At 72.4% G+C, this 113,494-nt stretch carries 100 protein-coding genes, 2 pseudogenes and 1 riboswitch (2 of these 103 running past the window's edge); of the genes and pseudogenes, 46 read left to right on the forward strand and 56 right to left on the reverse strand.

What is annotated here, in order from left to right:
• Window positions 1-166: the 5' portion of a hypothetical protein gene (locus ACGFR7_RS10085; protein WP_393315669.1), read on the reverse strand. Its footprint begins 164 nt before the window's first position; 166 of the gene's 330 nt are visible here — the first part of the coding sequence; its start codon is at window positions 164-166; the stop codon falls past the left edge of the window.
• 451 nt (window positions 167-617) lie between these two features.
• Here ACGFR7_RS10085 and ACGFR7_RS10090 point away from each other — a divergent pair, with 451 nt between their 5' ends.
• The 9 genes from ACGFR7_RS10090 to ACGFR7_RS10130 all read left to right on the forward strand — a co-directional run bounded on the left by ACGFR7_RS10090 (window position 618) and on the right by ACGFR7_RS10130 (window position 11,013).
• Window positions 618-1,241 carry a hypothetical protein gene (locus ACGFR7_RS10090; protein ID WP_393315672.1) on the forward strand — a complete coding sequence of 208 codons (624 nt, stop codon included), beginning with the start codon at window positions 618-620 and terminating at the stop codon, window positions 1,239-1,241.
• Window positions 1,242-1,533: 292 nt separating this feature from the next.
• Window positions 1,534-1,881: a PadR family transcriptional regulator gene (locus ACGFR7_RS10095; RefSeq protein WP_393315675.1), complete on the forward strand. Its 348-nt coding sequence runs from the start codon at window positions 1,534-1,536 to the stop codon at window positions 1,879-1,881.
• Window positions 1,878-2,621, forward strand: coding sequence for a hypothetical protein (locus ACGFR7_RS10100; RefSeq protein ID WP_393315678.1), 744 nt, complete (start codon window positions 1,878-1,880; stop codon window positions 2,619-2,621). The genes ACGFR7_RS10095 and ACGFR7_RS10100 overlap by 4 nt, the downstream gene beginning before the upstream one ends.
• Window positions 2,622-3,014: 393 nt before the next feature.
• Window positions 3,015-3,314 (forward strand): WXG100 family type VII secretion target, encoded by a 300-nt coding sequence (locus ACGFR7_RS10105; protein WP_393315681.1) that lies wholly within the window; start codon window positions 3,015-3,017, stop codon window positions 3,312-3,314.
• A gap of 76 nt (window positions 3,315-3,390) precedes the next feature.
• Window positions 3,391-3,705 (forward strand): hypothetical protein, encoded by a 315-nt coding sequence (locus ACGFR7_RS10110; protein ID WP_393315684.1) that lies wholly within the window; start codon window positions 3,391-3,393, stop codon window positions 3,703-3,705.
• Window positions 3,706-3,737: 32 nt separating this feature from the next.
• A complete protein-coding gene (locus ACGFR7_RS10115) occupies window positions 3,738-4,436 on the forward strand; it encodes a hypothetical protein (RefSeq protein ID WP_393315687.1) in 699 nt (232 codons plus the stop codon).
• 25 nt (window positions 4,437-4,461) lie between these two features.
• Entirely contained in the window at window positions 4,462-8,949 is a 4,488-nt protein-coding gene (locus tag ACGFR7_RS10120; RefSeq protein WP_393315690.1) for a DUF6531 domain-containing protein, read from the forward strand.
• A complete protein-coding gene (locus ACGFR7_RS10125; protein WP_393315693.1) occupies window positions 8,946-9,614 on the forward strand; it encodes a hypothetical protein in 669 nt (222 codons plus the stop codon). The genes ACGFR7_RS10120 and ACGFR7_RS10125 overlap by 4 nt, the downstream gene beginning before the upstream one ends.
• A 10-nt stretch (window positions 9,615-9,624) precedes the next feature.
• Window positions 9,625-11,013 carry a hypothetical protein gene (locus ACGFR7_RS10130; protein WP_393315696.1) on the forward strand — a complete coding sequence of 463 codons (1,389 nt, stop codon included), beginning with the start codon at window positions 9,625-9,627 and terminating at the stop codon, window positions 11,011-11,013.
• Window positions 11,014-11,119: 106 nt separating this feature from the next.
• On the opposite strand, the gene ACGFR7_RS10135 is transcribed toward ACGFR7_RS10130, so the two are convergent.
• Window positions 11,120-15,511: an FtsK/SpoIIIE domain-containing protein gene (locus tag ACGFR7_RS10135; protein ID WP_393316521.1), complete on the reverse strand. Its 4,392-nt coding sequence runs from the start codon at window positions 15,509-15,511 to the stop codon at window positions 11,120-11,122.
• Window positions 15,512-15,771: 260 nt separating this feature from the next.
• Between ACGFR7_RS10135 and ACGFR7_RS10140 the strand changes: the two genes are divergently transcribed.
• A complete protein-coding gene (locus ACGFR7_RS10140) occupies window positions 15,772-16,713 on the forward strand; it encodes a hypothetical protein (RefSeq protein WP_393315699.1) in 942 nt (313 codons plus the stop codon).
• A gap of 3 nt (window positions 16,714-16,716) precedes the next feature.
• Here ACGFR7_RS10140 and ACGFR7_RS10145 read toward each other — a convergent pair whose 3' ends face one another.
• Together ACGFR7_RS10145 and ACGFR7_RS10150 are read right to left on the reverse strand one after the other, a co-directional pair.
• Window positions 16,717-17,301 (reverse strand): sigma-70 family RNA polymerase sigma factor, encoded by a 585-nt coding sequence (locus ACGFR7_RS10145; RefSeq protein WP_393315702.1) that lies wholly within the window; start codon window positions 17,299-17,301, stop codon window positions 16,717-16,719.
• Between the two features lie 148 nt (window positions 17,302-17,449).
• Entirely contained in the window at window positions 17,450-18,229 is a 780-nt protein-coding gene (locus ACGFR7_RS10150) for a LamG domain-containing protein (protein ID WP_393315705.1), read from the reverse strand.
• A gap of 429 nt (window positions 18,230-18,658) precedes the next feature.
• Between ACGFR7_RS10150 and ACGFR7_RS10155 the strand changes: the two genes are divergently transcribed.
• The 3 genes from ACGFR7_RS10155 to ACGFR7_RS10165 all read left to right on the forward strand — a co-directional run bounded on the left by ACGFR7_RS10155 (window position 18,659) and on the right by ACGFR7_RS10165 (window position 22,716).
• Window positions 18,659-19,060 (forward strand): hypothetical protein, encoded by a 402-nt coding sequence (locus ACGFR7_RS10155; RefSeq protein ID WP_393315708.1) that lies wholly within the window; start codon window positions 18,659-18,661, stop codon window positions 19,058-19,060.
• Between the two features lie 202 nt (window positions 19,061-19,262).
• Window positions 19,263-21,446, forward strand: coding sequence for an McrB family protein (locus tag ACGFR7_RS10160; protein WP_393315710.1), 2,184 nt, complete (start codon window positions 19,263-19,265; stop codon window positions 21,444-21,446).
• Between the two features lie 4 nt (window positions 21,447-21,450).
• On the forward strand, window positions 21,451-22,716 hold the full coding sequence (locus tag ACGFR7_RS10165) for a PE-PGRS family protein (RefSeq protein WP_393315713.1): 1,266 nt from the start codon (window positions 21,451-21,453) through the stop codon (window positions 22,714-22,716).
• Window positions 22,717-22,874: 158 nt separating this feature from the next.
• On the opposite strand, the gene ACGFR7_RS10170 is transcribed toward ACGFR7_RS10165, so the two are convergent.
• Both ACGFR7_RS10170 and ACGFR7_RS10175 read right to left on the reverse strand, forming a co-directional pair.
• On the reverse strand, window positions 22,875-23,330 hold the full coding sequence (locus ACGFR7_RS10170; RefSeq protein ID WP_393315716.1) for a GNAT family N-acetyltransferase: 456 nt from the start codon (window positions 23,328-23,330) through the stop codon (window positions 22,875-22,877).
• A complete protein-coding gene (locus ACGFR7_RS10175) occupies window positions 23,327-24,397 on the reverse strand; it encodes a DMT family transporter (protein ID WP_393315718.1) in 1,071 nt (356 codons plus the stop codon). Before ACGFR7_RS10175 ends, ACGFR7_RS10170 begins: the two co-directional genes overlap by 4 nt.
• Window positions 24,398-24,472: 75 nt before the next feature.
• Between ACGFR7_RS10175 and ACGFR7_RS10180 the strand changes: the two genes are divergently transcribed.
• Window positions 24,473-25,429, forward strand: a complete 957-nt coding sequence (locus tag ACGFR7_RS10180; RefSeq protein ID WP_393315720.1) for a LysR family transcriptional regulator — start codon at window positions 24,473-24,475, stop codon at window positions 25,427-25,429.
• Window positions 25,430-25,482: 53 nt separating this feature from the next.
• Here ACGFR7_RS10180 and ACGFR7_RS10185 read toward each other — a convergent pair whose 3' ends face one another.
• From ACGFR7_RS10185 to ACGFR7_RS10200, 4 genes and pseudogenes are all read right to left on the reverse strand, one after another.
• Window positions 25,483-26,331: an RNA polymerase sigma-70 factor gene (locus ACGFR7_RS10185; RefSeq protein WP_393315723.1), complete on the reverse strand. Its 849-nt coding sequence runs from the start codon at window positions 26,329-26,331 to the stop codon at window positions 25,483-25,485.
• Window positions 26,328-26,885: a carboxymuconolactone decarboxylase family protein gene (locus tag ACGFR7_RS10190; protein ID WP_393315726.1), complete on the reverse strand. Its 558-nt coding sequence runs from the start codon at window positions 26,883-26,885 to the stop codon at window positions 26,328-26,330. The genes ACGFR7_RS10185 and ACGFR7_RS10190 overlap by 4 nt, the downstream gene beginning before the upstream one ends.
• A 225-nt stretch (window positions 26,886-27,110) precedes the next feature.
• Window positions 27,111-27,299, reverse strand: a pseudogene (locus ACGFR7_RS10195) (ArsC/Spx/MgsR family protein); the annotation flags it as partial.
• A 357-nt stretch (window positions 27,300-27,656) separates the two neighbouring features.
• A complete protein-coding gene (locus tag ACGFR7_RS10200) occupies window positions 27,657-28,250 on the reverse strand; it encodes a MarR family winged helix-turn-helix transcriptional regulator (protein ID WP_393315728.1) in 594 nt (197 codons plus the stop codon).
• Window positions 28,251-28,690: 440 nt separating this feature from the next.
• Between ACGFR7_RS10200 and ACGFR7_RS10205 the strand changes: the two genes are divergently transcribed.
• The 3 genes from ACGFR7_RS10205 (at window position 28,691) to ACGFR7_RS10215 (ending at window position 33,893) form a co-directional block, all read left to right on the forward strand.
• Window positions 28,691-30,646 (forward strand): chloride channel protein, encoded by a 1,956-nt coding sequence (locus ACGFR7_RS10205; protein WP_393315731.1) that lies wholly within the window; start codon window positions 28,691-28,693, stop codon window positions 30,644-30,646.
• Window positions 30,647-31,381: 735 nt separating this feature from the next.
• Complete coding sequence (locus tag ACGFR7_RS10210; protein WP_393315734.1) at window positions 31,382-32,578, forward strand: hypothetical protein; 1,197 nt, start codon at window positions 31,382-31,384, stop codon at window positions 32,576-32,578.
• Between the two features lie 106 nt (window positions 32,579-32,684).
• Window positions 32,685-33,893, forward strand: a complete 1,209-nt coding sequence (locus tag ACGFR7_RS10215; protein WP_393315737.1) for an alpha/beta hydrolase family protein — start codon at window positions 32,685-32,687, stop codon at window positions 33,891-33,893.
• A 14-nt stretch (window positions 33,894-33,907) separates the two neighbouring features.
• Here ACGFR7_RS10215 and ACGFR7_RS10220 read toward each other — a convergent pair whose 3' ends face one another.
• A complete protein-coding gene (locus ACGFR7_RS10220; protein ID WP_393315740.1) occupies window positions 33,908-34,384 on the reverse strand; it encodes a DUF1453 domain-containing protein in 477 nt (158 codons plus the stop codon).
• Between the two features lie 74 nt (window positions 34,385-34,458).
• Here ACGFR7_RS10220 and ACGFR7_RS10225 point away from each other — a divergent pair, with 74 nt between their 5' ends.
• A complete protein-coding gene (locus tag ACGFR7_RS10225) occupies window positions 34,459-35,076 on the forward strand; it encodes a TetR/AcrR family transcriptional regulator (protein WP_393315743.1) in 618 nt (205 codons plus the stop codon).
• An 80-nt stretch (window positions 35,077-35,156) separates the two neighbouring features.
• On the opposite strand, the gene ACGFR7_RS10230 is transcribed toward ACGFR7_RS10225, so the two are convergent.
• From ACGFR7_RS10230 to ACGFR7_RS10260, 7 genes are all read right to left on the reverse strand, one after another.
• A complete protein-coding gene (locus ACGFR7_RS10230; RefSeq protein WP_393315746.1) occupies window positions 35,157-35,531 on the reverse strand; it encodes a hypothetical protein in 375 nt (124 codons plus the stop codon).
• A gap of 72 nt (window positions 35,532-35,603) precedes the next feature.
• A complete protein-coding gene (locus ACGFR7_RS10235) occupies window positions 35,604-36,284 on the reverse strand; it encodes a response regulator (RefSeq protein ID WP_393315748.1) in 681 nt (226 codons plus the stop codon).
• Complete coding sequence (locus ACGFR7_RS10240) at window positions 36,254-37,504, reverse strand: sensor histidine kinase (protein WP_393316524.1); 1,251 nt, start codon at window positions 37,502-37,504, stop codon at window positions 36,254-36,256. Before ACGFR7_RS10240 ends, ACGFR7_RS10235 begins: the two co-directional genes overlap by 31 nt.
• Window positions 37,505-37,604: 100 nt before the next feature.
• Window positions 37,605-40,316: an ABC transporter permease gene (locus tag ACGFR7_RS10245; protein WP_393315751.1), complete on the reverse strand. Its 2,712-nt coding sequence runs from the start codon at window positions 40,314-40,316 to the stop codon at window positions 37,605-37,607.
• Between the two features lie 3 nt (window positions 40,317-40,319).
• On the reverse strand, window positions 40,320-41,066 hold the full coding sequence (locus ACGFR7_RS10250; RefSeq protein ID WP_393315754.1) for an ABC transporter ATP-binding protein: 747 nt from the start codon (window positions 41,064-41,066) through the stop codon (window positions 40,320-40,322).
• Between the two features lie 189 nt (window positions 41,067-41,255).
• Entirely contained in the window at window positions 41,256-41,675 is a 420-nt protein-coding gene (locus ACGFR7_RS10255) for an SRPBCC family protein (protein WP_393315757.1), read from the reverse strand.
• Window positions 41,672-42,145, reverse strand: a complete 474-nt coding sequence (locus ACGFR7_RS10260; protein WP_393315760.1) for a MarR family winged helix-turn-helix transcriptional regulator — start codon at window positions 42,143-42,145, stop codon at window positions 41,672-41,674. Before ACGFR7_RS10260 ends, ACGFR7_RS10255 begins: the two co-directional genes overlap by 4 nt.
• Window positions 42,146-42,596: 451 nt before the next feature.
• Between ACGFR7_RS10260 and ACGFR7_RS10265 the strand changes: the two genes are divergently transcribed.
• Complete coding sequence (locus ACGFR7_RS10265) at window positions 42,597-43,649, forward strand: hypothetical protein (protein WP_393315763.1); 1,053 nt, start codon at window positions 42,597-42,599, stop codon at window positions 43,647-43,649.
• Between the two features lie 73 nt (window positions 43,650-43,722).
• Here ACGFR7_RS10265 and ACGFR7_RS10270 read toward each other — a convergent pair whose 3' ends face one another.
• The gene (locus ACGFR7_RS10270) at window positions 43,723-44,511 is read right to left on the reverse strand and encodes a hypothetical protein (protein WP_393315766.1); all 789 of its coding nucleotides are present in this window, start codon (window positions 44,509-44,511) and stop codon (window positions 43,723-43,725) included.
• 241 nt (window positions 44,512-44,752) lie between these two features.
• Between ACGFR7_RS10270 and ACGFR7_RS10275 the strand changes: the two genes are divergently transcribed.
• The gene (locus tag ACGFR7_RS10275) at window positions 44,753-45,349 is read left to right on the forward strand and encodes a TetR/AcrR family transcriptional regulator (RefSeq protein WP_393315769.1); all 597 of its coding nucleotides are present in this window, start codon (window positions 44,753-44,755) and stop codon (window positions 45,347-45,349) included.
• 149 nt (window positions 45,350-45,498) lie between these two features.
• On the opposite strand, the gene ACGFR7_RS10280 is transcribed toward ACGFR7_RS10275, so the two are convergent.
• From ACGFR7_RS10280 to ACGFR7_RS10305, 6 genes are all read right to left on the reverse strand, one after another.
• Window positions 45,499-47,199, reverse strand: a complete 1,701-nt coding sequence (locus ACGFR7_RS10280) for a protein kinase (protein ID WP_393315772.1) — start codon at window positions 47,197-47,199, stop codon at window positions 45,499-45,501.
• Window positions 47,200-47,359: 160 nt separating this feature from the next.
• Window positions 47,360-48,571, reverse strand: a complete 1,212-nt coding sequence (locus ACGFR7_RS10285) for a cytochrome P450 (protein WP_393315775.1) — start codon at window positions 48,569-48,571, stop codon at window positions 47,360-47,362.
• Window positions 48,572-48,749: 178 nt separating this feature from the next.
• The gene (locus ACGFR7_RS10290; RefSeq protein ID WP_393315777.1) at window positions 48,750-49,553 is read right to left on the reverse strand and encodes an ABC transporter permease; all 804 of its coding nucleotides are present in this window, start codon (window positions 49,551-49,553) and stop codon (window positions 48,750-48,752) included.
• Complete coding sequence (locus ACGFR7_RS10295) at window positions 49,550-50,569, reverse strand: ATP-binding cassette domain-containing protein (RefSeq protein WP_393315780.1); 1,020 nt, start codon at window positions 50,567-50,569, stop codon at window positions 49,550-49,552. The genes ACGFR7_RS10290 and ACGFR7_RS10295 overlap by 4 nt, the downstream gene beginning before the upstream one ends.
• A 167-nt stretch (window positions 50,570-50,736) precedes the next feature.
• On the reverse strand, window positions 50,737-51,573 hold the full coding sequence (locus ACGFR7_RS10300; protein WP_393315783.1) for a DUF4097 domain-containing protein: 837 nt from the start codon (window positions 51,571-51,573) through the stop codon (window positions 50,737-50,739).
• Between the two features lie 207 nt (window positions 51,574-51,780).
• Window positions 51,781-52,323, reverse strand: coding sequence for a hypothetical protein (locus ACGFR7_RS10305; protein ID WP_393315786.1), 543 nt, complete (start codon window positions 52,321-52,323; stop codon window positions 51,781-51,783).
• Between the two features lie 149 nt (window positions 52,324-52,472).
• On the opposite strand from ACGFR7_RS10305, the gene ACGFR7_RS10310 reads away from it, so the two are divergent.
• Window positions 52,473-53,042, forward strand: a complete 570-nt coding sequence (locus ACGFR7_RS10310) for a hypothetical protein (RefSeq protein WP_393315789.1) — start codon at window positions 52,473-52,475, stop codon at window positions 53,040-53,042.
• A 9-nt stretch (window positions 53,043-53,051) separates the two neighbouring features.
• On the opposite strand, the gene ACGFR7_RS10315 is transcribed toward ACGFR7_RS10310, so the two are convergent.
• From ACGFR7_RS10315 to ACGFR7_RS10325, 3 genes are all read right to left on the reverse strand, one after another.
• Complete coding sequence (locus ACGFR7_RS10315; RefSeq protein WP_393315792.1) at window positions 53,052-54,455, reverse strand: glycosyltransferase 87 family protein; 1,404 nt, start codon at window positions 54,453-54,455, stop codon at window positions 53,052-53,054.
• Window positions 54,452-55,246, reverse strand: a complete 795-nt coding sequence (locus tag ACGFR7_RS10320) for a class I SAM-dependent methyltransferase (protein ID WP_393315795.1) — start codon at window positions 55,244-55,246, stop codon at window positions 54,452-54,454. The genes ACGFR7_RS10315 and ACGFR7_RS10320 overlap by 4 nt, the downstream gene beginning before the upstream one ends.
• A gap of 71 nt (window positions 55,247-55,317) precedes the next feature.
• The gene (locus tag ACGFR7_RS10325; protein ID WP_393315797.1) at window positions 55,318-56,436 is read right to left on the reverse strand and encodes a glycosyltransferase family 4 protein; all 1,119 of its coding nucleotides are present in this window, start codon (window positions 56,434-56,436) and stop codon (window positions 55,318-55,320) included.
• Window positions 56,437-56,495: 59 nt separating this feature from the next.
• Here ACGFR7_RS10325 and ACGFR7_RS10330 point away from each other — a divergent pair, with 59 nt between their 5' ends.
• Together ACGFR7_RS10330 and ACGFR7_RS10335 are read left to right on the forward strand one after the other, a co-directional pair.
• On the forward strand, window positions 56,496-57,335 hold the full coding sequence (locus ACGFR7_RS10330) for a PIG-L deacetylase family protein (protein WP_393315800.1): 840 nt from the start codon (window positions 56,496-56,498) through the stop codon (window positions 57,333-57,335).
• Window positions 57,332-58,366, forward strand: coding sequence for a lysylphosphatidylglycerol synthase domain-containing protein (locus ACGFR7_RS10335; RefSeq protein ID WP_393315804.1), 1,035 nt, complete (start codon window positions 57,332-57,334; stop codon window positions 58,364-58,366). Before ACGFR7_RS10330 ends, ACGFR7_RS10335 begins: the two co-directional genes overlap by 4 nt.
• On the opposite strand, the gene mptB is transcribed toward ACGFR7_RS10335, so the two are convergent.
• From mptB to ACGFR7_RS10355, 4 genes are all read right to left on the reverse strand, one after another.
• On the reverse strand, window positions 58,299-59,837 hold the full coding sequence (mptB, locus tag ACGFR7_RS10340; RefSeq protein WP_393315808.1) for a polyprenol phosphomannose-dependent alpha 1,6 mannosyltransferase MptB: 1,539 nt from the start codon (window positions 59,835-59,837) through the stop codon (window positions 58,299-58,301). The two genes, ACGFR7_RS10335 and mptB, sit on opposite strands and share 68 nt — an antisense overlap.
• Window positions 59,838-59,956: 119 nt before the next feature.
• Window positions 59,957-61,483, reverse strand: coding sequence for an alpha/beta hydrolase (locus ACGFR7_RS10345; RefSeq protein WP_393315811.1), 1,527 nt, complete (start codon window positions 61,481-61,483; stop codon window positions 59,957-59,959).
• Window positions 61,484-61,632: 149 nt separating this feature from the next.
• Window positions 61,633-62,373: a PP2C family protein-serine/threonine phosphatase gene (locus tag ACGFR7_RS10350; protein WP_393315814.1), complete on the reverse strand. Its 741-nt coding sequence runs from the start codon at window positions 62,371-62,373 to the stop codon at window positions 61,633-61,635.
• A gap of 171 nt (window positions 62,374-62,544) precedes the next feature.
• Window positions 62,545-63,723 carry a site-2 protease family protein gene (locus ACGFR7_RS10355; RefSeq protein ID WP_393315816.1) on the reverse strand — a complete coding sequence of 393 codons (1,179 nt, stop codon included), beginning with the start codon at window positions 63,721-63,723 and terminating at the stop codon, window positions 62,545-62,547.
• A 218-nt stretch (window positions 63,724-63,941) separates the two neighbouring features.
• Here ACGFR7_RS10355 and ACGFR7_RS10360 point away from each other — a divergent pair, with 218 nt between their 5' ends.
• Window positions 63,942-64,229: a hypothetical protein gene (locus tag ACGFR7_RS10360; protein ID WP_393315819.1), complete on the forward strand. Its 288-nt coding sequence runs from the start codon at window positions 63,942-63,944 to the stop codon at window positions 64,227-64,229.
• Between the two features lie 208 nt (window positions 64,230-64,437).
• Complete coding sequence (locus tag ACGFR7_RS10365; protein ID WP_393316527.1) at window positions 64,438-64,836, forward strand: hypothetical protein; 399 nt, start codon at window positions 64,438-64,440, stop codon at window positions 64,834-64,836.
• Window positions 64,837-65,072: 236 nt separating this feature from the next.
• Here the strand turns inward: ACGFR7_RS10365 and ACGFR7_RS10370 are convergent, their stop codons facing one another.
• The 3 genes from ACGFR7_RS10370 to ACGFR7_RS10380 form a co-directional block, all read right to left on the reverse strand.
• The gene (locus tag ACGFR7_RS10370; protein ID WP_393315822.1) at window positions 65,073-65,450 is read right to left on the reverse strand and encodes a hypothetical protein; all 378 of its coding nucleotides are present in this window, start codon (window positions 65,448-65,450) and stop codon (window positions 65,073-65,075) included.
• 313 nt (window positions 65,451-65,763) lie between these two features.
• On the reverse strand, window positions 65,764-66,444 hold the full coding sequence (locus ACGFR7_RS10375) for a transglycosylase family protein (RefSeq protein WP_393315825.1): 681 nt from the start codon (window positions 66,442-66,444) through the stop codon (window positions 65,764-65,766).
• A 326-nt stretch (window positions 66,445-66,770) separates the two neighbouring features.
• On the reverse strand, window positions 66,771-67,535 hold the full coding sequence (locus tag ACGFR7_RS10380) for a hypothetical protein (protein ID WP_393315828.1): 765 nt from the start codon (window positions 67,533-67,535) through the stop codon (window positions 66,771-66,773).
• 364 nt (window positions 67,536-67,899) lie between these two features.
• Here ACGFR7_RS10380 and ACGFR7_RS10385 point away from each other — a divergent pair, with 364 nt between their 5' ends.
• Together ACGFR7_RS10385 and ACGFR7_RS10390 are read left to right on the forward strand one after the other, a co-directional pair.
• On the forward strand, window positions 67,900-69,048 hold the full coding sequence (locus tag ACGFR7_RS10385) for a sensor histidine kinase (protein ID WP_393315831.1): 1,149 nt from the start codon (window positions 67,900-67,902) through the stop codon (window positions 69,046-69,048).
• 192 nt (window positions 69,049-69,240) lie between these two features.
• Entirely contained in the window at window positions 69,241-69,891 is a 651-nt protein-coding gene (locus ACGFR7_RS10390) for a response regulator (RefSeq protein WP_393315834.1), read from the forward strand.
• A 52-nt stretch (window positions 69,892-69,943) separates the two neighbouring features.
• Here ACGFR7_RS10390 and ACGFR7_RS10395 read toward each other — a convergent pair whose 3' ends face one another.
• The 6 genes from ACGFR7_RS10395 to ACGFR7_RS10420 form a co-directional block, all read right to left on the reverse strand.
• Window positions 69,944-71,857, reverse strand: a complete 1,914-nt coding sequence (locus ACGFR7_RS10395) for an FAD/NAD(P)-binding protein (RefSeq protein ID WP_393315837.1) — start codon at window positions 71,855-71,857, stop codon at window positions 69,944-69,946.
• Between the two features lie 198 nt (window positions 71,858-72,055).
• Window positions 72,056-72,175, reverse strand: a complete 120-nt coding sequence (locus ACGFR7_RS10400; protein ID WP_206739719.1) for a class III lanthipeptide — start codon at window positions 72,173-72,175, stop codon at window positions 72,056-72,058.
• Window positions 72,176-72,232: 57 nt separating this feature from the next.
• On the reverse strand, window positions 72,233-72,319 hold the full coding sequence (locus tag ACGFR7_RS10405) for a class III lanthipeptide (protein ID WP_218039239.1): 87 nt from the start codon (window positions 72,317-72,319) through the stop codon (window positions 72,233-72,235).
• Between the two features lie 166 nt (window positions 72,320-72,485).
• A complete protein-coding gene (gene lanKC, locus ACGFR7_RS10410; RefSeq protein ID WP_393315840.1) occupies window positions 72,486-75,254 on the reverse strand; it encodes a class III lanthionine synthetase LanKC in 2,769 nt (922 codons plus the stop codon).
• Window positions 75,251-76,105 carry a GNAT family N-acetyltransferase gene (locus ACGFR7_RS10415; protein ID WP_393315843.1) on the reverse strand — a complete coding sequence of 285 codons (855 nt, stop codon included), beginning with the start codon at window positions 76,103-76,105 and terminating at the stop codon, window positions 75,251-75,253. The genes lanKC and ACGFR7_RS10415 overlap by 4 nt, the downstream gene beginning before the upstream one ends.
• Window positions 76,106-76,202: 97 nt before the next feature.
• Window positions 76,203-77,459, reverse strand: coding sequence for a beta-ketoacyl-[acyl-carrier-protein] synthase family protein (locus ACGFR7_RS10420; RefSeq protein WP_393315845.1), 1,257 nt, complete (start codon window positions 77,457-77,459; stop codon window positions 76,203-76,205).
• Between the two features lie 541 nt (window positions 77,460-78,000).
• Here ACGFR7_RS10420 and ACGFR7_RS10425 point away from each other — a divergent pair.
• Window positions 78,001-78,180, forward strand: coding sequence for a DUF5708 family protein (locus ACGFR7_RS10425; protein ID WP_350251932.1), 180 nt, complete (start codon window positions 78,001-78,003; stop codon window positions 78,178-78,180).
• 57 nt (window positions 78,181-78,237) lie between these two features.
• On the opposite strand, the gene ACGFR7_RS10430 is transcribed toward ACGFR7_RS10425, so the two are convergent.
• A complete protein-coding gene (locus ACGFR7_RS10430) occupies window positions 78,238-79,485 on the reverse strand; it encodes a helix-turn-helix domain-containing protein (protein WP_393315849.1) in 1,248 nt (415 codons plus the stop codon).
• A gap of 370 nt (window positions 79,486-79,855) precedes the next feature.
• Between ACGFR7_RS10430 and ACGFR7_RS10435 the strand changes: the two genes are divergently transcribed.
• Window positions 79,856-80,512 (forward strand): DUF1707 domain-containing protein, encoded by a 657-nt coding sequence (locus ACGFR7_RS10435; RefSeq protein ID WP_393315852.1) that lies wholly within the window; start codon window positions 79,856-79,858, stop codon window positions 80,510-80,512.
• A 14-nt stretch (window positions 80,513-80,526) separates the two neighbouring features.
• Entirely contained in the window at window positions 80,527-81,363 is an 837-nt protein-coding gene (locus tag ACGFR7_RS10440; protein WP_393315855.1) for an ABC transporter permease, read from the forward strand.
• A gap of 267 nt (window positions 81,364-81,630) precedes the next feature.
• On the opposite strand, the gene ACGFR7_RS10445 is transcribed toward ACGFR7_RS10440, so the two are convergent.
• Window positions 81,631-83,358, reverse strand: a complete 1,728-nt coding sequence (locus ACGFR7_RS10445; RefSeq protein ID WP_393315858.1) for a thiamine pyrophosphate-binding protein — start codon at window positions 83,356-83,358, stop codon at window positions 81,631-81,633.
• On the reverse strand, window positions 83,355-84,599 hold the full coding sequence (locus tag ACGFR7_RS10450; RefSeq protein WP_393315861.1) for an aldehyde dehydrogenase family protein: 1,245 nt from the start codon (window positions 84,597-84,599) through the stop codon (window positions 83,355-83,357). Before ACGFR7_RS10450 ends, ACGFR7_RS10445 begins: the two co-directional genes overlap by 4 nt.
• A gap of 416 nt (window positions 84,600-85,015) precedes the next feature.
• Here ACGFR7_RS10450 and ACGFR7_RS10455 point away from each other — a divergent pair, with 416 nt between their 5' ends.
• The gene (locus ACGFR7_RS10455; RefSeq protein WP_393315863.1) at window positions 85,016-86,257 is read left to right on the forward strand and encodes a helix-turn-helix domain-containing protein; all 1,242 of its coding nucleotides are present in this window, start codon (window positions 85,016-85,018) and stop codon (window positions 86,255-86,257) included.
• A 68-nt stretch (window positions 86,258-86,325) separates the two neighbouring features.
• Here the strand turns inward: ACGFR7_RS10455 and ACGFR7_RS10460 are convergent, their stop codons facing one another.
• Both ACGFR7_RS10460 and ACGFR7_RS10465 read right to left on the reverse strand, forming a co-directional pair.
• The gene (locus ACGFR7_RS10460) at window positions 86,326-86,892 is read right to left on the reverse strand and encodes a hypothetical protein (RefSeq protein ID WP_393315866.1); all 567 of its coding nucleotides are present in this window, start codon (window positions 86,890-86,892) and stop codon (window positions 86,326-86,328) included.
• Window positions 86,893-87,465: 573 nt separating this feature from the next.
• Window positions 87,466-87,720: an acyl carrier protein gene (locus ACGFR7_RS10465; RefSeq protein ID WP_393315869.1), complete on the reverse strand. Its 255-nt coding sequence runs from the start codon at window positions 87,718-87,720 to the stop codon at window positions 87,466-87,468.
• Window positions 87,721-88,066: 346 nt separating this feature from the next.
• Here ACGFR7_RS10465 and fabI point away from each other — a divergent pair, with 346 nt between their 5' ends.
• The 3 genes from fabI to ACGFR7_RS10480 are packed head-to-tail and all read left to right on the forward strand — an operon-like array spanning window position 88,067 to window position 90,912.
• Complete coding sequence (gene fabI / locus ACGFR7_RS10470; RefSeq protein ID WP_393315872.1) at window positions 88,067-88,837, forward strand: enoyl-ACP reductase FabI; 771 nt, start codon at window positions 88,067-88,069, stop codon at window positions 88,835-88,837.
• Between the two features lie 6 nt (window positions 88,838-88,843).
• Window positions 88,844-89,392 carry a MaoC family dehydratase gene (locus tag ACGFR7_RS10475; RefSeq protein ID WP_393315875.1) on the forward strand — a complete coding sequence of 183 codons (549 nt, stop codon included), beginning with the start codon at window positions 88,844-88,846 and terminating at the stop codon, window positions 89,390-89,392.
• Entirely contained in the window at window positions 89,389-90,912 is a 1,524-nt protein-coding gene (locus tag ACGFR7_RS10480; RefSeq protein ID WP_393315877.1) for a class I adenylate-forming enzyme family protein, read from the forward strand. Before ACGFR7_RS10475 ends, ACGFR7_RS10480 begins: the two co-directional genes overlap by 4 nt.
• Before the next feature lie 424 nt (window positions 90,913-91,336).
• Here the strand turns inward: ACGFR7_RS10480 and ACGFR7_RS10485 are convergent, their stop codons facing one another.
• Window positions 91,337-91,897 (reverse strand): DUF6344 domain-containing protein, encoded by a 561-nt coding sequence (locus ACGFR7_RS10485; RefSeq protein ID WP_393315880.1) that lies wholly within the window; start codon window positions 91,895-91,897, stop codon window positions 91,337-91,339.
• A gap of 352 nt (window positions 91,898-92,249) precedes the next feature.
• Here ACGFR7_RS10485 and ACGFR7_RS10490 point away from each other — a divergent pair, with 352 nt between their 5' ends.
• The 4 genes from ACGFR7_RS10490 to ACGFR7_RS10505 are packed head-to-tail and all read left to right on the forward strand — an operon-like array spanning window position 92,250 to window position 96,084.
• Complete coding sequence (locus tag ACGFR7_RS10490) at window positions 92,250-93,224, forward strand: ABC transporter ATP-binding protein (protein ID WP_393315883.1); 975 nt, start codon at window positions 92,250-92,252, stop codon at window positions 93,222-93,224.
• A 10-nt stretch (window positions 93,225-93,234) separates the two neighbouring features.
• Entirely contained in the window at window positions 93,235-94,035 is an 801-nt protein-coding gene (locus tag ACGFR7_RS10495) for an ABC transporter permease (RefSeq protein ID WP_393315886.1), read from the forward strand.
• A gap of 53 nt (window positions 94,036-94,088) precedes the next feature.
• Entirely contained in the window at window positions 94,089-95,417 is a 1,329-nt protein-coding gene (locus ACGFR7_RS10500; protein ID WP_393315889.1) for a sensor histidine kinase, read from the forward strand.
• The gene (locus ACGFR7_RS10505) at window positions 95,410-96,084 is read left to right on the forward strand and encodes a response regulator (RefSeq protein WP_393315892.1); all 675 of its coding nucleotides are present in this window, start codon (window positions 95,410-95,412) and stop codon (window positions 96,082-96,084) included. Before ACGFR7_RS10500 ends, ACGFR7_RS10505 begins: the two co-directional genes overlap by 8 nt.
• A 153-nt stretch (window positions 96,085-96,237) precedes the next feature.
• Here ACGFR7_RS10505 and ACGFR7_RS10510 read toward each other — a convergent pair whose 3' ends face one another.
• The 4 genes from ACGFR7_RS10510 to ACGFR7_RS10525 all read right to left on the reverse strand — a co-directional run bounded on the left by ACGFR7_RS10510 (window position 96,238) and on the right by ACGFR7_RS10525 (window position 98,862).
• Window positions 96,238-96,675 carry a DUF5994 family protein gene (locus tag ACGFR7_RS10510; protein WP_393315895.1) on the reverse strand — a complete coding sequence of 146 codons (438 nt, stop codon included), beginning with the start codon at window positions 96,673-96,675 and terminating at the stop codon, window positions 96,238-96,240.
• Entirely contained in the window at window positions 96,672-97,658 is a 987-nt protein-coding gene (locus ACGFR7_RS10515) for an acyl-CoA desaturase (protein WP_393315898.1), read from the reverse strand. The genes ACGFR7_RS10510 and ACGFR7_RS10515 overlap by 4 nt, the downstream gene beginning before the upstream one ends.
• Window positions 97,655-97,930, reverse strand: a complete 276-nt coding sequence (locus tag ACGFR7_RS10520; protein ID WP_393315901.1) for a hypothetical protein — start codon at window positions 97,928-97,930, stop codon at window positions 97,655-97,657. The genes ACGFR7_RS10515 and ACGFR7_RS10520 overlap by 4 nt, the downstream gene beginning before the upstream one ends.
• A gap of 356 nt (window positions 97,931-98,286) precedes the next feature.
• Window positions 98,287-98,862 (reverse strand): TerD family protein, encoded by a 576-nt coding sequence (locus ACGFR7_RS10525; protein ID WP_350251949.1) that lies wholly within the window; start codon window positions 98,860-98,862, stop codon window positions 98,287-98,289.
• A 187-nt stretch (window positions 98,863-99,049) separates the two neighbouring features.
• Between ACGFR7_RS10525 and ACGFR7_RS10530 the strand changes: the two are divergent.
• The 4 genes and pseudogenes from ACGFR7_RS10530 to ACGFR7_RS10545 form a co-directional block, all read left to right on the forward strand.
• A pseudogene (locus tag ACGFR7_RS10530) lies at window positions 99,050-99,454 on the forward strand (BlaI/MecI/CopY family transcriptional regulator); the annotation flags it as partial.
• Between the two features lie 198 nt (window positions 99,455-99,652).
• Entirely contained in the window at window positions 99,653-100,618 is a 966-nt protein-coding gene (locus ACGFR7_RS10535; RefSeq protein WP_393315904.1) for a M56 family metallopeptidase, read from the forward strand.
• A 197-nt stretch (window positions 100,619-100,815) separates the two neighbouring features.
• Entirely contained in the window at window positions 100,816-101,016 is a 201-nt protein-coding gene (locus ACGFR7_RS10540; protein WP_393315907.1) for a hypothetical protein, read from the forward strand.
• 351 nt (window positions 101,017-101,367) lie between these two features.
• Entirely contained in the window at window positions 101,368-102,696 is a 1,329-nt protein-coding gene (locus ACGFR7_RS10545; RefSeq protein WP_393316529.1) for an LCP family protein, read from the forward strand.
• Between the two features lie 12 nt (window positions 102,697-102,708).
• Here the strand turns inward: ACGFR7_RS10545 and ACGFR7_RS10550 are convergent, their stop codons facing one another.
• Both ACGFR7_RS10550 and cobN read right to left on the reverse strand, forming a co-directional pair.
• Window positions 102,709-102,981, reverse strand: coding sequence for a DUF1876 domain-containing protein (locus ACGFR7_RS10550; RefSeq protein WP_393315909.1), 273 nt, complete (start codon window positions 102,979-102,981; stop codon window positions 102,709-102,711).
• Between the two features lie 250 nt (window positions 102,982-103,231).
• On the reverse strand, window positions 103,232-106,834 hold the full coding sequence (gene cobN / locus ACGFR7_RS10555) for a cobaltochelatase subunit CobN (protein WP_393315912.1): 3,603 nt from the start codon (window positions 106,832-106,834) through the stop codon (window positions 103,232-103,234).
• Between the two features lie 56 nt (window positions 106,835-106,890).
• Window positions 106,891-106,963: riboswitch (cobalamin riboswitch) on the reverse strand.
• Window positions 106,964-107,304: 341 nt separating this feature from the next.
• Between cobN and cobG the strand changes: the two genes are divergently transcribed.
• The 3 genes from cobG to ACGFR7_RS10570 all read left to right on the forward strand — a co-directional run bounded on the left by cobG (window position 107,305) and on the right by ACGFR7_RS10570 (window position 111,119).
• Complete coding sequence (cobG, locus tag ACGFR7_RS10560; RefSeq protein ID WP_393315915.1) at window positions 107,305-108,777, forward strand: precorrin-3B synthase; 1,473 nt, start codon at window positions 107,305-107,307, stop codon at window positions 108,775-108,777.
• Window positions 108,778-108,867: 90 nt separating this feature from the next.
• Entirely contained in the window at window positions 108,868-109,545 is a 678-nt protein-coding gene (locus tag ACGFR7_RS10565; RefSeq protein WP_393315918.1) for a precorrin-8X methylmutase, read from the forward strand.
• Entirely contained in the window at window positions 109,542-111,119 is a 1,578-nt protein-coding gene (locus ACGFR7_RS10570; RefSeq protein WP_393315921.1) for a precorrin-2 C(20)-methyltransferase, read from the forward strand. The genes ACGFR7_RS10565 and ACGFR7_RS10570 overlap by 4 nt, the downstream gene beginning before the upstream one ends.
• Window positions 111,120-111,140: 21 nt before the next feature.
• Here the strand turns inward: ACGFR7_RS10570 and ACGFR7_RS10575 are convergent, their stop codons facing one another.
• Window positions 111,141-111,521 carry a hypothetical protein gene (locus ACGFR7_RS10575; RefSeq protein WP_393315924.1) on the reverse strand — a complete coding sequence of 127 codons (381 nt, stop codon included), beginning with the start codon at window positions 111,519-111,521 and terminating at the stop codon, window positions 111,141-111,143.
• Window positions 111,518-111,775: a hypothetical protein gene (locus tag ACGFR7_RS10580; RefSeq protein ID WP_393315927.1), complete on the reverse strand. Its 258-nt coding sequence runs from the start codon at window positions 111,773-111,775 to the stop codon at window positions 111,518-111,520. Before ACGFR7_RS10580 ends, ACGFR7_RS10575 begins: the two co-directional genes overlap by 4 nt.
• A 387-nt stretch (window positions 111,776-112,162) precedes the next feature.
• Between ACGFR7_RS10580 and ACGFR7_RS10585 the strand changes: the two genes are divergently transcribed.
• Window positions 112,163-113,362 (forward strand): serine hydrolase domain-containing protein, encoded by a 1,200-nt coding sequence (locus ACGFR7_RS10585; protein WP_393315930.1) that lies wholly within the window; start codon window positions 112,163-112,165, stop codon window positions 113,360-113,362.
• A gap of 42 nt (window positions 113,363-113,404) precedes the next feature.
• On the opposite strand, the gene ACGFR7_RS10590 is transcribed toward ACGFR7_RS10585, so the two are convergent.
• Window positions 113,405-113,494, reverse strand: the final stretch of a protein-coding gene (locus tag ACGFR7_RS10590) for a DUF397 domain-containing protein (protein ID WP_393315933.1). The gene runs 120 nt beyond the window's last position; 90 of the gene's 210 nt are visible here — the last part of the coding sequence; its start codon lies off the right edge, out of view — the gene reads right to left on this strand; its stop codon occupies window positions 113,405-113,407.

Raw genomic sequence — 113,494 nt, forward strand, 5'->3', positions numbered from 1 at the left:
AGGTGACGGTGACGATCTCGGTTTGGTTGGCCCCGATGGACCGGACCGGGCTCTCTGCGGTGACGACGCGGGGGTGGTCGTTCATGTTCGCAGCGAGTGCGGGGGACGCCAGGCCGACGGCCAACGCGGGGGCGGCGGCCAGGGCGAGGAGCTTGGTGCGGGACATGCTGTGACCTCTCTGAGTGGTTCGTGTGTTCTCGACGAATCGAACGCACGAACCCAGGCTAGGAACGGGGCGGACGGAACCGCCATCCGATGCGCACCGTTGGAGTGAGGGGGTGCGTACCCTCGGTCATCGATCGTTGATGGCGCTGCCGGAGGGACCGACCTCCCACCGGTGTCCAACTGGCCTCCGCACGCACTCCTGTTGAACCGCCATGCACCCCAAGCGCGCCCCACCGTGCCCTCACAGTGGTGAACAGTGGTGAACTGCGGTCATCGCGGGCCCCGGAGTACGCACCGGCAGCAACACCCACGCGGATGATGAACCCAGGCCCCGCGGCGCCGCGGTCCGCCGTCGCAGCGCATTAGCCCCCCGTTAGCAAAGCGCCAACACGATCTTGGAAACTGATGGTCGTTCAGGAACAAGGCGAGAGAACAGAGCAACGGGAGTCACGATGAACACCGCCACCACCAACCGCTTCCGCGGTCGCGCCGGCCGCCGCATCGCCACCGCCATCATCGCCGCGGCGGCGCTGGGGCTGGGGGCCACGGCGTGCGGGGAGGGCGCCGGGGCGGCGGGCGCCGCAGGATCCTCGGGCTCTTCGGCCGCGGCCGACGCGCAGCAGGCCTCGCCCTCGGCCCAGCCCACTGACGGCTCCTCCTCGGAGCACTCCGGTGCGCGGGGCCAGAACGGCGGCAAGTCCGCCACGGCGTCATCCACCGCCAAGACCGGCAGCGGGTCCGCCTCGGCCGGGGGTGGCGTCGCCCACGCGGGTAACCACCGCACGATCACCGGCACGCTCGAGTACCTTGCGCCCGGCAAGCTGATCGCCAAGCCCCAGGGCGGCGGCACGGACCAGGCGTTCTTTGTCGCCAACGCCACGACGGTCCTCGGGGCGGCCGCGATCTGCTCCGACGACTCGGGCAGCGTGTCCATCGGCAAGGACGGCTACGGCACCTCGAAGTGCACCGTGGAGCAGTTGGAGAAGGCCGCGAAGACCGGCAGCGTGACCGTCCGCGTGACCATGGACACCAAGTCCGGCGCCGCCGAGACGGTCGAGGAGAAGTACCACCCGTAAGCCCCCGGGCCCCGCGCCCCGCGTTTCCCGCGCTCCATAGGCCCCTTCCCGGCTTACCGGTGAACGGGCTTGCCCCCGGTGCCGCTCTTCTCCCCTTGTGCGGTGCCGGGCGGCTGAGTCGCACGTACGGCTCCCGCAGAGATCTGCCGGGGGATCTGCGCCGCTTTGCGGTGCGCCGCCCTCCACCGCACCGCCCTCCACCGCACCGCTCTCCACTGCACTACCTTGCAGTGCACTACCTTGCACCGCACTAGCTTGCAGTGCATGACTCATGCTGTGTAAGGTAGTGGCCATGGAGGAAGCATTCACCCCACGGGTCCAGTGGCTACGAGGGGTGCTGGATATGTGCCTGCTGGCCTTGATGGCGGAGACGCCGGTCTACGGCTACGAGATGACCGTCCGGCTCGCCAAGGCCGGGCTCGATGTCGCGGACGGTTCGATCTACCCGGCGCTGGCGCGCCTGCGTAAACGCGGACTGGTCGAGGTCGAACGCCGCAGCGGGGACGGGGGTCCCGCCCGTACCTACTACAGCCCCAGCGAAACGGGCCTGCAGGTGCTCCGGTCGTGGGGCAGCGACTGGAAAGCATTCGCCACGAGCATCGGCTCCATCATCAGCCAGACGACGCAGGAGGAATCATGACGCTGACGGTCGAGGACGCGATATACCAAGCCACGGAGACGTGGCGCCACCTCGGAATCGAGCAGGACGCGGCTGACGAGATGGCCGAAGAGCTGGCAGCGGACCTGACCGCCGCCGCCTTCGACGGCCGGTCCGTCACCGACTACATCGGCGGTGACGTCGATGCACTGGCCACCACCTGGGCGGTCGAACGCGGTCTGCTGCCCACCCGCCCGCGCCTGAAGGAGACCGCCGCGGCGGCGGCCAGGGGCGCCGCCATACCTGCCGTTGCCGCCATCATTCTCTGGATGGCAGGAACACCCGGTGGCCTCCTCGACCGGAACAGTGAATCCATGACCACGCAGCTGCACGGCCCGCCGAAGTGGGAGGTGCACCACTACCCCAATCCCGGCGTTCCTTTGATGTGGGTGGGCTGGGCCGTCTGCCTGCTCGGCGCCTTCTTCTTGGTCCGGCGCGCCGTGGCCGCGAAGCTCCAGCGCCAACACGACCCCGCACGCGACGTGACCATGCGGGCCATGACCAAGGCCCTCCCCCTCGTTCTCCTGGCAGCGGCCCTGCTGGGCACCGCGCTCAACGTCCTGGGGGCTTACGCATTTCCGTACTTCCAGGGCGTCGTCACCATCTTGGTCGCGCCCCTCGTCATGCTCGGCGCCGTCGCAGCCGGCGCCGCCTGGGTCCGGGACCGCAGCTGCCCGCCCCTGAACCCTTCCCGGTTGAAGTACAGGCTGCCGGCCGCCTGAGCCGAGTCTCCTCGGCAGGACGGCCCCGGCCCTGTCCGAAAGGCGGAAGCTCCCCGCCCGCTCAAGCTCATGGCACGGATTCGATTCCCGTCACCCGCCCCCTAGTTGAGGCCCAGGTCAGCGACCTGGGCCTTATTCGTTGGCCGGCCCCGGAGGGGGCGGGCCTGATGGGGAAGGGCCGTGGGAGGCAGCGGTGTGCGGCCGCGCGGGGTTCTTGCCGGTCAGTGCGGCACCTGCGGAGGGCGAGCGCGACGGATGCGCCGCTCCGGCCGCTCCGACCGGCTTTCGTCACCGTTCCGCAACAGCCGTGAACCGCCCTGGAAGTTGCCCCGTACAGCCCCGTGTGTGCGGCCCCGGTGGCCGCCGCGATACGCAGCGAGGGAAGGAATCGGCATGGCCGACGGCAACATCCATATCAGCCCCGACGAGATGCGGGAGGCGTCGACCTGGCTTCAGAACCAGAAGGAGCAGATGCAGCAGAGCCTCCACGAGGCCAACACCAAGATGGACGAGATGGTCGAGGCCGCCTATGCGACGCCGGGCTCGGAGACCAAGTTCCGCCCGTACTGGGAGGAGTACAAGAACGGCACCGAGAAGGCGATCGAGGGCCTGCAGGGCGTCAGCGAGTTCATCAAGCAGGTCGCCGACGCGTTCGTCGACACCGACGACCAGACGGCCGGCTCCATCGGCTGAAGCTCTCCCGCATCGTCCGGCCCCGCTCTCCCTGTGAGGGCGGGGCCGGGCGGCTGGGACAAGAGAGGAGACACCGATGGGCAACATCAGCGTGCCTGTGCAGGACCTGAAGGACACCGTCAAGGAGCTCCAGAACATCGGGGATCTGATCGGGAACTCCGCGACGCTCTACAACGCCACCGGCGGCGCGGGGGACTTCAAGAGCCTGGCCGGCGACAGCACGCTCGCGGACGCCCTCGACGCGTTCGACAAGGCGTGGGTGGCAGGTCACGAGCGGGTTCACGACAACGTGAAGACGTTCGCCGACAACACGGACACGATCGCCGAGAACTTCACGCAGACGGACGACGAGACCATCAAGTCGCTGGACGAAGACCAGCAGGACGCGTGACGGAGGAACGTCGCGCCGAAGGGAACAGCGCCATGTCGGAACCGACCACGGAGCAGCCGGAGGCGGCCGCGCCCGCGGAGTACAGCCTGAGGTTCCCCGATTCGTGGTGGCATCTCGACCTCGACCCGAGCACCCGGGACGCGTCGATCCGCCGCCGCATCGAGGCACAGGTGGAGAAGGCCCCCCAGCTCACCCGCGAGCAGGTGGACGGGCTGATCCGCAACACCCGGCGCATCGCCCGCGAAGCGCACGCGCAGGGTGCGCTGCGGGCATCGGGCATGCTCAGGATCCTGCGTGCGGGCAGCGGTCCGCTGGTGCTCAGCGCCACGACGGTGGTGCTGCGGATCACCGTTCCCGAGGAGGAGTCGGAGGATCTGGCGGACCTCGTCATGGCCGCCGGCGTGCAGCTCGGCACCGACGCGGAGGGCAGCGGACTCCCGCCCGGCGAGGTGGAGTTGGTGGAACTGCCGCATGCCGGGGCGGCCGGGCGGATCTCCCGCGTCGAGGACGTGGACTACCAGGGGAAGCGGGTTCCCACCGCGGTGCGGCACACCCTCGTCCCGGTGCCCAACACCCACGACTACCTGGTGATCGCCAGCTCCACTCCCAACGTGGACCTGGCGGAGCAGTTCTACGAGGTCTTCGACGCGATCGCGGAGTCGCTCCGCTTCGACGGCCAGGCCGACACGAGCGACGCAGCCGACACGACCGTCGCAGAACAGGGAAAGTGAGGTCGCGGCCATGGCGCGTCCAGCGGTGTCCGATTGGGAAGACGTCTTCGGGTTCTCGGACGACCCGACCCCCGGCGATGCGGACATGCTCGGCGATCTAGCCCGCCAGTACCGCTCCGTCGCCGACAACGCGGGCGACGCCCTGCCCCTCGTCTCCGGCCTGGAGGACAACCAGGTCGGCGAGGGCAAGACGATGGACAAACTCCGGGACAAGCTGGGCGACCTGGCCAACCAGGTGCGCAAGCTGCACAGTTCCTACGACCAGGCCGCCGGCGCCCTGGACACGTATGTCCACTCGCTGCGTGATCAGCAGCGCAACGCCGACAACGCCCTGGAGAAGGGACGCGAGGCCAAGCACCGCCTCGAGTCCGCCACCGACGTGGTCAAGGCGGCCGGCGCCGACATCAGCCACCTCGACGGCCAGAAGCACCCGCCGGACGACAAGGAGGCCCGCGCCAGCACCCGCCGCGCCCTCGACGAGGCCCACAGCAAACAGTCCGGCGCCCAGGCGCAGGCCGACGACGCCCAGGCCGACCTCGACGCCGCCCGCATGCTCGCCGAGGACGCCCGCCAGGTCCGCGAGGAAGACGCCGCCACCGCCGCCCAGAAACTGGATGACGCCCGCGACGAATCCGTCGACGGCTACAGCCTCTGGGACAAGATCAAAAAGGCGTTCAGCAAGGCCCTCGCCATCATCAGCGCCGTCCTGGGCGTACTGGCGCTGCTGGTACCCGGTCTGCAAGGACTCGGGATCGCGCTCACCATCGGGGCCGTCGTCGCCGGCGCGGCATCACTGGGCATCAATATGTCGATCATGGCCGAGACCGGCGACTGGGACATCGGCGAGATCGTCCTCGGCGTCGTCGGCCTCGTCGCGGGCGGCGGCGCACTCCTCAAGGGCGTCAAGGGGCTCGGCTCGGCCCTCAAGAGCGTCAAGCCCAACTCGGTCAAGACGCCGGGAGGCCGCTACACCGGCCGCGGCATCGACAAACGCAACTGCAAAACCGACCCGGTCGATGTGGCCAGCGGCGAAATGCTGTTGCAGCAGACCGATCTGGCGCTGCCCGGCATCCTGCCGCTCGCGGTGTCCCGTACGTATCTGTCGTCCTACCGCTACGGCCAGTTCTTCGGCCCCTCCTGGGCCTCCACCCTCGACGAGCGCCTGGAGGTCAACGAGCGGGGGCGGGTGTCATGGGCCCGTGAGGACGGGTCGATTCTGTTCTATGCAGGGCTTCCCGGTGCCGAATCGGGCGAGCGCGAGGGGGTGCTGCCCGAGGAAGGTCCGCGTCTCCCGCTGGCCCGTGCGGGAACCGGCACCGAGGACCGAGTCACCTATCGCGTCGCCGACCCGCACACGGGTCTTGTGCGGACCTTCGCGGATCACCCCGACGACGAGAACGGCCTGTACTGGCTGAGCGGTTGGCACGACCGCAACGGCAACGAGGTCACCGTCGAGCGCCTGGAGGACGGCACCCCGACCACGCTGCTGCACTCCGGCGGCTACCGCGTCGACGTCCGCTGCATCGCCGGCCTGATCACCGGCCTCTCGGTCGCCACACCCGACGGCCCCGTCGAGGTCATGTCCTACGAGCACGACGCGGACGGCAACCTCACCCACGTCGTCAACTCCTCCGGCCGGCCCCTGGTGTTCGGCTACGACGAGCAGTCCCGCATCACCTCCTGGACGGACCGGAACGCCTCCACGTACCGCTACGTCTACGACGACGAGAACCGCATCACCAAGACCGTCGGCCCTGACGGTTACCTCTCCTCGCAGTGGTCCTACGACCCCGAGGGCCGCCGGACGCACTACACCGACGCCTGCGGCGCCACCACCGTCTTCCAGCTCAACGACCTCTACCAGGTCGTCGGTGAGACGGACCCGCTGGGCAACACCACCGCCTCCGAGTGGGACCGCTACGACAACCTCCTCGCCCACACCGACGCCCTCGGCAACACCACCCGCTACGAGTACGACCGGGCCCACAACCCCACCGTCATCGAGCGCCCGGACGGCAGCCGGTCCACGGCGACGTACAACGCACTGAACCTCCCCGTCACGATGACGGGCCCCGGCGAGGTGACCTGGCACCAGGAGTTCGACGACCGCGGCAACCGCACCGCCGTCACCGGCCCCGACGACACCGCCACCCGTTACACCTACGCTCCCACCGGCGCCGTCGCCACCCTCACCTGGCCGGACGGCACCGGGACCCGTGTCGACACCGACCCCGCGGGCCTGCCGGTGCGCGTCTTGGGCCCAACGCCTGCCTCCGGCCGGGGCGAGGGTGCCTCGGACGCCGGGACGACGTGTGTCCGGGACGCGTTCGGTCGTCCGGTGACGGTGACCGATGCCCTGGGCGCAGCCACCGGGCTGGAGTGGACGGTCGAGGGCCTGCTGTCCCGGCGTACAGCCGCGGACGGCAGTGTCGAGGCATGGCAGTGGGACGGGGAGGGCAACTGCCTCTCCCACACCGACCCGGCCGGCGGCACCACCGCCATGCGCTACACCCACTTCGACCTGCTCGCCGAGCGCACCACCCCCGACGGCGTCACCCACGCCTTCACCTACGACGCCGAACTGCGCCTCACCAGTGTCACCAACCCGCAGGGGCTGACCTGGAACTACACGCACGACAGCGCAGGGCGGGTCACCGGGGAGTCGGACTTCGACGACCGCCGCTTCGGCTACACCTACGACGCGGCCGGGCAGCTGACGGCCCATTCGACCCCGCTGGGTGAGGAGATCCGCCTCCAGCGGGACGTGCTGGGACAGGTCACCGCGAAGGATGCCGCCGGTGCCGTCACCCGTTACCGCCACGACGCGGACGGACGCATGATCCGCGCCGAGGGCCCCGGGGCGACGCTGGAAATGGCCTACGACGTCGGCGGCCGGCTGCTGTCGGAGACCGTCGACGGCCGCACCATGCGCTACGGCTACGACGCCGCCGGACAACTTCTCTCCCGCACCACTCCCACCGGCGTCACCTCCACCTACACCTACGACGCCGCCGGCAACACGACCGGCGTGTCCACCGACGGTCACCAACTGACCTTCGCACACGATGCGTTGGGACGGGAGACCGAACGGTTCTTCGGCGCGGACGTCCGGCTCTCCACCGCCTACGACTCCCTGGGCCGGCTCGCCCGCCAGCACCTGACCTCAGGTCACGAGCTGCGCCGCGGCCGCTCCTACGGCTACCGCCCCGACAACCGCCTCACCGCGATCACCGAGGAGGTCACCGGCCGGACCCGCCGCATGGACCTCGACCCCGTGGGGCGTCCACTCGCGGTGACGGCGGAAGGCTGGTCGGAGGTTTACGCCTACGACGCCGCCGGCAACCAGACCGCGGGTGACTGGCCCGGCCGGCGGGCCGACGACGGCGGCGCGCGCGGCGAGCGCACCTACCAGGGCACGCGACTCCTCTCCGCGGGTGGTGTCCGCTACGAGCACGACGCCGCCGGGCGCATGACGCTGCGCCAGAAGACGCGGCTCTCGAAGAAGCCGGACACCTGGCGCTACGAGTGGGACGCCGAGGACCGGCTGACCGCGTGCACCACCCCCGACGGCACGCGCTGGACCTACACCTACGACCCGCTGGGCCGCCGCACGGCGAAGTACCGCATGGGCGAGGACGGGGCGCCGACCGAGGCGGTCCACTTCACCTGGGACGGCAACAGCCTGGCGGAGGAGTCCACCTCCAGCACGGGCGTCACCGTGACCTGGGACTACGACGAACAGCGGCCGCTGACTCAGTACGAGCGCCGACTCACCGCGGCCGACGGGCGGTCGCTGCCGCAGGACGAGGTCGACTCCCGCTTCTTCGCGATGGTCACCGACCTCGTCGGCACCCCCACCGAACTCGTCGACGAATCGGGGGAGATCGCCTGGCACACGCGGGCAACCGTGTGGGGCACCACCAGCTGGAATCGCGGCGCCACCGCCTACACGCCGCTGCGCTTCCCCGGCCAGTACGCCGACCCCGAAACCGGTCTTCACTACAACGTTCACCGTCACTACGACGCAGACGTCGGGCGGTACATATCGCCTGACCCGCTGGGGCTCGTGCCGGACCCGAATCCCTACGGGTATGTGAACGATCCTTTCCAGGTATGCGACCCCCTCGGACTGGCTCCTTGCACCGTCTTCAGGAATCTGAACGACCGTGATGATCCCGCCGTGGGGCTGGTGGCGAAGAACCCGAACGCCAAATACAAGCCGGCGGGGCACGTCATGGCCGGAGGCAAGGAGACCTTCAAATCACAGTATATTTCCACGACGAACAGCATGGAAGTCCTCAACAAGTGGAATAAGGGATATGGTCAGGTTAAAATCGACCTGACCAAGTTCGATGGAAAGGTCTACGACCTCACGACGAGGGCGGGACGCAGGGCCGCTGGAATCAAGCCGCGAGGCAGGCCGGAAATTTGGGCCAATTCCTCGCAGGAAGTTTTGCTCGTGGGGCGCGTCCCCCCGAATGCAATAACGTGGATCAAGAAGCCAGGAGAATGATGCCTGAATCTGGTCTGACCGATGAGCTGACCGAAGCTCTTGACTCGCTCACGCTGCCTCTTCGGTCCAACGAGGGCCTTGACGAGGAAGCGCTGGAGAGAGTATTCAGCGTACTCCGACAGTGCGAACAGGAATGGGACGGGTCTTCCCTGATTCCCAGAGATGAGCTGGCCGAACTCGTGGATGTGTACGCGGCGCTCGACGGGTTGTCTGAGGCGTACCCTGAGCCCGCACGCTCAGCGATCGGCCGTGCGGCTCGCGAACTCCAGGGACTGGCACTGTCGGCGGTCAAGAAGCAGCGAGTCGAGGACGAGGTGAACCTGCCGGCCGAAGCGATCTCACTGGCCGACAGGTGGGACAGCATTCTCCGTGCAATTCGGGATCTCCAGGAGGTTCCGTCGGAGCAGCTGTCCGAATTTCTCGGTGCGCTGGACGGCCTGGCCGAAGAATTTCGGGATCAGGATGAAATCCCCCGCACCCTCGCACGCACATTGATCAGCTCCTACCCTTCGCTCGTCGAAATCGCTTCCGAATGTGATTCCGCGGCGGAGCAGGAAGTGATGAATTCCGCCTTCGAGGTCCAGGAGCACGTCTGGGATTTCGTGAACGCGGACGCGGACGCGGAGGCGGAGGCGGACGCGGAGGCGGAGGCGGACGGAGAGTGAGGTGACATCCTTGGCACGTCCGCCGGTGTCCGACTGGGAGGACGTATTCGGGTTCTCCGACGATCCGACCCCGGGCGATGCGGAGCTGCTCGGCAGACTCGCGCGCAGCTATCGCTCGGTGGCAGACGACGCGGGGGACGCCCTGCCCCTGCTCTCCCGGCTGGAGGACAACCAGGTCGGCGAGGGCAGGTCCATGGACAAGCTCCGGGACAAGCTCGGTGATCTGGCCGAGCAGGTCCGCAAGCTGCACAACTCCTACGACCAGGCCGCGGGCGCGCTCGACACGTACGCGCACTCGCTGCTCGACCTGCAGCACAAGGCCGACAAGGCGCTGGAGGACGGCCGGGAGGCCAAGGAGCGGCTGGAGTCGGCCACCGAGGTGGTGAAGGCCGCCGGTGCGGACATCGGCCGGCTGGACGCCGTGCACCATCCGCCGGACGGCCAAGAGGCCCGCGCGAGCACCCGCCGCGCGCTGGACGAGGCGCGCAGCGAGCAGTCCTCGGCGCAGCGGCGGTCCGACGACGCGCAGGGGGATCTGGACGCCGCCCGGGCGCTCGCGGAGGACGCCCGCCGGGTGCGCGAAGAGGATGCCGCCACCGCCGCCCAGAAGCTCGACGACGCCCGCGACGAGTCCGTCGACGGCTACAGCCTCTGGGAGAAGATCCGGAAGGGGTTCAGTCTCGCCCTGGGCATCATCAGCGGTGTGCTGGGCGTGCTGGCCATGCTGGTGCCCGGTCTGCAGGGCGTCGGACTCGCCCTGACGATCGGCAGTTTCGTGACCGGCGCCACGGCGTTCGGGATCAACATCTCCCTGAGCGCGGAGTCGGGGGAGTGGAGTCCCCTCGGCATCGTGCTGGGCAGCCTCGGGCTGTTCATGGGCGGGGCCGCGGTCCTCAAGGGCGTCGGCTCGATCGCCAAGTCGGTCACGGCTGCGGTCAAGGGAGGCGGAGCCGGCGGGGGCATCAGCAGGATCGGCAGTGGGTTCAAGGAATTCGTGGGCGAGTTCAAGCAGATTCCCACGGCTGTCCAGGGCGTTCCCAGGAACGTTCAGGTCGCCATCAAGGACTACAAGAACATCCCGCACGACATGGTCAGCGTCGTGAAGGGCCTCGGTTCCAAGATCGATGACTACAAGTGGCTCCTGACGGCGCCCATGAACCCGCGCAACGCGGTGAGCACGGTGCTGCGGAAGGCGAGGGCGACCGGCCTCAGGGCCCGTACCTCGCCTCTGCACCTGCCGGCCCTGGGCGGCCTGCGGGGAGTCACCCACCGCTGGTCCCGTCCGGACGTGGCCGGCTTCTTCCTGGGGGTGACCGGCCTGATCTACGGACCGGTGGCCTACACCGGCCACACGGCCCCGCCGGTGCGCGACGGCAGCTATCTGCCCGGGACTGCCTGAGCCGGCCCCCGGCCCCCGATATACGAGAGGGCTCCCGCCGATCTCATCGGCGGGAGCCCTCTGTCGTGTCCGGACGGCGTGTCCGGCGCGGGGGTCATGCGGGGAGTCAGGCAGCGGGGCCCGGTTCCGCGAGCACCGTCTCCGGGACCTGGACGGTGCGCAGCACGCCGTCGCCCAGGTGCAGGATCGCCCGGCCCGGGCGGGTCGCGCCCAGGCGGCTGCGGGGGACCTTGACGCCGATCAGTTCGCCGTCGCTCATGTTCTGCGGCTTCAGCAGCAGACCGCACCGGTTGCGGCGGGCCTCGGTGTGCCAGCCGGAGAAACCGGAGGAGAGCCGGTCGGTCTGGCCGGCGATCACCAGTCCCCGGCCGTTCTCGGCGCCGGACTTGGCGATCTGCGTGAGGACGGGCTCGGCCTTCGACTTCAGCAGCAGGTCGGCGTCGTCGAGGAGCACCACCGCCCCGTCGGACGCGGAGGCCAGCGCCGCCTCCAGAGCCGTGGGGTCGATGTCGGACTCGTCGAACACCGCGAGCACGCCCGGCCGTCCGGCGAGGTTGCGCAGCGGCGAGCGCGCGGGGGCCCCGACCACGACCGGGATGCCGACCGCGAGCAGCGACAGCGCCAGCGTCGACAGGACGGTGCTGCGTCCCGAGCGGGCGGGCCCGGCGACGAGGAATGTCGGGGTGACGGTGAAGTCCGGCCCGAGCGCGGTGAGTTCGTCGCCGCCGACGCCGGCCAATGCCCATCGCGTGGAGCGCCTGGCCGGGACGAACCGGGCGGCCTCCTCGAAGGTGAGCCGGTCCGGCAGGGTGTCGACGCGGAACGGCCGGGTGGCGGCCGGCAGGTGCGCCGCCCGCTGCCGGCACTGCTCGGCGATCTGCTGGAGCGCCGCGGCCTGCGCCTGGCCCTCCGGGTTCTCGGTGAGGAGCGCGATCTGCACCTCGGCCTTGTCGGCGGCGCGGAACGCGCGGCCCGGCGGGATCTCGTCGGGCACGTTCCGCTGCGTGATGCCGATCATGCCGTACTCGGACTTCTCGTTGAGCTTCAGCACGAGCTTGTCCTCGGTGGAGCCGTTGACCCGGCTGGAGAACAGCGCCCGGTCGCCGGTCATCACCAGGTGGATGCCGGCGCTCGCGCCGTCCCGCAGCAGAGTCAGTACGGAGTTCAGCAGGTTCCCGGCGTCGTATTCGCCGAGCTGCTTGTCGAAGACCTCCCACCGGTCGATGAACAGCATGATGTGCGGCGGCCGTTCGTCCTCGGGCAGGGCGCGGCGGAGCTCCGTCAGGTCGGCGCTGCCGCGGGCGGCAAGCATCTCCTGCCGCCGGGTGAGCTCCGCCGTCAGCCGGGCGAGCAGCCGGGCCACCCGGTCGGGCTGGGTGCGCTGGGTGACGGCGCCGCAGTGCGGCAGCCCCTCCATGGCCAGCAGCGCGCCGTTGCCGCAGTCGATGCCGTACAGGTGCAGCTGCGCCGGGGAGTGGACGCGGGCCAGGGTCCCGGCGATGGTGCGCAGCGTCTGCGACCTGCCCTGCCGGGGCGAGCCGATGATGTGCAGGTGCCCGAGCTTCGCCGGGTCGATCACCAGGGGGAGCCGGGCCTGCTGTGCGGGCAGGTCCACCACGCCGTACGCGACGGGCGCGAGGTCGTAGTCCGAGGGCTGGGCCGGGGGCAGCTCGCCGAGGGACAGCTTCTCGGGCAGCGGCGGCAGCCAGGGGCTGTGCTGCGCCGGAATGCCCATCTCCCGGTCCGCGGCGCGGATCGCCTCGACCAGCCCGGTGAGGTCGGTCTCCACCTCGGCGGGCGCGGCCGCGGCGCGCGGCCGCGCCGGCAGCGGCTCGCCGAGCCGTTCCCAGCCGACCGCCACCGCCCAGGGCGCCGGCAGCGAGCTCGCCGCGGCCCCGGGCCGCCGGCCGCCGACCCGGCCGGACTGGAACGGCACGAGGGAGTTCTGGCCGAGGCGCACATAGGCGCGGCCGGGAGTGCTCTGCGAGATCCCGGCGGCCTCGGGGGAGTTGAGGACGTCCTGGCTCTCGCCGGAGTCCGTCACCCGCAGCGCGATGCGCAGGTTGGTGTTGGCGCGGATCTCCGAGGAGACGACGCCGCTGGGTCGCTGCGTCGCCAGGATCAGGTGGATGCCGAGGCTGCGGCCCCGCTGCGCGATGTTGACCAGGCCCTTCACGAAGTCCGGCAGGTCGCGCACCATCGAGGCGAACTCGTCGATGACGATCAGCAGCCGGGGCATCGGGGTGCGGCCCGTCGCCGGCTCGCGCTCCAGCAGGTCGACGTAGTCCTCGATGTCCTTGGCGCCGGCCGCGGCGAGGATGTGCTCGCGCCGGGTGAGCTCCGCCGTCAGCGACACCAGGGCGCGTTCGACGAGGTGGGCGTCGAGGTCGGTGACCATGCCGACGGTGTGCGGCAGGTCCACGCAGTCCTTGAACGCGGAGCCGCCCTTGTAGTCGACGAGGACGAAGGTCATCGCGTCCGGACGGTTGGCCACCGCGAGCGAGGCGACCAGCGTCTGGAGGAGTTCGGACTTGCCGGAGCCGGTGGTACCGGCGACCAGCCCGTGCGGGCCGTCGCGCCGCAGGTCCAGGTGGAACGGACCGTCCAGGGAGACGCCGACGGCCGCCCGGGTCGAGCGGCCCCCGGCCGTCCAGCGCGCCCGGATGCCGGCGGCCTGCGGCGGGTCGAGAGCGAGCACGTCGAGCAGCCTCGCGGAGCCGGGAAGCACCGCGGCCCCCTCGTCGTCCCCGCCCGGGTCCCGCAGCGGCCCCATGGCCCGGGCCAGCGAACGGCACCAGTCCACGGACACCACGTCGGGCCGGATGCCGCCGACGGTGCCGCGCCCGGAGCGTCCCACCCGCACGGTGCCGCCGGGCTCCTCGGCGACGACGGCCTGGCACTCCTCGGGCAGCAGCCGCTCCTCGGCGTCCAGGCAGACGGCGCGGACGCCGACCGACGGCCCGTCGCGCAGGATCTGCGCCACGCCGGGCAGCGAACGCAGCCTGCGGGCGCCGTCGAGGACGACCAGCACATCGGGTCCGGCGGTCCGGCTCTGCCGGTCCTCGCGTCCGGCGCGCTCGGCGATCAGCGCGGTCAGTTCGGCGACCCGCCGGGCGCAGGTCTCGGTGCCGTAGCCGATGGCGGCCGGGGTGTCTCCGGACTTCTTCCGCACATGCGGCAGCCAGCGCAGCCAGGACCAGCCGTCCCGCCCCGGGCCGCCGGTCGTCAGCAGGTGGATCTGGAGGTCGCGGGGGCTGTGCAGGACGGCGGCCTGGGCGACCGCCCACCGTGCCACGGCGCGCGCGGCCGGGCCCTCGCCGGCGATGCCCAGGACGTCGTGCTCCCGCAGCGGAACGGTCACCGGGACGTCGTACGCGGTCCACGGGTCCTGACGGCGGTGTTCGTCCTTGGTCGGGTCCTGGAGCACCACGTCGGACGGCAGGTCGGCGGTCCCGATGCGCAGTTCCAGGAAGTCGGCGTCCGAGGTGCGGCGTTCCCACAGGCGGCGCCGGGGGCCGACGGCGGTCAGGACGACCTCGGCCGGGTCCGGGAAGCCACGGCGCCGGGCGGTGCGTTCGGCCGTCAGGGCCTGCTCCGCGTCGCCCTCGATGCGCGCCTTCTTCTCCTCGTAGGCGGCGACCTCGTCGGAGTGCGACTGGCGTCCGTTGCGCCGGCTCATCAGGTAGTTGCCGACGATCACGACCGGGGAGAGCAGCCCGAAGAACAGCATCTGCCAACGGCCGAAGGCCAGCGCCCCGACCCCTGCCATCACCAGCGGAGCGGCCGCGGTGATCCACGGGAGCGGCCGGGCGGCGGGCGACCCGGGCGGGGAGGGCAGGGTGAAGCGGGTGGCGGTCTTGGCCGGCCGCAGCCGCGGCGGCCGGTTGTAGTCCCAGCCGGTGCCGTCCTCCGACAGCTGCACGGCCGCGTCCGGCCGCTGCGGGAGGGCGAGTTCGAGCAGGCAGCCGCCGACGAGGAGCTGTGCGCCGGCCGGCCAGGCGGTGGCCCCGGCAAGCTCCTCGCGGTCCAGTTGCGGGGCTCCGCCGTCCGGCGCGGCCGACGCGTCGGGCGCCACCCGGCAGCGTCCCCCGGGGCCCACCGTCAGGACGGCGCACGGCCGGTCCGGTACGGCGCGCAGCACCTGGGCGGTCCCGTCGTGCGCCAGGCCGATCCGGTACTCGCCGATGTCGAGCCGGTGCACCGCGCCCGACCCGGTCCCGCCGACCGCACGGATCTCCACCAGCCCGTCCGGTTCGGCCGACGCGGTGCCCGCCGGGCGGCCCAGGCCCACGACGGCCGCATGGCGGAGCGGAGAATCCCGCAACTGCAGGTCAGCGGGGAGCAGCCGGTCGCCGGCGTACAGGCCAAGGCCCTCCGGGGGCCGGTGGACGCCCCCCGCCCTGGCCAGCGCCTCCGCGACGGCCCCCACGGGCGTGTCGGGGTCGGCGTCGAGGTGGACGTCGAACGCGTCACCGTCCCCCTCGACCACGGTCAACATCAACGACACGAAACGTCCTCCAGCCGGCGTGAATGGGGAGCCGCGGGAGCCCTGCGCGAGGGCTCCCGTGCCACTGACGGGACCTACGGAGCCGGTGCGCGGATGGTTCACGGGCCCGTCCGCCGATCGCCCGTGAACCATCCGCGCGCGGGCTCCGTAGTGGCCTTCGGGTACAGGGCACCGCGACTTCGCCGCGGTGCCGCCCCCGTCTTTGCCCGTCCCGGCGCCGCCGCCGGGGCGTCCCGACAAGGAGTCAGAAGATGATCTGGTACGTCCTGGCCGTGGTGCTGGGGCTGGCGCTGATCGGAGCGGTGGCCGCGCTGATCGTCACCGAGCGGCGGCCCCGCCCGCCCAAGCCCGCCGAAGCCTCGGCCGCCGTCCTGGGGCGGGAGGCGCTGGACGTGGTCAACGCCGGCCTGCGGCGGCTGACGGGCGAGTGCCTGCGCTCCGGCCGGTCGCTGCCCGACCTGTACGCCGTCGTCTACTCCGAGGAACGCCTCGGCCTGCTGCTGGCCGGCGCGGAGGAGGCCGCCCCCGCGCCCTGGACCGCCGAGGCGGACGGCGAGCGCTGGACGATCTCGCCCGACAATCTGCACCGCCCCGGTCCGGAGGGCGAACCGGCCCTGCCGTACGCGCTGACGGTGACGGTGGGACTGGACGGCGCCGACCGGGTGCTGGTCGACCTCTCCCGGGCGGGGGGACCCGTCTCCGTGACGGGCCCGGACGAGGAGGTGCGCGGCCTGGCGCGGGCCGTCGTCGCCGAAGCGCTGGCCGGACCGGTGGGCGCGCTCGCCGAGGTCACCCTGGTGGGGTCACTGGCCCGCGACGGGTTCATGCCCGACGACGCGCCGCGCACCGCGCGTCTGCACACCGCTGCCAGCCTGGAGGAGGCGCTGACCAGGGCGGCTTCGGCGGGCCCGGGAGCGCCGGAGCCCGGCGCGTCCGAGGTCACCCAGATCTTCCGGCTGATCGAGGGCAGCAGCCGGATCGCCGTCCAGGGCGAGGCGCCCCACCTGTTCGTCGTGGACGCCTCACAGCTCCCGCGTCGGGCGGGGGCGTTGGACGGCCTGCGGCGCGGGGACGCGCTGCTGGTGCTCGGCGACGCGCCCGCGGGGTGGCCGTGGCGGGCCGGTGCGGACGGCTCGCTCGACACCGGACCCCTCGGCCTGGAGATCACCCGGCACGCGGGGCGCTTCGCCTGAGTCTCATCCGGCGGCCCGGTCCCGGCCGCCCGCCTGCAGCCCGCGACTGTGCAGCGCCGCCCGCAGGGCGCGGGCGGCGTAGTACGTCCGCGACTTGACCGTGCCCGGCGGCACACCGAGTACCCGGGCCGTCTGGTTGACGCTGCGCCCCAGGTAGTGCACGTGCAGCAGGACCTCGCGCTGCGGCGGCCGCAGGTCCCGCAGCGCCTCGATGAGCACCTGGGAGGTGAGGATGTGGTCCACGCCGTCGGACACCGGGAGGTGGGCGAGTTCGGGGTCGCCGGCCTCGGGTGGTCTGGCCTGGCGGGCCCGGTGACCGTCGATGACGAGGTTGCGCAGCACGGTGAACAGCCACGGCCGCACCGAATCCGCGGTCGGGTCGAGGTCCCCTGCGTGGCGCCAGGCGCGTATCGCGACTTCCTGGAGGACGTCCTCGGCGCGGTGCCAATCGCCCCCCAGCCGCCGCGCGGCGAACTGCAGCAGCGCGCTGCCGTGGAACTGGTAGAGGGCTCTGAGGAATTCGTCGGGGCGGAGTTCCGCGGGGTCGGGGCAGGATATGCAGTCTTCGGTCGAAGCGCTGGCCGACAAGGGCCTTTTTTCCTCTCCGGTTCGTCTGTGGTGAAGACGGATGCCGCCGGCCGCGGGGAAGCCGGCGGGCGCCGCCGAGAGCGGACGTTCGCTCCGTGCGGCGTGTCCGCATCCCCTGGGCGGCGGTGAATCCGCCCCGGTACCGCCGTCAGTCCGGTTCGTGGGAGGAAAGCGAGCTCACCTCACCGGGCGTCAGCTCCCGGTCGTAGAGATGCACATCGGCGACCTCGCCCTTCCAGTGGTCGGCCGCCTTCCCGTTGAACTTGGCACGTCCGATCACCACGGAGCCGGTGGGCTTCACCGTGCCGGCGGCCTGCCGGCTTCCCACGAGCCGGCCATCCACGTAGATCCGCATCCGGTGGTCCTGCTGGCGGTACGTGCCGGTGAGGTGGTACCAGCGGCCGGCCTTCGGCCGCTCGGCCTTCTCCGCGACGGTACGGGCGCCGGTGAAACTGAAAGCGAAATTCTGGTCCTGGCCGGAGTACTGCAGGAAGAACGTGCTGGACCTGTCGCCGTCCTGGGACAGCACGGTGTGGAAGCCGTTCATGTCCTCGGCCGTGAGCCGCACCCGCGCGGCGACCGAGTAGTCCTTGCCCGCGGTGTCGATCCGGGAACCGGTGTCCGCGTATCCGCTGGTGCCGTTCAGCCGCAGGGCGCCGCCCTCGGGACCGTCGGTCCACTGCCCGCCGTCACTGACAACGGCGTCGTGCTCCCCCGCCTTCGCGGTGCCGGACCGGTGCAGGGGCCACCACCCGATGCCCCGCAGCGACCCGGCGTCTCCCCCCGGGCTCGGCGAGGCAGATCTCCCCCCGGCCTGCTCCTTCCCGGACCCCCCGGCCCCCTGGCCGCGCAGCAGTTGGGCGACGACAAAGGCCAGCGCGACGGTCAGTACGGCAATCGTGGTGATGAGCGACCATCTGCGCGTCATGAATCTCCCCGGGACGTACGGCATACAGGTGTCACTGGTGACCACGTGTCCGTTCCGGAAGTGGTTCAACGTGCACCCAAAGTCTGACAGGCGGGCACGACCGCACAGGTGGGCGCCCCTGAATGTGCCACCCTGTGCCGGAACCTGAGGCGACACCACGTATGCGCAGTTCAGCGAGGTCGTTGGGGTGTTCCGACAACCCAGCGGGCGGGGCCGGGAGGCGTTACGGGGCTCGGGACACAGCAGCGGATGCACTACTCGCGCACCGCAGCGATGCGGCACCGGTGGGCGTGCGGACGGCCTCGGACAGCGTGCTGCCCACATGGTTCCGTTGAGAAGGCATCCACCTTGCGCGGGTCCCGAGGTAGACGATGACGAACCGGGGGGAGGGCGCCGCCCGACCGTCACCTGGCCACCAGGCACCTCGCCATGGCCGAGACCGCCATCGGCAAGCCGGCCACCTCGGGCGGCGACTCCTGGACAGCCCACTACTCCCCCGGCCGGTGGGCCCACGAATCCGGCATGATCCTCTCCCGTCCCGGCGACCTCGACGCCGCCGAGGAGCACCTTCACCCCGCCCTCGACATCCATGGCCTCGACCGCCGCCGCACCCGCGCCATCGTCCTGGCCGACCTGGGCGGCGTACGGCTCCGCCAAGGCGATGTCGACGGCGCCATGGTGACCTGGCGGGGCTTCCTTGACTGCGCGGACGGCATCCGTTCCGTGAAGGTCCAGGCCGCCCTCCGCGACATGCGCGTACGCCTCCGCCGCTACAACGGCGTCCCGGAAGCCCAGGAACTCCGCGAGCGGGCGGCCCGGTTCACCGCCTGAGCCTCAGCCGGTCAGCACAAGGAATGCTGAGGGCGGTGACCAGCCTGTCGTCGTGACCGGCGGCAGTGGCCTGGACCGGCGCGCGGGTTCGGTTCCCGTCGCTCTCGCCCGCTCCCTGCGAAAGCCCGGTTCAGTGGGGCCGGTGCCGTGCCGCTCTTCGATGCTGTTGTCCGGGCCCGACCGGATGCCGAAGAATGCGGGCATGACTGACGGGCAGAAGTTCCGGGACGGGCTCGCGTCGCGCATCGCGCTCTTTGACCGGGAAGCGGCCGGGTGGGCCGCCGGCAAGGCCGAGGAGGAGCGGCAGCGGGTGCTGGCGGAGTTTCCGCTGGCAAGCTGGGACTCACTGTCGCTGGACAAGTATGCGCTGGGGCCCGCGGGCCGTCAGGGTGGGTACTCCTTCTGCCGGCTGATGGAGTACGGCACCGACTACTTCGGCAGCATCCGCGGCGGCAGCGCGGCCAAGCACATCGTGTACCAGCACAGGACGGGCGAGTGGCGGATTGTGCCCAGTGCGCTGCGCGGGCTCGGGGAGCACGAGGCATGGGCGCAGGTCCGCAGCGAGTTCGTGACCGCCTTCGCCGCGGCGGCCAAGGGGGCGTACGAGCGCCTGGACGAGCTGGAGTCACTGTCGTACGGCCAGGCACTGACCACCAAGGCCCTGGCGGTCTACTTTCCCGGCGAGTTCCTGCCGATCTTCTCCGCCGCGCACATCCGCCACTTCACCACGCTGCTGGGCGGCCGTCCGCACACGCACTCCTCGGGCGTGCGCACCTGGCAGGCCAACCGCGAGCTGCTGGAACTCGTCAGGAAGCAGCCGGAGTTCACGGGCTGGGACACCCACGAGGTGATGGGCTTCCTGTACGCCTTCCACGATCCGCGTCCCCAGGACCGCGTGGTCTGGAAGGTCGCGCCGGGAGAGCGCGCCAGTCTCTGGGACGACTGTCTCGTGAACCGTCGCATCCGGATCGCCTGGGACGAGGTCGGCAGTCTCGGTCAGTACGAGAGCGACCAAGAGCTCAAGGCGACGCTGGACCAGCACTGGCCGTACAGCACTGGCGGGAATCTGCGGCTCGCGCGGCAGCTGCTGGCGTTCCGCGACCTGGAGCGCGGCGATCTGGTCGTCGCCAACCGCGGGAAGTCGGAGGTGCTGGCAGTGGGCACCGTCACCGATGGCTACTTCTACGACCCGGCCGCGGAGACGCACCGGCACAGCGTGGGGGTGGACTGGGACACCTCGTACGCCCAGCGCTTCGACTCGCCGCGGCACGCCTGGCAGCAAGCTCTCGCCAAGGTTCCCGCCACCCTGATGCGGGAGATCCGGCGCGGGCGTGAAGCGGCCCCCGCCGAGGCAGCCGGTCCCGCCGCGAGGGCGGCCGAGGCCGAACTCCCCGACGCCGTACGCAAGGTGATGGACCTGCTCGGCCACAAGGGACAGGTCGTACTCCAGGGGCCGCCCGGCACCGGCAAGACACGGCTGGCGCTCAGCGTCGCGCTCGCCCTGGCGGGACAGGCGGACCGTATCGAGGCCGCACCGGAGGAACGGGCCGCGGCTCTCGCCGCGTTGTCCCGCGTACCCGAGGATGCCCCCGAAGACGGCAAGGCCGCCCGGCTCACGATGGTGACCTTCCACCCGTCCTACGGATACGAGGACTTCATCGAGGGCTTCAAGCCGGACACGGCGGAGGGCAGGGCCGGGCTCCACCTGAAGATGAAGGACGGCCTGTTCCGCCGGGTCTGCGCGGCGGCCGCGAAGGCGCCCGACGACACCTTCCTGATCGTCGTGGACGAGATCAACCGCGGTGACCTGCCGCGCATCCTGGGCGAATTGATCACCCTGCTGGAGCTCGACAAGCGGGGCTCCGTCTCCATCACCCTGCCCACCAGCGGCCGGCCGCAGACCGTGCCCCCGAACGTCCGCATCATCGGGACCATGAACTCCGCCGACCGCAGCGTGGGGCACATCGACTCCGCGATCCGGCGCAGATTCGCGTTTCTCGACGTCCCACCGGATGTGGACGTCCTGGACGGCGAAGTCGAAGGGCTCGGGCTGGCTTCCTTCCTGGAGGGCCTGAACGAACGGCTCGACGCGCACTTCGGCCCCGACCATCTGCTCGGTCAGGCTTACCTCCTCGCCGACGACCGGCCGCTCGCCACCGCCGAACAGCTCTCCCACGCCTTCCACCACGAGATCGTGCCGCTCGTGGCGGACTACTGCCTGGGCCGTCCCGGGCTGCTCGAAAGCGTGCTGGGCAAGCTGGTGGACGGCAAAACGGGCCGGGTCGTACAGACAAATCCGCAGGACCTGCCCGGCATGCTGGCGGACACGTTCGTGACCGTCGGAGCCGCGGGCGAGGACGGCACGGCCGGCTGGGACGGGGAGTAGCCGGATGCCGCAGGACGCCGTCGGGCGCGCCAGGACACTCAAGGAGTACGAGTCCGTCACCGTCCCGCACTCCCGGCTGAGCCGTGACGACGTCGAAAGGCTCCGCACACTCAAGGTCGTCCACATCGCCGAGGGCCGAAACGGCTATGCGCTCAAGGCGCGGACGACCACCGGGGTGCTCCAGCTCAGCCAGATCCGGCTGATACTGCAGCCCAAGTTCCCGATCGCGGGGACGCGGCTGATCGACTGGCTCTGTTACGCCAACGAGCAGGGCACACCTGATGAGGCGTTGCGCAACTGGCCGCTCGGCAAAGACGGTTACGCGGGCCTGGTGCCGGCGGCCCTGCTGCACGAGTGCCGCCTGCTGCTGCGCCGTGGGCTGCGCAGGGACTACGTACGCCGGCAGCGGGTGGACACCTCCCTGCGGGGACGGCTGGACGTGGAGGCACAGGCGACCCGGTGCTACGGGGCGGTCGACCGGCTGCACGTGCGGACCTTCGAGTACGAGGACGGAGGCTGGGAGAACCTGGTGTGCGGGGCGGCCCTGACCACAGCGGCCGAGCGGTCACTCGACCCGCACCTCGGCAGAGCGCTGGCCGCCGCCGCCCGGGACTTCCCGTCCCCGGCCCGGCCGCAGGACGCACTGGATCTGCTCTCCCGGGGGCGGTACACCAGGCTCAACAGCCACTACCGGGCCGCGCACGCGTGGGCGCGCATGCTGCTCGGCGGCGGCGGGGTGACCGATCTGCTGGACCCGTACGGCTTCGGGGCGCAGGGCCTCCTGCTCAAGCTGGACGGTCTGTGGGAGAGCGTGGTCCTGCGGATGGCGGTCGAGGCGGCGATCGGGGCAGGCGGCAGGAGGGCACAGGCAGCGGGCGACTACATCCGGACAAGTGGAAGACTCGGGGGCAGGGACTCCCGGTTCCTCCCCGACGTGCTGCTGGCCTTCGACCCGCCGGCCGGGAAAGCGGGCGCGACGCGCTTCCTCGCTGTGGACGCGAAATACAAGGACTACGCGAAGAAGAACGTCTCCCGCGAGGACCGCCACCAGCTCCTCACCTACATCGCCGGCTACACCGGCCGCGAGCAGCCCCTCGCGCTGGTCGTCCACCCTGCTCCGAAAGGCCCCACCGAGCACCTGCTGGAGTTCAACGGCCCTCGCGGCCTCCTGGGCCGCATCCGGGTGCTGGGCCTGGACACCCACGCCGATCCTCGGAGCGCGGCAGAACCGCTGCGGAGGGCGATCGCCGGATTCGCCGCTCAGCCGTAGCCGCCTCAGCCGCCGCCCCGTGCCCGTGGTCCACCGGCGGGAGGAATCTCCCACACCTCGCGCAGATTCCAGGAGGAAAGTCCTGAGCCAATGCAGGGGAGTGGGCATCAGAGAGGCGATTGCCGCCTTGTACACAGGGCGGCTGCAGCACGACGTGCTCACAGCGCCCGCGTCATGAACGTACTGTTCCGATCGGCGCGGTAGTCCGCGAACGGCGCGCACTGCCGGAACCCGAACTTCTCGTACAGCCTCCGGGCCGGCAGGAAGAACTCGGCCGCACCGGTCTCCAGACTCAGCCGTGTGAAGTGCATCCGCCGGGCCTCGGCGATGATGTGCTCCAGCAGCAGGGAGGCGATCCCGCTCCGCTGCCGCGTCGGCCGGGTACGCATCGACTTCAGCTCGGCGTGCCCCGCGTCGAGCCTTTTGATCGCGCCGCAGCCCACCAGGCTGTCACCGTCCGAGACCGACCAGAACGTGATGCCGGGCTTGCGGAGGCTGTCGAGATCGAGGGCGTGCTTGCTCTCCAACGGCGTGCGGGACCGCATCTGTTGGATGTGCTCCTGGAGGAACCGGGCGATCTCCGGGCCGGAGAGGTCGTCCATCACGATCTTCAACGTGTGCACCTTTCTTCGAGGGTTCCCGATGCCACGGGTGCCGAGCCGGCTGTCCGGCCCGCGCGGTGCTGTGAAAGGGCCGCGCCGGCCAGGATGACGACGGCGCCCACCGGCTGGTGCCAGTTCAGCGCCTCGTGCAGGACGATCACGCCCGCCAGCGTGGAGATGACGGGGACCAGATAGGTCACCATCGACGCAAGGGTGACGCCGGCGTCCCGCACCAGGCCGTACTGCATCAGGAACGCCGCTCCCGTGCCCAGCGCACCCAGGATCAGGAGGGAAAGCGTCTGTGCGGCCGGGAAGGTCGTGGGCGCCGAGGTGAGGAAGGGGGTGACCAAGGCGAGCTCTACGGCACCCGCGGTCAGTTGGGCGGCCGCCAAGGAGAGCGCGGAGTGGCCGCGGCCGGTGAGGAAACGGCGGACATAGACCCATCCCACGCCCATGCTCGAAGCTGCCCCCAGAGCCATGCCCGCGCCCGCCGGGTCGCCCACGTCGGCACCGTTCCAGATGCCGAAGACCACCAGCACTCCCGCGAAACCGAGGGCCATGCCGGCCACCTGGTTGCGATGGGGACGCTCCCCCGGCAGCGCGCTGACCGCGACCAGCAGCGTGAACAGCGGGGTGGTGGCGTTGCAGATGCCGGCGAGGGCGGAGCTGATCCGCTCCTCGGAGTAGGCGAAGAGGGTAAACGGAACGGCGTTCAGCAAGAGCCCGGCCACGGCGAGATGGAGCCACAGGAGACCCGCCCGGGGCAGCGGCTGCCGTCGGACCACCAGGACGGCAAGCAGGGCGGCCGCACCTGAGGCGACGCGTCCCCACGACACCTGGAGCGGCGCGTACACCTCACCGCTGATCTTGACGAAGAGGAAGCTCAGGCCCCAGACCAGCGCGAGGAGGCCGAAGCGCACCCGCCAGTCGAGACGGCGGCGGGAGGTGCCGGAGTGTTGCGGAGCACCGGGACCGACCCGGCGGACGGCGGCCGCAGGAGCGGCATGGGGAGCGGAGCGTGAGGCGGGGCAGGGCGAGGAGGCGGGCTCCTCGCCGGCTCTGGGTCGGGGCGAGTCCATGCAGAAAACCCTGCAATCACCGCCCGTCAACGACAAGCAATAAAATGTGATCCGCCGATGTAGGAGTCCTTCACCGTGCTCAATCTCGACCGCCTCCGCACCCTGCGAGCCCTCGCGCAGTACGGCTCCGTCAGCGCGGCCGCGGACGTCCTGTACGTGTCGGCATCCGCCGTCTCCCAGCAGATCCGCAAGCTGGAGCACGAGTGCGGGCACCGCATCGTGGTGCGCCAGGGGCGCGGCGTGGAACTGACTCCGGTGGCCCGCCTGCTGGTGGACCGTGCCGAACGCATCCTGGAGCTGGTGGACCGTACGGAGGCCGAGTTGCAGGCACACCGGGGAGATGTGGTGGGCACGCTCACGCTGGGCGCCTTCCCCACGGCGGCCCGGGGCCTGGTCCCCCACGCCTTGCGTCTGCTGGGCGAGCGTGCGCCCGACCTCGAACTGCGGGTCAGCGAGATCGACTTCGCCTCGCCTCTGGTGCAGGTGGAACGGGGCGACCTGGATGTCGGAGTGGTCCAGGACTGGGCCCACTCGCCTCTGGATTGGCCCGGCGGGGTGGCGAAGCGGCTCGTGATGACGGATACCGCCAAGGTGGCCCTGCCCGAAGAACACCCCTTGGCCCAGCGCACTGCGGTGGGCATCGGCGACCTCGTCGACGAACCATGGATCAGCCGGGCGACGCGCTCGACATGCCACGAGTGGCTGCTGCTCACCATGCGGAGCCACGGTGCGGAGCCCCGTGTCGTGCACACCGTCTCCGAGCATCCCACCCAACTCGCCCTGGTCGCGGCGGGAGTCGGCCTGGCCGTCGTACCCACGCTGGGCCTGGGGCCGCTTCCCGCCGGCATCCGGGTCATGGACGTCGAGCCGGCGCTGAGCCGCCGGGTGTACGCGACGTGGCGTACGGCCGGGGCGGTCCGGCCTTCGGTTCTTGCCGTTGTCGAAGCCCTGGCCGAGGCCGGCGGCAGGGCGGGTGCGGTGCCCTCTTCCCGCCCCGCTCCGCACCGAGACGCCACCGCCGAGGCGCCCTGACCAGGCGAGTCGCCGGTGGCCGCCAGTGCTCCGTGCTCAGGTGCGGCACCGGCTCACAGGTGTTGCAGCTTGTCCGGGTTGCGGATGATGTGGATCTCGGTGATCCGTGCGTCCACGACCTCCGCGCAGGCGACGGTGTCCGGGCGGCCCGCGACAGTGAGCAGCAGGCCCGGCCGGCCGTTGACGTTCACCGCCTGCACCCGGGGGTCGTCCATCGGCTGGGTGGCGACGGCGGCGAGGAAGCGGGCGACCTTGTCCGCGCCGCGCTGGGGGCGGACGGCGGCCTTCACCTTGCCGCCGCCGTCGCTCCACGCCGTCACATCGGGGGCGAGCAACTCCATCATCCGGTTGAGGTCGCCGCCGAGACAGGCGGCCAGGAACTCATCGGTGACCTGTCGCTGCACCTCGGCCGGTGTGTCGTAGCGCGGCCGGCGGGCCCGGACGTGGGCCCTGGCCCGGTGGCCGACCTGCCGTACGGACGCCTCACTGCGCTCCAGCATGGCGGCGATCTCCTTGAAGGAGTAGCCGAAGGCCTCCTTGAGCACGAAGACCGCTCGCTCCAGCGGCGAGAGGTGGTCGAGCACGACGAGCAGCGCGAGGGAGACCGACTCGGCCAACTCCACCTCCTCGCCGGCGTCGGGCCGGGTGACCAGCGGTTCGGGGAGCCAGGGCCCGACGTACTGCTCACGGGTGGCGGCGGCCGAGGTGAGCCGGTTGATCGCGAGGTTGGTGACCGTCCGGGCCAGATAACCGGCCGGGTTATTCACGGGGGTGGACACCTGGCTGCACCGGAGCCAGGTGTCCTGCACCAGGTCCTCGGCGTCGGCGACGCTGCCGAGCATGCGGTAGGCGATACCGAACAGCATGCGCCGGTGTTGTTCGAAGGTGGTCGCGTCGATCACGACCGTGACGCTACCGCGCAGGCGGCCGAGAAGCCCTGGCTCGTCAGGCCGAAGGCCCGGTTCATGCGCGAGCGGTAGTTCTCCAGGGCGATCATGGCGGTGAGTTCGACGAAGGCGGCCTCCCCGAGCCGTCCGGTCAGGGCGGCGGCGAGCTCGTCGGTGACGCGGGGCTCGGTCTCGGTCATGGCTTCGGCGTAGTCGAGGACGAGCAGTTCCAGCTCGGTGAAGGCGTCCTGGTTGTCGCGCCACTGCGGGACCTTGGAGACCTTGTCCACCGGGAGCCCGAGGGCACCGGCCGCCCAGTGGCCGAAGTCCAGGCACCACGAGCAGTTGATCGTGGCCGCCGCGGCCATGACCGCGAGGTGCTTGAGGCGGGGATCGAGGCTGTTCCACTTGGCGGCACCGCGCTCCTGGCGGACATAGGTGAGCAGCACCCGCGCGTTGTGGCCGACGGCCAGGCCGGGGTCGAGCACCTTGCCGTAGGCGCGCCGGGAGTACCAGGCGCCCAGGCGATTGAGCAAGGTAGGGGGCGGAGTGAGCGAGATGCGGGCCATGTCAGGTTCTCCATCGTGTCGCACCCGTGACTCGACGAGCGTCGGTCGAGTGGGGTTCCCAGGACTTCTGGAGGTGTGACAGGGCGGCCCGCCGGAGTGTGACATCCGGCGTCAGTCGTCCACGACACCCGCCACGCCCGCCACGCCCGCCACGAGAGGCCGGCCGCGATCTCCACGACGACGGGCCGGCCCGAGCGGGGCCTTTGGGGCGGAGGCAGGAGCCCCCTACGGCAGGACGGAGCGCACCGACTCCGGCGAGCGGCCCACCACTGCCGTTCCTTCGTCGGCCGTGATGATCGGACGCCGAATCAACGGGGGGTGGGCGGCCAGTGCCTCGATCCACCGGGTGCGGTCCGCCGCTTCGCGCGACCACGCCGCGAGGCCCAGTTCGGCTGCGGCCGGTTCACCGAGGCGCGGTCGTGGCCTGGCTGCCGAAGTCGGCGCACCGTGCGCTGGTCGCGGGTCCGTGCGGGCTGGTCTACCTGACCGTCCACCGGCGGCGCCCGGGTCTGAGCATCGGCGGCCGTACCACCGGGGAGGCAGGGAAAGGCGGGGAGGCCGAGGAAGGCGGGAAGGGCGGGAAGGGCGGGGAAGCACGGCGCTCGGGAACGGGCCTGTCACGCGTGCGGGCACCTGAGGGCGGAAGCGGGAGCACGTTTCTGCAGCTGGTGCGGCGAAGCACTGCCGACCACTCCTGAGCCTTGAGCGCCACGGAGAAGATCACGAAGCGCGCGGACAGCCGGCCGGCTCACCTCGCCCCGCGGCAACGCCTCAGATGCCGGAACCGCCCGTCAGCATGTCCCTGGCTCCAGCGGCCGGAGACGGACCGATCGCCGGGTCGTCCGCGATCGCCACCAGTGCCCGCAGCCCGACGACAAGACCGGAACGCACATGGCCGGGCAGCCTGCCCACCAGTGCGGCGATCTCCCGGTGCCGATGGTCGAGCACGGTCCGCACCAGCTCACCGCCGGGCCCGGTGAGCCGCAGAACGACCTCTCGGCGGTTGTCCGGGTTGACCTTGCGGTCAACGAGACCGGCGGCTTCCAGCCGCTCCACCATGCGCAAAGCCGTCGACGGGTTCACCCCCAGCGTGGTGGCCAGCTCGACGAGCTTGACCGGCCCGCACCCGTCCAAAACCACCAAGGCGCGCAGTTGCGGCAGCGTCAGCGCGCTGCTGGCCTCGGCAAGCGCGCGGGCCGACAGCGCAACCACGAGTCGTGAAGCCGCCATCACGGCGGCGGTCACCTCGGCGGTCTCCTCGGCGAGACCACCCTCGTCGCGGGCGGCCTCGCCGGGGTCATCCTCGTCGCGGGCGCCCTCGCCCGCCGACGGCGGCAACCGGCTGTCCGTGACATCGCGGCCCATCTGCCTGCCCACCTGGTCACTGCCCTTCTGTCCTGCTGCCTGCTGCCTGCTGCCTGCTGCCTGCTGCCTGCTGCCTGCTGTCTGCTGTCTGCTGTCTGCTGTCTGCTGTCCATCATCCGGCCATGATTTTTCATTGCACACTGCAATGTTAGTCTGGAGGCATCAACCGGGTCCTCGTGCGGACGCGACAGCGCCCGGGCGGCCGCCCCGTCGGCCTCCCACGACGGGGCCCGGGGAGGCCCCGGCCCCCAACGGGACTCCTGCCGTCCCGGACTTCCCTTTTCCGTTCGCTCCAGGGCAAAGGCGCCCGCCCTTCCACCGTGCAGCCATGCCGGGCCGTCGGTACCGCTTTCCGCGGATGCCGACGGCCCTCCTCGTGCGCCCGGCAGCGGTGGCCTGCCCGCTTCCCGCCGCAACACCACACGAAACGGAGGTACGTCGTGCCCACGGCCGATACCGCCCGGAAACCGAAGAAACCGAAGAAATCGAAGAAGCCGACGGAGGCGACGACGGCGACAAACGCAGAGCCCTCACCCTCCGGCTCCCACACCGGCGGGAAGATCGCGCACCTGGGGGACTTCCATGTCCTGCCGCGGGTAGCGGTCATCGCGGCGCTGGCCGCCCCGGTCGGCGCGGTTGCCGCACTGGTCGCCGTGGGACTGCTCAAGCTGATCGCGCTGTTCACCAACCTCTGCTTCCACGGCCGTCTCGCCTTCGGCCAGACCACTCCGGGCAGTACCACGCACTGGTGGCTGATCCTGCTCATGCCGGTGCTCGGGGGCCTGGTCATCGGGCTGATGGCCCGGTTCGGCTCCGAGAAGATCCGCGGCCACGGCATGCCGGAGGCCATCGAGTCGATCCTGGTCGGCGGCAGCAAGGTGCAGCCCCGTCTCGCCGTCCTCAAGCCGGTGTCGTCCGCAATATCCATCGGCACCGGCGGGCCGTTCGGCGCCGAAGGGCCGATCATCATGACCGGCGGCGCGGTCGGCTCGATCCTCGCCCAGTTCCTGCGCGTCACCACCGACGAACGCAAGACGCTGCTGGTGGCGGGGTCCGCCGCGGGAATGGCGGCCACCTTCAACGCGCCGCTCGCCGCGATCCTGCTCGCCGTCGAGCTCCTGCTCTTCGAATGGCGGCCCCGCTCCTACCTCCCCGTCGCGGTCGGCGCGGTCACCGCCACCATCGTGCGCGGGCCGATCCTGGGCACCGCTCCGCTCTTCGGCGGCGCCCACGTCCCCGCCCAGCTGCCCTCCTCCACTTACGCGTTGTGCATCGTCGCGGGAATCGGCGCGGGGCTGCTCGCCCTCCTGGCCACCTGGCTCGTCTACTTCTCCGAGGACCTGTTCGCCAGGGTGCCGCTGCACTGGATGTGGTGGCCCGCCCTCGGCGGCGCCGTCATCGGCATCGGTGGTCTGGTGGAACCGCGCGCGCTGGGTGTCGGGTACGACGTCATCGACCAGCTCCTCACCGGCCGCGCCACCATCGGGCTCATCCTCGGCATCCTCGTCGTGAAGACCCTCATCTGGGGCCTCTCCCTCGGCTCCGGCACCTCCGGCGGCGTACTCGCCCCCATGTTCATGATCGGCGGCGCGCTGGGAGCCGCCGAAGGGCTTGTCTTCCCTTCCGTCAGCCCGGGCTTCTGGGCCCTGGTGTCCCTGGCGGGCGTCCTCGGCGGAGTGATGCGCTCCCCCCTCACCGGCATCGTCTTCTGCCTGGAACTGACCCATGAGATGAACGCCCTCATCCCCATGGTCATCACCGCGTCCTCGGCCTACCTGCTCTCGGTCATCATCCTCAAGCGGTCCGTCCTCACCGAGAAGATCGCCCGCCGTGGCCTGCACCTCACCCGCGAGTACTCCGTCGACCCCCTCGAAGTCCATCTCGTCCGCCAACTCGAAACCCCCGCCACCACCACGTTCCGCACGGAGCACAGTGCCGGCGGCGCCACCGCGCTGCTCCGCGAGGCCCTGCACAGCGGCGACGCCGACGGCCTGCTCGCCCAGCGCCTCTACCCGGTGCTCGACGACAGCGGGCACCTGGCCGGTGTCGTCACCCGCACCGACCTCCTGCACGGCGCCCCGGACGACCCCCGCCCGCTGAGCGACCTCGCCCGCCCCGCGATCACCGCCCACCCGGACGAAACGCTGCGGACCATCGCCAACCGCATGGCCGGCCACCACGTGACCCGTGTCGTCGTCGTCCCACGCGACCGACCGGGGCACGTCGAGGGGATCCTCAGCCTGCGCCACCTGCTGGAGGCCCGCCGGGTCGACCTGCACGAGGAACAGCACGCCGAGCGTGTTCTCATCCCCTTCCGCCGGGTGCCCCGGCAGCCGGAGTTGGCCCTTTCCGCCGCCGGCACCACCGGCGCAGGCGGGGACGGCTCCGACCGCTGATCCCCCGCACCGCGCACCGCGCCGACCGCCGACCGCCGACCGCCGACCGCCGACCGCCGACCGCCGGATAACGGATGACGGTACGGCGCGGCGCGGTCGGCGTGCGGCGGTCGGCGTGCGGCGTGCGGCGTGCGGCGTGCGGCGTGCGGCGTGCGGCGTGCGGCGTGCGGCGCCCCCAACGCAGGCCCCTACTGCAACGGTTGTTAGTGAGGCGTTAACGGTGCGCTAGCGATCTCCGCGAGAGTCAGGTGTGTCCAAGGGCGTTGGTTGAGGCCGCTGAGGTCTGCAGCTCTATGCCCCGCCCACCGAACGGGGGAACACCATGCAGAAGACGATGCCGGACAACGACGGCCGCGCCGGGAAGGCCGCGAAGACGGAACAGGGGCGGGGGCAGGGGCGGGAACGGGGGTTGCGGCGGGGGCCGCAATGCGGCGCGGCGCACGCGGCTGTCTGCTCCCTTTCGGCGTTAACCCTCGCGTAGTTCACTGCGGAGTGCCGGGCCCCCACGGCCCCTCCCACGGCTTCGGCGATCAAGCCCGCACCCCTCCCCCGAACATTCTCCTCAGCCGAGAATCCCCCTCAGCTGAGAATCCCCCCTGGAAAACCCTCCTCCGTTGAGAATTTCCTTTCCGGGTCGAAGCGGAACCTCGACATCCGCCTCCCCGTCTTCCCGGGCGCCCCACTCCTCCGGGCGCCCCCACATCAGAACTTCGAACGAATGCGATGGGTACCGTTATGCGTGACATCAGCCGCCGGGGCATATTTGGACTCGGGGTCGGCGCGGCGGCCGCGCTCTCCGTTGCCGGCTGCTCACCCTCCGGGTCGTCGGCTTCCGACACGGTCGGATCCAAGCCCGGAAAGACGACGAAGAGCAAGCCGATCGGCGACGGCTCCACCGCGTACACCGGAAAGCAGCCGAACCAGCCGCCCGCACCGGAGAAGCTGGCACCGGGCCAGAAGCCGCCGCAGTTCGTGGTCTTCTCCTGGGATGGCGCGGGAGAGGTGGGCAACGGCCTCTTCCCCCGGTTCCGCAAGCTCGCCAAGGACCACAACGCCTCGATGACCTTCTTCCTCTCCGGGCTGTATTTGCTGCCCGAATCGAAGAAGCGCCTGTACCGCCCGCCGAACAACCCCGTCGGCGCCTCCGACATCGATTACCTCACCGATGAGCACATCAAGGCGACACTGAAGAACGTGCGCGCGGCGTGGCTGGAGGGCCATGAGATAGGCACCCATTTCAACGGCCACTTCTGCGGAGGCAGCGGGTCGGTCGCCCACTGGACCCCCGCCCAGTGGGACTCCGAGATCGAGCAGGCCATGGACTTCGTCACCAAGTGGCGGACGAACACCGGCTTCACCGACGTCGAACCGCTGCCGTTCGACTACAGCAAGGAACTCGTCGGCGCCCGTACGCCGTGCCTGCTCGGCCAGGACAACCTGCTGCCCACGGCGCGCAAGCGCGGCTGGCGCTACGACGCCAGCTCCCCCGGCGGCCTCCAGGTCTGGCCCACCAAGAAGCAGGGCATCTGGGACTTCCCGCTCCAGTCCATACCGTTCCCCGGGCACTCCGAGACCCTGTCGATGGACTTCAACCTGATGTACAACCAGTCCAAGAACTCCACCAAGGGCCCGCCGGCCAACTACCCGCGCTGGCGCAAGGAGGCCACCGACGCCTACATATCCGGCTTCCAGCGGGCCTACGACACGAACCGAGCCCCCCTGTTCGTCGGCAACCACTTCGAGCAGTGGAACGGCGGCATCTACATGGACGCCGTAGAGGAAGCGGTCAAGCACATCGCCGGCGGCAAGCACAAGGACGTCCGGCTGGTCTCCTTCCGCCAGCTCTGCGACTGGCTCGACGCCCAGGACCCCAAGGTCCTCGCCAACCTGCGCGGGCTCGGCGTCGGGCAGAAGTTCACCGGACGCGGCTGACGGTCCCGGGAGGGGCGACGGCGCCCCGCGTGAGCATGCCACCTGAGATCCGGCCGGTTCCGCGGCTTTCGGTCCGCCGGCCGGGGCCTCGCCGTAGCGTTCCCTCGTGATCACATTTCCCCGTGCCGCGACAGCCGCACTGCTAGCCCTTTCCCTTTCCCTGCCGGTCGCGGCATCCGGTACGGCGTTCGCCGCGCCCGCGCCGGCGTCCGCACCGATATCCGCCGCGAGCGCACCGGCCGTCCACCTCGAACTCCCCCGCCCCACCGGGCCCCATGCGGTGGGGCGCAGCGTCGTGCACCTCGTCGACAAGAGCCGTCGTGATCCCTGGGTTCCCCGTTCGGGGGCACGGGAGCTGATGCTCTCCCTGTATTACCCGGCGCACCGTGGCAGTGGACGCCCCGCCGCGTATATGACCACGGACGAGGCCCGGCTGCTGCTGGCCGCCCAGCACCTGGAGAACAAGGTGCCGGCCCAGGCGGTCAGCGCCACCCGCACCTCCGCGCGTACCGGTGCGCGGCCCGTGGGCGGCAGGCATCCGCTGGTGGTGCTCTCACCCGGCTTCGGGCTGCCGCGCACCACCCTCACCCTGCTCGCCGAGGAGCTGGCCGGCCGCGGGTATGTCGTCGCCACGGTCGACCACGCCTACGAGGCCGTCGGCAGCGCCTTTCCCGGCGGCCGCACGCTCACCTGCGTCGCCTGCGAAACGGTCAAGCCGGGCCGGGAGGGCATCGTCACCGAGAACCGGGCCCGGGACCTGTCGTTCGTGATCGACCGGCTGACCGGGCGTCACCCGGCGTGGAAGTACGCGCGCATGATCGACCCGAAGCGCATCGGCATGGCCGGGCACTCCATCGGCGGGGACAGCACGGCGTCCACCATGGCCTCCGACCGCCGGATCCGGGCGGGCGTGAACATGGACGGGATGTTCCACGGCTCCCTCCCCGCCTCCGGGCTCCAGGGCAGGCCCTTCCTGTTGCTGGGCAATGCCGGTCACCGGCCTGGCCAGGACGCGACCTGGGACGAGGGATGGTCCCGGCTGGACGGATGGAAGCGCTGGCTGACCTTCTCCGGCACCAACCACCTCAGCTTTCTCGACCTGTCCGTCCTCGCCGCCCAGCTCGGCGTGCACGATCCTTCCGCGCCGCTGCCGGGACCGCGCGCCGCGCAGCTCACACGGAGCTACGTCGGCGCCTTCTTCGACCGCCACCTGCGCGGCATCCGGGAGCCGCTGCTCGACGGCCCCACGGCGGCCAACCCGGAGGTCCGGTTCGAACCGGCGCCTGCCGGCGATTCCGACCGGCCGGCGTCCTGATCGTCCGGCCTCGGTCAGCGCCTACGTGCCGGCGCGAAGGGGATCCCCGTGGCCATGCCGCGACGGCCGACCATGAGGGATTCGCCGAGGAAGCTCACCCCGATGGAGAGCTGGAGGGGGCGTGCGCTCTCGTGCATGCCCATCTTCACGGCCAGGACACCGAATCCGGCCGTGACCGCCAGGGTGCCGATCACGGCGAGGAAGGTGCGGCCGGTGTACCGCTGCCACAGGAACCCCCCCTTGTCGACGAGCTGAACGGTGGCGCCACGGAGCGCGCCGAGTGCCGCACCGAAGACAGCGCCCGTGATGACCCAGGTGAGGTCGGTGCCGGTGAGATCCGCCCTCTTGATGAGGGTGAGGACGCCGATGCCGGTCAGGACCGCCGGGGCCACGAAGAGTTCCCTTGCGTTGACCGGTTCACCGATCATCCGCTTGATCACGACTGCGATCACCACCGCCGTGATGATCGCCGCGAGCAGCCAGGGGTTCACGCAGATACCGTCCTCTTTTTAATAGCATGGTTGAGCTAAAAAGATGTTAGCCCGATCGTGCTATAAAGACCAGCGTGCCAAAGATCGTCGATCCCGTCGCCCGCCGCAGGGCGGTGGCGCAGGCCGTCCTGTCCGTCGCCGCCCGGCATGGGCTGGAGCATGCGTCACTGCGCAACGTCGCCGAGGAAGCCGGACTCGCCATCGGCTCGGTCCGCCACTACTTCGCCGATCACGACGAGTTGATGACCTTCACGATGAGGGAGCTGGGCCGGCGCATCGGTGACCGCATCCGCACCCACGCCGACCGGCTTCTGGCTCCCGACGGCCGCACCGACCGCCGGGCCGCGACAGAAGAGCTCCTGGCCGAGCTGCTCCCCCTCGACGAGGCCCGCCGCCAGGAGTCCGCACTCTGGCTCGCCTTCAGCGCCGCCGCGCACACCCGTCCCGAACTGCGTCCCTGCGCCGCCGAAATGCAGGACAACCTGCACACACTGATGTCGCGCGTCCTGCACGAAGCCCGGTGCGCCGGCGGGCTGCCGGACGGCCTGGACGTCGAACTGGAGAGCACGCGGCTGGCCGCACTCCTCGACGGGCTCAATCTGCAGGCCACGATGCTGCCGGGCCGCTATCCGCCGAAGCTGCTCCGGCAGGTGCTGCGACGACACCTGGACGCCCTCAGGGCCGGCGGCTGACCTCCGGCCACACCGGCGGCCACCGGTCCGGCGCGCACTGCCGCCGCACCCCGGCCTCAGCGCGCGTCTCAGCGCGCGTCTCAGCGCGCGATGCCTTCGGAAGCCAGCAGCTCCGCGTCCCGGTTCCTGAGCATGCCGTGCATCACCCAGTCGTCGTCGGAAACCAACGCTGCCTGGGTGCTTTTCGAAGGGAAGCGCTGGCCGCCGGCCCCACGGTGCGCCTCCCAACACAGCCAGAGACGCTGACCTTTCAGGGAGTCGGGGAGGTCGCGATCCGTGACATCGATGAGGAAGTGCGCGATCCGGGATGACGGAGTGAGCATCCGCAGGCACTGCTCCTTGCCGGCGTCCTGCCGCCAGAGGCCGGGCCCCAGGAACCTTGCCCGGACGGCCTTGTCGGCATGGCCCAGCCGGGAGAAGGAACGCAGGCCATAGCGCTCTGCTACGACAGCCACGGAGAGGCCCCACCCGAGGATCCAGGCGCTCAGCGGCCGGCCCGGGCGGCCGGGCGGGCAACCCGGCGCAGGTTACTCGTCGCGCAGATACGCCAGTACCGCAAGCACCCGGCGGTTGCCGTCGTCGGGGGACAGCCCCAGCTTGGCGAAGATGTTGCCGATGTGTTTGGCCACCGCGCCGTCGCTGATGTGCAGTGCTTCCCGCACCATGGCGTTGGAGTAGCCCTGGGCCATCAGGCCGAGCACCTCCTGTTCGCGCGCGGACAGCAGCTGGGACCGGTGGCGCCGGTCGCGCTCCATCAGCAGGTGCTGGACCACCTGGGGGTCGATCACCATGGCCCCCGCGGCGACCCGTTCGACGGCCTGGGCGAATTCGCCGAGTTCGCCGATCCGGTCCTTGAGCAGGTAACCGAGACCGGCGCGGCTCTGGCGATGGGGCGCTGCGCCGGGGGTGAACAGCTCGTTGGCGTAAGCGTTCGCCACGTACTGGGAGAGAACCAGGACCGGCAGGTCCGGGTCGTGCCGGCGCAGCTGCACCGTGGCGCGCAGCCCGTCGTCACCGTGCCCCGGGGGCATCCGTACGTCCGTGATGACGATGTCCGGGGAACGCTCCCGCACCGCCGTGAGCAGGGAGTCGGCGTCGCCGACCGCACTGACCACCCGGTGGCCGAACCTGTGCAGCAGCTCGACGATCCCTTCGCGGACGAGGGCCGAGTCCTCGGCTAAGACGATACGGAGTGACGGTGCCGGCACGGAATCTCCAGGCTGAGGGCGGTGGGACCACCGCAGGGGCTGGACAGCGTCAGTCTTCCATCGACCACCGCGACCCGGTCGGCCAAGCCCTGGAGCCCGCCGCCGTCACGGAGTTCGGCGCCGCCGGTGCCGTCGTCGGTGACCGTGACGGACAGCCGGCCCGCGGCCAGCCGGACGTGCACCGTGGCGGTGGCGGCCCCGCTGTGCTTGACGACATTGGTCAGTGCCTCGCTGATGAAGAAGTAGGCGGTGGCCTCGATCTGCGCGGGCAGCCGCCCGGCCAGCTCCACATCGACGTCGACGGGCACCCGGCAGCGGACCGCGACCTCGGACACCGCCGCGGCGATGCCGTGGTCGGTGAGGACCTGCGGATGGATGCCGCGGATCAGGTCGCGCAGTTCGTCCAGCGCCTGCTTCGCGTCGCGCCGGGCCCGGGAGACCAGCTCGCCGCCCTTGCCGGCCGCCGGATCCGCGGTGCCGAGTTCCAGCTCGGCCAGGCCCAGCGTCATGACCAGTGCCACGAGGTGCTGCTGTGCTCCGTCGTGCAGATCGCGCTCGATGCGGCGCCGCTCCGCCTCGAAGGCGTCGGCCATCCGGGCCCGCGAGCGGGTCAGCTCCATGACGCGGTCGGCCTGTCCGCCCTCCTTGGGGGCCAGCATCAGCCGGGCGAACCAGGACTGCGCGGCCGCCGCCACACCCAGGACGTACGCGGCCACCGGCAGCCCGGCGATCCCGATGCCGGTGAGCACCAGCGCCTCGGGCTGCGCCGACGTGACCGCCACCTGGACCGGGGCGACGACCAGCGCGACCAGCAGGCCCGTCCCGGCCAGCAGGGCCAGGTTCACGAAGGAGAGCAGCACCGTGAAGACCATGGCGTAGCTGAACTCCCGCCAGGTCGCGGGCTCGCGCAGCCGGGTGGTCAGCCACGGCCACAGCCCCGGCCGGGCGACGGCCTCGTGCGGACTGGCCGGCCGGTCCGTGTGCGGCCCTTCCAGCAGCCGCAGCCGGCGCCGCTCCAGCGCGGCCAGCGGGATGCCGAGGAGCACCGAGCCCGCCAGCAACACCAGCCCGATGCCCAGCACCGACAGCAGCAGCCCGCACACCAGAACGCCGCCCAGCACGACCAGCGAGGCAAGCCCGACGAGGGCGGAGGAGGCGAGGTAGCCGAGCGCACGCCAAGGCGCCGCGGAGGTAAGGAAGTTGACCGGGCTCCGGGCCATGGCCCGCCAGGTGGGAGAGGCGCTCACCCCGCCCACGGTAAGGCCCGCCGCGGGCCTGCCCGGCGGGCCCGTACGACTGCGGGAGGGAGCGGGCGCCGCCTCACCCCACGCCCGTCGGCGCCGGATCCCGCGTGCCGGGCGCCTTGGCGTTCCCGGCCGGGCCCGCCGAGGAGCGCAGTTGGAGAAGGGTGGGCACGAGGGCGGCCGACAGGGCGACCAGCAGGCAGCCGGCCAGTACCGCCCCCATCTCCTGCCAGGGCACGGGGAATGCGGCCGCTTCGCCGGACTCGGACAGCGCCCGGCTGGTGCCGAGCATCGTCACCCCGCCCGCGAGCAGGCCCAGTGTCCCGCCGACGGCCACCACGGTCAGCGTCTCCCACCCGACGGTGCGCAGCACCTGCCCGCGGGTCGCGCCGAGTCTGCGCAGCAGCGTGATGCCCTCGGCGCGCTCCCCGGCCGCCATGACCAGGGTGTTGGCGATGGCGATGCCGGTGTAGAGCAGCGACATGCCGAGCAGCACCAGGACCAGGATGCGGCCCTCCTCGTGCGTGGCGAAGGCGCGTTGCGCCAGCCAGTCCTCCCGGTCGTGCGCGGCCGCGCCGTAGGCGTGCGCGATCTTTCCGGCGGCGGCCGTCACGGCGGTCCGGTCCGCGCCCGGCGCCAGCGACAGGTAGGCGGCGCTCGCCATCGTGCCGGGCGCGTGCCGGGCCAGCGCGTCCCGTGGCAACAACACCGCGGGCAGGCCCGCCGACGAGCCGGTCACCGCGGCGACCTTCACCCGTACCTTCGTGGCGTCGGCGAGGTAGATCTCGACGTCGTCGCCCGCCTTCCAGCCCAGTTGTCCGGCGACCAGTTTCGTCACCGCCACGGCGTCGCCCCGCAGGGCGCCCAGCGACCCCCTGGCCACGTCCAGCCGGAGGGCGCCGGACAGCCGCGCCGGGTCCACCGCGCCGATGCCGCTCGACATCACATAGCGGGAGCCGACGAGGAAGCCGCTGGTCTCGGCGACCGGCGAGACGGTCCGTACGCCGGGGACCGAGGACAGTTCGCGCAGCGCGGTGGCGGGCAGGCCGGTGCCCGTACCGCCGTCGGGGGCGGCCACCACCACATCGGCCCTCAGGTGCGCGCGGTCGTCGGCGACGGTGGTCGCCGCACTCGCCCGGGTGATGCCGATGAGGGAGCCGGCGACGGCCACCGTGACCAGGATGGGGGCGGCGGCCGAGGCGGTGGTGCGGACCGCGGCGCGGGCGTTGTCACCGGCCAGCGCGCCGGTGACGCGGGTGAGCGCGGCCGGCAGGAAGGCCGCCGGCCGCACCAGCGGCGGGACGAGCAGCGGGGCGAAGGCCACCATCGCCACGACCAGGATCTCGGTCAGCACCAGCGAGATCACCACGGCGCCGTCGCCGCCCGCCTGCGGCAGCATGATCAGCAGCAGCACGGCGAGGGCCAGGAACAGCGACCCGGTGATCCATCGGCCCGTCGTCATCACCCGGGTCTCCACCACCGCGTCGCGCAAGGTCTCGGCCGGGCGGACCTTGGCGGCCCGGCGCGAGGCGGCGAACACCCCGAGCAGCGCCACGCCGAGCCCGACGAGGAAGCTGATCAACAGGACCGCGGGGGACACCGGGACATCGAAGTCCTCGGGCGCCATGCCGAAGGAGGAGAGCACCGCGGCGAGCAGCCGCCCGCCGAAGATCCCGAGGCCGCAGCCCGCGGCCGAGGCGACGACGCCCAGCAGCGCCGACTCCGCCATGATCATGCGACGCACCTGGCGCGGGGTGGCCCCCACGGTGCGCAGCAGGGCCAGTTCCCTGCGGCGCCGGGCGATCGCGAAGGCGAAGGTGCCCGACACCACGAAGACCGCGACAAAGCCGGCGATCACCGCCATCACGGCGAGCAGGGTGGCGACGTCCCCGAGCGCCGCGGCGCGCGAGGCGGCGGCCGGGTGGCCGCCCTTGGCCGCGCCGGCAGCGGCCGTGAGGGACGCGTCCGGCAGCGCCGCGTGGATCCGGGCGGCGAGGGCCGTGGCGGAGGTGCCGGGCGCGGCGAGGACGGCCACCGCGTCGGCCCGGTCCGGGTCGGCCGACAGCCGCTGTGCGGTGTCGTCGGCGAAGAAGACGGTGGCCTCGCCGGACACCCCGTCCGTGCCGGGCGGCGCCGCGATACCGGCGACGGTCATCCGCTGCCGGCCTCGCGGGGTCACCACGGCGATCTTGTCGCCCACGCCGGCCCCGGCGCGTTCGGCCAGTCCGGCGGCGAGCACCACCTCCTCGTCGCCGGCGGGCGGGCGGCCCCTGGTGAGGAGGAAGGGCGTGAGCGGCGCGCTCGACCAGCCGTGGCCGACCGGACGGTCCGACGAGACAGACGGGCCGGAGGAGTCGGACGAGCCGGAAGAGTCGGACGAGTCGGATGGGCCGGACGGGTCGGATGAGCCGGACGGGTCGACGGTGCGGCCGGTCACCACCCGTGCGGGCAGCGAACGGTCGATGACCACCCGCCGCACACCGGGCACCGCACGGACCGCGTCGGCGATCCGCCGTACGTCGCCCAGGCGGTGCGGGGAGGTGGCGGTCCGGCGCTCGTCGTACGCGCCGTCCCCGCTGCCGAAGCCGACGGTGAACGACTGACCGGCCCGCACCACCACGGCCGCGGCGTCGTAGCGCCCGGGACCGCCGGGCTTCGGCGTGCCCCGGGTGGCGTCGAGGACCTGCCCGGTAGCGGCGATCAGCGCGACGCCGAGCGAGAGCGCGAGGAAGGTGCCGGCGAACAGCGCCCACCGGGCGCGCAGGGTCGACAGAGCGAGGGACATCATCGGTCAGCCGCCCAGCCCTGCCAGGTGCTCGCTCACCGCGGCCACCGTCGGGCCCGCCAGTTCGCCGTGCACCGCCCCGTCGGACAGGAAGAGCACCCGGTCCGCCCAGGAGGCGGCGACCGGGTCGTGGGTGACCATGACCACCGTCTGCCCGGCGTGGTCCACCACGTTCCGCAGCAGGCCCAGCACCTCACGGCTGCTGTGGGTGTCCAGGGCGCCGGTCGGCTCGTCGGCGAACACCACCTCGGGCCGGCTGATCAGCGCGCGGGCGATGGCCACCCGCTGCTGCTGGCCACCGGACAGCTCCGCGGGCCGGTGGCCGCCCCGGTCGCCCAGCCCCACCTGCCGGAGGGCGGCGTCCACCCGCGCGCGTCCCGGGTGCTGCCCGGCCAGCCGCATCGGCAGCGCCACGTTCTTGCGCGCGTTCAGCGACGGCATGAGGTTGAAGGACTGGAAGACGAAGCCGATCCGCTCCCGGCGCAGCTTGGTCAGCTCGGTCTCGGTCAGCGCACTGATGTCGGTGCGGCCGATGAACACCCGCCCCGAGGTGGGGCGGTCCAGGCCCGCCGCGCACTGGAGCAGGGTGCTCTTGCCCGAGCCCGAGGGCCCCATCACCGCGGTGAACGACCCACGGGCGAAGGCGCAGTCCACACCGCGCAAAGCGGGCACCCGGCGCTCGCCGCGGCCGTACAGCCTGGCCACCGCACTGAGCGTCACGGCCTGCTCGACGCCGACTCCGGTGACGGACATTCTTCCCCCTGGACGCTTGACCCCGTGACCCCATGCCCCCGTGCACGGTCGCGTCCACGGCGTGCCTCCAGCCAAGCGGGGCGGGGCCGTACCGCGCACGGGCGCCACATCCCGTCTTCCGGGTGGAGAAAACTCCACCCGGTGGGCGGGCGGTCAGCCGGGCGGCAGGGCGACCAGCTGGTCGCGCAATTACCCCTGCCCCTCCAACACCCTCTTGAGAGCGGCCATTTCGTTGTCGATGAGGGCACTCTGCTCATCGAAGTAGGTGTCACTGAAGCCCGGCGGCTGGAAGAACGTGATGAGGAATTCACTGCCCTCACCGTTGGGCACGACACGGGCCGGAACGGTCCAGGACGCCTCGCGGTCGAGGTAGTCGTGATCGAGCAGCCCCTCCTCCGCGTTGCCACGGATGCGCAGGCGGGCCGCGCCGCGCGGGGTGTCCATCAGCCACCACTCGGGATCGGCGGTCGGCTCGATGGCCTGGATGTTGACGACGGCCCACCGGGGCCAGTTGGCGGGGTCGGCGAGGAACGCGAAGACCTCGGCGGGTGGACGGGCGATGGAAACGGTCTTGGTGACCGAGCGGGCGGTGTGGAGTTCCGTACTCATTTCTCTGCCTTTCCAGGAGGCGCCGGCCGGGGGCCGGATGTGCCGCCGGCGTCGACGAGCTCGCGGATCCAGCTCTGCAGCCGGTCCCGCTGGGCGGCGTCCAGTGCGCCGAAGAAGTGCGCCTCGTTGCGGTCGGCGATCTCCACCAGCCGGGGCACCAGGTCCTGACCGGCGGGGGTGAGGACCAGGCGCAGGCTCCGGCGGGAGGCCGGATCGGGTTCGCGGGCCATCAGGCCCTTGGCGACGAGGCGGTCCACCAGGCGGGAGACCGCTCCCGCGTCGATGTTGATGTAGCGAGCCGCTTCCCGCGTGGTCGAGGCGTCACCGCGATGGACGGTGACGAGCACTGTCCATTGCGCCACGGTGACGTCGTGGCCGGCGAGCTCCCGCTCGAAGCGCCCGTGCACTTCGTCGGACAGCCGTCGCAGCCAATAGCCGAGATGGTCACGGAGACCGTTGGTTGAGGTCACCACCCCAGATTAAATGTCGCGACATCTGTTGTCAAGACATCAATCGTTGGGCACTTCGATTCGCTCTGCACTTCGACTCGCTTCAATTCACGCCGACTCGCTTCAATTCACGTCGACTCGCTTCGATTCACGTCGACTCACGTCGACACCTCCCCCGGGCCCGGGGCTCCCCCTCCCCCTCCCCCTCCCCCTCCCCCTCCCCCTTCCGGGCTCACCCCTGCCGCCGTTTTGCGGCCCGCGTCCAGCGACCCATCACAGGATTCGTCGCCACATGTCCGGAGCGCCGAGGAACACCACGGGCCACCGGCGAGGCATCTGCACCGAAGCGTCACACGACCTTCGCTTCGCCCTCGGGGGGTGCCGTTAGCGTTACAGCCCGCTCGATCCCGCGTGCGAACTTGATCAGGTCGCCGGCGTCCTTGGCGGCGCAGTCAGCACAGAAAGATCGCAGATGGACTACTGCTCGTCATGCCGCCGGAGTCTCAACGGGGCACTCGTCTGCCCGGGATGCGGAGATTACGCTCCGGACATCGCCCCGCCCAGCCAGCGCCGGCAGCGCGCGAAGGCCGCCGGCGCGGCGTGGGAGGCATGGCGTGCGGAGGAAGCTGCCGGCCTCGGCGCCCCTCAGCGCACCCGGCAGCACGGCACTCAGCCGTCCGCAGCGACGCCGTCCGCTGCCGGCGTCTCCACTGCCACGCCGTTCGATGCCGCGCCGTTCGACAGCGATACCCCCGACGGCGGCGCCTTGGGCAGCAGCACCCTGGGCCGCAGTGTCCTGGGCAGCAGCGCCCTGGGCAGCAGCCCCCTGGGCCGCGGCGCCTTCGACGACGATGAGGTGCGGGCGGATGCCGCCGAGGGCGATGCGTCCGACGGTGCCGGAATGGCCGCTGCCACCGGCCAGGGCCGCGCGGCCCGTCGTCGGCAGCTGGCGCGCTGGAAGAAGCACAGGCGCCGGGCCGCGGCCGCCACGGCCTTTGCCCTTGTCGGCGGTGGCCTGACCGCCGCACTGCTGCAGAACAAGCCGTCCACCGGCCATGCGCAGGCGTCCTCGGCGCCGGAGCCCGGGAGCGTGGGCACGCCCCGTACGGAAGCGGCCGCCTCGTCGTCGGAGCAGCCGGACACCGAGGCTTCCCGGCACCCCGCTACACACCCGCACCATGCGGCCGACCGGCAGCAGAGCACCCCCGCCGCCGCGCCGACCGCGGCCACGACGGTCCGGCAGCAGCACTCCGCCGCCCCGGCGCACTCCCCCGCCTCCCCGAGCACGGCGCCGCACACCTCGACGCACACCGCGTCCGGGGCCTCCTCCACCGGCCACTCCGGTGCCGCGGCACCGACGACGACCGCCGCCCCCGCTCCCACCGGACACTCGGCCGGCACCGGCACCTCACCGACGCACACGGCGCCCCCCACGTCGACCACGCCGAGCGACCCGACCACCCCGTCCACCGATCCGACATCCCCGGCGCATGTATGTCTGCTGGGACTCGTCTGCGTCAACTGACGGTCAACTGACGGTCCGCCGCGGGCAGTGCGCGCCGGTGTCCGCACGCACCACGGCATCGGCCCGGCTCTCCTCAACGCGGGGTCGTGCGCCAGTACTGCCGCTTGTTCTCGTCGCGCACGATGACGCCGGCCTTTGCCAGCTCCTCGCGCAGCTCGCGGGCGTCCTCGGTGGCGGCAGACTTGCCCAGTAGCTGTGCGCGGGCCGTCAGCAGCGCGTCGGCTCCCTCCGGCAGGCCCGGCGCCCGGGGGACCCAGAGCCGGAACTCGTCTCGGTGCGGATCGCGGTCGGACCAGCGGTAGCCGTGCGCGGCGAAGGCATCGGCAAGCCGCTGCGCGTCGAGGTCGCAGGCCTCTCTGGCGATCTCCTGGCCGTCGCGGCCGAGCAGCACCAGTTGATTGCCGTCCCGGAGCGCCGTGCTGATCTCGTGGTGGGCGAACTCCCGTGAGACGCCCTTACGGATGAGGACCACACGACTCCCGGCGAGGGTGACGGAGAGCCGGTCGTGCTGAGCGAGGTATCCGGCGGCCAGCCCCAGGCCCGCGCCCACGGCCACCACTCCGACGGTCCGCCACGGTTCGGGGATCGAGGTCAGGAGCCTGGCCGGCCCCTGCAGCGGCGCCCAGGGCAGTGTCACGAACCACTGCGCGAGCAGCTTGATCAGCCAGCCGATCCCGGCGCCGGCTGCCGCGAAGACGGCACAGACGAGTGCGACCGCCCAGGCGGGTTCCGCCAGGACCGTGGTCTTGCCGGCTCGCGGCCGCTCCCGGTCGGTCCCTGCCTGCTCCTTGTTCTTCATGTTCACGATCCCCCGGTCCGGTCGGTCGGCCGGCAGCGGTTGCGCCGGCAGGTCTTCGTGCATGACGGCACCGATTTCCGCTCCGGCTCGGTGCCGCCGGCGGGAGGGAGGAGCCGCCCACCGGCGGAGGAGTACGGACCAGAGGTATCGGAGGAGCCAAGACCCCAGCATAATGATAAACCGAGCGCTCGATCTATTATTCACGGAACAGGGCAACGGCCGGCGCCGATCCAGCGATCCCCGATCCGTGACCCGGCGCCTCGGCGACCCGGAGACCCGGCGCCCCGCCAGCAGGAGGAGAAGCATGAGAAAGATCGACCCGGCCAAACACCGGGCACGGCGGCAGCACATCCTGGGCGCCGCCACGGAGCTGTTCGCCACCAAGGGGTTCGAGCGCACCACGACCGCGGAGATCTGCCGGGCCGCGGGCACAAGTGCGGGCAACCTGTTCCACTACTTCCCCAACAAGCGCGCGATCTTCCTCGCCGTCTTCGAGAGCGACGGGGACGACAAGGCCGAACGCTTTGCGCAGGCGCTGGCTGCCGATGACCCGTGGGGCGCCCTGCTGGAGATCGTGGACCTCCTCGCCGCACCGGCCACGAACCCCCTGACGCCCCCGCTGGTCATGGAAGCCATGGTCCAGGCATACCGGGACCCCGAACTCGAGGCGCTGCTCAGCCGCGACAACGCCGATGAGCACGCGGCAATCGCGGGACTGCTCACCAAGGCCGCCGCGGCCGGTCAGATCGATCCCGAACTGGCCCCGGACAGCGCCGCGTCGTGGGTCCTGGCCCTGATCTCCTCGCTCTACACGAGCGCAGCCACCGACCCGGCCTTCGAACCGGCCGGCCAACTCCCCACGCTCCGGCTCATTCTGCGCCGCTTCCTCCGCGCCGAGTAAGACGGTTGCAGGCGGTGAGGTAGCGAGGCGAGGCGAGGCAGGGAGTGAACGAGGCAGGGAGTGAACGAGGCAGGGAGTGAACGAGGCAGGGCCGGGTGCGACCGCGTGGCTGTGCGGCACGAAGGGGCACCCGGCCTCGGCAACTCCCGCTATCCGCGGGCGTGCTGGTCCGTCCGCTTTCGTGACCGGCGGTGGGGGGTGCGGGGGTGCTCCGGTGGCTGCGGGGCGGCGGCGTCTGGGGTGCCGGGTGGGGTGGTGAGGTGGCCGGCCGATGGCGGGCGGGTGCGGGACTTGAGGACGTGGGCGCCGATCGCGAGGGTGACGCCCAGGAGCAGGACGTAGAACACGCCGATCTTGCGGAGGTCGTCGAGGAAGAACCAGACGGCGGTCAGGGCGGTGAACCAGAAGGCCACGAGCGCGAATCCGCCCGCGCCGTCGTCCTTGTAGCCTGCCGTCAGGCACAGTGCGGCGACGAGGGCCAGGACCAGGGCGACGATGACGTAGCGGGTTTCCCAGCCGATGGTGCCGCGGGAGAGTTCGGACCATGCGGCCACGGCTTCCGCCACCGGGCCCCAGGACACCGCGCAGGCGAGCCGTGCCGACCACAGCAGGAGCACCGCTCCGGCGACGGCGGCGAGCAGCGCGACCCGGTTGAACTGGCCGACCTCGATCATGTCGGTCCGGGAGATCACCAGGGAGAGGAAGCAGCCGAGCAGGGCGACCCCGCCTTCGGCCGTCGGCCGGAAGACCACGCCGGCCGGTCTGCGGCGGGTGAGCTGTGGTGGGGACGCCTCCGGTCCGCTGCCGGAGGGGATGGGGGAGGCGTCGGAGAGTGCGGCGGAGCGTGCGGCGGAGGCTGCGGCCGCCGCCGGGGCGGGTTCCCCGGGGGCGTGGCCGGGCGCGACGTGGCCGGGTGCGGCCTGTCCCAGTGGAGCGTGGCCGGGGGCGGCCGGGTCGAATGCGGTGGGGGTGCGGACGGGGTTGTGGGCGGAGTTGTGGGCGGGGTTGTGGGCTGATGGGGACGGTGTGGTGGGCCGGGCGGCTTCGGCGAGTGAGTCGTGCATCGTGGATGCGCTCGCGAAGCGGTCCTCCCGGCCCTTGTGCAGCGCGCGGACGATCACCGCGTCCACGGCGGGCGGCAGTTCGGGGCGGAGCCGGGAGGGCGGCACCGGCTCCGCGGACAGATGCTGGTGCATCACGGAGAACGGGGAATCCCCGGTGTACGGGGGACGGCCCGTCAGCAGCTCGTAGAGCAGGCAGCCCACGGCGTAGAGGTCCGTACGGTGGTCGGTCTCAGCGCCGTTGATCTGCTCAGGGGCCAGATACGCGGGGGTGCCGACCGCCACGCCCGTGCCGGTCAGCCGGGTGGCCGCCTCGCTCAGCGCCTTGGCGATGCCGAAGTCGACGACCTTGGCCTTGCCCGAGCCGTTGAGCATGACGTTCGCGGGCTTGATGTCCCGGTGCACGATGGCGTGCCGGTGGCTGTGCTCCAGGGCGTCCAGCACCTGGCCGGTGATGTCGACGGCCTGTGCCACCGGCAGCGCGCCGTCCTTGAGGACCTGGCTGAGGGTTCTGCCCTCCACGTACTCCATGACCAGGTAGGGCTCGGCGGCACCGCCGCTCGCGTCCTCCCCCACGTCATGAACGGTGGCCACTCCCGGGTGGTTGAGCGCGGCGGCGGCGTGCGCCTCGCGCTGGAACCGGGTGCGGAATTCGGGCTGCAGCGCCAGCTCGGCGGAGAGGGTCTTCACGGCGACGGTACGGCGCAACCGGTGGTCGACAGCGCGGTAGACCGTTCCCATCCCGCCGTGTCCGAGCTGCTCCACCAGCTCGTACCGCTGCCCCAACATCCTGTGCTCCACCGGGTTCCTCCAGGGACCGTCTACGCCGACACGTACGCGGGAAGACGTACAGGAGTGCGAGCGGGTTCCTCGGTCCGTATGGCAGGCGCGGCCCGGCGAGGTTCCTCCGTGTGCGGCAGGCGCGGCGCGGCCGGGCGGTCCGGCAGGGCTACCGCTCGTCCCAGGTGACGGGGAGCCGGTGCACCCCGTAGATGTCCATCCGGTGCCGCAGGGGGACTTCCTCCGGCGGGACGGCCAGCCGCAGCGTCGGGAAGCGGGTGACGAGCGCGGGGAGGGCGACCCGCATCTCGACGCGGGCCAGTTGCTGTCCCAGGCACTGGTGGATGCCGTGGCCGAAGGACAGATGCCCGGTGGCCTTGCGGTGCAGATCGAGGGTGTCGGGGTCGGGGAACCGTTCCGGGTCTCGGTTGGCGGCCTGGATCGAGAGGGTGACCGTCTCGCCCGCCTTGATCAGTTGGCCCTCCAGCTCGACGTCCTCCAGCGCCGACCGCGCTCCGGTGTGGGCGATGGTCAGGTAGCGCAACAGCTCCTCGACCGCCTGGTCTGCGAGGCCCGGATCGGACCGCAGGGCGGCGAGCTGATGCGGGTGGGACAGCAGCGCGAAGGTGCCGTGCGCGAGCATGTTGGCGGTGGTGTCGAGGCCGGCGGCGAGCAGGAAGCTCCCGATGCCGGCGAGTTCTTCATCGGTCAGGTCGGTGGTCGTGAGGTCGCTGAGCAGGTCGTCGGTGGGTTCGGCACGCTTGCCCGACACCAGCCCGGCCAGGATGTCCTGGAGCGCGGCCATGGCGGTGGCCGCCTCGTCCATGGTGGCGCTCTGGGTCATCAACGTCTCCGCATGACGCTGGAAGACCTCGCGCCCCTCGTAGGGGACGCCGAGGAGTTCACAGATCATCAGTGCGGGGATGGGCTTTGCGTACGCCTCGACCAGGTCCGCCGTCGGCCCTTGGCGCTCCATGGCGTCCAGGTGCTCGGTGACGATCTCCTCGACGCGGGAGGTGAGTTGGCGCATCCGGCGGACGGTGAACTTGCCCATGAGCAGCCGTCGGTAGCGGGTGTGCTCGGGAGCGTCGAGCCCGGTGAGGTCACCGACCGGTGCCGGGGGCAGTTCGCCGGTGAAGCCGCCCTCGAACGGGTAGTGCATCAGCTCGAAGCGTGAGCTGAAGCGGGGGTCGGCGTGTATCGCACGGACCGCGGAGTAGCCGGTGGCCAGCCAGCCCACGTGCCCGTCGGGGTAGCGCATCCGGGTGAGCGGACGTTCCGTGCGCAGTGCCGCCAGTTCGCCGGGTGGATCGAAGGGGCAGCCCGCGGGACGGCCGGTCGGCAGCGTCACGGGCTCGGGGTGTTCGGGGTGCAGGGGCATAGCTGTTCTCCGATGCGGGGTGCGGAGCACACCGTGGTGTGCGGTGAAGGGTGGGGTGAGAAGGAGGCTGAGGTGAGAGGGAGGGTGCGGTGAGAGGAAGGGGTGTGGCGCGAGGGAGGAGGGGAGGTACCTGCCGGGAACGGAGGCGGCCCGGGCGCGCGGGGACGCGGGGACACGCTCAGCGCGTGGCGCCCCGCCGGAAGGCAGCCCGCGCCCACAGGTAGCCGGCCAGGCTGAGCGCGACGCCCCATGCCAGGGCTATGACGCCGTTGGCGCCGATCTCCGTGCCCAGCAGGAGGCCGCGAAGCGTCTCGTTGATCGGGGTGAAGGGCTGGTACTCGGCGAACCAGCGCAGCCCGGCCGGCATGGACTCGGGGGTGACGAAGGCGCTGCCGAGGAAGGGCAGGAAGGTGAGCGGCATGGGGGCGTTGCTCGCGGACTCGACGGTTTTGGCCACCATGCCCATCGCGGCCGCCAGCCAGGTGAGCGCGAAGGCGAGCAGGGCCAGGAGGCCCAGGGCGGCGAGCCATCTGACGGGAGTGGCGTCCGGCCGGAATCCCACCGCCAGTGCGACGGCGATGACCAAGACGAGGCTGAGCATGGTCTGGATGACGCTGCCGACCACATGGCCCGTCAGCACGGAAGCGCGGGAGATCGCCATGGTGCGGAAGCGGTTGATGATGCCTTCGGTCATATCGAGGGACACCGAGACGGCCGTCGAGATGGCACCGGAGGTCACGGCCATCAGGATGATGCCGGGAACGACGTAATTGACGTACGCGCCGCGGCCGTTCGCCGCGCCCGGCAGTCCGATGCCGTTGCCGAGCGCACCGCCGAACACGTAGACGAAGAGCAGCAGCATCACGATCGGCATGGCGACGACCGAGAGCGTCAGGGACGGATAGCGCCGTGCGCGCTTGAGGTTGCGGCGCAGCATCGTCATCGAGTCGCGCATTGCGTACGACACAGACACGGTGCTCATCGGGCGTTCTCCTCAAGAGAGTTGGCTGCGGGGCCGGACTGCGGGGCCCGGCCCGTGAGGGTGAGGAAGACCTCGTCGAGGTCGGGGGTGTGCACGGTGAGCGCCTCGGCTTCCACGGCCGCGCGGTCGAGGGTGTCGAGGACGGTGCGCAGGGCGGGGATGCTGCCGTCGCCGGGGACGTGCAGGGTGAGCGCTTCGTCGTCGCGGGCGGCACAGGGGAAGAGGGCGGCGGCCGATGCCAGGCGCTGCGCGTCGGCGAGCCTGAGGCGGATATGGCTGCCGGGGATCTGCTGCTTCAGCTCTTCCGCGGTGCCTTCGGCGACCAGCTTGCCGTGGTCCAGGACGGCGATCCGGTCGGCCAGTTGGTCGGCCTCCTCCAGGTACTGCGTCGTCAGGAAGACGGTGACGCCGTCCTCGGCGACCAGGCTGCGGATGATCTCCCACATGGTGCGCCGGCTGCGCGGATCGAGGCCGGTGGTCGGCTCGTCGAGGAAGATGAGGCGCGGATCGCCGACCAGGGTCATGGCGAGGTCGAGTTTGCGCCGCATACCGCCCGAGAAGGTGGCGACGGGCCTGGCGGCCGATTCTGTCAGCTCGAAGCGCTGCAGGAGTTCGTCGGCGCGGCGGCGGCCTTCGCGGCGGCTTCGGTGGTGCAGGTCCGCCATGAGGAGCAGGTTCTCCCGGGCGTTGAGCAGGTTGTCCACCGCCGAGAACTGGCCGGTGACGCCGATGACGGCGCGTACGGCGTCGGCTTCGCGGACCAGGTCACGGCCCGCGACCCGGGCCTGGCCGGCGCTTGCCGGGATGAGGGTGGAGAGGATCTGGACGGTGGTGGTCTTGCCGGCGCCGTTGGGCCCGAGCAGGGCGAACACCGTGCCCTCGGGGATGTCCAGGTCGATGCCGTCGAGGACGGCCTTGTCGCCGTAGGACTTGGCTAATCCGCGGGCGGTGATCGCCGGCGGGCGGGGCTCCGGTGGGCGAGGCGCCTGCGCGGCGGCCGAACTTTTCATGATCATGACAGTTCCTCCGGGTTCCGAGTTCTGCGATGTGTCGGGCAGGGGAGCGGCCGATGGCCGGCGGTCGCGTATGGCCGGTGGTCGCGTATGGCCGGCGGCCGGCGGGCGCGACTTGCCGGTGGCCGGTGGCCGGTGGCCGGTGGCCGAACGTGGCCGGTGGCCGGTGGTCAGGCGCGGCGGATCACGATGTCGCCGAGGCTGGTGTGGGCGTGTACTTCGACGGTCTCGGCGGCGTCGCCGGGGCCGTCGGACGGTCCGAGGGAGTTGCGCACCTTGCCGACGCCGGTGGCCACGTCGAGCCAGGCGGCGGTGGACTTGCGGATGCCGACCTCCAGGTCGCCGGCCGCGGCCCGGAGGACGACCTTGCCGCGTGCCACTTCACCGATCCGGATGGCGCCATTGGCGGACTTGGCTTCGACCCCGGCGTGCGCGACGCCGACGGAGATCAGTCCGTTGGACGCGGTCGCCCGCAGGGCGCCGGTCACCTCGTCGATCGTGGTCGCGCCGTTGCCGTTCTTGACCAGCGCGGCGCCCGCGATCTCACCGGCCTCGATCTCGCCCGCGCAGATGAGCTCGGCGTCTCCCGTCACCCGTGCCAGCCGGATGTCGCCGTAGTCGGTCCGCAGGTTCACGGCCTCCGCCTCGTCGACCTGGAGATCGCCGAGCGAGGTCTTGAGGCGGCACTCACCGAGGCGGCCCGCGCAGGTGAAGTCCGCCATCGGCGAGGTACCCAGGACGTCCGAGCCGGCCGGCAGCTCGATGGTCACGTCGAGCGAGCCGCACTTGCCGAAGAGAGAGCGCTTCTTGGGCCCCTTGACCACCAGCTTGCCGCCGGAGCAGGTGACTTTGGTCTGCTGTGCGGCCCGCACGTCGGCTTCCGCGGTGGCGTCGCTCGGGCGCACCTCGACGACGGTGTCGGTGCGCTTGCTCGCGGTGATCCGGGCGGATCCCATGTCGAATTCGAGGGTGGCGGAGATCGGTTCGGGGGTGTCAAAAGCAGGCATGGCTGTCCCGTCCTCGTGGCTGTGGTGAGCATTCCCGCTGGTAGGGCGGGTGAGATGAGAAGTGGCGCGGTGAGAAGTGGCGCAGTGAGAAGTGGCGAGGTGATGGGTGGCGCGATGATGGGTGGCGCGGTGGGCCGTCGCGCCGCGAGAAGCGGTGCGGTGCGGTGGGCAGTGGTGCGATACGCCGGGGGAAGCCGGCGCGGGTCTCTAGCGGACCCAGCCGGTGTAACCCTGCTGGCCCCGATGGCGGCTGCGGCCGGCGGGACGGGGGCTCTCGCCCGGTTCCAGGGCCGTGGCGACGGCCCGTACCAGCCAGGCGTTGACCGAAAGTCCCTCGTGGCCCGCGGCGTCCTCGACCCGGGTCTTGAGGTGGGCGGGCAGACGGAAGTTGATCCGCGCGGTGCCGCCCTCGTCGCCGTCCGCGGGGACGGTGGGCACGGGCGCCCGCCCGCCGCCCGGCACGCCCTCGGACACCTCGGCCTCTCCGTACGGCTCCTTGCCCGGCGCCGGCGAGGGGGTCACCACGAATTCGGGGTCGAGTCCGCGCAGCCGTACATCGACCGAGCCCGGTGCCAGCTCGCGGGTGACCTCGGCCATGGCGGAGGACAGGGCGTTGAGCAGGATGAGCCGGGTGGCCGACTCCAGGGGCGTGGTGAGTCGTTCGGCCAGGGCGCGGGCTTCGTCTCCGCCCGCGTCCGCGGCGACCGCGAGCTCGTGCCGGAGGTTGTCGACATACGGCGTGAGGTCCATAGCGCCATAGTGGCACCACGATGACGCCAACGCAAGCCTTTGTGGCGCCACGATGGCGTCGAATGCTGCCACCATGGCGAAAGGTGGCGCCACCACGCCGCCACCACGCTCCCATCGCGCCGCCACCACGCCGCCATTTCGTCACCATCATGGCGCATCCGGACCTGGGCCGGCAGCCGGACAACCGGCCGCACCGGTGCCACACCGGAGCCGCACCGGTGCCACACCGGAGCCGCACCGCAACCGCCCCGCAGCCGCCCCGTCCGAACGCCGGGCGCGCCGCGGCGGCAGTTGCCGCAAAGGAGGGCCAGGGCTTCTCCCTGCCCGTACGGGACAGCTGGACCCGCCAGGATCCGCCCGGCGGTGAAGTCGCCTATGTGGACCCGTCCGAGCTGGTGGGGCTGCGGATCAACATCGTCCAGTTCGCGGGGTCCGATCCGCTGCGGCACTGGCAGCAGACCGAAGAGGCCCAGACCCGCCGGGACAACCCGGGCTACGAGCGGGTGCGGATGGATCCCACGACCTTCCGTGGACGGACCGCGGGGTACTGGGAGTTCACCTTCGACGGCAAGAAGCGGAAGTACCGGGCGGTGGAGCTGGCGTTCAGCGGCGCCGACGGCACCCAGTACGTGATCTACCTTTCCGCGCCGGACGCCCGGTGGAACACCTACCGGCCGGTCTTCGACACCGCCGTCAAGGGGATCCGTCTCGACGCCTAGCGGAGCCCCCTAGGACCAGGCCCCGGGCGACCTGTCAGCGGACGCCCTTGCGGCGGACGCCCCGGCCGCGGAGCGGGAGCGTGGGCGACGGGGGCCCCGGGACCGGCCCGTTGCCTCCCCGGTGAGGGGCAGCAGCAGCGCGACGAGGGTGAGTACGGCGCAGGCGGGATAGCCCCAGCCGAGTGCGGCGAGGTACCAGGGGCGGCCGAAGTGCCAGATGTCCGGCTGGGCCAGTGCCAGCCAGTGGATGAGGAATCCGGCGAGGGCGAGGCACCAGGCGGTCAGGGCCGCGGTGTGGGCCCGGGTCCGGTGCGGCACGTGGGCCAGCCACAGCACCGCCGCGACGGCCCAGACCCAGTGATGGCACCACGAGATGGGGCTGATCAGCAGCCCGAGGAGCTGGACGGCGAGCAGTGCGCCGAGGTGATCGGTGCGGCGGGCGGCGCGCACCACGGCCGTCAGCGCCAGCAGGGCCGCCGGGACGGCGCAGGCCCACCAGGGGGCGGACCAGCCGGCATCGTGGCCGAGGGTGCGGGACAGCGCCCCGCGCACCGACTGGTTGAGCGCCGAGCCGACCGGGCCGACCCGTGCGGCGTCGCCGACCGCGTGCAGCCAGAAGCCGGCCGCGGACCGGGGCGCCGCCCACCACCCGGCCGCGACGGTGGCCGCGCCCACCGCGGCCGACCAGCAGGCCGCCGACCAGCGCCGGTGCACCAGGAAGTAAAGGCCGGTGACGGCCGGGACCAGCTTCACCCCGGCGGCGAGGCCCACACCGAGCCCGGCCGCCGCCGCCGAGCGCCGCTCGACCGCGTACGCGACGCCCGCCGCCAGCAGCAGGTTGACCTGCCCGAGCGCGAGGGTGACCGCGACCGGCTCGGTCCACAGCAGGGCGGCGCTCCACCACAGCACCCGCCGGCGGTGCCGCCCGGGCTCCGCGGCCGGGTCGGCCATCCGCAGGCAGCAGTGGACCAGGACGCAGAGCGCCAGCACCGAGGCCGCGGTCCAGGCGGCGCTGACCAGTGGCCACGGCGGCCAGGAGAGCGGGAGGAAGAGCAGCGCGGCGAAGGGCGGATAGGTGAACGGCAGCGGGAACAGGTCGGGGCCGGGCAGCTCCAGGCGGAAGGCGTACAGATCGCCGCTGAGCAGGTGCGGGGCCGCGGTCCGGTACACCCGTAGATCCACCATGCCGACGCGCAGGCAGGCCGGGATCCACACCAGCAGCAGCATCGCCGTGGCGGCGAGGAGCAGCACGGTGCCCGGGCGGCGGGCCAGGACGCGACGCGCCGCCTCGCGGCGCCGGGGGCCCGGCCGCGTTCCCGCAGGACCGCCGTCGGGAGGACTGCCCACCCAGCCGCCGCCCGCAGGACCCTCGTCCGCAGGACCGGCCGCCGGGACATGCGCCGCGGGGCTCACTCGCCCCGGCCCTGCTCCGCACCGGGGCCCGGGGGGCTCGGTACGCCGGGCCGGGCGGCGGCCGGGGCCTCGTAGACGCTGACGGCGAACGGACGGAAGGAATCCGGCTCCACCTGCTCCACCACACAGCGGAACCCGGCGACGGCCTCGAAGTACGCACAGAACCTGCGTGACTCCGGCCAGGGGTGCACCAGGACCAGCAGTCCACCGGGTGCCACCGCCCGGGTCAGATGGGCGCAGGCCCGCCGCAGATGCCGGTGCCGGCCCAGGTAGTACAGCAGCTCGGCGCAGAAGACGAGGTCGAAGCGGTCCTCCGGCGGCGCGGTGAGGATGTTCAGCCGCTCGAACCGGGGAGGCCGCTCGCACCCGGGAGCGGGGGCGGGGCGGCCAGGCGCGGAGGCGGGGCCGGCCGCGGAGGCGGGGCCGACCGCGGAGGCGGGGCCGGCCGCGGGGGCGCGGGAGGCCGCGGAAGCACGGGCCCGGGCGAGCGCGCGCTCCGAGATGTCCACACCGGTGATCTCCGCCTGCGGAAACGCCGCCGCGAGGCGGTGGGTGAAGGCACCCTCGCTGCACCCGACGTCCAGGATCCGCCGGTAGGGACGCCGGGGGAGCTGCCGCAGGGTCGTGGCGTACTTGAACTGCTCGTAGTCGTCCACGGCCAGGCCCCACGGGTCAGGACGCCGGTGCCACCAGTCGAAGTACCAGTGCAGGACCCGTCCCTGGCCGCGGAGGCCGAGGAGGGAGAGCGCGGCGAAGAGGGCGCGGTGCGCGCGGTCGAGGAGGCGGTGCATGAGAACCTTCCGGCCGTTGCGGTGGCCATTGCTTCCGGGAGGCCGCCGGACGTATGCGGTATGACGGTGCGTCAGCGGGTGACGTCGTCGTAGGCGTGGGCGAACGCTTCGGTGACCACGGGCCAGGTGCAGTGCACCGGCTCGGTCTCCCAGTTGTGGGCGGCCAGGGTGCGCCGCGCCCCCGGGGTACGGGCCAGCCACAGCACCTCGTCGGCCAGGGCGAAGGCCGAGTGACCGCACAGGGCCCCCTCGCGGTTGTGCCGTACGAAGTCGGCGACTCCGGTGTGCGCCCGGGCCAGGACCGGCAGTCCGCTGGTGCGCGCCTCCAGGGCCGCGATCCCGAAGGACTCCCGGCGGGAGGGATTGACGAACAGATCCGCCCCTGCCAGCAACTCCCGCACCTCCCAGGGCTGCAGCCGGCCCGCGAAGCGGATCCAGCTGTCCATCCCGTTGCGGCGCAGATAGCGCTGTATCGGCCGCACGCTCGGCCCGGCGCCGGCGAACGTGGCACGCAGGGCGGTGCCCCGCCGGGACATCCGGGCATGGGCGGAGTGCAACGCCGCCAGCAGCTCCATCGGCTCCTTGCGCGGAACGAGCCGGCCGACGGCGACGACATGCACCCGCCCGTCCTGGCGCTCGACCGCGGCTCCCGGGCTGCGCCACCACGCGGCGTCGATGCCGTTGGGGATGACACGGGGAGTGACGTCCGGAAGGGCCTGCCGGATCAGCCGGGCGGCCGACCTGCTCACGGTCGTCACCGCCACCGGAGCGGTGGGGCCGTGCCCGGTCCGGCTCAGCAGCCGGTACAGGGCACGCACCACCGGGTCCCACATGCTGTGGACGGTGGCCACGGCGGGGATGCCCCGGCGGCGGGCGCAGGCCAGCGCGGCCCAGGCGAACGGGGAGGCCGCGCCCAGGTGCACATGCACCACCCGCGGGTGACGTGCCGTCAACAGCCGGTCGATGGCGTGTCCCGCTCTGGGGTGAACGGGCAGCTGGCCGGGCAGCCGCGCGCTGATCCTGTGCACGGGGTACGGCCACGAGGCCGTCTCCGCCCCCGGCCCGGCGGGCGTCGCGGTGACGACCTCGGCGGCCTGGCCCGCCCGGTGCTGCGCAGCGGCCAGCGCGGCGACCTGGATCTCGATACCTCCGGTCCGCGGCGCAAAGCAGTCTGAAATGTGAAGGATCATGGCTGCACTTCCGAAATGGGGCGTGAAGTCCCCCAGTATGGGGTGGTAAAGCATGGTTCGTGAGACATACGTGCTTGTTCTTTCATGCGCATCCGGACGACGAGGCGCTGCTGACCGCCGGCACCATGGCGCGCCTGGCCGGTGAAGGACACCGCGTGGTGCTGGTGCTGGCCACGGCGGGCGAGCGCGGCCTGGCACCGAAGTCCTTGCGGGACCGCGGCCTGGGCGAGGTCCGCCGCGAGGAGGCACACGCCTCCGCCCGGATCCTGGGCTGCTCCCGGGTCGCCTTCCTCGGCTACGCCGACTCCGGGCACGCGCCCGGCCCGGCCCCGGTCCGCGGCGGCGCCCAGCCGTTCGCCTCGGCCGGGGTCGAGGAGGCGGCCGGCCGGCTTGCCGCGCTGCTCACCGAGGAGCGCGCCGACCTGCTGACGGTCTACGACCCGGCGGGCGGCTACGGGCACCCGGATCACGTCCAGGTCCACCGGGTCGGCTACCGCGCCGCCCGACTGGCGGGCACCCCGGTGGTCCTGGAGGCCACCGTCGACCGCACCCTCCTGCTGCGCGGGCTGCGCGCGGCCTCCTGGGTCCACCGCTTCCCGCCGGAGTTCGACCGGGACTCCTTCCGGCAGGCCTACGGCGCACGCTCCGAGATCACCCACCGGGTACCGGTCAAACGGCACTGGCGGGCCAAGCGCGCCAGCATGTCCGCGCACCTCAGCCAGGCCCGGGGCGGCGACTCCGAACGCACCCTGGCCGCGCTGGGCCGCCTGCCCGGACCGGCCTTCCGCCAGGTGCTGGGGACCGAGTGGTTCATCCAGCGCGGGCTGCCCGCGGGCCCCGTCCTGCGCGATCCGCTGGCCACGCTGCCGGGCGCCGCGGCGACGGCACGCGGCCGATGACACCCCGCACCGCGCGGCTGCCGAAGACCGCCCTGCGGCTGCTGGGCCTGCTCTCCTCCGCCGCCGGTCTCGTCCTGCTGGCCCTGGCCGTGCCGAGGGCGGCGGGAACGGACTGGGCCGCCGTCCGGACCCACCTCGGGCACATCAGCGGCCCGCAGGTGGCGCTGCTGTGCGCCCTGGCGGGGGCCGCGCTGTGGAGCTACACCTACGTACTCGTCGCCGCGCTCCCCGGGCTGACGCCACGTCAGGCGCTGCTGGTGCACTGCACCGGCAGCGCCGTCAGCAATCTGCTGCCGCTCGGCGGCGGTGCGGGCGTCGCGGTCACCTACGCCATGACGCGCCGCTGGGGGCATCCGCCGCACGCCGTGGCCGTATGTGTCGCGCTCACCGGGGTGTGCAACGTGGCCGCGCGGCTGGTCCTGTCGGCGGTGGGCGCACTGCTGCTGGCGGGGACCCCCGTACCCGGCATCGGCTGGGCGGCGGCCGCGGGCGGCGTGGTCCTCGCCCTGCCGGTGGCGCTCGCGGCCGGGTGGCCGGTGCTGCGCCGCTGCCGCCGGGCACCCGCCGCCCACCGGCGGGCGGCGCCGGGCGGAGCGCTGCGCCACCTCGCCCTGCGCGCCCGGCAGCTCGCGGTGCGGCTGCGCGACGAGAGCCGGGACGTCGTCCGCCGCTCCTGGGCGCGGCTGGTGTGCGGCATGGCCGCCACCCTCGCGGCCCAGGGCACGCTGTTCCTGGCCTGCCTGCAGACGGCGGGCGCCCGTACGGGAGTGGGCGAGGCGCTGGCGGTGTTCGCGGCCAGCCGGCTGCTGACCCAGATCGCGGTCACCCCCGGCGGCATCGGCGTCACCGAGTGCGCCGCCGCCGTCGCGCTGGTCGCCCTCGGCGGCGTCCCCGCCGCCGTGGCCTCGGCCATGCTGCTGTTCGCCACCTTCACGCATCTGCTGGAGATTCCGCTCGGCGCGCTCACCGGCGCGTGGTGGCTGCTGCGCGGGGGACGACGGCGTCCGGCGCCGGCACCGGCCGCGCCTTAGGTGCCCACCGCAGCACCGCCGCCAGGGCCACCGCTCCCCCGACGGCGGCCGCGAGCCCGCTCGCCCAGGTGGGCCCCTGTCCCGAGGGCATCACCACCAGCGTCAGCCCCACCACCGCCGCCCGGGCACCGCGCCCCGCCAGCCGCCGCCAGGACACCGCCGCCAGCGGCACCACCGCCCACAGCACGTACCAGGGCTGCACCACGGGCGCGGCGGCGACCAGCACCAGCAGCGCCGCCCCCGTCGCCCGCTCGGCGCCGACGCGCGGGGCGCACCGCACCCAGTAGCCCACCGCCCCCAGGCCCACCAGCAGCCCGGCGAGCCGCGCGGCCGTCATCGCACCGGCCGCGGTCCCCCACCCCAGCCCCTGCGCGGCCCAGCCCAGCAGATGGCCCGCATCCGTGCTCAGGGACAGCAGGGTGTGGACCTCGGCGGGCGTACGGAGGGTCCGCAGCCACCCCCACCCCTGGCCGCACCCCGCCACTCCCGCCACGAGGGCGACCGCGGCCACCCCGGCGATCCCCGCCGTCCGCCGCGCCCGGCGCCACCCGCCGGCCCGCCCCGCCACGGTCACCGCCGCCGCGCACAGCAGGGCCACCACGGCGGGAGCCTTCACGAGCACCGCCGCGGTCAGGACGACACTCCCCACGGCCCAGCGCCCCTGACGGAACGCCAGCAGCCCGGCCGCCATCAGCCCCAGCATCAGCGCCTCGTTGTGCGCCCCGCCGACCAGGTGCAGCAGCACCAGCGGGTTGAGCGCAGCGGCCCACAGCGCACCGGCAGCACCGGTCGCACCGGTCGCGCGGGCAGCACCGGCAGCATCGGTCGCGCCGGCAGCACCTGCCGCATCCGCCGCACCTCCCGCACCGGAGCCCGACGCCTCCGCCAGCCGCCGTAGGGCCCACACCAGGAGGGCCAGCCCGGCCACCGCCACCAGCCGCAGTCCCAGGGCCGCGGCCACCACATGATGTTCCCCCGTGACCGCCACCACGGCGCGCCCCGCGGCGACGGACAGCGGCCCGTACGGGGCCGGGGTGTCGTGCCACATCCCGGGGACGTTCGCCGCGAGCGGCCCGCCCAGCGCCCCCGGACCCCACGCGTACACATCGCGTCCGCGGCCCGCCAGCGCGCCCTGGGCGAGGTAGCTGTAGGCGTCGCTGCTGCCCAGCAACGGGCCCGGCACCAGCGGCAGCGCCCAGCACCACAGCGCCCTGCGCAGCGGCCGCCACCCGCAGGACGTCCCGTCCGCGACCCGTCTCCCCAGCCGCCACCACGCGGCGAGCAGCAGCACCAGCCCGGCGTACGACACGGCGACGCCCGCGCACTGCAGCGGCGCGCCGGGCCGCCCCCACACCCCGTCCGGAACGCCCTGCGGCAGCGCACCGGACCCCCATCCGCCGGTGCCCAGCAGCACGGCCCCCAGCGTGCCCAGGAGCGCTTCTGCCCGGACGGTGCTCCCTGCCGCGCTCATCCGGCCAACCTAGACGCGCCGCCGCCCCGCTCGGCGCACGCCGGCAGCCATGTCGCCCGTCCGCGCCAGGAGGTGTCTCCCCGGGGGTGTCTCTCAGGGGAGACACCCCCGGCACCGGCTCAGTCGGCGCAGTACGCGTCCCGCTCCGGGCGCCGCCCCGTCGTCAGGAAGGCGGTGACCGCCCGGTCGCCGCAGGCGGTTCCGTTGCCCAGGTAGGCCTCGTGGCCACCGTGCTCCAGGGTGACCAGACGGGCCCGGCCGCCCAGGGCCTGACGCAAAATCAGGGCACCGGCGTACGGGCTGTTGGGGTCCCGGCGGTTCTGCAGCATCAGGATGTTGGACGGGCCGTCGGCGGTGATCCGCGTGGGCGGCTCGGCCGGCGCGTCCTTCCAGAAGGCGCAGGGCGTGATGTTCGCCGGCATCCCGGCCGTGAGCGGGTGCCGGGCGCGGTCGACGGCCGCCGCGCGCCGGTATGCGGCGACCGACGCCGGCCAGCGCACGTCGTTGCAGACGGTGGCCATCATCACCGCGGCCTGCTCGTCCGGCAGCGGCCCGGCGAGAACACCGGGCAGCACCGGCCGGGCGGCCGGGTCCCGGGCCTGCCGGACGAGCCGCGCGAACGAGGGGAAGCGGTCATCGCTCTGCAGGGCGTTCTGCAGCGCCTGGCGCAGCAGGTTGCCGGTCAGCGGGACGCCCTTCGTACCGGACTCCTTCGGCTCCCGGTCCAGCTTCGCCGCCAGCGCGAGCACCAAAGGCCGTACGTCCCCGGGGTGTTCGGCCAGCCGCAGCCCCTCGCCCTCCCGGGCCGGGTCGGCCGCCCAGGCCGCGAAGTCGGGGAACCGGTCGTCCGCGCCCACGGCCATGTTCGCCAGCCAGCCCCGCCCCACCCGGGACGGGTCGGGGTCGTCGTTGCTGTCCAGCACCCAGCGGTCGGTGTGCTGCGGGTACTTCTGCGCGTACACCGCCCCGACGTAGGTGGCGTACGAGGCTCCCCAGGCCGACAGTTTCTCCTCGCCCAGGGCCCGGCGGAGGTGGTCGATATCGCGCACCTCGTTCGCGGTGGACATGCTGCGCAGCACGGCGCCACCATGACGGCCGCACGCCTCGGCGATCCGCCGGGACCGGGCGATGTTCTCCGTGATGCCGCCGCCCGGCTCGGGCCAGGACCGCAGGGTGACCAGCTGCCGGTCGTCCGCGCCGAGTCCGCAGCTCGCCGTCGAACTGCCGCCCGTCCCCCGCGGATCGAAGCTGACGAGGTCGTAGGCCCCGGCCATCTCCTTCCCCAGCGCCTTTCCCTTCGCCACCAGCCGCGCCACCCCGGATCCGCCCGGCCCGCCGGGGATCATCAAGAGCGTGCCCCGCCGCGCCGCGGGCCGGTCGCTGCGCACCCGGGACACCGCGAGGGTGAGCTGCGGGCCGTCCGGGTCGCGGTAGTCGAGCGGTACGGGCAGCTCGGCGCACTCCTGCCGGGGAAGGCCGGGATCGGCGCACGCCCCCCAGGCGAGGGAGGGCCCCGAGGCGCCGGGAGCGCGGACCGCGGGGCCGGGCGCCTGGGCGCGGGCTGCCGGGGAGACCGCGGCCAGGGTGCCGGCGACGGCTGCGGCGGAGAGCGTGAGCAGAAGGGTGCGGCGGGCGTAAGTCGTCATGGGGCAAGGCTCGTTGCGCGGCGGGCCGGTGCCCATCCGGCTATCGGGACAACCGTGGTGGGGTTCTCCCGAGGACCCGGTGCCGCGCGGCCCCCGTCGGTGCCGCCCCGGGTGCCGCCCCGCACCGACCCTCCCGTACCGGCCCGGTCTCATTCCCCAACGGTGATCAGCGCCAGCGTGATGTTGTCGGGCCCGCCCGCCTCGATGGCGGACTTCCACAGCTCGAAGGCGGCCCGGCCACCGCTGTGGAGCCGCAGCAGAGTGCCGACGGCGTCCTCAGGGACGGGGTCCGTCAGCCCGTCGGTGCACACCAGATAACGGTCGCCCACGGAGAGCGGCGCGGTCGTGACGTGCGGGGTGACGGCGCTGAACTCCGGGGCTCCGCCGAGCGCCTGGGTGACGAGCGAGGTGGTGCGCCGCCCCGGTGACAGCGGCGGGCTGTCGTCCACGCTCACCTGGCGCAGGTCCTCGCCGGTCGCCTCGAACACCCGGCTGTCACCGACGTTGAACACCACCACGGACTTCTCCTGTACGACCGCGCCGGCGACGGTGGTGCCCATGGTGGTCAGCTCCGGATCCCGCTCCGCGGCCGCGTACACCGCACGGTTGCAGAGATCCAGGACGTCACGGACCGCGTCCTCGGTGTCCAGGGACGGGCCGAGCGCGGCCAGGTGCCGGACGACCAGGGCGCTGGCCACCTCCCCGGCCGGCTGCCCGCCGATGCCGTCGGCGACCGCGACGACCAGCGGGGTGCCGAGCGGGAACACCAGGGTCTGCGGGTTCTCGGTCACGGTGCCGCAGAGCGTCCAGGGCCCGGCCACCAGGCTGTCCTCGTTGTGCTCGCGGATCAGCCCGGTGTGGCTCAGGGCGGTCACGGTGAGGTAGGGCATAGGCCGGCTCCGGTGCTCCGCTACGGGCCGGCCGTCCTCCCCCGTGGCCTGCCGTACGTCCATTGTGGCCACCCGGCCCCCTCGGGCGCCCGTTGAAGGACCTCGACGACGGGCGGGCCGTCCGGTCAGCCGGTCTGCCGCCGGTATGTCAGTTGTCGGTCAGCCGTCAGGTCAGCCGGTCAGTCCACCCGCCTGTCCGTCCGCCCGGCCACCCGTCTGTCCGCCGGGCTGCCGGCCGCTCAGGGTGGTGCGCTGCATCATCCGGGCGATGTCCTTCCCGGTGACGATCCCCACCAGGTGCCCCGCGTCCACGACGAGGAGGCGCGCGCCGGTACGCAGGCTGATCTTGTCGAGCGCGTCACTGAGCAGATCGTCCGGAGCGGCGACCGCGCACTGGGACAGCGGGGTCGCCGCCTCGCGTACCCGCACCGTCTCCCGGCTCGGGCCGGGCACCGCCGCGAGCCGGCGGATCTGCACGATGCCGCTGGGACGGCCGTCGAAGTCGAGCAGCGGCAGCACGGAGTGGCGCGCGTGCACGACCACCTCGTCGATGAAGCGCTGGACGGTCAGCCAGTCGGCGCCGGTCGCCACCGGGCTGGTCATCGCCTCGGCGACCCGCACCCCCCGCAGCGCGGTGTGCAGGGCGGCGCGGCGCCGCTCCGCCCCGGCGACGACCATGACGAAGAGGCCGATGAAGACGATCCACAGCCCGCCCGGCGCCCCGCGCAGCACGGAGATCCAGCCGGCGGCCACCAGCAGCAGCCCCATGATCTGGCCGCCCCGGGACGCCGCCAGATCCGCCCGGTCCCGGTCCCCGGTGCGCCACCACAGCACCGCCTGCACCACCCGCCCGCCGTCCAGCGGCACCGCTGGCAGCAGATTGAACACGCCCAGGAAGAGGTTCGCCCAGCCCAGCCAGGCCAGGACGACGGAGGGCACCGCCCAGCCGGACAGCCCGTGCAGCCCGAAGCCGGCCCCGAGCGCGACGCCGCCGACGACCAGGCTGGTGAGCGGTCCGCTGACGGCCACCGCGAAGGCCGCCGCGGCGGACTGCGGCCGCCCCATCCGGGTCGTACCGCCCAGCGCCCACAGCGTCACGTCCTGGACGGAGATCTTCTTCCGCAGCGCGGTCGCCGCATGGGCCGTCTCGTGCAGCAGCAGGCTGCCCATGAGCAGCACGGCCCCGATGACGCCGGCAAGGGCGTAGACGGCATCCGAACGGCCCGGCGTCCAGACGGGAAGGCCCTGGTGGCCGAGTCCGTACGCGAACAGGCCCACCAGCAGCGGCACGCTCCAGTGCATGCGCAGCGGCACCCCGACCACCTGTCCGACACGCACCGAGCCGTTCATCGTCGTCTCCTGCCGACCCGGCGCCCGGTCCCCGGGAGCAGGCCGTGACGGCCCGCACTCCGTGAACCGGCCGATCCGGCGCCCACCACCATTGTCGCTCGCACCTCCCGCGTACCTCCTGCGCGGAGGTACGCGAGAGGCGCGTGGGAGGCACGAAAGGACTGCCGGTCGCAGGGGTGGCACGCTGGTGGTACGGACCGATTCGCCGGAGGTGCGTCATGGGACACCGCCACCACTTCCACCTGGACCAGGGTGATCACTCGATCACCGTGAATGTCGGGCCCGGCCGGGCCGGGGAGATCGAGCTGCTGGTCGACGGCAAGGTGGTCGCGTACCAGAAGGACCACCAGGCCGGCATGAACGTGCTGATCGGCGAACTTCCCGAAGAGCCCGCCCACCCCTTCCGGATCCTGCTGCGCCAGCCGCACCTGGTCCCCTCGATGCCCCGCTGCACGCTGGAGCTGGACGGTGTGGCGCAGCCCATGCCGGAGCGGCTGGTGCTGTAGGGGGCCGCGGGCACACCCTTCGCCGGCCTGCCCGCGCACACGCCTTCGCCTCCTCGGAAACGCTCGCGAATTGTTGGGCCACCCGGCTGATTGTGGCCGACGAGCGTTTTACTCCCCGCGGGTTGAACGAGGCTGGAGGACGGCAACGGCAGCACGATACGTCTGGCATCAGAAGGACGAATCGGCGAGGAGCGACGTGAGAAGAATTGTGCAGGCGGGAAGTATCGTCGGGGCGTGCGGGCTGGTGCTGTTCGGCAGCGGGATGGCCCGTGCGCAGACCATTCCGGGCGAGTCCCTGCTCTCGGCCGTGGCAGGCGCCGATCTCGGCACCGTGACCGGCATGGTCTCCGGGGTGGTCTGCAACAACCGCCTCGCGGACTTCAACTACAAGTCCCCGGTGGTCAAGTCCCCGCACCCCTGCATCAACGGGCCGGTGCACAGCGGCAACAGCCTCAACAGCGGCAACTTCCTCAACCACGGCAACCCCAACAACAGCGGCAATATCGCCAACACCAACGGGTCCACCAACAGCGCGAACTCCGCCACCGGTGCGTCGTCGGGCAGCAGCAACAACATCCAGCGCATCCTCGGAGGCTTCCTGCACTGAGCGGCCCCATGACCCCTGAGGACGACCAGCGGCCACGGCTCGCGCCGTCCATCGATCGCCCGGCGGACCGTCCGCCGGGCGATCGTCATGTCCGGGCGCGGCGCGGCGGCCCGGGACGCCGCCGCACACCTCTGCGTACGCACCGCCGGACACACCGCCGGACAGCCGCCGGACACACCTCCGACCCCGGACGAGCCGGGGCCGGAGGCGCGGATCCGAGGCGGATCAGCGGCAGGTCACAGCTGCTGGTGGCCGCCGCGGCCGACATGCTGGATGTCGTTGCTGGTCTTGTTCTCGGCTCCGGTCGTGCCGCCGGCGTCGTCGTTGGTGTTGCCGTTGACGTTGGTCGGGCTGCCGCTGTTGCTGTTGTTGCCGGACAGGTGGACGTTCTGCGAGTTACGGACGTTTCCGCTGTTCAGCGGGCCGTTGATGCAGATCCTTGCCCGGTTCCGGCAGCTGAAGCCGGCATGGAAGCTCGCCACGGTGTCGCTGTTCCACACCCCGTCGAGACCGTACGGCCCCCCGTCCCATGCCTGGGCGGGCGACGCCCCGGCCGCCAGGAGCAGGCCGCAAGCTCCTGCGATGACGAAATTGACGCGTGCCATGTTCTTCACTGTGTGCTCCTGCACCTCGCGGTTGGGTACCCGCGGTCTTGCTATCGGGCCTTCTCCCATCCACCAAGCCTGAGCAACGGCCCGTCCCCCGTATTCACTCTGACCGAGCAGTGGATTCACCGTGACGGCTCTCTCCTCACCGCGGCGACGGGCTTCCCCGGCGGTGCGCCCGGACGTCGTGAGCGCGGACGTCGTGAGCACAGACATCGTGAGCGCGGACGTCATGCACGGACGTCATGCACGGACGTCATGCACGGACGTCATGCACGGACGTCATGCGCGGACCGTCCCCCGGCGCGGCCGCGCGCCGTTCTCACGTCCGAAGCCGCAGCCGCTGCCCGGGGTAGATGTGGTCCGGGCCCTTGTCGAGCGCATGCTTGTTCAGGGCGTACAGGCCTTTGGTGCCGCCCCGGGTGTGGGCGCGTTCGGCGATGACGGAGAGACAGTCGCCGGGATGCACGACATAGGTGCGGGCTTTGGTGGCGATGGCCGCCCGGTGGGCGCGCGGAGCGGGGGCCCGGTCCGCCGAGGGAGCCCGGTCGGCCGTGGCGGTCTGGCGGTCGGCGGAGCTCTGCCGCTCGGCGGAGGTCTGCCGCTCGGCGGGGCCGGAGCTGCCGGCGGCGCCGCTGGTGGAGCCGGCGCAGTTGGGCCAGGCGGACAGACCGCGGTCCCGGGCGATGCGCTCACCGATGGCGATCTGCTCGGCGCGGGTGGCGAGGTCGGCACGCGGGGCGTAGCGGAGGCCGCCGTAGGCACGCCAGGTGGCGCGATCGATCTGCAGACCGCCGTGGTAGCCGTTGCCGGTGTTGATGTGCCAGCGGCCGTTGCTCTCACAGGCGGCGATGCGCTCCCAGTCGGGCCCCGGCGGACCGAAGGACGGCCCGGCCGCCGCGGCGCCCGGGCCGGTGAGACCGGCCAGGCCCACGACGCCCAGGACGACCAGCAGCACGGGCAGGAGTCTTTCGACGGACCGTTTGGCGAGGGGCGACGGCATGACGGGAATCCTCCGCTGTGCTCCGGCAACGCCGTGACGCGGTACTCGCCACGACCGGTGGGCACGCACCAACTAACCCGGCAATATGGTTTTCCGCGGGCCCGGGGAGTGCGACATGCGCGTGTTTCACCCGGGTGGGTGCAAAGCGAGACCCCCGCATCGCACGGCCCTTTGGCCCCGTGGCCGGGGATTCCGCCGCCCAATTTCTGTGCCGTTGCACTGCGTCAAGACCGCCAAGGCCGTCACGGCCGTCAAGGTCCGAATTCAAGCCAGCCGCGGCAATTCCGGTCCGGCGCCCCTGCCGCCGCCCCCGAGGAAACGGGCATTTACATGACCGAATAGGTGAAAGACGGGGTGAGGGAGAGGGGTTCCGGGGTGGCGACGGCGAACTCGTAGGAGGCGGAGAAGGTGAAGTTCCTTACCAGGACGGGCACTTCGAGGCCGTGCGGACCCGGGACGAGGACCGTGCCGCGGTCGCCGGGAAAACCGGCCTCGATACGTTCGGGGGCGAGCGAGAGGCCGCCGCCGACGGCCTGCAGCGCGGCATCCTTGCGGACCCAGAAGCGCGTGACGAGGCGTTCCCGTTCGGCGGCCGGGCGCCCTGCCGCGGTGCGGGACTCCTGGTCCGTCAGCACCTCGTACGGGGTGTGCGGCAAGGACGCTCCGGAGCGCACGGACTCCACCGAGAAGCCCATCTGGCGCGCGTCCGCACCGCAGGCCACGATCAGCAGGCCGCGGGTTCCGTACAACTCCCAGTGGGTGGCGGCGGCCATCGCGGCGCTCACCCGGTCGGGGAGGCGGGCCAGCAGCCGGCTGCGGGACGCGGCGTCCAGAGTGGCCCGGGAGTGGCCGTTGAGGTTCCGACAGCTGTCGGGGGACAGCCCCGTTCCCGATCCGTGGGGAGGGGTGGATCCTACGGGGACCACAAAGAGCGGGACGGGTGTGGACAGGATGTCCGGGTGATCGTGAGCGGGTGCGGGTGCGGCCGCGAGCGGTGCGGGGCGGGCCCGTCCTGGGTACTTCCAGTGTTCCGGAAAGCCCAGGTCAAGGGGCTCCGGACAGAGTGGGAGAAGAGCGGCGTTCGTTTCCACGTACTTTCCGTCCTCCACAGTTGAGCGGTGCCTGGGCCGTACTGGGTGAGCGACGGCCCCTCGTACAGTTCTTGTCTCTCCCCCTTTTCCGCCTACATCGATCGATACAGACAGCCCAAGGTTTGCAGATCCTCCGGAACCTTCGAGTCATCCCTCTTGCTGATGTACGGCTACATACTTCGATGTACGAGGGGCGGCCCCAAATTCGGGCGCCAGGGCCAGGAGAACGGGCAGCGCGCGGAAGTACTGTCCTCGTGTGTGGTTACGTCTTTTCACCAGTACGCACGCGCGCCACCGCCCCGTACCGCTCCGTGACCTCAGATTGGCGGTGGGATTCTTTGCCGGCTGTCTGATTCTGTATGTCGTGGGCGGCTCACAGGTGAGGGGGGGCGATATCCCCGCTTGGCAGGCCGTCCTGCCGGTCCTCGTGCTGTGCACCGCGACCGCGCTGCGCAGTGCCCGGCCGGCGGCCGCCGTCGCCGTCGGCACCTTCACCGTCACCGTGGAGACCATGTCCAGCGGCGGCCTGGGCCCCGTCCTCATCTATACCGATCTGCTCTATGCGGCCGCGCTGTACGGCGCCCCCTGGCTGTGCCGGCTGCTGCAGACCGGGAGCGTCACGGCCACCCTCGCCACCACCGTGGTCCTCGTCCTCACCGGTGACCGCTCGGAGGGGGTGACGACCGGTGTCATCGTCGCGCTGCTGCTCATCTCCCCGGTGTGGACCGGGGTGTTGATACGCAACCACAAGGAGCGGGCGGACACCGAACGGCAGCGCGCCGCGCAGATCAACCGGCTGGCGGAGCTGGACCGCAAGACCGTGCTGCAGACCGAGCGCACCCGGATGGCCCGTGAACTGCACGATCTGGTGGCCAACCACCTCAGCGCCATCGCCATTCACTCCAGCGCCGTGCTCTCCCTGGCCGGGACGAAGGGGGAGAAGGACGGCGCCGACGAGGCGGACCCGGTACTGCGGGCGCTCGCGGTGATCCGTGAGAACAGTGTGCAGGGGCTGGCCGAAATGCGGCGGATGGTGGTGCTGTTGCGCTCCGACCGGGGGGTGGACGACGACTGGGACCGGCCCCAGCTGAACGCGCTGGGGTCGCTCGTCGAACAGGCCAGGCCGGCTGCCGACGCGGCGGCGCTGACCCTGCACACCGAGTTCCCCGAGCGCTTCCCCGAAGTGTCCTCGGTGATCGAGGTGACGGCGTACCGCATCGTGCAGGAGGCACTGACCAATGTCCTCAAGCATGCCTCGGCGGGACGGGTGCACATCCGCTGTGAGACCGGCGCCGGGCAGCTGACCCTCTCGGTCGACAGCCCGCTGACCCGCCCCGACGGCCGGGCCCGGCAGCGCCCCGTGGCGCAGTTGACCACCGGAGCGGGCGCCGGCCTCGCCGGGATGTCCGAACGGGCCGCACTGGTCGGCGGCATCTTCGACGCGGGACCCGACCGCACCGCCCCCGGACGCTGGCGGGTGCGGGCCGTGCTCCCGCTGACACAGAACTCCTAGGGGACGAGAAAGGTGGAGCAGCCAGTGGAGGGGTCAGTGAAGGAGTCAGTGGAAGGGCTAGTGGAGGGGCTAGTGGAGGGGTTAGTGGAGGGGTCGGCGGCGGACGGGTGGAGGGGCGGGCCGGCGGATGCGCCGGACCAGGCCCCGGCGGGCAGGCCGGAGGGCGTACGGCCGGAGGGCATACGGGTGCTGGTGGCCGATGACCAGGCCGCGGTGCGCTCCGGGCTGGTGCTGGTGCTGCAGACCGACCCGGGCATCACGGTGGTCGGCGAGGCCGGCGACGGTGCGACAGCGGTCCGGATGGCCGCCGAACTACGGCCCGATGTCGTCCTGATGGACGTCCAGATGCCGCAGCTCAACGGGGTCGCCGCCACCCGCAGGATCGTGGAGCGCGGGCTCGCCGAGGTGCTGGTGCTGACCACCTTCGACCTCAACGAGTACATCTTCGGGGCGCTACGGGCCGGCGCCGGCGGCTTCATCCTCAAGAACGCGGAGCCGGCCGTACTGGTCAGCGCGGTCCGGGAGGTGGCACACGGCGACGGCTTCCTCACCCCGGCCATCGCCCGGCGCCTGATCACCGAGTTCGCCGGCCGCCCGCCGGTAGCCGGCCCCACCCTCCCCGCGGGCGCCGCGCAGGCCCTCGGCACCCTCACCAAACGGGAGTTGGAGGTACTGGCCTGTATCGCCCGCGGACTGGCCAACAGCGCCATCGCCGAAACCCTCCACCTCGCGGAGGGCACCGTGAAAACACACACCAGCCGGATCCTGTCGAAACTCAACCTCCGCAGCCGGGTACAGGCCGCGATCCTGGCCCAACAGCACGGGATCGCGCTGCGGGGGTGAGGACTGGGGAGGGCCGGGCGGGGGGTGCGGCCCCCGGCCCGGCGATCGGCGCTCAGTCGTCGGCGAGCAGGTCGCGCGCGATCGCGTCGTTCTGGCGGAAGTAGACGGCGTTGGTGTGCGGGCGGGGGAACTGGGCCGGTCCGGCGATGGTCCGGTCGCGGTGCACGGTGCCGGTCGAGTCGACGGGGTGCAGGCCCGCACCGGACAGCCGGAGCATGCCGCCCGCGCCGTCCTCGGGGCGCTCCTGGGCCAGTTCGCCGCGGGACAGCAGGGCACGCAGCAGGGGATCGGTCACGCGGTCGGGGTCGGGCGCCGCCAGCCGGGCGTCGAGGAGGATGTCCGCCTCGTGCACGGTGCCGGGGAGGGCGGGGCTGGTCGCGCGGAAGACCGGGATCGGGCCGGCCGGGCCGCTCGGTCCGCCCGGGGCACCTCCCAAGGGCTCGCCTCCGGGCGCGGCCGCCTCGCCGGACACGGCCCCGTCTCCGGGCACGGCCCCGTCTCCGGGCACGGGCGACACCCGCATCCCGGGGCCAACGAACGTCACCACGCCCGCCTCGGCCAGTGCCAGCAGCTGCTCGGCGCGCAGCGGGGGCGGGCCCGAGCTGAGGTAGGTGCCGAGGGCGAAGTGGTGCAGCGCCTGGGCCAGTTGGCCGGCGGCTAGTTCGCCGGACCGCCACAGTTCCTCGATGACCGCGCCGGCCCGCTGCAAGCCGTCGACCAGCGCGGAGGCGACACCGCTCGCGGGGCCCGTACGGCGGCGCAGCTCCTCGGCGAGCAGGCCGCGCAGCCGGCGCTGGAGATCGTCGGCGCCGGCGAACCGCAGCCCGGCCAGCGGGGCGGCCAGCCGGTCCAGGTCGAGGCGGTCGGCGGGGTCGGGCACCGCCTCGCGGGCGAGTTTGGCCAGCCGGTCGGCGTCGGGGTGCAGCAGGGCGTACTGGGCGTCGAAGTCCGGCCAGCTCATACGGGTACGGGCGGGCTGCCCGGCAAAGAGGGCGCGGTAGTGGCACCAGCCCAGTTCGGCCACCACCAGCGGCCAGACCTCGCCGCCGAAGGAGGCGCCGGGCCGGGACAGCACGGCCCGGCAGGCCTCGACGGTGGCGAAGCGCGGGGCGGCGGGGGCTGCCATGGGGGCGGCCGGTGGCGCATACGCCGGTTTGGGCGGCAGGGGGACGCCACGCCGGGAGCCCGCGTACAGCCGCGGCTCGCGCCCGGACGGCAGATAGCGCAACGGTCCGCCGGGGGCGGGGCGGACGAAGCGGCCGCCGCGGCCCTCCGTCAGCAGCGCCAGACAGTCGATGAAGACCAGGCCCAGGCCGCGGACCAGGACCCGCGCGCCGGGCGGCACCGCCGCCAGCGCCGCCGGGTCGGCGGGCCCGGGGCCGATCCGGGTCAGGCCGTCCGGTGCGGGGGCGGCGAGGGTGTCCGTATGGCCCTGGGCGAACACCACCCGGTCGGCGAGGAAGGGCGGTTGGCCGGAGTCGAGGATCACCTGCTGGCGGCCCCGCCCGCCCGGTGCCGCCCCGGCCGGCGTGCGCCGCAGATCGACCGCCCGCGCCCGGTGGACGTGGAGCCGCACCGAGGCCGGCCGCTCGCGGGTGACGGTCTCGAAGAAGTGCCGCAGATAGCGGCCCTGATCGCGGCGGGCGGCGTAGGCGCCGTCGTGCAGCGGGGCGTCGAGCCAGCCGGCGGTGGTGGGGCCGGGGCGCGGCGGGCCGGCACACTCCACGCTCTCATCGGGGTACATCGTGACCTGCTCGGCCGCGGAGTTCATCCACAGCAGACCGGGCTGGTCGGTGCGCCAGGTGCGTCCGGCGCCCGGTGGGTACGGGTCGACGATGTGCAGGTCCAGTGGCCGGTCGCCGTACAGGGCGGGGACGTTGGCGAGGATCCGCTCGACGATCGAGGCTCCGCGCGGGCCGCAGCCGATGAGGCACAGGGAGCGGGCCGGGTCCACCGGGTCGTTCACCTGGCCTCCGTCCAACGGCCGTTTCCATGGCGTGGGTTCGTGGGGTGTGTTCGAGGGGAGGGTTCGAGGGGTGGGTTCGGGAGCGGCGCGGTTCCCGGGCATCCGTGGAGCACAAACGTCCGTCAGTCATACGCAGACGTCCGTCACACACAGGGGCCCGGCGGCCCGTGCCGTAGCAGGGGGCCGCCGGGCGCCGTGTCAGCAGCCGCCGCTGATCGTGGAGCCGAGCGCCTGGGCGTCACGCTCGCCCGGCACCTCCAGACCCTGAAGGTCCATGATGGTCATCTCGTCACCTCCCTTCCGCGGATCGGTGGACATGTGTACGGTGAGATACACGGCGCGTGGTGGAATACGCACACCGTGTGGCCGGCTGTGTCAGCAGCCGCCGCTGATGGTGGAGCCGAGCGCCTGGGCGTCACGCTCGCCCGGCACCTCCAGACCCTGAAGATCCATGATGGTCATCTACGACACCTCCTCCCGGGGACTTGTCGTGGTGCGGAATCACGGTGGTGACGTGCCAGGTGCCGTTGCGGGACACCTGGAGCCGGTGGATCGTGCATGACAGTGCACGTTCCACCTGGCGTCGCGTCAGCAGCCGCCGGAGACGGTCGAGCCGAGCGCCTGGGCGTCACGCTCGCCCGGCACCTCCAGGCCCTGCAGGTCCATGATGGTCATCTGACGACACCTCCCTTCCGCGGTGCGCAGTGCCCGCTGCCCCGGACGGGGCGGTGGGGGTGGCGGCGCGGTGGGCGCCGCCGGCGCGTCCCGGGGCGGCCGGATGAACGGCCGCCGCGAGGCGCGAGTCGGTGAGGAACGGGAGCAGCGGGGTGCCCCGTTCGGTGGCGGAGAGCGCCAGCAGGACGCCGGCCCCGCCATCGGCCAGGCCCATGGAGATCCGGGCGCGGCCGTCGCAGGGGAAGACCGTCGCTCCGTTCCACGTCATGGCGTGCTGGCCGAGCCGGTTCAGATGACGGCGCAGGTACCGGTCGACGGCTGCGCTGATCGGTACGGGGCCGTCCGGCCGCTCCCCGTCGTCCGGGGAGAGCGGCACCCGGTCGCGGAGCACCGCCAGGGTGGCGAGCAGGCCCGCGCGTCCGCCCAGCAGCCCCGACTCGATGACGAAGTCGGCGGCGCAGGCGCGCAGCAGAGCGGGCAGCGCCGCACGGATCCGGTCGTCGTCGCGCACCTGCAGCAGCTCGGCCGCCACCAGGGCGATACCGGCGCTGCCGTTGTCCAGGTAGGGCAGGAGCCGGAAGCCCTCGTCCACCTGAAGGGTGTGCTGCGGGCCCGGTGCGCACCGGTCGAGGTCGCGGTGGACGGCGTGTACCGCCTCGTCCAGCAACGCGGGGTCCCCGGTGGCCCGGTGGGCGGCCAGGAGGAAGAGCGCGGCGCCCGACCAGCCGTACATCAGGCCGGCGGCGTCCTTCGAGCCGCGCCGGCGGCGGCGCTCGACGGGTTCGGCGCGGGCTGCGGCAAGCCGCCCGGTGACGCGGTCGGCAAGTCCCAGGGCCTGCTGCCGCAAGGCGGCGCTGCCGAGCGCGTCGGCGAAGTGCAGCAGATTGAGGCCGACGCCGGACAGACCGCGGTAGAGGCTGGGGCAGTGGCGGACGGCGAGCTTGCCGGCCGCCCGGTCCAGAGCCCGCAGGGCCGCCTCGTCGTCGCCCAACTGCCGTAAGACGTAAGCCATTCCGTGCAGGCCGTCGTAGAAGCCGATCCGCTCGGCGGGGACCCGGTCGACGGCGGCGCGCAGCCAGGCCGCGCCCTGCTCGTCGCGCTCCCCGAGGGTGGTGTGCCGGGCCCACAGGACGCCGGCCGCGCCGTGTCCGAAGCCCGCGCCGCCCTCGACGAACTGCTCGAAGCCACCGGGGTGGAGCCGGTCCAGGCGGTGCGGGGTGGAGCTGTCGCGCAGTCCGCGGGCGAGGGAGACCAGCACATCGGTGGGCGGGAAGGTGCCCGGTGAGGAGCGGAGCGTGGACGTCGTGTTGTCGTTGGGGGCCAGCTGCGGAGCCAGCCGGGCCACCAGCGCGTCCGGCAGCCCGAACCGCTCGGCCGCGGTGGCCAGCAGGGCGGGCGCCTTGTCCGGGGCGAGCCCGCCGAGGGCGGCCAGCGGCAGGAAGAGCCACAGTCCGATGGCGGCGAGCGCATAGTGGTCGCCGTCCGCGCCGGTCGCGTCGGCGCGGTGGAAACCGGGGGCGCCGAGGCTGCTGGGGGTGGCTTGGCCGAGCTCGTCGGCCACCTCGAAGTCGATGAGGACCGGTTCGTCGCCGGGCCTGATGATGAGGTTGCCCGGGTGCAGGTCTCCGATCCGGATGCCGCGGCCGTGCACCGCGGCGACCAGCGCCTCGATCCGGCCGAACAGGGCCAGCGCGCGGTCGCGGTACCGCGCGACGGCCTGCTCGTCGGGGTCGGGGACGGTCAGCGGGTGGTGCGCGGCGAGCCAGGTCTGGAAGTCCTGTCCTGCGATGTCCTCCAGCACCAGGAAGAGGTGGTCGCGGACCTGGAAGGTGCCGAAGGTGCGCGGAATGCCGGGCATCCCCGCCAGCCGCTGCAGCATCCGGTGCTCGTGGGCGATCCGGGTGACCGCGTCGCGGCCGACGCCGTCGGTGCCGGAGTAGGGCCGGCCCTCCTTGAGGACGACACCGGTCTCCCCCGCGCCGAGGGCGTCGGGGCCGGTCGGGACGGCCCGGTAGACACCGCCGCCGTGGGAGAACTGCAGGGCCCCGGTGATCCGGTAGGGGAAGTCGTCCAGGGCCTGGCGGGCGGCCAGCGAGTCCTTGAGGATGTCCGGCACCCCGACCCAGTCGGGGGTGTGGAAGACCGGGGTGCGGCGGTCCGGTTCCGGGGTGCCGTCGGGGCGGTGGACGGCGGTGACCAGCTCGCCGTCGGTGTCCTCCGTGTAGTGGGTGCGGAAGCCGCCGTAGCGTACGTGGAGCGGACCCTGCCGGAAGCGCAGATCGGTGAGGACGTACGGGCCGGGCCGGCCGCCGACGAGGGCGTCGAGCCCTTCGAGGGTGCGGGCGAACTCGGCGTCGTCCACCGGATAGACGGTCAGCAGCTTGCCTGCCGAGGAGCGCTGGGCGTACTTGCGGCTCAGGGCCCGCAGGACGTTGGCGCTCTTGAGGTACTTGAAGGCGATGCCGTGCCGGGCGCAGTAGCGGGCGACATCGGCGAGGGTACGGGGGGCGTCGTCGGGTGCCGCGCTGACGTGGATCTTCCAGCCCTGGTCGGGGAGTTGGTCCTCGGGCGGGCGGCAGAAGGTCCAGGCCTCGTTGTCGTCGCGCCGCCAGCCGTCGGGCAGCGGCGGGGCGGGGAAGCGGGTGGCCTCCAGGTCCCAGTTGCCGGGCCAGTCGAAGAAGGTGCGGTCGGCCAGGGCGAAGCTCTCGGCGCCGTCTCTCATGCAACACCCCCGGCGGGGGCGGGCGCGCCGGCCTCGGCGGCGCGCGGTGCGGCGGTCCCGATGGGTGCGGTGAGCTCGGCGGGCTCGGTGAGCTCGGTGAGCTCGGCGGGCTCGGCGGGCTCGGTGAACTCGGCGGCGGGCGGGCCGGCCTCGGCGGCTCCGGCGGCGACCGGTGCGGCCGGCCGGGCGGGCTCGGCGGCCCCGTCCAGGTAGGCGTCGAGTGCGGTGCGGCGGCCGCTCGCCAGGTGCTCGGCGAGGACGGCGCGGGCCTGGGTCTTGTCGTCGTCGGAGAGGAAGTCCGCGAGGCCGACGGCCAGCACGCGGTTGTCCTCACTGGGCTTGAGCGAGGCGTAGTGCTCGTCGCGCAGCAGGCCCCAGACGATCGCGTCGTGGTACCGGCCGTCGAGGTAGCAGTGGTCGCGCAGGATGCCCTCGACCACGAACGGGGTCTTGGTCATCAGCCGGATGACGCCCTTGTTGTAGCCGGCGGTGGTGACCTGCACGCGGTGCGCGTCGAGCTGGTGGAAGAGGTAGTCGACGAGCAGGACGACGGCCTCCGCGCCGTAGCCGCGGCGCCACAGCTCGGGTGAACCGATGGCGCCCCCGACGGTGAAGCCGCCGATCCGGCCGGAGCGCTGATAGCTGACGGTGCCGATGCGCTCGCCGTCCTTGCTGCGGATCACCAGGTGGTGGACCCGTCCTGAGCGGTTGGCCTGCTCGACCTCGGCGGCGCCCAGCAGCTCCCAGTCACCGCTGAGCACGGCGGCCGGCGAGCCGGGCCGCAGCCAGGAGGCGATCGCTGCCCAGTCGTCGTCGCCGGGCCATTCCAAGGTCACCAGTCGTCCCTGCACGGTGCGTTTCCCTCCTCAGCGGGTGGTGGCGGGTCGTCAGCGGGTGGAGCGGGTCGTCGGGCAGGTGCAGCGGGTCGTGCGTGCGTGGAGCGGGTCGTCAGCGCCTGTAGCGGGTCAGTACGAGGACGGCGTTGTGGCCGCCGAAGCCGAAGGAATTGCTCAGCACCACGTCGCCGTCCCAGTCGCGGGCGCCCTTGAGCACCAGGTCGAGGTCTTCTTCCGCGGGGTGGTCGCAGTTGCGCACCGGCGGGATCTTGCGGTCCCGGAGGGACAGCACCGCGGCGGCCGCCTCGGCGGCTCCGGAGGCACCGAGCATGTGCCCGGTCATGCTCTTGACCGCGGTGACCGGCGTACGGCTCAGATGGTCGGGACCGAGCGCCCGGCGCAGCGCCGCCGCCTCGATGCGGTCGTTCAGGAGGGTGCCGGTGCCGTGGGCGCTGACCTGGCCGACGTCCTCGGGGGCGAGGCCGGCGTCGGCGAGCGCGCCGCGCATCGCGCGGACGGCTCCGGCGCCGGTCGGGTCGGGGGCGGTGGCGTGGTGGGCGTCGGTGGTGGCGGCGTAACCGGCCACCTCGGCAAGGATCTCCGCGCCGCGGCGTTCGGCGTGGCCGGCCTCCTCCAGCGTCAGGACGGTGGCGCCGACGGCCATCACGAACCCGTCGCGGTCCCGGTCGAAGGGCCGGCTGGCGCCTTCGGGGTCGTCGTTGCGGCGGGAGAGCGCCTGGGCGTTGGCGGTGCCGGCCAGGTCGGCGGCGGTGAGGGCGTCATCGGTGCCGCCGGCCAGGACGATGTCGGCCCGGCCGCTGCGGATCAGCTCGGTCGCCTCGCCGAGGGCCACCGCGCCGGTGGCACAGGCCGCGGAGACCGCACAACTGGGGCCGTTGATGCCGTATTTGATCGACAGCAGGCTCGCCGGGTGGTCGATGGCGGTGAGGACCGAGTGGTACGGGGAGACCCGGCGCGGACCCTGCCTCTGCAGGACGTCGTACTGCTGCTGGATCGCGTGGGCGGCGCCGTAGCCGGAGCCGATCACCGCGGCGAAGCGGTACGGGTCGGTTCCGGCCTCTTCGAGGCCGGCGGCCCGCATCGCCTGCGCCGCGGCGACCACCGCGTACTGCGTGAAGCGGTCGCTGCGCCGGGCTTCCTGCGGGGTGAGGTATCCGGTCGTGTCAAAGCCGGTGACATCGCCGCCGATACGGACCGGAAGGCCGGAAACGTCGAAGCGGGTCACGGAGCGGACGCCGCTACGGCCGGCGAGAAGAGCGGCCCAGAAGTCCGCGGTGGTGTTTCCCACGGGGGACACCACGCCGCAGCCGGTGACGACCACGCGTCGCCGATCCGTGCGCAACTCCATGAAACCCGCCTCCTGATTTCCTGCCCCGTTGTCACGCTCAGGGCGTCCTCATGACCAGAAACATGACAGGTGAGTCATTGCGCTGTCAACGGTCCACCCAGAAGACGGTCGGCCACCACCCGACATCCCGCCCCCTGAACCGGCCCCGCACCAGCGAAAACGCCACCACGGAGATGACTAGCGGAGTCACGAAAATTGACTGAGGCGGGGTTGTGACTGCTGTTTGACGGGGCACCGGTGCGCGTGCGGCGGGGATGGAGAACCCGGCCGGGGCGGGGACACCCTCAGGGGCGCCACCCCACTCCCGCCGCCAACTACCCCACTCCCGCCGCCGGCCATCCCGCACCTGCCGCCTCCCCCGCGGCCCCTCACCGCCCCGTCCGAGGCCGCTTCGCCTCCCCCCGGCAGGGCCGGGAGTACATAGAAAGTGACAGACGGCGGGACGGAAAGTGCCTACCTGCGGATGATCCGAATGCGCCGGCCGGGCGGGACGCTGGTCTTGCAACGCGCTCCGACACATCACAGGGAACGAGGGGAACTCATGAAGGGTATTGCCGTAGGGATTGTGCTGGCGATCGCGGGTCTGGTCCTCTGGCTGACCACAAAGGAAGTGGAGACCCCGATCATCTCGCTTCACAAGGCCGGGCTGATCCTGGCGATCATCGGTGGCGCGGAGGCCTTGTTCGCGCTCCTGGGATTGGGAAAGAAAGCTAATAAATAAACGCGCATTGCGCGCAAGAGTGGCATTGCGCCCCAGCGGGACATGGCCCCGGTGCGGTCAGTCCCGCTTTTCGAGGAGATCCGTCAGCCGTTCCCGGGCCCGCTCGGCGTGCCGGTACGCCTGGGCCCCCCGGAACAGTTCCGCGGAATACCGGAAGTGCCTGACCGCCCTTTCCCGGTCCCCCACCCGCTCACATGCCGCCGCGATCTCACCGAGCGCGGCGGCCTTCTCATGGCTGCGTCCTGTATCGGGCAGCGCGGCCAGCCGCTCGCCCAGCGCAAAGAGGCGGTCGGTGTCACCGGCCGCCTCCGCACGGACCGCATCGGCGGCCGTGAGCCAGAGCGGGAACTCCGGTTCCTGGGCCACCGAGGCCACCACGAGTCCGCGCTCGACGATGCTGCGGGCCCCTTCCGTCTCGCCCCGGTGCAGCAACAGCAGGGCGTACCGGCCGTTGATCTTCTCCCAGAGCGGGAAGCCGGCGGCCGGGGTCACCCGGCGCGCACACTCCCCCAGCAGGTCGGCGGCCTGCTCCGCCTCGCCCCGGTCACACAGGTCGAGCGCCCGGTGCAGCGCGATGGCGGCGCGCGGCCCGGGGAGCACGCCGTCCGCCGGGGGCCGGGCCTGATCGCCGTCGGGAGCCCAGTGGGGGCAGCCGCTCCAATACGCGCAGCGGGTGAGCACTTCGAGGGCCAGCAGCGAGTGGAACCCGGTCCCGGGGCGCCGGCCTTCGCATTCGAGGTAGCCGGTGAGCGCGTGGCGCAGCCCGTCCTGGACCCGGCCGGCCGACTCCAGCAGATCGGCCAGCGCGATCAGAGCGCGCAGCCGGGGCTCGGCGTACGGCACGGGGACCGGCGCCTCCAGCATCCGCAGCAGAACCTGCGCGCCCTCGTCGGCGCGGCCGAGCGTGCCCAGTATTTCGGCAATGGCGAGCTGCGCCTCGGCAAATACGTCGTCCTGCCGGCCGGCCGGTTCCCTCTCGGCCAGTGCGCGGAATTCCGACAGCGCGCCCTCGGCGTCGCCACCGTCCCATTGCCTGCGCGCCGCCACCAATCGCCCGACGAGGTCGAGCCTGCGGACCCGGCCGGTGGTTTCGTCCTGCCCGGCGGTACCGGATATTTCCTCCACGCCCACGCCGAGGCGTTCCGCCAGGATCTTGAGTGCCCGGCCGCTGGGAATACGCTTCCCGCGTTCCACCAACGAGATGTAGCTGGACGACATGTCGGGCCCGGCAAGGTCGTGCTGTGTCATACCGGCGCCGACCCGGAGCTCTTTGATTCTCCTCCCGGTGTCCGCCAGCTCAGGCATTCGACAAACCCTCCGGATTTCGGACGACGGATGATCCCGGCCGGCTGCATCAAATCGCCGAGTCACAATGAGTGGTCGGCACTTTACCAAGCAGTCAAGAAGAAGTCGACCGATATTCGGATTCCTCCCCCGGCCTTCACCGGGTGCGCCGAGATCATTTCGATGTCCTCGGTGCATTGCGCCCGGCCCCCCGCCGAGAGGCCGGTGCGCACACCGAAAACCGGCTGCCGGGTACGCCGAACTGTGTGCCGCGACGCCGTGGGTCAGCCTTTCGATGTACTACCGCACGGCGATGCACGCCCCGGAGGTGACGTGGTCGGATGAGGCAGCAAGCGCCCCACCACCGCCGGACTCCGCGGAGGCACCACCCATGACGCAGCCCCCACGCCCGGATCTGCAGAAGGATCCGGCGCCCCCTTCCCCCTCGTCGCCCACGGTGCTGGCCTCCGACGCCGAGCGCGAGAACATGGTCGAACGCCTCAGAGAGGCCGCCGTGGAAGGCCGGTTAACCCTGGAGGAGCTGGCCGAACGGTCCGAGGCGGCCTATCTGGCCCGCACCCGCACGGAGTTGATGTCCGTCGGCCAGGATCTGCCGCAGGTGACACCCCCGGCGCCGCCGGGCCCCTCGGCGGGAGCGCGCACCTTCCGCGCCACCTTCGGCGACCTCGTCCACCGCAGCCCCGTGCTGGAACACGGCATCGAGGCGACCGCGGTCTTCGGGGATCTGACCCTGGACCTGTGCGCCTCCCCGGCACCGTCCACCGGTGAACTGACCATCGCGGCCCGTGCGATCGTCGGCGATGTGCATCTGCTGCTCCCGGAGGGCGTCCGGGTCGAGATGAACTGCAGCCAGGTCCTCGGTGATGTGCGCGATCTGACCCGGGCGCACGCCGGCCCCGAAGCCATCACCCCGCTCGTGCGCATCACCGGCGCCGCCGTCCTCGGTGACATCATCGTCGCCCACCCCGACAGCGACCGCCGCACGTACTGGCAGAAGTGGCTCGACGAGCGCCGCACCCGGACCTGACCGGAGGAGCAGCCGTGGCATCCGCTCAGACCCTGCCCCGCTCCGGACCGTCCGCTCCCCTGCCCGACGAGGGCCGGATCACGCTGCGGGCGAGCGCACGGCACATCGGCGCGCTGGTCCGCCGCAACCTCCTGCAGATCCGGCGGAACCCGACGGCGATGTCCGACGCGCTGCTGATGCCGGTCGTGCTGACCGTGCTGTTCGTCTTCGTCCTGGGCGGCTCGATCGACCCCGGCGGCGACCGTGTGCGCTACACCGCCTTCCTGGTGCCGGGGCTGATGGTGATCCTCGGCATGACCATCGCCATGGCCGTGGGCGTCGGCGTCAACGACGACTTCCGTACAGGCGTGATGGACCGCTTCCGCACGATGCCCATCGGCCGCTCCTCGGTGCTGGTGGCCAAGCTGGTGGTGGAGACCGGCCGGATGCTGGTGGCCATCACGGTGTTGCTGATCGTCGGCGCGGTGCTCGGCTTTGACGTCGCCGGGCACTGGCCGGGCCTGCTGGCCGCGACCGCCCTGACCGCCGCGTTCGGGACCTCGCTGGTGTGGACCTTCATGCTGCTGGGCCTGACCCTGCGCACCGCACAGGCCATCCAGGGGCTCTCGGTCCTGGTGCTGACCCCGCTGGAGTTCGGCTCCTCGATCTTCGTGCCGCCCTCGACCATGCCGGACTGGCTGTACACCTTCACCCGCTTCAACCCCCTGACCCACATGGCCGACGCGGCCCGCGGACTCGCCCTGGGCGAGGGCCCGGTGGCCGGCCCTGTGCTCTGGACGCTGGTGTGGTCGGTGGGGCTGACCGCCCTCACCGCCCCGGTGGCCGTCGCCAAGTTCCGCACCAAGACCTGACACCGATCCGTACGGAGCCGAGCGCCTCCCCCGGCACGCCCTCGGCGTGGCTCCCTCCGTACGAAGAAGTCGTGCCCGACTCCCTCCGGCACCCCCGGGCCGGAGGGCGCCGGGCACGCGCCCTCCCCGTCGGGGCCGCAGCTTCCTCGTGCCGCCCACCGGCCGCCGGCCCCGTGCCGGCAGCCCCTGATGGCGCTGACGGCGCTGATGGCTCTGACGGGTCCAGGGGCCCCAACGGCCCCAACGGCCCCAACGGCCCCAAGAGCCCTAATGGCCCTCGCGCTCCGGGAAGTCCCCCGCGGCGGCGGTCATCCCCGGCGGGGTGTCGGCGAGCGCGGTCGCCACCTCCACCACGGCGGTGGTCCCGGCCGCGACCTGCCGCCAGGCGTCCGCCAGTGCCCCGGGCAGCTCGTCGGCGTCCGTCACCCGCCGGTAGCCCAGGCCGTAGGCGGCGGCCAGGCCCTCGGTGCCGGTCGGGCGGGGCCGGGTGAAGGCGAAGCGCGAGCCGGCCGGAGAGACCCGGTCGAGGTTGGACTGCAGCCAGCCGTAACCGCCGTTGTCGAGGACGACATAGAGAACGGCGACGCCCGCGTCGGCGACGGTGGGCAGCTCGCCGCGGAAGAGGTTGAAGGCACCGTCACCGACCACCGCGACCACCGGCCGCCCGGCCGGTTCGGCCAGCCGTACGCCCACCGCGGCGGCCGCCCCGAAGCCGAGCGGGGTCTGCTCGCTGGGCACCACGGAACCGCCTGCGGACCCCAGCGACCAGTGCGGGAAGAAGTACGACCACATGTCCTGCAGGCCGTTCTCCTGCACCAGGACGCGGTCCGCGGGGAGCGCCCGGTCGAGGGCGGCCAGCACCCGGGCGACCGGTACGGCCCCCCCGGTCACCGTCTTGGCGGCCTCCTCGGCGCGGTCCGCGGCACGCCGCTCCAGCGCGGCCCGCGCCGTACGGACCCGGGCCGGCCAGGCACCCGTGGGCCGGTGCCCGGACAGCAGCCCCGTCCAGCCGTCGACGATCCGTCCGGCGTCGCCGAGCACATGGGCGCCGGGCCGCTCCATGGCCAGATTCTCCTCGCCCAGCACCGCCTGGATCACCGGGAGTTGCGCCGCCTCCTCCGGCCAGCCGAAGGTGGCGGTCTCCTCCAGGCGGCTGCCCAGCGCGATGACGAGGTCTGCCTCGCGCCACAGCGCGTCCATCGGGGCGACCGTGTAGAGGCCGCTGACGCCGCAGTGGAGCGGGTGGTCCTCGGCGACCGTGCCACGGCCGGAGGCGGTGCTGAAGAGCCCGGCGCCGAGCAGTTCGGCGAAGCGCTCGATACGGCGGCCGGTGTTGCGGTGCCGGGCGCCGCCGCCGACCAGCAGCAACGGCCGCTCGGCCGCGGCGATCCGGGCGGCGGTGGCGGCCAGCGCCTGAGGGTCGGGGGCGGGCCGTTGAGGCGTGGCCGGGCGCCACGGCCCGCTGCGGGTGACCGGTTCGGCGGCGATCTGCTCGGCGAGCTCCAGGTAGACCGGGCCCGGGGCGCCGTTGACGGCGAGCGCGGCGGCCTTCTCCAGGGCGCCGGGCAGCCGTGCGGCATGGTCGACACGGGTCGCCCACTTCACATACGGGCGGATCGCGGTCAGCTGGTCCAGCTCCTGGAAGGCGCCGGTACCGAGCCGGTCGAGCCGGGTGCCGTCGGCGATGAGGAGCAGCGGCACGGCGGCGGAGCGGGCCTCCAGGACGCCGGTGAGCGCATTGGTCAGCGCCGGCCCCTTGCCGATCACGCAGACGCCGGGGCGGCCGGCGGCGAGCGCGTAACCGGTCGCCATGAACAGGGCGTTGCGCTGATCGCGGCAGAGCACCACCTCGGTGTCGGACCGCTCCAGCTCGCCGAGCAGCGCCATGTCGTCGCCGGGCAGCCCGAACACCACCTCGGTGCCCAGGTGGTGGAGGTGGTCGGCGATCGCGGCCCAGGCGGTGGGGTGGCCGGTGGGGTGGGTCGTGAGGGTCATCGGCAGGCTCCCGGACCGTAGGCGGCGACGGCCTGGGAGATCAGTACGGGTTCGGCCCGCACGTCCTCGCCGTCGGCGATGTAGTTGGCCATCCGGCCGTAGCCGCCGAACGGGGCGTTGCCGTTGTCGATGGAGAGCAAGGTGGTGTCGAGGGTGACGGTGGTGCGCCGGCGCAGCGCCTCGACCAGGCCAGGGGCGTGGCCGTAGACGCTGGAGCCCAGGGCGCGTTCGGTGAACATGCCGGTGGTGAGGGTCGCGGCCAGCGCGTCCTCGTCGCGGTAGCCGGCGATGTTGAAGATCGGGGCGAAGAACTCCGGTACGTGGGTGCGCGGGGTGACCTCCGGACCGACGACGACGGTGGGGTCGAGCCGCCGGCCGCGGAAGTCGACATGCCCGCCGTGCACGATGCCACCGTGGTTGCGGGCGAGGAACTGCGCGCCGTCCTCCAGCGCGCTCTCGTAGAAGATCGGCCCGAAATCGGCGTCCGGGTCGGAGTAGGGGCCGTAGCGCAGCCCCTTCAGCTCGCTGACCAGGGTGTCGACGAACGGGTCGAGCAGCGACTCGTGGACGCTGAACAGGTCGGGGCCCAGGCAGTCCTGGCCGGTGTTGAGGACCCGGATGGCGATGGCGTCGCGGACCGCCTGCTCGACATCGGCGCCGGGGGCGACGACGAACGGGTTGACGCCGGAGCCGAGGAAGAGGAAGAGCTGCCCGGGGGAGAGCCGGGCGCGGATCTGTTCGGCGTTGGCGTAGGCGCCGGTGAAGACGACGACATCGGCGGGGCGGACGTGCTCGTGCAGGAACTCCCGCTGGCTGGCGCCGGTGAGGGTGATCGGCAGGCCGTGCCGCTCGGCGAGCAGGGTGTGCAGCCGCTGCATCTGGTCCTTGACCCGGCTGGAGGGACGGAAGACCAGCCGGTCGGTGTAGAGCGCAGGGACCAGGAGGTAGAGGGCGTAGGAGTAGAGGATGACGTTCGACGGCATGAAGGCGGCGAGGTGGGGGACCCGGCCGGGCCGGTGGGCGGCCACCTCGTCCAGGGCCCCGTCGAGGGTGGCGACGGTCGACTCGATCTCGTAGCGCGCGGCGCGGTGGGTGGAGATCTCGCACAGCAGCTCGTGCACGGTATCGGCGTCGTTCACCAGGAAGTCCCGGACCCGGTGCACGGCCGCCGCACGCCGGCTGTCGGTGCTGTCCTCCTCCGGCTCGGCGGCCACGGTCGGCCATGCGGGAGCGGAGCTCATATGTCCCTCCTCGGGGCGTAGTCCATGGAGGGTCAGCGTCAGCCAACTGTCATTTATTGTCAAGTAAAGTCATTACACTCGACTGCCCCATATGACAAGCGACCGCACTCCCGGCCGTGCCACGGGACCCCTCACACTCCCGCCCACCCCGGCGCGAAACCCCCGGGGCAACCTCTCATCTGTCGTAATACTCCCGCCCCGGCCACGGGAATGCCGGGCTCCGAAAGTGACAAAAAATGACTCCCGGCGCGGAGCCGGGTCGTTCACAAACGCCCCTGAGCAGGCCGGTGACGAGTAGACTCGCGGTCATTGCGTTCCGTCAGTCCGCAGCGTCCGAGCCCCCGTCACCGTCCGTCCGCCCCACTCAACTGCGAGCGATTTTCTTGACGATTGAGCAGCCTGCTTTCGGTAAGCGAGTGCGGGAGGTCCGGCGCTCCCAGGGTCTGTCCCAGGGGGACCTCGCCGGGGACGATCTCTCCCCCAGCTATGTCTCGCTGGTCGAGAACGGCCGCAGAGTCCCCGGCGCCAAGATCGCCCGGTCCCTCGCGCAGCGCCTGGGCACGACGGTCGAGGCGCTGTGCGCCACCGACGAGCCCGGCGACCGGCTGACCCGTCGCCTGGGTCTGGTCGGCCAGTTGGTGGCCGCCCGGTCCAGCCGGCTGGCCGGTGACTGGCCGGGCGCCCGGCGGCAGCTGGAGTCCGTGGTGGAGCAGGCCGGCACCGGTCACGACGAGGTGCGCTGGGAGGCGCGCTGGGAACTGGCGACCGTCCTCGGACAGCTCGACGACCCGGCCCGCCATGAAGCGGCGCTGCGCCACCTCCTCGACGACCCGCTCACCCGCTCCGCGCCGGTGCTGCACGCCCGCGTCGCCATCGAACTCGCCCAACTGCTGCGCGCCGCGGGCCGCCTCGCGGACGGGGTGCGCTTCGCCGAGGAGGCCGTCCGGATCACCGGCGAGCTGGAGCCCGGCCGCCCGGAGCGGGCGCAGGCCCGGATGACGCTGCTGTCGGTGTCCGTCGACAGCGGGGAGTGGAGCCGCGCCGGACAGCTCGGGGCGGAGCTGCAGGCGGAGATCGCCCCTCTCCCGGCCGGTGAACTGCGGGCCGGCGCGCTGTGGGCGGTGGCCGGTGCGCAGTATCTCGGCGGGCATCCCGAGCGGGCGCTGGAGCTGCTGGCCGAGGCGGAGCAGTTGCTCGCCACGACGGACGGGGTACGGCTGCGGCTGCAACTGGCCCGCGCCCGTGGGCTGCTGGCCTTCGCCGCGGGCCCGCCGGAGGAGGCCGACGCCCTGCTGGAGCGGGCCAGGCAGGCCGCCGCACTCGTCGACACCCCGGCCGCCAGGACCTGGCTCGCCGTCCTGGAGACGGCCGCGGCGCTGCGCCACCACCGGCCGGCGGCGGCCGCGGAGCACGCCGTCGCGATCGACCCCGACGCCGCCGGACTGACGCCCCTCGACCGTGCCCGCGCTCTGCTCCACCTCGCCCGCGCCCATCGCGCGGACGGCGGTGAGGAGGCCGCGGAGGCCGACTTCAAGGAGGCCGCCGAGGGCTACGAGCACGCCGGCGCCTTCCGGCTGGCGCTGGAGAGCTGGCGGGAGCTGAGCGCCGGCGGCCGAGCGGGCGAGGGCCCGGATCCCCACGCGGTGCTCATGCCGTAGAGCGGCGCCCGTGCCCCAGGGGAGCCGCCCTCCAGACGTCCCCCGCGTCCCCCTCCAGGCGTCCCCCTCTAGGCATCTCTCTTGGCGCTGCCCGCCTCGGCCGGTGCGTTGCCGTGTGTACCGGCGGGCTCGCACGCCGAGGTCGCCCGCCAGATGCGGACTCCGGGTGCCGGGGCCGAGGTCGCCGCGCAGGCCACGGTCTGCGGGCCCGCGGGCAGTTCGCGGACGTACGCCGTGCCGCCGGGGCCCGCGGCGGATCCGGGGATCACGATCTTGCCCTCCCGCGCACCGCTCAGCGCGTCGATCGCGTCGGCGGTGGCCAGCTCGCCGCGTCCGGTCAGCCGCAGTGCCGCTTCCTTACGGGTCCACAGCTGCGCCAGTCGCCGGCCCCGCCGGCCCGCCGGGGCCTCCTGGACATAGCCGCGCTCCAACGGGGTGAAGGGGAGCAGCAGTTCGCCGACCGGTCCGCGGGGCACGGTGTGCACGGACAGCGCCACCGGGAGGTCCCTGATCAGGGCCAGAAACCGACGGCCCGCATCCGCACCGGCGTCGAGGCAAAGGCGGGTGCCAGGTCGCCGGACGGCGGTGGCGGGCGGTTCGGCGCACACCGGTCGTCCGAAGCCGTCCCGGCTCATCCGAATATCGCCGGGGGAACAATGCAGCAGCCGGCCCAGAAATGCCGTTAAACAGTCGGGCTGTCGAATGTCAACGGGGACGTTCGAGAATATATGCAAAAAGCCGTCGGCTAATTCGGATGAGCGGGAAGGGTCCCAACATGCCTCCTCTCGGGGCGCGTTGGCCGGTCCGCCGTCATGGTTGAGCGAATGCGCGCCACAGGAAGGCTGGTCCCCCCGCATAGATCCCCTCGCACCATGTCTCCTTTCCGGACGGTCACATCCGAGAAAGCAGTGCACTGAGTCGATTTGATTTACACTCCGGAGATCTTCAAGGTATCCCTGGTCTATGCCTGCGTCAACAAGTGACGACCGAAAATCAACTTCGCTTTACCCGAGGGCATTACGAGATTTCGCCACCGTGCGGCCCCGACGCGACGCGGTGAACCCCGGGTGGCCGCAAGCCGAGAGCCGGTCACGCTTCCGTGGGCGGCAATCCGGCTGCTATTCACCTCCGTTGTGCGGGTGTCTTGTGGTGGTGCGCTCCTGCCGGTGCGGCACGGCCGGCAGGAGCGCACGGGCCGGCGGCCGCCCTCAGGACGCCGCCTGCTTCTCCACCCGGATCACTATGTCCAAAACCGTGCGCATGTCCTTCATCTCCTCTTCGGGCAGCTCGACCCCGAAGCGCTCCTCCGCCACGACGATGACCTCGGCCATCGCGAGCGAGTCCACATCCAACTCCTCGACCAGGGACTTCTCTTCGGTCACCTCGGCCGGGACCACTCCGGCCACCTCGTGCAGGATCTCGGCTAGCTGCGCAACGATCTCTTCGCGGGTCGGGACGGTCATGACGGTCACCTCTCTGTGGAGTGCGGGGTGGCGCAGGGTGGAGGGGCGGCCCGGAGGCCGTGCGGAGCGGCCGCGGCCCGGCCGGCGTCCTGCCGTGGGGCGGGCCGGCACCGACCGGCCGACGCGGCGTCCCGGCGCGCGGGCAGCACCGGGAAGTCCTGCGCGCCGGTAGGACGTCCGCGCCTCCATGACACCGGAGTCATTCTTTTGACTACACTTGACTGTTCCAGTCAACTGGAGGTCCGATAGGTTGTCAATGACGGCCTTTCAAGACCAAGCCAGGACAATGCTTCTGAGTTATCTTCAGTGACTCCGAAGTCGGGAATGAGTCAGACGGAGGAACCGCATGAGCGGTCTGCTCGACGGAAAGCAGCTGGTCATCACGGGTGTGATCACCGAAAGCTCGATCGCCTACGCGGTGGCCCGCCTCGCCCAGGAAGAGGGCGCCAAGATCGTCCTCACCGCCTACGGACGGCCGAGTCTGGTCGCCCGGCTCGCCCGGCGACTGCCGGAGGAGCCCCCCGTGGTGGAGCTGGACGTCACGGACGAAGAGCAGCTCAGCACCCTCGCCGACCGCGTCGGCGCGCACCTCGACGGCCTCGACGGCGTACTGCACTCCGTCGCCCACGCCCCCGCAGGCTGCCTGGACGGCGGCTTCCTGACCGCACCGTGGCGCGATGTCTCCGCCGCCCTGCACACCTCGACGTACTCCCTGGTGGCGCTGGCCATGGCCTGCCGGCCGCTGCTGCGCCCCGGGTCCTGTGTCGTCGGCGTCGACTTCGACGCCTCCCGCGCCTGGCCCGGCTACGACTGGATGGGCGTCGCCAAGGCGGGACTCGAGGCCTGCTCCCGCTATCTGGCGCGCGACCTCGGGGGCCAGGGCATACGGGCCAACCTCGTCGCGGCCGGCCCCCTGCGCACCCTGGCCGCGCGCGGTATCGGCGGTGACGGCCCGTCCTTCGAGAAGAGCTGGGCGGCCCGCGCCCCGCTCGGCTGGGATCCGCAGGACGCCGACCCGGTCGCCCGTACGTGTGTGGCGCTGCTGTCGGACTGGCTGCCCGCCACCACCGGCGAGATCGTGCACGCGGACGGCGGCCACCACATGATCGGCGACTGAGCGGCGATGGCGGAGAGTGCCGTGGCGGCGGGCGGAGCGGCGGCGGGCGGAGCGGCGGCGGGCGGAGCGGCGGCGGGCGGAGCGGCGGCGCCGACCACGCTGCACTGCGGCCCGTACGCCATCGAGCGGCTGCGGATCGCCGCCTTCGCCGCCGCGATCGGCGACCCCCACCCCGCGTACACGGACCCGGCCGCAGCCCGCGCCCTCGGCCACCCGGACATCATCGCCCCGCCCACCTACCTGGCCACCCTCGCCGGCCACGCCGAGGACCGACTCCTGCGCCTGCAACCGGCCTTCGTCACCACCGAGGGCACCGTGCACCGTGCGCAGACGCTGCGCCACGCCCGCCCCGCACACGCCGGCGACACCCTGCACGCGACCGTGCGCCTCACCGCCGCCACCCTCGCCGGCCGCCCCCTCCTCACCCTCGACTGCGAGTTCCGGGACGAGGGCGGTGCCCGGGTGGCCACCACCACGTCCTCGCTGCTGTGCCCGGCCACCGCACCGCGGCCCTCCCGGCGCCCGCCCGACACCACGGAATCGGACCACCCATGACCGACACCATCGCCCCTCCGGTCGCCGCCGCCCGGCTCGTCGACGGCACCGCTGCCCCGCTCGACGGCAGCGCGGCCCCGCCTGACGGCACCGGCCGCCTCGACGGCCCGACGCTCGGCCGCCGGATATCCACCACCGCACACGCCTTACGGCAGCTCGGCCTCCGCACCGGCGACCGGGTCCTGGTACAGGGCGACAACAGCGTCGACTATGTCGTCACCCTGCTGGCGCTGATGCATCTGGACACCTCGCTCATCCCGCTCGACCACCGGCTCTCCCGCGCCGACGCCGCCGCGGCCGGCCGCCAGGCCCGGGCCCGCTGGCTGGTCACCGCCGCCGACCACGCCACCGGCTTCCCCGGCATCCCCGACCGGCGCGTGATCCCCTACCCGCGGCCGGCCGCCGACGCCCCGGCGCCCCCGCCCGGCGCGGTCGGTCCGGCCTCCTGGTTCCGCCGCCCCGACGCCCTCGTCCTGTGGTCCTCGGGCACCACAGGACGGCCCAAGGGCATCATCAAGCCCGGCCGGGCCGTCCTCGACAATTCGCTGCGCACCATCCAGGCCATGGGCTACCGGGAGGACGACGTCCTCGCGCCCCTGCTGCCCTTCTCGCACCAGTACGGACTCTCCGTCATCCTGCTGTGGTGGCTGGCCCGTTGCACCCTGCTGGTCACCCCCTACCAGCGGCTCGACGCGGCCGTCGGCCAGGCCGCGGCCCACGGCGCCACCGCCGTGGACGCCGCCCCGTCCACGTACCACTCGCTCCTCGGCGTGGTGCGCCGCCGCCCGGAGGCACGGGCCGGACTCGCCGGGGTACGGCTCTGGGGCGTGGGCGGCGCACCGCTGCCCGCGCCGCTGGCCGAGGCCTTCCACAGGACAATGGGCCGCCCACTCCTGGACGGCTACGGTCTGACGGAACTCGGCAATGTCGCGCTGGCCACCCCGGACGCACCGCACGGCTGCGGGCGCCCGTTGCCCGGCGTTCGGGTGCGCGTCATGCGCCCCGACGGCACCGCTGCCGGCCCCGGCGAGCTCGGCGGCATCGAGGTGCGCTCACCCGGGCTGATGGCCGGCTATCTCCAGGAGGACGGCTCGCTCACGCCGGTCGCCCCGGACGCGTGGTATCCGACGGCCGACCTGGGCAGTGTCGACGCCGAGGGCACCGTACGGGTGGTGGGCCGCAATCAGGCTGTGCACCGGCTGGGCTTCACGCTCTACCCCGAGAGCCTGGAACGCCGTGCCGAGGCCTGTGGCCGGCCGGTGAAGGTACTGGCGGTCGAGGACCAACGCCGTGGCAGTGCACTGCACTTCGTGGTCGCCGACCCCGACGGGGAGGCTCCGCTCACCTGGCGCCGACGCCTCGCCGAACACCTCGCGGAGTATGAACAGCCCAATGCGGTCCATGTCGTCGACCACTTCCCGCTCACGGCCAACGGAAAGCCCGACACGCGTGCGCTGCGTGCGGAGCTCGGGCTGGAGCTGGGAGGGGGTCCGGGGACCGAGGCCCCGGTCGGGGGCTGAGCGGACGACTCCGGGTGTATGGCGGGTGGTTCAGGTCTGCGGGACCCCCGGGAAGTCCGGGTGGGTCAGTTCTGCGGGTGGGTCAGTTCTGCGGGTGGTTCACGTCTGCGGATGGGTCGTTCATGCCTGCGGATGGTTCACGTCTGCGGGTGGGTCATGGCTGCTGTTGTTTCACGTGGAACATGTCGGCCTGTGCTGCCTCGTCGACACCACTTCCTCGCACTTCCTCATCGACACCGCTTCCTCGCTTACGACGCTTCCTCGCCGACGTCCATGTCAGCGTGGGCTCGGCGTGAGCATCCGCTCTGCATGAGCGTTCGCTCGGCGGGAGTGTTCGCTCGGCGGGACTGTTCGCCGGAGCTGTCACGCGTCGTTGCGCCCTTTTCAGGGCCGGGTACCGGCGTCAGAACGGCTGGCGCCCGGTTCAGACGGCGCGAGCGGTGTGGGCATGGCGGCGGGCCGCCGGAATGGCCGCGGAGCGTGCGTCCGCCTCGGCACCGGCGTCCGGGCCGGTACCGACAGGGACGGAGGCAGGGGCCGGGGCAGGAGCCGGGGCCGGGGCCGGGGCGGCGAACTCGTCGGCCGTCGGCTCGGTGCGGGAGCGGAGGCGGGTACGCAGACCGGGCGAGGTGCCGTGTGCCTCGGCGCTGATGCGCTGCTTGATCGTCGGCGGCAGCTCGGGCCGGGCGAACATCCGCCGGGCCGGGCCGGCTTGGCAGTACAGCGGTAGCGGTACGGCGCGCGGAGCGGGCACAGCAGGGGTTCCCGTGCCTGGACCGCGATCCGGTGCGGCGCAGCTCACCTCCTCCGGGGCCTCGGCATCGGGGGCGTCGGTGCCCGCGTTTCCGTTGCCCAGGGTCCGCTCGTACAGTGCGGCATCCCGGCGCGCGGCCGAGGCCGCCGCGGAGACACCCAGTGCTGCCAGCAGCTTGCCCAGCATGGCAAGGCACACCGCCCAGAACTTCATGACCTTGGTCGCAGCCATGGCCCCTCACTTTCGGTCAGGATCTCCCCGAGAGATCCACTGCGTCTGCTTCGTTGTGCTTTCTCAGTTGCTTCGCTTCGGTTGCTTCGCTTCAGTTGCGCCGCTTCCGGTGCACCGCTTGGATGGCGTCGCTTCTGTTGCGTTTTCTTATGATGAGTACGCAATGGGAGGATTCATGGACCGACGCCCCCGGATCGGCGTTCTTCCGATGAACACCACCCGTACGCAGTAGCCACAGCCGTCGGACGGCAGGCCGGCGGTGGGTCGCAGCCGCCGGTCAACCGATCGGTTGATGCCGTTCCGAGCGGGATGGGCGATGTGCCAGCGGGTGCATCGGGCGGATTCTCGGGTTATGGCAATCATCGAAGTCACCGGGCTGCGCAAGGTCTACGGGGGCCGGGCCGTGGTCGACGAGGTCTCCTTCGCCGTACAGGAGGGGGAGATCTTCGGCGTCCTCGGCCCGAACGGCGCCGGCAAGACGACGACCGTCGAATGCATCGAGGGCCTTCGTGTCCCGGACGGCGGGGCGGTGCGCGTGGGCGGGCTGGATCCGGTCGCCGACCACGACCGGGTCACCCAGATCCTGGGCTGCCAGCTGCAGGAGAGCGAGCTGCAGAGCAAGCTCACCGTGCAGGAGGCGCTGGAGCTCTACGCCGCCTGCTATCCGCACCCGGCCGACTGGCGGCAGCTGGTCGAACGGCTCGGCCTCACCGACCGGCTCTCCGCCCGCTTCGGCAAGCTCTCCGGCGGCCAGAAGCAGCGGCTGTTCATTGCGCTTGCGCTGATCGGCAATCCGCGGGTGGTGGTGCTCGACGAGCTGACCACCGGCCTCGATCCGCGGGCCCGCCGGGACACCTGGCAGCTGATCGAGGAGGTGCGTGCCTCCGGGGTGACGGTGCTGCTGGTCACGCACTTCATGGAGGAGGCCGAGCGGCTGTGCGACCGGATCGCGGTGATCGACGGCGGCCGGATCGCCGCGCTGGACACCCCGGCGGGTCTGATCGGCAAGGCCTCCCGGTCCGTCGTCATCTCCTTCACGCCGTCGGCACCGCTCGACCCGGCCGAGCTGGCGGCGCTGCCACAGCTCGGGTCAGTGGAACGGAGCGGACGGACCGACGGACGGACCGACGGACGGACCGACGGGCGGACCGACGGGCGGGGTGCGCCGGGGTCCGCCGGTGAGCGGCTGGTGATCCACGGGACGGACGCCACCGTCGACGCGGTGATCTCCCTGCTGGCCCGGCACCGCATCACCGCACGGCAACTACGGGTCGGCGACGCCACGCTCGACGACGCCTTTCTCGATCTGACCGCGCAGGAAGCCTGAGGTGCCCGCCATGCCCGCCACACCCACCATGTCCGCCCCGGCACACCCGCCTGCACCGCCGAAGGCCCGGGCCGCCGCCTCGCGCGCCGTCCTGAAGACCGAGGCCCGGCTGTTCCTGCGCGAGCCCGGGTCGCTGTTCTGGATCCTGGTCTTCCCGACCCTGCTGCTGACCATCCTCGGCCTGATCCCCTCTTTCCGGGAGGCCAGTCCCTCGCTGGGCGGCCGGCGGGTCATCGATCTGTACGTTCCGGTGGCCCTGCTGCTCGCCGCGATCACCACCGGAGTCCAGGTGATGCCCGCGGTGCTGACGGGCTATCGGGAGCGCGGCATCCTGCGCCGGATGTCGACGACCCCGGTGCGGCCCGCGGCGCTGCTCGGCGCGCAGATCGCCCTGCACGGTACGGCCACCGTGGTCTCCATGGCGCTGGCGCTCACCGTCGGCCGGCTCGCCTTCGGTGTGGCGCTGCCCGGGCAGCCTGCCGGCTATGTGCTGGCAGCCGTCCTGACCCTGTGCAGCGCGCTTGCCCTGGGCTGCCTGCTCTGTGCGCTCTCCCGGACCACCAAGGCGGCGAGCGTGGCCGGCTCGGCGGTGTTCTTCCCGATGATGTTCACGGCGGGCGTGTGGGGTCCCGTCCAGTCGATGTCGGAAACGCTGCAGCAGATCGTCCAGTTGCTGCCGTTCGGCGCCGCCTCACAGGCACTCGCCCAGGCCTCGTCCGGCCACTGGCCCGGCTGGTCGCATCTCGCCGTGCTGGCGGTGTGGACCCTCGTTCTGGGCGGGGTCGCCAGGCATCGCTTCCGGTGGGAGTGAGGGTGGCAAGCGGAGTATGGGTGTCCGCACGCCGCCCGGGGGACACTGCCCGCATGGCAAGCGTCGACAGCAAGGGCCGGACCGCGGGACCCCTCGCCGGCCGACCGGTGCCGCACACCCCTGCCGGCTTCGTGCAGCCCCGCAGCTCCGCGCAGCAGGCGTGGGACCGCAACTTCCGGCGGTGGGGCGGCTACCCGTTGCTCGGCCTCGGGGTCCTGACCTCGGCCGCGTCGGCGGATCAGCTACTGCCGGGACAGGAGGCCTGGGCAGCGGGGGTACTGGTGGCGGCGGCGCTGGCGCTCCAGGTGTGGTGGAGCCGGGCCGGCTACCGGCTGCCCGCGCAGGCACCGGCAGGTGAGGTCTACTACTTCGTCCGCTTTCTGCTCGCCTTCACGCTGACCTGGCTGAATCCCTTCTTCGCGATCTACGCGGTGCTCGGCTACTTCGATGCTTCGCAGTTGCTGCGGCCGCGTTTCGTCGGCGCGGGGCTGCTGGCCACCGCGGTGGTCATGTCCGGGTCGCAGTCCGGTGGGCTTCCCCCGGCGAGCGCCGTGAACTGGGTGGCGTTCGGGCTGCTGTTCGTCCTCAACGCCCCCCTGGTCCTGGTCTTCAGCCGGATCGCCGTCCAGGAGGCCGAGCACGCCGCGGCGAATGCCGCCACCATCGCCGAGCTGGAACGCACCAACGCCCGGCTGGAGTCGGCGCTGGAGGAGAACGTCGGCCTCCACGCTCAACTGCTGGTCCAGGCGCGGGAAGCGGGCATCGCCGATGAGCGCCGCCGGCTGGCCGCGGAGATCCATGACACTCTCGCGCAGGGCCTGGCCGGCATCATCACCCAGCTGGAGGCCGCCACCGAGAGCAGCGATCCGGCCGCCGCCCGCGGGCACGCCCGGCGCGCCGTGGCGCTGGCCCGCGACAGCCTCGGCGAGGCCCGTCGCTCGGTGCACAACCTGGGCCCCGGCCTGCTGGAACATGCCGCGCTGCCGGATGCCCTGCGCAACACCGTCGAGGAGTGGTCGGCCCTGGCAGGCGTACGCGCCGAGTTCACGGTCACCGGGACCGCCGAGCCGCTGCACGACGAGGTCGAGGCCACTCTGCTGCGGATCGCCCAGGAGTGCCTGGCCAACGCCCGTCGGCACGCGGCCGCTTCACGTGTCGGCGTCACCCTCTCGTACATGGGGGACGAGGTGACACTGGACATCCGCGACGACGGCCGTGGCTTTGACCCGGCGGCGCTGCCGCCCCGTGAGCGCACCGGCGGCTTCGGCCTCGGCGGGATGCGGGCACGTGCCGAACGGATCGCGGGCGCCGTCGGCATCGAGTCCGAACCTGGCCAGGGAACAGCCGTCTCCGCACGCGTACCGTTGGTCCGCCATGGCTGAACACACCGAGCGAACCGAGTCCGGCGAGCGCACCGGCACGGCCGCCCTCGTCACCGTCCTGATCGTCGATGACCACCCCGTCGTCCGGGACGGTCTGCGCGGCATGTTCGCCTCCGCCGCCGGCTTCGAGGTGCTGGCCGAGGCCGGCAACGGCATCGAGGGCGTGGAGCTCGCCGCCCGCCTCGACCCCGATGTGGTCCTGATGGACCTGCGGATGCCGGGCGGCGGCGGGGTCGCGGCCATCACCGAGCTGGCGCGCCGGGCGCCGCGCTGCAAGGTACTGGTGCTCACGACCTACGACACCGACTCCGACACCCTGCCGGCGATCGAGGCCGGCGCCACCGGCTATCTCCTCAAGGACACCCCACGCGAGGAGCTGTTCACGGCCGTCCGTGCGGCGGCCGAGGGCCGTACGGTGCTCTCGCCCGCGGTCGCCTCCCGTCTGGTCTCACGGGTCAGGTCACCGGGCAACGAACCGCTCAGCGCCCGCGAGCGCGAGGTGCTGGCACTCGTCGCGAAGGGCACCTCGAACCGTGAGATCGCCGCCGAGCTGTTCATCAGCGAGGCGACGGTCAAGACCCATCTGACGCATATCTACGGCAAGTTGGGCGCCAAGGACCGGGCCGCGGCGGTGGCGGTGGCGTACGACCGGGGGATTCTCGGCTAGCGGCGCCCCGGTGCGGCCTCACCCCCGGCGGGAGCGGCGTCGTCCTCGGGCGGCGCGGCGTCGTCCTCGGGCGTAGTCCTCGTGCTCGGGCGTAGCGGTCGTTTCACGTGAAACGACCGCAGCGCGCTGCCCGCCGCCTCCCCGTGATCCCGCTCAGGCCGGGGTCAGCTCCCCCGTGCGTGCCATCTCCGCCATCATGCGAACGGCCTCCGGCTCGGGGGTGCCGGGCGGGATGATCAGCAGGTCCCAGCGGCCGTGACCGGGGGAGACCAGGCAGATGGTGTCCGGGCCCGGACGGCCGGTGGTTCTGCGCAGGCGCACGACATGACCCTCGACGAGGGTATGGGCGGGGAGAGCGGACCAGGGCGCGCCGTTCACCGTGGCGTGGGTGATCCGGGGCCAGTCGAAGGGGAGCGCGGCCAGCAGCTCGGGGAGTTCGGCCAGCAGGTCGGCCGAGTGGGGCCACCAGATGCCGTCGATGCACCGCACCGTATCGGTGTGCGGGGCGATGGTCAGTCGGGCGACGAGCGGTGGCGCGTGATGCGCATGGTGCAGGGGAGGGGCTGGATGGGGATCCCCGGCGATGGTCATACGGTGCTCCTGACGCGGCGGTCCGCCACCCGTGCCGGGTCGGGCCAGCGCACGTCCCAGACCCAGCCGAGGCGTTCGAAGAGCCGGATGACGGCGGCGGACACATCGAGCTGACCGCGGTCGACGCCGTGCCGGGCGCAGGTCGGGTCGGCGTGGTGCAGGTTGTGCCAGCTCTCACCGAACGACAGCAGGGCCAGGGGCCACAGGTTCGTCGCCCGGTCGTGCCGCCGGGTGCGGAACGGCCGCTCCCCGATGACATGGCAGAGCGAATTGACGCTCCAGGTGACGTGGTGCAGCAGCGCGATCCGGAGGAACCCGGCCCACAGCAGGGCGGTCAGCGCGGTGACCCAGGAGCCGCCGAGCGCCCAGCCCAGCCCGAACGGCAGGGCGAGGGTGAGCAGACACAGCAGCGGGAACGCCCGGTCGACCGCGCGGATCCCGGGGTCGGCGAGCAGATCGGGCGCAAAGCGCCGGTGCGAGGTGGGGTCGTTGCCGAACAGCCAGCCGATGTGCGAGTGCACCAGTCCGCGCAGCTGACCGCGCAGGCTGGTGCCGTAGCGGTAGGGGGAGTGCGGATCGCCGGGCCGGTCGGTGTAGGCGTGGTGGCGACGGTGGGTGGCGACCCAGTCGATGACATCGCCTTGGAAGCTGAGCGAGCCCGCGAGGGCGAGCGCCACACGCAGTGCAGGGGTGGCGGTATAGCTGCCGTGGGTGAGGCCGCGGTGGAAGCCGACGGTGACGCCCAGGCCGCTGATGACGTAGAAGACGGCCAGCAGAACGAGATCGGTGAGGTGGACGACGCTGCCCCAGAGGAGGGGGATGGCGACGGCCAGGCCGACGAACGGGGCGATGACGATGAGGGCGGTCACCGTGACGTACATCCGCCGGCCGGGGGTCGGCGGGGGCTCGGTGCCGCTGTCGGGGAACGGGGAGGTCCCGTCGTAGTCCCGTGCCGACGGGTCGCCTCGGGCGGTGGACGTCACGGGTCGCCACCTGCCTTGTCCGGTGGCGTCGGCGGGCCGCCCTGCGGCGGTTCGGCCACCGGCGGTTCGGCCACCGGCGGTCCGGCCACCGGCGGTCCGGGGTGGGCATCGTCGTGCGGCTGATTGTGCTTGCGGTCCCGCAGCGAATGCCTCCAGTCCGCGTAGCGGTGGGGGGCCATCCGTCCGGCTCCCTGGGCATTGACCCGGGCGATGAACAGCGCCCCCAGCGCGACCAGCGCCAGCAGCACGATCACGGTCCACAGCGTCTGCATGGTGCTCACCTCACCGAATGCGCGCCTCCCCGGCTCCCTGGGCGTCCCCAGGCGCCCTCGGCGCCCTCGGCATCCTTCGGCGTTCCGGTGCTTCCAAGGTACCCCGCAGGAGACCGGTACATCCCGTTGTGAGTAGTTATGGGGGAGAGAGGGCGAGGCGACGGAGAGAAGGGAGGCGAGTCGAGGTGGCGGGCCTGCCGTGCGGGTGGCGCCCAGGGCGGGGCGAGGGCAGGGCGAGGGCGGGGGGGAAGGTGAGGCGAAGCTGGGGCGGGGCGGGGCGAAGGCGCGGCGAACGCTACGGAGCCGTAGATCCCGCGCCCGCTCCCGCGCCCTCCCCCGGCACCGAAGTCAGCCGCTCAGACGTTGACGCCGAAGTCCGCCGCGATGCCCGCCAGGCCGGATGCGTACCCCTGGCCCACGGCGCGGAATTTCCACTCCGCACCGCTCCGGTAGAGCTCACCGAAGACCATCGCGGTCTCGGTCGAAGCGTCCTCGCTCAGGTCGTAGCGGGCCAGCTCCGCCCCGTCCGCCTGGTTGACGACGCGGATGAAGGCGTTGCGGACCTGGCCGAAACTCTGTCCCCGGCTCTCGGCGTCGTGGATGGAGACCGGGAAGACGATCTTTGCGACCTCGGCGGGCACCGTGGACAGCGTGACCTCGACGGACTCGTCGTCCCCCTCGCCCTCGCCGGTCAGGTTGTCACCGGTGTGCCGCACCGAGCCATCGGGGCTGGTGAGGTTGTTGTAGAAGACGAAGTGGGCGTCGGAGACGACCTTGCCCGCCTCGGTGCACAGCAGCGCGCTGGCATCCAGGTCGTAGTCCGCGCCCGTCGTCGTCCGTACGTCCCAGCCGAGGCCGACCGTGACTGCGGTCAGTCCGGGCGCTTCCTTCGACAGCGAGACGTTGCCGCCCTTGGCCAGCGAGACTCCCATGGCTTCCCTCCAGGTGTTGCCTGCATTCCGGGTGAGCCTCAAAATCTACAGGAGTGTAGAAGTAAGCGGCCGGAATCCGTGGCGTCCGGCGACGGATCCGAGCGGGCCATCGCCCGGATCCGGCCGCTCAGTAAGATGCCCCGACGTCCCGGCCAGCGGGACACCCGGAGCGACGGGAGGCGACGGCATGGGCGGGAAGACCTTCGGGAACTTCGGCGGCGCCGGACGGGAACGCGCCCGCAAGCGGGGGCAGGGCCAGCTGGAGGCCCAGGTGCTGGCCGCGCTGCACCACGCGCCGGGACCGGCCACCGCCGCCTGGGTACAGGAACGGCTCGGCGACGACCTCGCCTATACGACCGTGATGACGATCCTCTCCCGGCTGCACGCCAAGCAGGCCGTCACCCGCGAGCGGTCCGGCCGTGCCTACGTCTGGACCCCGGCCGCCGACGAGGCCGGGCTCGCCGCACTACGGATGCGCCGCGTCCTGGACGGCGAACCGGACCGGGACGCCGTACTCACCAGCTTTGTCTCCGCGCTCTCCGCCCACGACGAGCAAGTGCTGCGCACCCTCCTCGACCGCGATGCGGCTGACGGCCCCACGACGGCCGATGACCCCACGACGCCCGACGCCCCCACGACCGCCGACGGCCCCACGACGGCCGACGGCCCGGCCCGCGCGGAGAAGCCCGGCCCGGCCCGCACCGAGGAGCCCGGCGCGGCCCCGCCCCCGCCCATGTCCCCGGCCCCCGGCCGGCACCACCCCTCGGACGAAGCGCGCGGAGGCTGACCGGTGGGCGTCTTCGTGTTCCTGCCGCTCGTCCTGCCGCTCACCGCCCTGCCGATCGCCCGGCTCGCGGAGCAGCACCTGCACCCCCGCGCCACCACCCGCCTGCTGACCCTCCTCGCCGCGGTCCTCGGCCTGTGCAGCACGCTGTGCCTGGGCCTGCTGGTGGTCGTCGGCACCGCCCAACTGCGCGGCAATCCGCTGCCCGACGGCTGGTCGAACCCTCAGGTGCGGGCCGCGGTCCCGTTCGCCGAGGTCGCGGGCGTCGCCGCGATGCCCCTGCTGGCCACCGCGCTCACCGTGTGCGGCGCGGCGCTTCGCCGGCACCGCCGCATCCGGGCCCGTACCCACCGTGCGCTGAACGGGCTGCCGGCCGACGCCGATCCCGCGGTGCTGCCGGACGACGAGCCCTATGCCTACGCCGTGCCCGGCACTCCGGCCCGCCCCGGACGCCCCGCCAGGCCCGGCCGGGTCGCGGTCTCCCGCGGGATGCTGCGCAGCCTGGACGGCGACGAGCGGCGGGCCCTGTTCGCCCATGAGCGCGCACACCTGCACTGCCGCCACCACCGCTATCTGCTCGCCGTACGCCTGGCCGGCTGCGTCAACCCGCTGCTGCTGCCGCTGCGTTCCGCGGTCGCCTTCGCCACCGAGCGCTGGGCGGACGAGGAGGCGGCGCAGGTGGTCGGCGACCGGCGGCTGACCGCGCGTGCGGTGGGCAAGGCGGCGCTGGTCACCCGGTCCGCACCGGAACCGGGGCTGGCGCACTTCGCGGCGCCCGAACCGGGGCCGGTGCCGCGCCGGGTGGTGGCGCTGCTCGGGCCCGTGCCGCCGGCCCGCCACTGGCCGCCGGCGCTGACCCCGGCCGGTCTGGCGGCCCTGGTCGCCGCGGCGGGCACGGCCGCCTCCGCCGTCTCCGCACTCAACGCCGCGGTAGCGCTGTTCGTTGTTCTGAAGGCAGCAACGCCCCTCTAGGGGCACACTGACCCTTGACCCTCACGGGGCACGCACGGCGCACCCGCGCTGTGCGTACGCCGTACCGGACAACTTCTACAGCGCTGTAGACCTTCCCGGTACAGTGACGCGCACATGCGCAACAGGCGCGGCCGGAGGGGGAGATGGCAACGAGGTGCGGACTCCTGACCTGGGACTGCCCGCCTCCAGAGGCGGAGGTGCGATGGGTTTATCAGCCGGTGGAGGTCCAATACCCGGACGGCGAATGGACATTGGGCCGCATCACCGCCTGGTGGACGGACGGCGCGGGCGAGTTGTGGTGCCGGCTGCGCACCCTGCCCGGCAGCGCAAGCGCGTGTCCGCAGTGGCTGCGGTACGACCCCGAGTCCATACTGCTGCTGCCCAGCACCGGCATCTGACCCGCCCTCTCCTGCCGCCACGGCCGCCACGGCCGACGCTGACGGCACCTTCAGCGCTGCCGACACCGTTGGCACTGCCGTCACAGCGGCCCCTGCCGCCACAGCCGGCACCGTCAGCCGCCGCTGCCGCGCCCTCCCCCCTAGAGCACCGCTCGCCTCACCAGTATCAGAAGGACCAGAAGGGCCATCGGCGTGCATGACAGGCAGACGCACCAGCAGACGGCCCGGCGGGGCACCGGCGGCGCATCCAGAACGTCCCGTGGCACCGGCGGAACGTCCCGCACCGCCGGCAGAGCGTCCCGCACCACCGGCGAAGGCTCCGGTCCCGCGGGCGGTACGGGCAAGCTGCGGATGACCCGCCGCGGCCGCATCCTCGCCTGGACGGGTGGCGTACTCGGCGTGCTGCTGCTCGGCACGGCCGGCGTCGGGGCGTGGGTCTACCAGCACCTGGACGGCAATATCCACGGTGTGGACATCGGGGTCGACGGCGCCCGGCCGGTCAACCTCAGCCCCGGCTCCAAGAACATCCTGGTCGTCGGCTCCGACAGCCGTGCGGGTGCCAACGCCAAGTACGGCAAGAACCTCACCACCATGCAGTCGGACACGCTGATGGTGCTGCACATCGCCGCCGACCGTAAGTGGGCCACCGCGCTGTCCTTCCCCCGGGACTCCTGGGTGCAGATCCCCGCCTGCACCCGGGGCAACGGCTCGAAGTCGTCCCCGCACCACTTCAAGATCAACGAGGCGTTCTCGATCGGCGGTGACTCCGGCGACATCCGCAAGGCCGCGGCCTGCACCATCAAGACCGTCGAGAAGAACACCGGGCTGCGCATCGACCACTTCACCTCGGTCGACTTCCAGGGCTTCAAGGGCATGGTCAACGCGCTGGGCGGCATAGAGGTCTGCCCCAAGCACGCCATCCACGACAAGAAGGCCCACCTCGACATGGACGCGGGCTGCCAGAACGTCCGGGACGAGAAGGCGCTCGGCTACGTCCGCACCCGCTACAGCGTCGGCGACGGCTCCGACCTCGGCCGCATCGGCCGGCAGCAGGAGTTCATGAAGGCGCTGGGCGCCAAGGCCCAGTCCAAGCTCACCAGCCCCGGCGAGCTCTACGACTTCCTGAACTCGGCCACCAAGTCCCTGACCACCGACAACGACCTGGCCGGTATCAAGCCCCTCTACGACCTGGCCGCGACCGTCAAGGACATCCCCACCGACCGCCTCACCTTCCTGACGGTCCCCAACTACTACCGCGAGGCCGACGTCCCCACCGACAAGGCCAATGTCGTCTGGCAGTATCCGCAGGCCGGCCGGCTCTTCAGCGACCTGGCGCACGACCGCGAGATCGGCGCCGCCGGAAAGCAGAAGCTCGCCGAGGCCGCGAAGAACCCGGTGACCGCCCGCGCCGTGCGGGTCCGCGTCCTCAACGGCACCGGCGCACCCGGCCGGGCCGCCTCCGCCGCCGACCAGCTGCGCAAGCTCGGGTTCACGGTCGTCGGCACCGGCAACGCCCCGGCGACGGACAAGACCACCGTCAGCTACCCGGCCGCGCTCAAGACACAGAGCGAGGTGCTGTCCTCCCGCCTCCCCGGCACCAAGGCCACGGAGTCGGCCGGGGCGGCCCCGGGCGCGGTGACCCTGACCATCGGGCCGGACTTCCCGGCTCAGATGCCCTGACGCCGAGGTCCCTCAGGCGCGCAGGCGTTCCACCGGCCGGGCCGTGTGTACCTCGATATCGTGCGCGGCGCGCTGCAGCAGTTGATGGCTGAGGTCCGACATCGCCCGCGACACGGCCAGCTCGTCCCCGATGGCCGGGACGTTCTCGTCGGCGGGGTTACAGCGGGCCTCTCCCTGGCCGACCATCTGCCCGCCCTCCTTGCCACGCAGCCTGGCCTCGGCCCGGACCTGGTTGTCGGTCTCGGTGATGCTGATCTCGGCGTTCCATGTCTTCGTGCCGGTCACCGGAAGCCTCCTCGTCCGCCCAGGGGCAGCAGGGGCACCGCCCCCACAAAAATCCTCGCACCGGCGTCCGCGGGCCGCACCCGGGGCGGGGGCATCACCGTGCGGCCGGAGACGGCACCGCGCGGCCGGGGACGGCACCGTGCGGCCGGAGACGGCACCGTCGGGCGGGGAGAGAGCACCGCGAAGCCCGCCTGATGCAGCGGCATCAGACGGGCCCGGGCAGTGCCGCGGGCGCCCCGCCGCCGCGTCGTCAGTCCTCCCCTTCCAGCTCCCCTTCGGTCTCCAGGAACGCCTGCCGCAGCGCCGCCAGCGTCTCGGCGTCCGGCTTCTCCCACATACCGCGGGACTCCGCCTCCAGGAGGCGTTCGGCGATGCCGTGCAGGGCCCAGGGGTTGGCTTCCTGGAGGAAGTCGCGGTTCTCCGGGTCGAGGACGTAGGTCTGGGCGAGCTTGTCGTACATCCAGTCGGCGACGACGCCCGTGGTGGCGTCGTAGCCGAACAAGTAGTCCACGGTCGCGGCGAGTTCGAAGGCGCCCTTGTAGCCGTGGCGGCGCATCGCCTCGATCCAGCGGGGGTTGACCACCCGGGCGCGGAAGACCCGGGAGGTCTCCTCGACCAGGGTGCGGGTGCGGACCGTCTCGGGACGGGTGGAGTCACCGATGTACGCCTCGGGGGCCTTGCCCTTGAGCGCCTTGACGGTGGCGACCATGCCGCCGTGGTACTGGAAGTAGTCGTCGGAGTCCGCGATGTCGTGCTCGCGGGTGTCGGTGTTCTTGGCGGCGACCGCGATGCGCTTGTAGGCGGTCTCCATCTCGTCCCGGGCCGGGCGGCCTTCGAGACCGCGGCCGTAGGCGTAGCCGCCCCAGACGGTGTAGACCTCGGCGAGGTCGGCGTCGGTGCGCCAGTCGCGGGAGTCGATCAGCTGGAGCAGGCCCGCGCCGTACGTCCCCGGGCGGGAGCCGAAGATGCGGGTGGTGGCGCGCCGCTCGTCACCGTGCTCGGCCAGGTCGGCCTGGGCGTGGGCGCGGACGAAGTTGGACTCCGCGGGCTCGTCCAGACCGGCGACCAGCCGTACGGCGTCGTCGAGCAGGCCGATGACGTGCGGGAACGCATCACGGAAGAAGCCGGAGATGCGCAGGGTGACATCGATGCGGGGACGCCCGAGCTCGGCGAGGTCGATCGGCTCCAGGCCGTTGACCCGGCGCGAGGCGTCGTCCCATACGGGGCGGACCCCCAGCAGGGCCAGGGCCTCGGCCACATCGTCGCCGCTGGTGCGCATCGCGCTGGTGCCCCACAGGGACAGGCCGACCGACTGCGGCCAGTCGCCGTTGTCGTCGCGGTAGCGCTCCAGCAGGGAGTCGGCGAGGGCCTGGCCGGTCTCCCAGGCGAGGCGGGAGGGGACGGCCTTGGGGTCGACGGAGTAGAAGTTCCGGCCCGTCGGCAGGACGTTGACCAGGCCGCGCAGCGGGGATCCTGAGGGACCGGCCGGGACGAAACCGCCGTTGAGGGCGTGCACCGCGTGGTCGATCTCGTCGGTGGTGGCGGCGAGGCGCGGGACGACCTGGCGGGCGGCGAAGTCGAGGATGTCGGCGACCGCGGTCGGGTGCCCCTCGGCGACGCCGGGCACCGCCGCCGGGTCCCAGGCCGCGTCCTCCATCGCCTGGACCAGGCCACGGGCGGTCTCCTCGGCCGCGTCGGCAGTCGTCCGGGTGGCCGCCGACTCGTCGAGGCCGAGCGCCTCCCGCAGACCGGGCAGGGCGGAGGTGCCGCCCCAGATCTGGCGGGCACGGAGGATGGAGAGGACGAGATTGACGCGCGCCTCACCGGCCGGGGCGCCGCCCAGGACGTGCAGCCCGTCGCGGATCTGGGCGTCCTTGACCTCGCACAGCCAGCCGTCGACGTGCAGCAGGAAGTCGTCGAAGCCGTCGTCGTCGGGGCGAGCCTCCAGGCCCAGGTCGTGGTCGAGCTTGGCGGCCTGGATCAGCGTCCAGATCTGGGCGCGGATCGCGGGCAGCTTGGCCGGGTCCATGGCGGAGATCGCCGCGTACTCGTCGAGCAGCTGCTCCAGGCGCGCGATGTCGCCGTAGGACTCGGCGCGGGCCATCGGCGGCACGAGGTGGTCGACGAGGGTGGCGTGGACCCGGCGCTTGGCCTGGGTGCCCTCGCCGGGGTCGTTGACCAGGAAGGGGTAGACGAGCGGGAGGTCGCCGAGGGCGGCGTCCGGGCCGCAGGCCGCGGACAGTCCGGCGTTCTTGCCGGGCAGCCACTCCAGGTTGCCGTGCTTGCCCAGGTGGACCATGGCGTCCGCGCCGAACCCGCCGTCGTCGGCCGATGCCGCGATCCAGCGGTACGCCGCCAAGTAGTGGTGCGAGGGCGGCAGATCGGGGTCGTGGTAGATCGCGATCGGGTTCTCGCCGAAGCCTCGCGGCGGCTGGATGAGGATGAGGAGATTGCCGCGGCGCAGGGCGGCCAGCACGATGTCGCCGTCGGGGTTGCGGCTCCGGTCGACGAACATCTCGCCGGGCGGCGGCCCCCAGTGCTCCTCGACGGAGTCACGCAGTTCCTGCGGGAGCGTGGCGTACCAGCGCTTGTAGTCGGCGGCCGGGATGCGGACCGGGTTGCGGGCGAGCTGTTCCTCGGTGAGCCATTCCTGGTCGTGGCCGCCGGCCTCGATGAGGGCGTAGATCAGCTCGTCGCCGTCGCCGGAGACCAGGCCCGGGACTTCTTCGCTGCCGAAGTCGTAGCCGTCGGCCTGCAGGCGGCGCAGCAGGGCCACGGCGCTGGCCGGGGTGTCCAGGCCGACCGCGTTGCCGATCCGGGAGTGCTTGGTCGGGTACGCCGACAGCACCAGGGCGAGGCGCTTGTCCGCGGCCGGGATGTGGCGCAGCCGGGCGTGCCGGACGGCGATCCCGGCGACCCGGGCGGCGCGCTCGGGGTCGGCGGCGTACACCGGCAGGCCGTCCTCGTCGACCTCCTTGAAGGAGAACGGCACGGTGATCAGCCGGCCGTCGAACTCGGGGACGGCGATCTGCGAGGCGGCGTCCAGCGGCGACAGGCCCTCGTCGTTCTCCTCCCAGGCGCTGCGCGGCCCGGTCAGGCACAGGGCCTGCAGGATCGGTACGTCGAGGGCGGCCAGCGCGCCCGCGTCCCACGCCTCGTCGTCGCCGCCGGCGGACGCCTCGGCGGGCTTGCTGCCACCCGCGGCGAGCACGGTGGTGACCAGGGCGTCGGCGGACCGCAGCTCCTCGATCAGCTCCGCCTCGGGGGCACGGAGGGAGGCGACGAACAGCGGGCGGGCCCGGCCGCCCGCCGCCTCGATCTGCTCGCACAGGGTCCGTACGAAGCCGGTGTTACCGCTCATGTGGTGCGCGCGGTAGTAGAGCACGGCGATCTGCGGGCCGGTCTCGTTGCGGGCCTCCCACTCCAGCGGTCCCCAGGACGGGGCGGGCTCGGGCGGCTCGAAGCCGTGGCCGGTCAGCAGCACCGTGTCGGACAGGAAGCGGGCGAGCTGGTCGAGGTTGGCGGGCCCGCCGTGCGCGAGGTAGGCGTGCGCCTCGGCCGCGATGCCGACCGGGACCGTCGACTGCTCCATGAGCTGGGCGTCGGGGGCCTGTTCGCCGGTGAGGACGACGACCGGCCGGTGCTGGTCCTCGGCGAGCAGCACCTCCAGGCCCTCCTCCCAGGCGCGGATGCCGCCGAGGAGGCGTACGACGACGAGGTCACAGCCCTCCAGCAGGTCAGGCAGCTCGGCGACGTCGAGCCGGGCGGGGTTGGCGAGCCGGTACGGCACGGGGCCCGTGGCCGCGCGGGCACTGAGCAGGTCGGTGTCGGAGGTCGACAGCAGCAGAAGCATGCGAGCGCAGGCCTTCCTCGGGGTGTCCGCGCCCCGGGTGGTCGTAAGGACGGCGGGAGTTCCTGGCTCGCCCGGCAGCTGCCGGGTTCACAGTGGCGGGACCGCGCCGGATTCTCACCGGGCTTCCTCCCCGGGGCCGCAGCCCCTGCGCCGTCGCTGGCGTCCGGCGGGCCAGCCGACCCACCGACCTGAATGGTAAAGGCTGTGGCCGGGTCAGGTAAGCGGGCATGGGGACAGGCCGCGACGGGACCACGGGGAGGGCCCGCGGCGGGACGGGCGAGGGGCACGCGGCGGACGGGGAGACGGGCACGCGACGGACCGGCGGACGGGCACACGGCGGGAGGGGGCGACGGGCACGCGCGGGCAGGGGGCGGGCAGGTGGCGGACCGGCCGACGGGCAGGCAGCAGGCCGGGTGCCTGGCCGGATCCGGGCCGGATCGGCGCCCAGCCTCGTGGGTATGCTCGCCGCCATGCCGCCCTCCCCCTCGACACGGTCCCGGGCCGCCGCACCGCCGCTGCGCGACCGCGGTGACGCCTGCCCGGGAGCGCTGCGACTGCACCAGGCCGCCGACGGCCACCTCGCCCGCATCCGGCTGCCCGCCGGAGATTTGACGATGCGTCAGGCCACTGCCCTGGCCGACGCCGCTGACCTGCTCGGTGACGGACATCTCTCCCTCACCTCCCGCGGCAACGCCGAGCTCCGCGGCCTTGCGGAGGACTGCGGCAGCCGCCTCGCCGCTCTGCTGCGCGACGCCGGTCTGCTGCCCTCCGAGCGCCATGAACGCATCCGCAACATCCTCGCCTCGCCGCTGGCCGGACTGGACCGGCACACCCCTTCCGACGTGCGACGGTGGGCCCGTGAGCTGGACGCGCTGCTCTGTGCGAGCGAGTCCGCGACCGCCCTCTCCGGCCGTTTCCTGTTCGTTCTGGACGACGGACGGGGCGATGTGGCGGCGCTCGGCGGGGATGTGAGCTTGCTCGCAGAACCGGGGGCGGGGGCGGAAGCGGAACCGCTAGCGGGAGCGGACGAGGACGGGGAGGGGACCGGCCCGGCCGGCGGCGCCCTGCTGCGGATCGGCGACGATCCGGCGGCACTGCAGGTCGCCGGCCCGGACGTGCCGCGCGCCGCGCTCGCCGCCGCCGAGGCCTTCCTGACCACCGCCGCGGCGAGCGGCAGCGGCGCCTGGCGGGTCCGCGAACTCCCGGACGGGCACCGGCTCACGGCCCGGGAGGTGGCGGAGGCACTGCGGTCGGCGGGCATCGAGGCCGCGTACGTGGCCGAGCCGCCCGCACGCGTCGCCCGCACCTCGCCGCCGCACGCCCCTCCGTACGCCCTGCCGCACTCCCCGCCGTACGCGGACTCCGCCGCCCCCGGCATCGTCGAAGGCCCCGACGGCGACCGGGCGCTCTCGGTCCTGGCGCCGCTGGGCCGGCTGTCGGTGGCCCAGTGGCGGCTGCTGACCGCGATCGCCGACGTCGACGGCTCCGGCGCGCTGCGCCTCACCCCGTGGCGCGGCATCGTCCTGCCCGGAGTGCCTGCCGCCGCGGCACCGGACCGGCTGGCGGAGCTCACCGCCGCCGGCCTGATCACCGACCCGGCCTCCCCCTGGCACCGCCTCGGCGCCTGTACGGGCCGCCCCGGCTGCGCCAAGTCCCGTACGGACGTGCGCGCCGACGCCACGGCCGCCGTCGCCGCCGGCACGACCGTCCCGGACGGAGCGCCCACCGGCTCCTCTCCCCCGGGCGTCCCCGTCTACTGGTCCGGCTGCGAACGCCGCTGCGGTCACCCGCACGGCACCTGGGTCGACGTACTGGCCACGGCGGAGGGCTACCGGGTGGCACTGGTGGAACCGGACGGCGCCCCGACCGCCGCGCGGCCCCCCGCACGGCCCTCCGCACGCACCGCGGCGTCCCGCCCCCCGGCCCCGCCCTCGGCCCCATGAACCACCCCGGAGCCCGCACCACCCGAACGCCCCGCACCACCCACGAAACCCTGCACCACCCCGAAGCCCCATGAACTGCCCCGAAATCCCATGAACCACCCGAGCCCTCCCGCACCCGACACCCCTGAGGCCCAAGTGACCGCGTTCGACTACGAGAAGGACGGGGCGACGATCTACCGCCAGTCCTTCGCCACCATCCGCGCCGAGGCGGACCTCGCCGGCCTGCCCGCCGACGTCAGCCAGGTCACGGTCCGCATGATCCACGCCTGCGGCATGGTCGACCTGGTACGCGATCTGGCCTTCACCCCCGAGGTGGTGGCCCGCGGCCGCGCGGCGCTGCGCGCCGGTGCGCCGATCCTCTGCGACGCCAACATGGTCGCCAGCGGCGTCACCCGTAAGCGGCTGCCGGCCGGCAACGAGGTGCTGTGCACGCTCACCGACCCCGCGGTCCCGGAGCTGGCGGCCAGGACGGGGACCACCCGCAGCGCCGCGGCCCTGGAGCTGTGGCGGGACCGGATGGAAGGTGCCGTGGTCGCGTTCGGCAACGCCCCCACCGCCCTCTTCCGGTTCCTCGAAATGATCGAGGAGGGCGCGCCCCGCCCGGCCGCCGTCATCGGCATACCCGTGGGCTTCATCGGCGCCGCCGAGTCCAAGGACGCGCTGATCGCCCACCCGTCGAAGCTGGACCACCTCGTGGTGCGCGGACGCCGTGGCGGCAGCGCCATGGCCGCGGCCGCGATCAACGCCATGGCAAGCGAGGAAGAGTGAGCGTGAGCGAGCAGCAGGCAACCGGTGACGGCAGCGTCGCGACGACGGCCGGCCCGGGCCGGCTCTACGGGGTCGGCCTCGGTCCCGGCGACCCGTCCCTCATGACGGTCCGGGCGGTCGAGATCATCGCCGGCGCCGACGTCATCGCGTACCACAGCGCCCGGCACGGACGCTCGATCGCGCGCTCCATCGCCGCCGCGCACCTGCGCCCCGACCACATCGAAGAGGCGCTGGTCTACCCGGTCACCACCGAGTCGACCGACCACCCCGGCGGCTACCGGGGCGCGCTGGACGAGTTCTACGAGTCCGCGGCGGCCCGCCTCGCCGCCCACCTCGACGCCGACCGCACCGTCGCCGTCATCTCCGAGGGCGACCCGCTCTTCTACGGCTCCTACCAGCACATGCACAAGCGGCTGGCCCACCGCTACCCCACCGAGGTCATCCCCGGCGTCACCTCCATCAGCGCCGCCGCGGCCCGCCTGGGCAAGCCGCTCGCCGAGGCCGACGAGGTCCTGACGATCCTCCCCGGCACGCTCCCGGAGGAGGAGTTGACCGCCCGCCTGGCCTCGACCGACACGGCCGTCGTCATGAAGCTGGGCCGCACCTTCCCCACCGTGCGCCGCGCCATGGAACGCTCAGGACGCCTCCCCGAGGCCCGCTACGTCGAACGCGCCACGATGCCCGGCGAGCGCACCGGCACGCTCGCCGGCATCGACACCGACACCGTCCCCTACTTCTCCGTCGCGGTCGTCCCCAGCCGCGTCGCCGAGCAGTCCTACAGCGCGCCCGGTGCGGAGGCCGACGAGGCCACCGCACCGTCCGGTCCCGGCGAGGTCGTGATCGTCGGCACCGGGCCGGCCGGCCCCCTCTGGCTGACGCCCGAATCCCGCGGGGCCCTGGCCGCCGCCGAAGACCTCGTCGGCTACGCCACCTACCTGAACCGCGTCCCGCTGCGCCCCGGCCAGCGCCGCCACGCCTCCGACAACAAGGTCGAGTCCGAACGCGCCGAACTCGCCCTCGACCTGGCCCGGCGCGGCCGCCGGGTGGCCGTGGTCTCCGGCGGCGACCCCGGCGTCTTCGCCATGGCGACCGCCGTCCTTGAGGTCGCCTCCCAGGACCCGTACCGCTCGATCCCCGTACGCGTCCTGCCGGGCGTCACCGCCGCCAACGCCGCCGCCGCCCGCGCCGGCGCCCCGCTCGGCCACGACTACGCGGTCATCTCCCTCTCCGACCGCCTCAAGCCCTGGGAAGTCATCGCCGAACGCCTCCACGCGGCGGCCTCCGCCGACCTGGCCCTCGCCCTCTACAACCCCGGCTCCCGCAGCCGCACCTGGCAGGTCGGCAAGGCCCGCGAACTCCTCCTGGAACACCGCGCCCCCGACACCCCGGTCATCCTCGCCCGCGACATCGGCGGCCCCGAGGAATCCGTCCGCACGGTGCGTCTGGCCGACCTCGACCCGACCCAGGTCGACATGCGCACCCTCCTGATCGTCGGCTCCTCCCAGACCCAGGCGGTCCGTCGCGACGACGACACGGAGATCGTGTGGACACCGCGGAGGTATCCGGAGGGCTGAGCTTGAAAGGGTTCCTTCGGCTCAGGCGTTGAGGTCCAGGACGCGGACCGGTTCACCGTGCCATCGCTTCGGGGCGGTGGTGGCGACGATCGCTCCCTCGGGACGGTCGGCCGTGGGCTGGGCTGCGTACTGGCTGTGGGCCGCGGCCCACGTCTCCTGTCCTGCTATGACCAAGGCGGCGGGCAGGTCCAGGTCCAGGACGGTGATGCCGGGCATGGCGGCAAGGTGCTCGGCCGTGCCGGGCCGTGCGCGGTCGGCTTCGACAAGCGCGCACGTCGGCGCGTAGAGGTACCAGCCGGATTCGGCGTGGGCACGGTGGATGAGGCGAGAGGCGAGGACGTTGCCCTGGCCGGCCGCGGTCATCGCGGTGTCGTCCAGGACGATGTGCAGAGGGTCGCTCACTGGCCGGTCACCCGCGCCAGCCGCCGGTCGAGCTCACTGTCCAGGTCCTGCTGCTGTGCCGCGGTCGGGGCGTACCCGTTCCACTTCTGCAGTGCCGCAAGGGCCTTCTCCGCACGCTCGGCACGTTCGGCCGGGGTCAGCATGGTCTCCGCCAGGCGTGCCAGATAGGCGCGCAGCGACAGCCCCTCGGCAGCCGCTATCGCGGCGAGCCGGTCCTTGGCCTCTTCAGGGATGCGGACATTGGCATCGGACATCGTCGCGCTCTTCCGTGGGGTACGGGTACGTACCCGTACCCTATCTCACGCCTCGCCCGTCGCCCCTCGCCCGTCAGCCTCAGCCGACGGCCCGGCATTCAGGCCCCGGTGGCCGCCCCTCACGGCGGCAGACCGCACACCGGTCCGTGCCGTCCCACGCCTCCCACCGGAAGGCCGCAACCATTCACGATCACTCTCCAGTGGGCACCGCCACCGGTCTCCGTGGACAGCACACCTAGGGAAGACCCCCATGAAATCTCCGGGGCGTCGCGGCGGGTGCGTGGGGAGATTCCAGGGGTGGGGATCGTTCCGGAAGGGGATCCGGGGCCGGGCCGGTGGCGGAAGGGTGAAGCCCATTGGTTTTGGACGCTTGGGGACAGGTGAGCGATGCGGCAGCGGATACGGACCGCCCTGGTTGCGGCAGTCGTGGTGGGTGGGCTGGTGGGTTCGGTGGGCGTGACGCCCGCCGTCGCGGACGAGAGAAGCGCGCAGGCGGCGGCAGTCGCCGCCCGACCCAACGGACCCGACGGGCCTGACGCGGGGGCGCTGGAGGCCGCCATCGCGAAGCTGCCCGACGGAAACACCACGGCCGCACTCGCGCGTGCGGGCGGGGAGGGCGGGAGTTGGCACGGCAGTTCCGGGGTGCGGGACCTGCACAGTGGGCGGAAAGCGCTGGAGAACGCGCGGTTCCGGGCGGGTTCCACGACAAAGGTCGTCACGGCGGCGCTCGTGCTGAGGCTCGCCTCCCAGGGGCGGATCGACCTCGACGGCACGGTGCAGCACTACCTGCCGGGCTTGCTGACAGACGAGTTCGAACCCATCACCATAAGGCAGTTGCTCACGTATACGAGTGGGCTGCAGCCCGGTGCCACCCTTGGGCCGGAGAACGGCGAGGGGTATGAGAACCGCTTCAGGACCCTCACCCCCGAGCAGGTGGTCGCCGGCTCTGTGGCGAAGGGGCCTTACCGCGGCGAGGGCGAGGGGCCGGGCAAGAAGCAGCGGTACGACAACATCGACTACACCGTGCTGGGTCTGCTCGTGGAGAAGGTCACCGGCGATTCGTACGCGCACCAGGCATGGCTGCAGGTGCTGCGCCCCGCCGGCATGCGGCACACCTCCTTTCCGGACGGGCCCGACCCGCGCATTCATGGCCCGCACAACCGCGGCTACCAGAAGCTCACGGACGGCCGCCTCGTGGACGCCACCATGTGGAACGTCTCCGACCGCCGGGCGGTGGGAGACATGATCTCCACGACAGCGGACCTGGAGCGGCTGATATCCGCCCTGTTCCGGGGGCGGATCGTGCCCCAGCCACTGCTGGACCGCGAGATGTTCACGGTGCCGGACATCAAGGGTGCCCGGATGAGTGCCGGACTTGAGCGGTACGACGCGGGGGACGGCCTCGTCCTGTGGGGCAAGAGCGGCGCCCGGCCTGGCTACAGCACTCTGCTCGTCGCCACCCGCGACCTGTCGCGGACCCTCATCTACTCCCTCAACTCGACCGACGCGAAAAGCACGACTCCCAACCCGGTCGGAGAACGGCTCATCCGCGCGGCCTTCGGGGTACGCACGGCAGCGCACAAGTAGCTCGTCCCGGGGCCGGAACCCGGGGCCGGGCGCCGGTCGAGCTCAGCCGAGCCGGCCGCCCTTCACCTCACCTATGAAGGCCGACCAGACCTCGGCCGGGAAGAGCAGCACACCACCAGTCGGGGTCTTACT

Origin of the sequence: Streptomyces sp. NPDC048516 (assembly GCF_043199875.1) — a bacterium.
Classification (GTDB): Bacteria; Actinomycetota; Actinomycetes; order Streptomycetales; family Streptomycetaceae; genus Streptomyces.

Excerpts from the sequence above, each read along its gene's own strand:
- cobG (WP_393315915.1), top strand. The coding sequence starts at position 107,305 with ATGCCGCCCTCCCCCTCGACACGGTCCCGGGCCGCCGCACCGCCGCTG.
- ACGFR7_RS10445 (WP_393315858.1), bottom strand. The coding sequence starts at position 83,358 with ATGACCCTCACGACCCACCCCACCGGCCACCCCACCGCCTGGGCCGCG.
- ACGFR7_RS10320 (WP_393315795.1), bottom strand. The coding sequence starts at position 55,246 with ATGCACCGCCTCCTCGACCGCGCGCACCGCGCCCTCTTCGCCGCGCTC.
- ACGFR7_RS10300 (WP_393315783.1), bottom strand. The coding sequence starts at position 51,573 with ATGCCTGCTTTTGACACCCCCGAACCGATCTCCGCCACCCTCGAATTC.
- ACGFR7_RS10325 (WP_393315797.1), bottom strand. The coding sequence starts at position 56,436 with ATGATCCTTCACATTTCAGACTGCTTTGCGCCGCGGACCGGAGGTATC.
- ACGFR7_RS10450 (WP_393315861.1), bottom strand. The coding sequence starts at position 84,599 with ATGAGCTCCGCTCCCGCATGGCCGACCGTGGCCGCCGAGCCGGAGGAG.
- ACGFR7_RS10475 (WP_393315875.1), top strand. The coding sequence starts at position 88,844 with ATGGCGGAGAGTGCCGTGGCGGCGGGCGGAGCGGCGGCGGGCGGAGCG.
- ACGFR7_RS10155 (WP_393315708.1), top strand. The coding sequence starts at position 18,659 with ATGGCCGAGACCGCCATCGGCAAGCCGGCCACCTCGGGCGGCGACTCC.
- ACGFR7_RS10265 (WP_393315763.1), top strand. The coding sequence starts at position 42,597 with ATGGACTACTGCTCGTCATGCCGCCGGAGTCTCAACGGGGCACTCGTC.
- ACGFR7_RS10305 (WP_393315786.1), bottom strand. The coding sequence starts at position 52,323 with ATGGACCTCACGCCGTATGTCGACAACCTCCGGCACGAGCTCGCGGTC.
- ACGFR7_RS10245 (WP_393315751.1), bottom strand. The coding sequence starts at position 40,316 with ATGATGTCCCTCGCTCTGTCGACCCTGCGCGCCCGGTGGGCGCTGTTC.
- ACGFR7_RS10420 (WP_393315845.1), bottom strand. The coding sequence starts at position 77,459 with ATGGAGTTGCGCACGGATCGGCGACGCGTGGTCGTCACCGGCTGCGGC.
- ACGFR7_RS10310 (WP_393315789.1), top strand. The coding sequence starts at position 52,473 with ATGGCGCATCCGGACCTGGGCCGGCAGCCGGACAACCGGCCGCACCGG.
- ACGFR7_RS10290 (WP_393315777.1), bottom strand. The coding sequence starts at position 49,553 with ATGAGCACCGTGTCTGTGTCGTACGCAATGCGCGACTCGATGACGATG.
- ACGFR7_RS10275 (WP_393315769.1), top strand. The coding sequence starts at position 44,753 with ATGAGAAAGATCGACCCGGCCAAACACCGGGCACGGCGGCAGCACATC.
- ACGFR7_RS10580 (WP_393315927.1), bottom strand. The coding sequence starts at position 111,775 with ATGTCCGATGCCAATGTCCGCATCCCTGAAGAGGCCAAGGACCGGCTC.
- ACGFR7_RS10270 (WP_393315766.1), bottom strand. The coding sequence starts at position 44,511 with ATGCACGAAGACCTGCCGGCGCAACCGCTGCCGGCCGACCGACCGGAC.
- ACGFR7_RS10150 (WP_393315705.1), bottom strand. The coding sequence starts at position 18,229 with ATGACGCGCAGATGGTCGCTCATCACCACGATTGCCGTACTGACCGTC.
- ACGFR7_RS10135 (WP_393316521.1), bottom strand. The coding sequence starts at position 15,511 with ATGTTGACCGTGGTCGAGGGGGACGGTGACGCGTTCGACGTCCACCTC.
- ACGFR7_RS10495 (WP_393315886.1), top strand. The coding sequence starts at position 93,235 with ATGCCCGCCACACCCACCATGTCCGCCCCGGCACACCCGCCTGCACCG.
- ACGFR7_RS10175 (WP_393315718.1), bottom strand. The coding sequence starts at position 24,397 with ATGGACTCGCCCCGACCCAGAGCCGGCGAGGAGCCCGCCTCCTCGCCC.
- ACGFR7_RS10125 (WP_393315693.1), top strand. The coding sequence starts at position 8,946 with ATGATGCCTGAATCTGGTCTGACCGATGAGCTGACCGAAGCTCTTGAC.
- ACGFR7_RS10295 (WP_393315780.1), bottom strand. The coding sequence starts at position 50,569 with ATGATCATGAAAAGTTCGGCCGCCGCGCAGGCGCCTCGCCCACCGGAG.
- ACGFR7_RS10405 (WP_218039239.1), bottom strand. The coding sequence starts at position 72,319 with ATGACCATCATGGATCTTCAGGGTCTGGAGGTGCCGGGCGAGCGTGAC.
- ACGFR7_RS10375 (WP_393315825.1), bottom strand. The coding sequence starts at position 66,444 with ATGCCGTCGCCCCTCGCCAAACGGTCCGTCGAAAGACTCCTGCCCGTG.
- ACGFR7_RS10115 (WP_393315687.1), top strand. The coding sequence starts at position 3,738 with ATGTCGGAACCGACCACGGAGCAGCCGGAGGCGGCCGCGCCCGCGGAG.
- ACGFR7_RS10500 (WP_393315889.1), top strand. The coding sequence starts at position 94,089 with ATGGCAAGCGTCGACAGCAAGGGCCGGACCGCGGGACCCCTCGCCGGC.
- ACGFR7_RS10350 (WP_393315814.1), bottom strand. The coding sequence starts at position 62,373 with ATGCCCTACCTCACCGTGACCGCCCTGAGCCACACCGGGCTGATCCGC.
- ACGFR7_RS10465 (WP_393315869.1), bottom strand. The coding sequence starts at position 87,720 with ATGACCGTCCCGACCCGCGAAGAGATCGTTGCGCAGCTAGCCGAGATC.
- ACGFR7_RS10400 (WP_206739719.1), bottom strand. The coding sequence starts at position 72,175 with ATGTCCACCGATCCGCGGAAGGGAGGTGACGAGATGACCATCATGGAC.
- ACGFR7_RS10360 (WP_393315819.1), top strand. The coding sequence starts at position 63,942 with ATGGGACACCGCCACCACTTCCACCTGGACCAGGGTGATCACTCGATC.
- ACGFR7_RS10200 (WP_393315728.1), bottom strand. The coding sequence starts at position 28,250 with ATGGGCCGCGATGTCACGGACAGCCGGTTGCCGCCGTCGGCGGGCGAG.
- fabI (WP_393315872.1), top strand. The coding sequence starts at position 88,067 with ATGAGCGGTCTGCTCGACGGAAAGCAGCTGGTCATCACGGGTGTGATC.
- ACGFR7_RS10255 (WP_393315757.1), bottom strand. The coding sequence starts at position 41,675 with ATGAGTACGGAACTCCACACCGCCCGCTCGGTCACCAAGACCGTTTCC.
- ACGFR7_RS10565 (WP_393315918.1), top strand. The coding sequence starts at position 108,868 with ATGAACCACCCGAGCCCTCCCGCACCCGACACCCCTGAGGCCCAAGTG.
- ACGFR7_RS10335 (WP_393315804.1), top strand. The coding sequence starts at position 57,332 with ATGACACCCCGCACCGCGCGGCTGCCGAAGACCGCCCTGCGGCTGCTG.
- ACGFR7_RS10190 (WP_393315726.1), bottom strand. The coding sequence starts at position 26,885 with ATGGCCCGCATCTCGCTCACTCCGCCCCCTACCTTGCTCAATCGCCTG.
- ACGFR7_RS10490 (WP_393315883.1), top strand. The coding sequence starts at position 92,250 with ATGGCAATCATCGAAGTCACCGGGCTGCGCAAGGTCTACGGGGGCCGG.
- ACGFR7_RS10140 (WP_393315699.1), top strand. The coding sequence starts at position 15,772 with ATGATCTGGTACGTCCTGGCCGTGGTGCTGGGGCTGGCGCTGATCGGA.
- ACGFR7_RS10280 (WP_393315772.1), bottom strand. The coding sequence starts at position 47,199 with ATGTTGGGGCAGCGGTACGAGCTGGTGGAGCAGCTCGGACACGGCGGG.
- ACGFR7_RS10100 (WP_393315678.1), top strand. The coding sequence starts at position 1,878 with ATGACGCTGACGGTCGAGGACGCGATATACCAAGCCACGGAGACGTGG.
- ACGFR7_RS10105 (WP_393315681.1), top strand. The coding sequence starts at position 3,015 with ATGGCCGACGGCAACATCCATATCAGCCCCGACGAGATGCGGGAGGCG.
- ACGFR7_RS10520 (WP_393315901.1), bottom strand. The coding sequence starts at position 97,930 with ATGCAGACGCTGTGGACCGTGATCGTGCTGCTGGCGCTGGTCGCGCTG.
- ACGFR7_RS10435 (WP_393315852.1), top strand. The coding sequence starts at position 79,856 with ATGACGCAGCCCCCACGCCCGGATCTGCAGAAGGATCCGGCGCCCCCT.
- ACGFR7_RS10485 (WP_393315880.1), bottom strand. The coding sequence starts at position 91,897 with ATGGCTGCGACCAAGGTCATGAAGTTCTGGGCGGTGTGCCTTGCCATG.
- ACGFR7_RS10250 (WP_393315754.1), bottom strand. The coding sequence starts at position 41,066 with ATGTCCGTCACCGGAGTCGGCGTCGAGCAGGCCGTGACGCTCAGTGCG.
- ACGFR7_RS10510 (WP_393315895.1), bottom strand. The coding sequence starts at position 96,675 with ATGACCATCGCCGGGGATCCCCATCCAGCCCCTCCCCTGCACCATGCG.
- ACGFR7_RS10355 (WP_393315816.1), bottom strand. The coding sequence starts at position 63,723 with ATGAACGGCTCGGTGCGTGTCGGACAGGTGGTCGGGGTGCCGCTGCGC.
- ACGFR7_RS10525 (WP_350251949.1), bottom strand. The coding sequence starts at position 98,862 with ATGGGAGTCTCGCTGGCCAAGGGCGGCAACGTCTCGCTGTCGAAGGAA.
- ACGFR7_RS10110 (WP_393315684.1), top strand. The coding sequence starts at position 3,391 with ATGGGCAACATCAGCGTGCCTGTGCAGGACCTGAAGGACACCGTCAAG.
- ACGFR7_RS10430 (WP_393315849.1), bottom strand. The coding sequence starts at position 79,485 with ATGCCTGAGCTGGCGGACACCGGGAGGAGAATCAAAGAGCTCCGGGTC.
- ACGFR7_RS10425 (WP_350251932.1), top strand. The coding sequence starts at position 78,001 with ATGAAGGGTATTGCCGTAGGGATTGTGCTGGCGATCGCGGGTCTGGTC.
- ACGFR7_RS10545 (WP_393316529.1), top strand. The coding sequence starts at position 101,368 with ATGACCCGCCGCGGCCGCATCCTCGCCTGGACGGGTGGCGTACTCGGC.
- ACGFR7_RS10345 (WP_393315811.1), bottom strand. The coding sequence starts at position 61,483 with ATGACGACTTACGCCCGCCGCACCCTTCTGCTCACGCTCTCCGCCGCA.
- mptB (WP_393315808.1), bottom strand. The coding sequence starts at position 59,837 with ATGAGCGCGGCAGGGAGCACCGTCCGGGCAGAAGCGCTCCTGGGCACG.
- ACGFR7_RS10090 (WP_393315672.1), top strand. The coding sequence starts at position 618 with ATGAACACCGCCACCACCAACCGCTTCCGCGGTCGCGCCGGCCGCCGC.
- ACGFR7_RS10460 (WP_393315866.1), bottom strand. The coding sequence starts at position 86,892 with ATGAGCCGGGACGGCTTCGGACGACCGGTGTGCGCCGAACCGCCCGCC.
- ACGFR7_RS10480 (WP_393315877.1), top strand. The coding sequence starts at position 89,389 with ATGACCGACACCATCGCCCCTCCGGTCGCCGCCGCCCGGCTCGTCGAC.
- ACGFR7_RS10505 (WP_393315892.1), top strand. The coding sequence starts at position 95,410 with ATGGCTGAACACACCGAGCGAACCGAGTCCGGCGAGCGCACCGGCACG.
- ACGFR7_RS10285 (WP_393315775.1), bottom strand. The coding sequence starts at position 48,571 with ATGCCCCTGCACCCCGAACACCCCGAGCCCGTGACGCTGCCGACCGGC.
- ACGFR7_RS10165 (WP_393315713.1), top strand. The coding sequence starts at position 21,451 with ATGCCGCAGGACGCCGTCGGGCGCGCCAGGACACTCAAGGAGTACGAG.
- ACGFR7_RS10210 (WP_393315734.1), top strand. The coding sequence starts at position 31,382 with ATGCGTGACATCAGCCGCCGGGGCATATTTGGACTCGGGGTCGGCGCG.
- ACGFR7_RS10095 (WP_393315675.1), top strand. The coding sequence starts at position 1,534 with ATGGAGGAAGCATTCACCCCACGGGTCCAGTGGCTACGAGGGGTGCTG.
- cobN (WP_393315912.1), bottom strand. The coding sequence starts at position 106,834 with ATGCTTCTGCTGCTGTCGACCTCCGACACCGACCTGCTCAGTGCCCGC.
- ACGFR7_RS10240 (WP_393316524.1), bottom strand. The coding sequence starts at position 37,504 with ATGGCCCGGAGCCCGGTCAACTTCCTTACCTCCGCGGCGCCTTGGCGT.
- ACGFR7_RS10585 (WP_393315930.1), top strand. The coding sequence starts at position 112,163 with ATGCGGCAGCGGATACGGACCGCCCTGGTTGCGGCAGTCGTGGTGGGT.
- ACGFR7_RS10160 (WP_393315710.1), top strand. The coding sequence starts at position 19,263 with ATGACTGACGGGCAGAAGTTCCGGGACGGGCTCGCGTCGCGCATCGCG.
- lanKC (WP_393315840.1), bottom strand. The coding sequence starts at position 75,254 with ATGAGAGACGGCGCCGAGAGCTTCGCCCTGGCCGACCGCACCTTCTTC.